The sequence below is a fragment of the Pseudomonas hormoni genome (assembly GCF_018502625.1).
GTDB lineage: Bacteria > Pseudomonadota > Gammaproteobacteria > Pseudomonadales > Pseudomonadaceae > Aquipseudomonas > Aquipseudomonas hormoni.
The window spans coordinates 1887405-2000479 of record NZ_CP075566.1 but is presented as its reverse complement, the minus strand read 5'-3'; the positions used below and the strand labels follow the sequence as shown (position 1 = coordinate 2000479).

The window sequence follows — 113075 nt, the reverse complement described above, 5'->3', positions numbered from 1 at the left end:
GATGGCAATCGAGGCGCGGGAGTAAGAAGCGAACAACAGCACCCAGTTCCCGACAATCGCCACGCCGCTGAGCACGGCCAGCAGGAAGGTGGTGCGGGTCAGAATGCCGGGACGCAGGAAACCGAATGCCGCGCAGATCAGCAGCAACGTGCCGGCGCCGAACACGCAACGCCAGAACACCACGTCCAGCACCGGTTGCCCGGACACCAGCACAAACCAGCCGATGGTTCCGGAGATCAGCATGGCGGCGGTCATTTCGAATGACCCGTGACGAATTGTTTTGTCCATCATCAGACTCCTGTGTTTGAGCCCAAAGTATGCCAATCCGCCGGGGGGCTTCTCCAGCGCAAAAAGCAGGCTAAACTTGGTATCTGCCTTTTTTATCAAGGCGGTTTCGATTAATTGCCTTACAGGGGGTTGAGCCATGACTGACGATATCGACCAGGTGCTGATCACGGCCTTGATGGAAGACTCGCGGCGTTCTCTCAAGGCCCTGGCGAACCTCAGCGGCCTGTCCTCACCGAGCGTCGCCGAGCGTTTGCGCCGCCTCGAAGAACGCGGCGTGCTCAAGGGCTACACCGTCGAGATTGATCCCAAATGCTTTGGCTATCAACTCCAGGCCATCGTGCGTATCCGCCCGCTGCCGGGCCAGTTGCAGGAGGTGGAGCGGCAGATCCAGGCCATCCCCGAATTCACCGAGTGCGACAAGGTGACCGGCGACGACTGCTTCATCGCCCGCTTGCACGTACGCTCGATGGAACAGCTGGACACCCTGCTCGACCGCCTCAACACCCACGCCGAAACCAACACCGCAATCGTCAAGAAAACACCGGTCAAACGGCGTTTGCCGCCGATGGCGTGAGCCTTTACTCAAATTGCAGACAAAAAAAACCCGCTTTCGCGGGTTTTTATTTCAAGCCTGGCGATTAATCATCGCGGCTCATGATGCCGAAGATCTGCAACAAGCTGATGAACAGGTTGTAGATCGATACATACAGGCTGATGGTCGCCATGATGTAGTTACGCTCGCCGCCATGAATGATGGCGCTGGTCTGGAACAGAATGCAGACGGACGAGAACAGTACGAAACCTGCGCTGATCGCCAGTTGCAGACCGCTGATCTGGAAGAACAGGCTCGCCAGCGTCGCACCCAGCAACACGAAGAAACCTGCGGTGATGAAGCCGCCGAGGAAACTCATGTCCTTGCGAGTGATCAGCACGTAAGCCGACAGACCGCCAAACACCAGCGCCGTCATCGCGAACGCCGAGCTGACCACTTCCGCGCCGCCCTGCATACCCAGGTAACGGTTGAGGATCGGGCCGAGCAGGAACCCCATGAAACCGGTCAGGGCAAACGCCGACACCAGGCCCCACGCGGAATCACGGAGTTTGTTGGTAAGGAAGAAAAGGCCGTAGAAACCGATCAGCACCACGAAGATATTCGGGTAGCCGACGCGCATCTGCTGGGCGACAAACGCCATCACGCCGCTGAATGCGAGGGTGAGTGCGAGTAAGCCGTAAGTGTTGCGCAGGACGCGGCTAACCTCTAGCTGCTCAGCCTGCACGCTGTTATTAACTGCGTAATCCTGTTCGCGCATGGCGACACTCCTGTTGGTTTGAAACGTTCAGTCGCAAAGATCATAACAGACGCTCTGTAACAAGCCATGCAGAGAGTTTGACAGTGTGTTTCATTCAGGTATTATGGCGCCCGCAACGCAAACGGAGGTGTGGCCGAGTGGTTTAAGGCAACGGTCTTGAAAACCGTCGACTGTAACAGGTCCATGAGTTCGAATCCCATCGCCTCCGCCATATTTGATACGACAAAGCCCTGATTATTCAGGGCTTTGTCGTTTCTGGGGTACGCAATTCCTGTTGCACCATCTCTGGATTGTTTCCGCATCTTTTCGGTTATTTCCGCAACCCTACCCCTCCGCACCACTTCTCCCGCCCAAATCAAATAGCTCGACCAAACGGTGAAGAATGCGTTTTGACGGTGTGCGGTAAGCGTCCGACGAACACGCCTTGCTGGTGCAGCCGACAGTAGAGGCAGTAGCTCGCCAGGTGCCTTGCCATAGCTCCTGGGCTCTCGCACCTTCCAACGGAGCGATCATACATATTTGGCAACGAAGGTTTGGTCGTTATCCTGCTCTGATGAAACCTCGATGCGACCGTCATGCGGGCAATTCAACGCGCTCTTGACTCAGAACCTTGCGCAGCGGAGGGCGGGCGCCGAACCTCCATCCTTGCGAGGAGTTGTTTTAGATTATTGAGCTGACATATAGCAATCTCTAGCTATTCGATGAACTCAAGTCGAACCGTCTTGAAGTCATGGATCAGTCGGACAGACTATTCGTATCCCTCGGAACAATGGACGAGACTTTGTCGCCTTAGCGGCTGATCGTTTCTGACCGGTGAAATGGGATTACGTTCAAGACTTACGCCCCCTGCTACATTTCTCGTCGATAGCAAAGGTAGTACGTAACCGTCCGGCCAGTACCCACTCCTGAGAGCCTCCAAAATTAGCAAAAATAGTGTCCATCATTTTTAGTGGACACTATCTTGGATATCGTTGCCCCAGCCCGCCGACCCGGTCGCCGCCCCAACTTCCCGTTGGACTTCAAACGCCAGGTCGTCGAGGCCACGTTTCAGCCTGGTGCCTCCGTGTCGTTGATCGCTCGTGAGCATGACGTCAATGCCAACCTGGTGTTTCGCTGGCGGCGCCAGTATCAGGAAGGAGCCTTCGGCCCGGTTAACCAGAGTGCAACATTTTTGCCTGTCCAGGTGATCGAGGCGTCGGCGGATGTTTCGCAAGCCGCCCAGTCTCAACTCGAGTTTCATTCCGAGCTGGTTGTTGAAGTGGGTAAAGCCACGCTACGCATCACTGGCACGCCAGAACCGCAGACTCTGCAACTCATCTTGCAGCAGTTATTGCGATGATTGCTCCTCCTGCTGGAACCCGTATCTGGATCGCCGCCGGCGTCACGGACATGCGCCGTGGCTTCGACGGTTTAGCCGCACTGGTGCAGACTCAGCTTGAAGCCGATCCGTTCTCGGGTCAGATCTTTGCTTTTCGCGGACGGCGCGGTGACCGGATTAAATTGCTGTGGTTGGACGGCGACGGGTTGTGCCTGTTTTGCAAACGCCTGGAACAAGGGCGCTTCGTCTGGCCGCAAGCAACCAGTGGCAGCGTGTCGCTGACGGCTGCGCAGTTGTCGATGCTGTTGGAAGGCATTGATTGGCGCAGGCCAATTCGTACAGCCCCCGTCATCGCGGTCTGACTTGCCATGCTGAAAAAATCCCAAGTAACATCCGGTCATGACGCTCGCGACCGACTCCTTGCCTAACGATCTTCAAGCCTTGAAGGCTCTGGTCTCTGCCCAGCGGGCAGAGATTGAGCGCTTGAAAATGTTGATCGCCAAACTGCGTCGTATGCAGTTCGGTCGTAGCTCCGAGCAGCTGGACGCAATGATTGATCAGCTCCAACTGAGTCTTGAAGAGTTGCAAGTCAGCCAGACTGAACTGACACCGCCAACCGAACCGCCATCTCGCCCTGTATCTCGGCGCAAGCCATTACCTGAACACTTGCCTCGCGAAATTCACGTCCATCAGCCCGAATCAAAATGTTCTGGCTGCGGTGGGAAACTTCGTCATTTGGGCGAGGATGTGTCTGAGGTGCTGGAGTACGTCCCGGCGCGTTTCAAAGTGATCCGCCATGTTCGCCCGAAGCTGGTTTGCCGCTGCTGCGAGCACATCGCTCAGGTGCCGGCACCGAGTCGCACGATAGCCCGAGGCCTTGCAGGCCCTGGGCTACTGGCCCACGTGCTGGTCTCCAAGTTTGTTGACCATTTGCCGCTGTATCGGCAATCCGAGATTTACGCTCGTGAGGGCGTGGAGCTGGAGCGCTCAACCCTGGCCGATTGGGTCGGCCAGAGCAGTCAATTACTCAGGCCGCTGATCAGCGCCCTTGAACGCCATGTCATGAGCGGCCATAAAGTCCATGCCGACGACACGCCGATTGGTGTACTTGCGCCGGGCAACGGCAAGACCAAAACGGCTCGCCTGTGGACGTACGTGCGGGACGACCGACCTGCGGGCGACTCAACACCGGCCGCGGTATGGTTTGCCTACTCGCCGGATCGCAAGGGGCAACATCCCCGCGCTCATCTCAAGAGTTTCAGCGGGATTTTGCAAGCGGACGGCTACGCCGGTTTTGCTCAGCTTTATGCTAAAGGCACCATTCAGGAAGCCGCCTGCTGGGCTCACTCCCGCCGCAAGTTTTACGATGTCTACAAAGACCAGGCTTCACCACTTGCCAGCGAGGCGCTGCAACGGATTGAGGCCCTGTATGCCATCGAAAGCGAGATCCGGGGGCAACCGCCAGATCAGAGAAAAGCGGTTCGGCAAAGCCGGGCCAGTCCGCTGCTGGAACAACTACACGCATGGCTTAACCAGACGCTGACTCAACTGTCGAAAAAATCGGCATTGGGCGGTGCGATCCTCTATGCCCTCAACCGGTGGCAGGCGCTGACGCGTTACTGCAATGACGGCCGAATCGAAATCGACAACAACGCCGCCGAACGGGCGCTGCGCGCCGTCGCGCTGGGCCGCAAAAACTACCTGTTTGCCGGTTCCGATGCGGGCGGAGAACGAGCGGCTGCGATTTACAGCCTGGTGGGAACTGCCAAGCTAAACGGGTTGAACCCACAGGCGTACCTGATCTACGTGCTTGAGCACATAGCCGAGCACCCGATCAATCGGGTGAGCGAGTTGCTGCCCTGGAACATTTCTGTGAACCACACTGAACACTGCGAGGCCGCCTGATCCATGGTTAAAACTGTCCGTTTTCTGTGTGTGTTACCCGGAGTGTACCCGGGCAGGGGACTGTGCCCAATGGAATGGACGTCGCCCCCGGTCTGCGCCTCGGGTCTTAAAGGTTGAACCGCTGCAACACTTGATTCAGATCCACCGCCACCTGCGACAGCTCAGCGCTGGCCGCTGCGGTCTGGTTGGCCCCCGCCGCCGACTGGGAGGCCAGATCGCGGATGCTGGTCAGGTTGCGGTCCACCTCGCGAGCCACTTGGGCCTGTTCTTCCGTGGCGCTGGCGATGGTGATGTTGCGCTCGTTGATCTGCATCACCGATGCGATGATTGTCGCCAGCGCCTGGCCTGCGGCCTCGGCCACCTGCTGGCTGGTCTGCGCCTGCTGGCGGCACTGGCCCATGGCGCCCACCGCTTTTCCGGAACCGGCCTGGATGGCTTCGACCATCTGTTCGATTTCGGTGGTCGACTGCTGCGTCCGATGGGCTAGCGCACGCACTTCATCGGCCACTACGGCAAAGCCAAGACCGGCTTCACCGGCGCGTGCCGGTTCGATGGCCGCGTTCAGCGCCAGGAGATTGGTCTGGTCGGCAATAGCGCGAATCACATCCAGCACGCCGCTGATATTCTGCACCGTGACAGCCAGGCCGTCGATTTCGCTGGCGGTGGTCTGCACCGACGCGCGCAGGTCGCTGATCACGCTGACGGTCTGCTCCACACGTTGACGGCCGCTTTCGGCAGACTGGCGGGACGCCTGCGCGGCATCGGACGCCTGGGAGGCGTTCTGCGCAACCTCTTCCACCGCCGCGCTCATCTGGTTGATCGCCGTGGCGGCCAGGATGATTTGGTCGTTCTGACGCTGGATACCGTGCAGCGCATCTTCGGTGACCGCGGTCATTTCTTCGGACATCGAGGCCAATTGATTCGACGAGTCGCCTAAGTGCGCCATCGTCCGGCGCAAGTTGGCCTGCATGGTGGCCAGCGCGGCCAGCAGGCGCCCTGGTTCATCCTGGCCATCGCTGGCCACCGGCTGGCTGAAGTCATTGTCGGCGATACGCTCGGCCACCGCCAGGGCACTCGCCAGTGGCCAGATCAGGCTGCGCGTGAACAACCACGCCAACAGTAAGGTCGTGGCCACGGCCAAGCTGATCATCAGCAGCGTCACCGTGCGGGTGTTTGCATACAAAGCCTGCGCTTCTGCGCCCGTATCTCTGACTTTCCTGTCGGTCAACCGGCTGAGATCGTCGATGGATTTGGCAACGGCATCGGACGATACGTTAATTTCCCCGTTCGATGCGGTGAGAGCGGAGATGGTCGCGTCGTTCTTCTGCTCGATGGCCTGTAGAAAGCGTTCACCCACGGCCAGGTAGTTTCCAGCGCCATGACCAGCACACTGAAAAATCCGAAACAAACGAAAGCGCGAGACTTGATATTGAGGGATCGCAGGTTCATGGAGGCTTCTTTGGCAGAATGTTTAATGGCCACTATATCGGGGTTAATCGATTAAGCTTTATCGAGTAATGGCAATTAATCGAGCCCGAGCACTTGCTTCATCTCTGCGGCCGCGGGGCCGGATTCATGCGGAACAGGGTAAGCCCATAGTGCCGCCGGCAACGGCAGGCGAACCGCAAGGAACGCTGCTGGCACTGTGGGTAGAGGAATGCGGAGAAAGCGAATGCCCGGCTGTAACGGACGGGATACGGGCTGAAACATCGCCCGAGGGAAGGCGCAATGTGCTCTTCAACTTTTTCATCACTGCTTTCCTGATGTGAATGCTCTCGCCGTGACCTTACTCCAGTGATGAGCTGTGCTGGAATTTTGGGGCAACGTCACCTGGGCTCGATGCGGTTTCTTCATTCGGGCGGTGGTACTGGACGGGCTAAAGTTGGTGCTGGGCACGCTCAGGTTGTCGGTTGGAAGCAAGCTCGAACGCACGGTCTACACTGGTGAGGGACTTCACATAGGTTCTTTGGCGGCGAAGCGGCCCTTGCGGTTCGTTTCACACCTTAAGCGCCGAGCCGCGCCAGTGTGTCCCCTTAGCCAACCAAGTGCCATACCAACCGGAAGGGATGCCAGCATGCCGCTACCCAAGAGAGGAAACAAACTCCAAGCATTGCCGTCTGCCGCCGCGGGCCTGCAAGAAATTCTCCGTGCACCGAAAAACATGACAACCCCGGATACTGGCACAGGAGCCCCGTTTCCGCTCAGATGGCTGGCCGTCGGATTGGTGTTCACGGTTGTGGTATTGCTCACCATGCTTTGGTTCGCGTTCGATTCGTTTCGGAGTGTCACAACGGTGCAACTGCGCGATTTGCACCTCCAGGAACTGAGCGGACGCATCGTCTACCTGGACGAGGTGCTAACCATGTCCGCTCGCATGGCGGCCACTACAGGCGACTTGCAGTGGGAACGGAGATACCGCCAGTTCGAGCCCCAACTGGATTCCATCATCAAGGAAACGATGCAGCTCACGAGCCTGTCCGACAGCGCCGAGGTGACCAAACAGACGGACGCAGCCAATCTGAAATTAGTCGACATGGAGAATCAGTCCTTCGCGCTGGTTCGGGCCGGACAGCCCAGCCAGGCAAAGTCCATTTTGCTTGGCGAAGCCTATGAGGCGCAGAAAAAAATCTATGCCAAGGGGATCTTCCGGCTCGGGCAGTATATTCAGGAAGACCTCGCCGCGAGCCAACTTGACAAGCGTAACCAAGCGATTTTTTCCGTCACCGCGGCACTGCTTTCCATCGTCTTTTTATTCGTCACCTGGCTATTAGTCTGGAGCAAGTTGCACCGGTGGCGCACAGACCAAGCGACCAACTTCGCCGCGCTCGCAAAGGCGGAAGCGGCGCTCCAGATTGCCCACGACGATTTGGAAAAACGCGTAAAGGAACGCACCGAGCAACTGGAGCAACTGGAGCAAATACATAAACAGTTAGTTGAGGCTTCGCGCAAGGCGGGCATGGCCGAAATCGCCAACAACATGCTGCATAACGTCGGCAATGTCCTCAATAGCGTGAACATCTCGGCCGATCTGGTCAGCCGCAAGATGCACACCTCCAAAGCCCAAGGGCTCGACAAGGCGGTCCAACTGATAAACGAGCACGCCGCGGACCTTGGCGATTTTATGACCCGTGACGAGAAGGGCAAGTTGCTGCCGGGCTACCTGAACCAGCTGGTAGAGGCATTGGCGACCGAACAACAGAATATCGTCAAAGAGCTTGGGCATTTGACCAATAGTGTTGACCACATTAAGGATATCCTCGCCACCCAGCAGTCTTATTCGGGCGTGTCCAGCATCGTCGAACCGTTGCAGATAACCGATTTGCTGGAGGAAGCCCTGCGCATGCACATAGGGGCGCTCACGCGCGATCAAGTCACGGTGGTGAAGGAGTTTTCCAAAGTGCCTGTGCTTTTGCTGGATAAGCATAAGGTGTTGCTGATCCTGATCAATCTGATCAGTAATGCCAAGCATGCGATGGCTCACTTGGTCGACCGATCCCGCACGATGACACTGAGCGTGGATGTCGTGGAGAAGGGCAACTTACGGGTTTGCGTGAAGGACGAGGGCGAAGGGATTGCGCTGGAGAACCTGGCCCAGATATTTGCCCATGGTTTCACTACCCGCAAAGACGGTCACGGATTCGGCCTTCACAGTTGCGCTTTGGCTGCGATGGAGATGGAGGGCACCCTGTCAGCCCATAGCGACGGACCAGGCAAAGGGGCAATCTTTACGCTTGAAATACCGCTCAAATCACCGGTAGGTGGCCTATGAACAGTAATCTGAAAAATCGGCGCATATTGCTAATAGACGGTACGCCCTCCATCCATCAGGACTTGCGCAAGATCCTGCTGCCGGATACATCGGCAGGTTCGGCCTTGGATGCAGTGCGTTGAAATAGGGGAGGATGAGTCAGGGGAGTCACTGCGCGGGCGCGACCACTCGGAATCTGATGCGGATATCGTTGGAAATGATGCCGAAATCGGCCCACTCGCCTTCACCGATGCTGAAGTCGGCGCGCTTGAGGATGAACTCACCACTGAATACGCCGATGGAGTGCTGCGGCTTAGAGCATGAAGACATGTTGGAGTGGCACGGCAGTACCTTCGATCCAACGGTTTTTGAATGGGAACGCGATAATCAGTGGTTAAAGGAGATTAAGGTCTGAGATGCAAGGCGGTGTAGTTCGGACGGTTACGGTAGTACCTTCAGCCAAGGCGGTTGCAGGCATTCCTGAACAACCTGGGCCTTGAACAGTTTCGGGTAAGAGCTTATTTAGCGCATGGAAATCCTGACGTTAAGGGCGATCGCCTCCGCTTAAAAATACGCGGACACCATCGCCCTCGATATGGAGTTCGCAAGGTGAGCTGGTTGGACGCTTACAAGTGTTGGCAGAAAAGTGCCAAGTCACTTCGATTAGCGGCTGATCAGCGTATCGATGCTATCCAACTTGTCGTGAACACCGAATTGTTCCACTGAGTGTGGAGACGGAGCTTAAGCACTACCTTATTGTGCGCTGTTCCTTTCCCATACCGTGTCAATTCTTGTTGTGGGTGCAGAGCCAGATAAAAATTTAGTAGTCGACCAAAATTGGTTAGCAAGCAGCTTGCTCACAAAGGTTTTTTTCGTCGCCTTGGTTCTTAAAGTACTTTTAGGTACAGTCGATAAAGGAGGGACAAAAAGGGAGAACCTCATGCAAATCAATTCCGCTACTCTCGCTTCTACTAGCATCCTCGAACCATCTACTGCTGTCAGATCTGTGCCCACTGACGCGTCAGGCGATTCCGACCTGGCGGAAGTTACCGTAGGTGTAAAAGTCACCTTGTCCGCTGAAGGGAGTGCGAAAGCGTCAAGTGAGAGCAAAAAAAATGCAGACATAGACACTAGCAATTTACCGGATGGCGTGAAAAAAATTCTCAAAGCAATCAGAGACATCCAAGAAAAAATTCAAAAGAAAATGGAAGAGTTGGATGCGATCAAGAATGATCATATGCTTAGCGAAAAAGAGCGTGAAGGAAAGGTTCAGGGCATTCTAGGGGAGTTAGGCGTTCTCACAAGCCAGCTCGCCACGACCACTAATGATTTGCACCGCACAGAAAACGAAATGAAGCTGTCAGCGTCGATGAAAAAGCTTTCGAGCTACCTTTCAGCTCCTAAGGACTGACGCACAAAGGTCCTAATCGCTCTTTCCCCCCACGTGCCACTGGTAGATTGGGGGGCGCAACTTCGTTCTAGGCATCATCGTAAATAATATGGTGTTCATCTCATCCGAAAGCCTCGAACACGCTGACAAAGTCGAAGGCTAAATCCTGAATTACCATATGCTCAGATAGTCCTAAGAGCCCGGCGAACATGCTTTGCGTAGTTAAGCGGGCGCCTACTTACGCGGCAGCAACTCCATAAACTCACCCGCCCTCTGCTTCGGTGGACGAGTCAGAACGCCTCTCAGATATAACTAGCGCGATTGCCCGTCTTGGGGTATGCGTCCGGCAAAGTCATCTAGCATAAGTTTACCGGCTAGGGGAAACCTCAGGAACTCAGTCCCAAAGTGGCTGCATGCCAGGTCTGGTATAACCCCAAACGCGTGGCACTCCATCCTCTAGAGAAAAGGGAAGGTTGTGCTTTCTTAGCGTGGAGAGTAGCCAATCGAGTGAAACCGCTCTGAGTTCGATCCACTCAATTTCTGCTACCGGATGGATGTGGTAATGCCATTCTCGATCCCAATCTGTGCAGTAATCGATTGGAGCTAAGGTACTGTGCAATCTGAACTCTGGCTTCATTTGCGGGGCGTTAATCATTGCGTTGATCAGCTCAACCCATTTGGTGTTGTTCATGACGGGAAAAATGATGCCCGCAGTCAGCAGCCTGCGAATTTTCGCTTTTGTAATCTCGTCGAGTTCAGGCAGCTGATGCATAAGATTCGCGCAATTGTAAGAAGTGAGAGCAGTCTAACCCAACACACCTTGCGTGATTAAACGGGCGCCCACCTGTGCGGCAAAAGCTCGGTAATCTCACTCGCACGCTGCGCAGGCAGGCGTGTAAGAACATCCTTTAAGTAAGCATACGGATCATGCCCATTGAGCCGTGCCGACTGGATCAAGCTCATGATCGCGGCTGCACGCTTACCGCTGCGTAAAGAGCCTGCGAACAGCCAGTTTGAGCGCCCAAGTGCCCAAGGCCGTATCTGATTCTCGACCCAGTTGTTGTCGATGGGAACGGCCCCGTCATCGAGATAACGCGTCAGCGCTATCCAGCGTTTGAGGCTGTAATCCAAGGCTTTGGCGATGGCCGATCCTTCAGGCACAAGCTGCCTCTGGGCCATCATCCAGGCATGAAGTACGGCAATGATTGGCGCTGCTTTTTCTCGCCGTATTCGCTGCCGGTCACCTGGTTCCAGTTCACGAACTTCTCGCTCAACTTCGTACAAGGCCGCAATGTTGTGCAACGCTTTTTCGGCGATCTGGCTCTTGTTGGTCGCGTGTAAGTCGAAGAACTTGCGCCGTGCATGGGCCATGCAGCCGATCTCCGTGACGCCCAGTTCAAAACCTGCCTTGTAGCCAGCGAAGTCGTCGCACACCAGTTTGCCGCTCCAGTTGCCAAGGAAGTTTCGGGCATGTTCGCCAGCGCGGCTCGGGCTGAAGTCGTAAACGACCGCCGCTAGCTCGGAGAACTGGCTGGTGGCATAAGCCCATACGTAAGCGCGATGAGTTTTCTTCGCGCCCGGCGTCAGCATTTGTACCGGGGTCTCGTCGGCATGGACGACACCGTGCGTCAGCACGGCTTCGCGGAGCGCATCAACCAGCGGCTGTAATTGCACGCCGCATTTGCCCACCCATTGCGCCAAGGTCGACCGAGCAATAGGCAGTCCGGCGCGGCCGAAGATTTTCTCCTGCCGATACAGCGGCAGATGGTCGGCAAACTTGGCCACCATGACGTGGGCCAGCAGGCCCGCTGTCGGTATGCCTTTGTCGATGACGTGCGCCGGTACCGGCGCCTGGATCAGCGTTTCGCACTGCTCGCAGGCCCATTTCCCACGGATGTGGCGCTCGACAGTGAAGACGCCCGGTGTGTAGTCGAGCTTTTCGCTCGCATCTTCGCCGATACGTTTGAGCGCGCAGCCGCATTGGCAGTGACTGTTTTCCGGTTCGTGATGGATCAGCGTGCGAGGTAACTGCGCTGGCAGTGCAGCGCGCTTGGGCTGCTGGCGAACTTTGCTTTCAACGGGCGCCGGTTGCAGTGCTGCAAGCTCAGCTTCGATGGCGGCGATATCGGTGTCGATCAAGTCGTCGAGAAAGCTGGCTTGATCCGGACTTAGTTGCTCGCTGCGCTTGGCAAACTTGAAGCGCTTGAGCAGCGCGATCTCGTGGGCCAGCTTCTCGTTGACCGACTTGTGATGAGTGATTTGCTTGTCCATCGTCTCGACGCGCTGGATCAACTGCACCGCCAAGGCGCGCAGTTCTTCAGGGTTTAATTGATAGAGATTCGGATGCGAAGTCATGCCGCCGATTTTGCCAGAGAGGGCTAGTGGCGGCGATAGACTGATGGGCTAATTGCGCTGGCAAGCGCGCTATTACAGACGAGTTAGAGCACCGTGATGGCTCCTCCGGAGCCGACGCGTTGCCAAGGTAAACCGAGCACCAAGGCTTGAAGTTGCTCAGCATCTAACTCGACCTCAGAGCCGTGTCGCACGCCCGGCCAAAAGAACCGCCCTTGATTCAAGCGCCGAGCGGCCAGCCAAATCCCGACACCGTCATGCACCAACACTTTCATGCGATTGGCGCGGCGATTGGCAAACAGATAAGCACAGTGCCGCTTCGCCGCACCGAACACCGCCACGACCCGCGCCAGCGCGGTTTCAGTGCCGGCGCGCATGTCCATGGGCTCGGTGGCGAGCCAGATGGTGTCGATGCGGATCAACGCAGCAGGTCTCGTAAGAACGCGGAGCATGCCGCTGCACATTCTGCCGGCCAACTCACCACGACTACCCCCTTTGAATGAGGCACTTCGACTCGAATCGTGGCAGGAAGAACTTGCTGCGTCGCTATCGGCGGCGCTGCCTTGACCGGAATAAAGGCAGTTTGCTGCGCCAGGTTTTTCTGTGTGTACGCCCGAATCCATTTATGGACGAGGTTAGCGTTGAGGTTGTGAGTCAAGGCGACATTGGTAATCGAGCTGTCAGGCTGCGCGCATTCGGCAATGACTTGGGCCTTGAAAGACTTGGAATAAGAACGGCGTTCTTGTGGCATGGGCGTCCGCTTAAAAAGGCTAAAAATGGTGTCCACTTAAATTTAGGTGGACACCATCGCCTCAAGCGACGGTGTCAGGAAGGTGTGTTGCCCGAACGGTTACGGTTTGCGACAGGCAGCTTTCGGCTGAAGCAGACGTTCGCCAAGTCGTTCTGCGAGCACAGTTAGCATCAACGCACCCCCCTCGGCATTTTTAAGGACTCTTCATACTTCCAAGCGAGGTGTACTTATGCCGAAGTCGCCGATCCGCGAGATGACAAGCTATACCTGATTTACCGGCATCTCTGCATAAGTAGTTAGCGGCCGGTCTCAAAATAAGAACCGTTAAACGGTGATAACTGTAATTAGCCAGCTCATCAATTACTCCCTGCCTGATACCGCGTTCAGCCGCTGATTTTCTCCAAGGCCACTAAAATACGCTTAGCTCCATCCGGTTCACCGCCTGTCTTCAGTTCGCTAGCCACCTGATGCAGCTGCTGTACTGTCAGGCCAACATTCATGCTGATCTTCAGATGCGACTCTAGCTGCGGCTCTAACCCTGGCATCGCGGCGATGGCCCCGACGGTGGCCAGTTCCCGGTCAGCCCATTCAAGGTTGTCGCGGGCAAAGATGTCACCAAACAGGTGGCCCTTCAAAAACTGATCAATGGCGGGGGCGAATTCAAACAGCGGGCCTGACACCGGCAAGCCCAACAGCCGGGTTTGATTGTCGGTGCCCAGGTCGAGCAAAGCGCGCCCCGAGGGAACAGGGCCTGGATCGCGTCCCGGCGCATCATGAATACCCCGTGAGGCACGTTCTTGCAGGACTTTCATCAGCAGCGACAGGGCATTGAGGCTGCGCGGGAACCCAGCATAGGCATAGAGTTGAACCAGGATCTCTTTACTCTCGCTTATCGTCATCCCGGCATCGAGACCGTGATTGAGCGCGTCGTGCAAACGGGGCATATCGCCGACCGCCATGCTGGCGCCGATAGGGGCAATGGCTTGTTGCCTGGCGGTTAAAGTCTTCTCACTCACTATGTGTGTCTCCGGTTTGGGGGAAGTACTGGCGTTGGATATCTCGGCCCAGGCGAAATTTCCCAGGATTACCAAGCCCAGCGCTCCCAACAGGACATGGTAGCGCTTACTCGGCTGGGTACTGTTCATCGCTTACTTTCTCCATCCAACTGACGTTGTTGCCGTTTTTCGTGCCAGTAATAGCCATGTGTGTCATGGCAGTCGAAGGCGCGGCGCCATGCCAGTGCTTAACCCCCGGCGGGCACCACACCACATCACCAGGACGTAATTCTTGCAAGGGCTCCCCCCACTCCTGAGTACGCCCTACCCCCGCTGTCACCACCAGATATTGCCCGGCAGGGTGCGTGTGCCAGGCCGAACGCGCGCCAGGCTCAAAGGTGACGTGGAGCGTTGAGGTGTTGAGGTCGGCCGTTGCAGCGGTCAATGGGTCGAGCCTTACGCGGCCAGTGAAATATTCGGCAGGCCCCGTCACCGAGCCCTGCTCTCCCGCACGAGTGATTTGCTGGCTGTTCGGGTTCTGCTCTGCCGCGACAACTGGCGCGAAGTACGTGGCAGAGAGCAGCGCCAGTGCAGCCAGGGGTGAGGTTGAGTGTATGGGCGTCATGGAAAACTCCAGTGTCACGTTTTAGTGGGGGCTGGTGTGCAGCACTTGAAAAGTGCAAGTCGCGCTGGCCATGGCAACCCTAATCAACGGAAAATGTCACACGTACATCGTCACGACCCAGGGCCTTGGCAAGACCTGCCGGGTTGTCGATGCGGCCGAGACGGGAATAGGAGTAGGACGAGGTAAAGGTTTGATAAAAGACCACCAAGGTGTCTGTGCCGTACAAAAGCAAATCGCCGTTGTGGATGGTTCCGGGCCGGTAGGCTTGGGTGGGGAGTGGATGATCTAAGGTGGCGTACTTTTCGTTGCTGTGCAGCTCGGTCATGTCCAGGCTGAGCGGCAATCGGGTGACAAGCTCCCGAGTGGTCGGGTTATCTTCAAGGGATATGCCGAAACGCTGTTGGCCGACGGTCATCCACATCGTGGTGTTCTCCATGCCTGTTGACGGGCCTGCGATATCCGTCGCAGCTGCGAGGGGTAAAACCGATAGGGCCAATGGCATCAATGCCGCCAACCAGAAGCCCTTCCAGCCTTGGGAGTAATCGGTGCCGAGACTGCGCGTATGCATGGCCTTGCTCCACCGAATGGATGGTCACCGGGTGTGCGACACCGGCGAACGGGAGGTTAGGAACGTCAACAAGGCGGCTAGCATCAACAGCGCTGCGCTGGCGATAAAAGTGCTCTGGTAGCCGAGAGTGTCAAACAGTACGCCACCCACGGTGGAACCCACTGCGATGGCCAACTGCACGATTGCCACCATCAGTCCACCGCCCGCCTCGGCGTGATGTGGCAAGGCGTGCGCGATCCAACTCCACCAGCCCACGGGCGCTGCCGTCGCAATAAATCCCCAGAGCCCCAACAGTACCGCCACGGCGATAACCCAAGTACCGGAAGGAATCAGCGTCAAAGCAATCAAGGCCATCAGCAGTGAAATCGTACTCAGGGTGCCGTAGAGGCTGCGTCTCAGCACTCCGCCGATCATCGTCGTGCCAAAAAAGCCAGCCACTCCGAGCGCCAATAGCAGCAAGGAAAGCGTCGGCACGTCGACCAGGGTGACTGTTTCCAGAAACGGCCGCAGGTAAGTGAACAGCGTGAACTGGCCCATGAAAAACAGGCCGCTGGCGGCCATGCCCAGCGCCACCGTGCGATTCTTCAGCAGTTTGAAAACATTGCCAGCACCCGGCGAGCGCTCCTGCGTTGGCATACTTGGCAGGCTGATCCATTGCCAGACCAGGGCGATCAGCGCCACCGGAACCAGACAGAGAAATGCACCACGCCAACCTACGACCGATCCCAGATAACTGCCCAGTGGCGCCGCCACCACCGTTGCCAGGGCGTTGCCGCCGTTGAAAACCGCCAACGCCCTGGGCACCTGCCTGGCCGGAACCAAGCGCATCGCGGTGGCTGCCGACATCGACCAGAAGCCGCCGATCACCATGCCAATCAGGGCGCGCCCGACCATGTAGGTCAGGTAGTTCGGGGCAAGTGCCACAACGGCGCCCGACACTGCCATCAAACCGGTCAGCGCCAACAACAGGGTCTTTCTGTTGACACTGCCGGCGATCCAACTGATGGATAGGCTGGCCAACACTGCAAACGCGCCGGAGATGGCCAGCCCCTGGCCTGCCAAGCCCTGGCTCACCTGCAGGTCGTCTGCCAACGGCGTCAGCAGGCTGACGGGCATGAACTCCGATGCGATCAGCGCGAACACGCACAATGTCATCGCATAAACGCCGCCCCAGCTACTGGCACGCGTGCCTGTTTCACTGGCGGAGGTAGCGCCCAATTGGGTGTCAGCGCAAGTGTTGTTCATCGTAGATCGAATAGCCTCTGTGGTACTTGCCGGTTACTTCAGGTGGGTTTGGAAGAACTGGGTCAGCTTGGCGAAAGGGATCAGGTTCACCCGGTCATACAGATCGACATGGCCGGCGTCAGGCACAATGACCAACTCTTTAGGTTCACCCGCCAGGCGAAACGCCTCTTCGCTGAACTCGCGGGAGTGGGCGTTTTCACCTGCGACAAACAGCATCGGGCGGGGCGAAATACTCTCGATATCTACGAATGGGTAGAAATTCATGAACTTGGTGTTGCTGCTCAGCGTCGGGCGGGTGGTCTGTTGGGGCGAGGAGCTTGTTGGGGTGAATTCGCCACGCGGGGTGCGGTAGAAGTCAAAGAACTCGCGCTGAATAGGGTGGGTGTCGGTATTGAGCTCCTGCACAGTGCCGCCGGTGTATTCGATCTTGCCGCCCGTGAATTCCACATAACGCTGCTCGGCCGCAGCTGCGATGACCTGCTTGCGCTGCTCAAGGGTTTGCGAATGCTTGAGGCCGTTGCGGTTGGCGGCGCCCATGTCGTACATGCTGACAGTGGCGATGGCTTTCATGCGCGGGTCGATCTTGGCCGCGCTGATCACAAAGCTACCGCTGCCACAGATACCCAGCACGCCGATGCGCTGACGGTCGATAAAGGGCCGCGTTCCGAGATAATCCACGGCGGCGCTGAAGTCCTCGGCGTACATGTCCGGCAGCACCGCATTGCGTGGGCTACCTTCGCTTTCGCCCCAGAACGACAAATCCAGCGCCAGGGTAACGAAGCCCTGTTCCGCGAGTTTTTGCGCATACAGGTTGGAGCTTTGCTCCTTTACCGCGCCCATGGGGTGGCCAACGATAATGGCCGGGCTGCGAGCAGCGTTGGCCTGACCTTTAGGAATGAAGAGATTGCCCACCACATTGAGCTGGTACTGATTTTTGAAGCTGACCTTTTCCACGGTCACCTTGTCACTTTTGAAGAAGTTATCTGCACCGTTGGACATATCGGCTCCTGACGCGGTAAATGAACTGAGCAAAAAACCGAGCATTACGAGAAGTTTTTTCATGGGGCGTCCTTATCAGGGGAAAGCTAACGACGACGTTGGCTGTTAGTGCCGAGCTCGCACCCTCTTCATGCAGGGGCTGGGATTGCAGCTATTGTTGCTGACTGACCGGATTTTGATTAGCTAATGAATACTTAATGCGGATATAAGAAGGTCTAATCAATCGCCCGAGTGCTATCGCGATGGCTAAACAAAACTTCAACGATCTTCTGGCCTTTGTCACCGTGGCGCGCGTGGGCAGCTTTACCCGCGCGGCGGTGCAACTGGGGGTGACCCAATCGGCAGTGAGCCAGGTGGTTTCGGCCTTGGAGGCACGTCTAAAAATTCGCCTGCTTACCCGCACCACGCGCAGCGTTTCTCTGACCACAGCGGGTGAGCGGCTGCTGGAAGCGGTGGGCCATCGCTTCGATGAAATCGAGGCCGAAGTGGAAGCCTTGACCGAGCTGCGCGACAAGCCGGCCGGCACGGTGCGGATCACCTGCGGTGACAACATCATCAAGACCACGCTGCTACCCAAGCTCACGCCACTGCTGCAGATGTACCCGGATATCAAGCTGGAATTTGATATCAACTATGGCTTTCGCGATATCGTCGCCGACCGCTTCGATGCCGGCGTGCGCTTCAGCGACACGGTGGCCCAAGACATGATTGCCGTGCCCATCGGCCCGGCTATACGAATGGCGGTCGTGGCAGCGCCAAGCTATTTCGCCCAAAACCCCGTCCCTGAACACCCTCGCGACCTGGCAGCACATCGCTGCATCGACATACGTTTCCCGACTTATGACGGCATGGACGCGTGGGAATTCGAGCGCCAGGGCAAGAAGCTGAAAGTGCGGGTAGCCGGCCAATTGGTATTCAACTCCACGACCCATATTGCCGATGCAGCGGCCAGCGGGCTGGGCATCGCTTACCTGCCCGAGGACGAGTTTGCCTCACAACTGGCTCAAGGCCGTCTGGTTCGGGTGCTGGAAGACTGGTGTGAGCCTTTCGGCGGTTTTCACCTGTACTACCCCAGCCGCCGGCAACCTTCCCAGGCATTTTCGCTGGTCGTTGATGCATTACGGGTGGATCGCTTGCCACCAGATGACAGCCTGACTGGCACGGATGCGTGACCACGACGGTTCGGGCGAGCACCGGAGTAACGCCTAGCGTTTGCAAGGGCACATGCAGATCGCCATTCTTGCCGAACTCGGCCAATGGTTCATCCACTTAAGATGCTGACGGCTCAATTATTATCTGAGATATCAGCAAAGCTTTGAGCGCAATGGGCAGGGCTCTGAAGCGCTGGGGTTCAAGCTGAGGTTTTGACGCTGCAATGGAGGCAATGCAATGACGGTTTACAAGGGCAAATGCGCAAGGGCATGTCCACTTTTGGCCGGCTGCTTCCCTCCGCGAGGGGCAGCTTTGGGTTGTGGATTCAACCGGTCGATGCAACACAACTAAATTCTGTGTTAGCAGAAGGAGTGTTGCATCGACCGGTTGAATCCACAGCCAGTAACGGACAGTGACCGGTGTTTGCGGTTTAGGAGTCGTTCGGGTGCGTCGGACGTGACAGGCCGAAATCGGCGAGGATTTCTAATGGTGAGACGCGATCGAGCTACTTGCGCTCTCGCTCTTCATACCACTGCACGAACGCTTTGGCGCTTACCGGTCGGCAGACATGAAAACCCTGGGCCATGTCGCAATGGTAATCGCCCAGCGCATCGAGCACGCCGGCAGTTTCTACGCCTTCAGCAATGACCGTCATGCCAAGATTGTGACCAAGATCGACAACGCTCCGTACGATTAGCTCGTTGGCTTGATCGCTTTGCATCGCCAGTACAAAGGATTTGTCGATCTTGAGTTCGCTGATGGGCAAATCCTTCAACTGAGCCAGACTCGTATAGCCGACGCCGAAATCATCGATGGCAATGTGGATGCCCATCGCATGTAACTGCCTCAGGATGGTCCGAGCCGCGTAGGAATCGAGCATGATCGCGGACTCGGTCACTTCGAGCATGAGCATGTTTGGTTTCAAGTTGTGCTGCTCAAGCAAATCGACGATCTGAACCACCAATTTGTCGTCCAGCAGGTTGCGTGCAGAAATGTTCACGGCAACCGGTATGCAAATCCCGATGTCGGCCCAGGCCCGCACTTGAGACAGCGCAAGGTTCAGCACGTATTGAGTCAGGGAGCCAATGATCCCGGTGAGCTCGGCAAACGGAATGAACTCATCCGGATTCACGAGGCCGCGCACCGGATGCTGCCAACGCACCAATGCCTCCACGCCAGTGACTTCTCCTGTGCTCAGGCTGACCTTGGGTTGGTACTCCAGGAACAATTCACCGCGTTCCAGACCTCGCCGCAGTTCTCCGAGCATGGCCAGGCGTTCCGGTGAGCGCCGATCCGCTCCCGGGTCGTAGGCGAGTATGCCTTTGCCCTGTTTCTTGGCTGCATACATGGCGATATCGGCACGCTGCATGAGCATTGAAGGGTCATCACCATGCACCCCCGACACCACGACCCCGAAGCTGGCCTCGACATCCAGTTCGACCCCATCGATTTCAAACGATGCGGTAATCGCTTTGTGCAGCCGTTGCGCTGCTTTCAACGCGCCTTCCAGGCCTTCGACGGAAGGAAGCAGAATCGCAAACTCATCACCACCCAACCGGCAGACCGTATCGATTTCCCGCGCTTCACTGATCAACCGCCTGCCGATCTCGTCAAGCAGGCGATCCCCGTAGTGATGCCCCAGGGTGTCGTTGACTTCCTTGAATCGGTCTAGATCGATGAGCAACAGGCCAGTGGTTGAGCCCTGGCGGCGTCCGAGGCGTAGTGCCTGCTCGAAACGATCGGCCAAGAGGGTTCGGTTGGCCAGCCCTGTGAGCTTGTCATGCAGCGACGCGTGCAAAGCGTCCTTGCGTTGGCTGTCGAGCTCGACACGCGTGCGTCGTAACACTTGGGCGAACAGCCCGGCAAGAAGCAGCCCGGCGATAAAAACGATGGGAGTGCTATCGGCGTTGAAGGCCTCCCGCGTGCGCAGTTTCTCCAGCGCCACGATGGACTCCTTGTGGTGATCGGCTGCTGCTTGCAAGACGACTTTTTCAATCTTTTCGAACAGCGGGTCGCCTTCGTCAATGTCAATCCGGCGCGCCTCGGCATCATTGCCATCGTCAACTGCCTTGAACAACTTATTGACGCTGTCCAGGAAGGGCGTCAGTGCCGTGAGCACATTTTGGGCAAGGAGGTGGTCAGCAGGCGACCCGGTGCGCTGAATATGCCCGAGTGCACGCGTGAGGTCCTGTACCGCTTCGTTGAAGCGACGAAGTACTTGCGGCCCCGGTTCCAGGCGATAGAGGCGTTCCAGCGACTCGGCGGCGGCCACCGCAGTCGCCGCCGCTGTGTAGTGGTCGGACAGGACACTCGAAGCGATCGCTTCCTGCCCCAGTCGTCCAGTGGTCACTGAAGACCACACCGCAAAGAAGCTGGTTGCGAGCAGCACGACAATCAACCCATAGCGCGCCCACTGGCTGGGGATGGTATTACTCCAGTGTGTCAGCCTGGGAACGGCAACCGGATGTACAAAAGCTTCAGGATGCTCCGGACTTGCTGGTGGTAAATTGCTCATGTGCTACCTCATGTAGACGTGGCTGCTTCCATTCTTATTGGCAATTTCCACCAAACCCTTAGCTTAGTCGAAAACGAAATTAACCTTAATTATTCGATAATGACGGTCGACAAATCATTAAGTGAGGGCGTAAACCCCTCCTATTTTCCATGATAGGCCTCAACGACGCTTACATTTACACCGGTTTTTTCCAGATCACCGACGTTACCGATGCGACGTACAAGTAACTTGTATCTACCTTTATTCAAAACAACCCTACAAGTTTCTGCATACAAAGCGCTTCCTCCAATAGAAGTGAGCTTGGGATGCGATATTGATGAACGATGCACTTCTGTTCCAGACTTCGCGTCGGTAATTATCATTTCAATATCAAACGGTGCGCCTGCCGCTGCCCAACGTCCGCTCATCTTGATATCCGATTTTGGTCGAATTCTGCCAGACTGAGATGAAGCCATCACTGCATGGAAACTGATGGCCGGCGCCAAGTGAATACATATCTGGGGACAGATACATTTTTCGTACTCTTGGCCGACTGCTGCCTGCCGCGACCGGCTGAAAACGCCCAAAGCGGTCTATCGCTTTTGACTGGCGGAAAGTTTATGTAACCTCGCGAAATCCGTTCGCAAACTCGGTGTAACACCCAGGATCCATTTATGCAGACTGATCAAACCAGGCTACTTGCACTTGCACTGATTGAGATCAGGACGTTGCTTGCGGATTATTTGGGCAGCGATGTAGATGCTCCAATGAGCGTCCGTGTCGCGGCCCATTTGGCTTATGCACTCCATAATGAAGCGGAGACTGTGTACAGCAACGCTGACTTTCAAATCGAACGTGCAACTCAGAAAATCGCCGCGATCGATCAGATTCTTAGTGTTTCGGATGGCGCCGCATTGCTGAGCAGGTTTGACGTTGAAGCCAACAAAATTCCGGATGGTGCTTAACCAGGATGACCACTTCTGGCCGAAATCGGACGTCAGTATGGTTAGAAGCGGTGGCTCCCTTTAGTGTTCAGGACACAGAATTCGATGAGCAGACTTTCAACGCTGATCGCGGAAGCTCGGTCAGGGCTTTCCATCCAGGAGCGGATCCCACATGAAAAATGGGCAGCGATTGCATCGCAATGCGGGGCCGCGGAAATTGCAGAGATCGAGAGGCGCATCGTATCCCTCAGGGTCGAGTTGGAAACGATCGAAGCGTGGGATGGCGACACGATGGATGACATCAACATCGCCATCAACCATTTTTCTCAGCTACTGAGAATGGCTGCTGGTGCGCCTTGATCATTCAGGGGCCGGGCTCAAGAGTCAGATCTTTCTGAACGGGATCAGAAGCAGTCGGGCAATACTGACTGCTCAGCCGATTGCTGCCTGTGGCGGAAGGCAACAGTCGCCCCAGAGCGGACCTTGTCTGTCGGCAAGTAGCTCTTACAATTTCCGACCCGAGTAAAACGGCACTTGACCGATACCGGTAGACCATTAAATCAGGTGATGTCGTATGCGTGATCTACCATGCCCTTGCTGCGGTTTCGTAACCCTGGAATGCGAGTACGGCTCGTACGATATCTGCCCCCTTTGTGGCTGGGAAGATGACGCCGTCCAGTTAGCCAATCCAACGTCAGGGGGAGGCGCAAATTCGATTTCCCTCGCTGACGCTCAGATGGGCCTCTTAAACAAATACCCAATAACTGTTCGGCTTGCGGAGGGATTTCGACGAGGGCTCGGATGGCGACCGTTAGACGCCAATGATCTTGAGGCTACGAACGTACTTAAGACCGTCAAGCACTGGCACACCATCGCCGTTCGCTGGGAGTCAGAAGCCTATTGGTCAGTGAATGGAACGACCGACGTCAAGGTCTGAATTTACGAGACCCAACAGAATTTTCCGCCTGTGGCCGGAAGCGGGTCTAATCCGAATGTCCGTTATTGGACGAGCCTGTCACGACTAGCCGGGATTGGCTCCAAATCCCCCTCCACATGTTCATACGACAAGGCCCTGAATATTCGGGGCTTTGTCGTTTCCGGGACGGGGTAAAAAGCCCCAGACCATTTCAGTCCACACCCCGGATGGAGTATTGCTTTTGACTAGTAGCGTCTAGTTTTCGAATGATCTCCAGTCGCTACACTTCTGAAGCCCAGCCCGGCCGTTTTCTACTTCGCCGTTATCACCGACAACTTGGTAATCCCCGCCCGTTCAATCGAGGCCATCGCCCGGGCCACTTCGCCATAATTCACGCCATTGTCCGCCTGCAGCTGCACACGCACGTCGGGATTTTTCGCCTTGGCGGCCTGCAGGTTGAACTCGAGCAGATCGGCCTGGATTTCGTCCTTGTTGATGAACACCTTGCCCTTGTCGTCGATGCTGACCACCAGCGGGTCTTTCTGGTCCACCGGTGCCACCGATTCGGTCTTCGGCAAGTTGATCGGGATCGCGTTGGTCAGCAGTGGCGCGGTGACGATGAACACCACCAGCAGCACCAACATGACATCCACCAGAGGCGTGACGTTGATCTCACTGAGCACTTCATCGCTGTCTTGTGTAGAGAACGCCATATCAGGACGCCTCCTTGACTTTCTGCCCGGCGACGGTCGCTCCGGACTTGCTCAACACCGGATGCAACAGCACGCGGAACGCGTTTTTCTGCGCCAGGCTATAGAAGTCGTGGGCGAAGTCGTCGAGGTCGGCGGCGGTCAGTTTCAGACGACGCAGGAAGTAGTTGTAGACCAGCACTGCCGGCACGGCGACGGCGATGCCAACGCCGGTTGCTACGAGGGCGGCACCAATCGGCCCGGCCACGGTTTCCAGGCTCGCCGACCCCGCGGCACTAATACCTTTCAAGGCCGACATGATGCCCCAGACGGTGCCGAACAGGCCGATGAAGGGCGAGGTGCTGCCGATACTGGCGAGGATGGCCCGCTTTCCAACGAGCGACGTTCGCGCACGATCTGCTGGCGCAGGGCGCGCTCGAGACGGTCCTGGTGGTTGATTGCCTAGCTAAAGTCGGTGGCTTGTGCGTCTTCCGGCACCTGGATCGCAGCGTAACCGGCCAGGGCGACACGAGCGACGGCGCCCGGTTGGCTATGGGCCAGTTCAGCGGCGGAATCGAGACTGGACGCGGCCCAGAAGTGTTTATGGAATTTGCGGTCCTGGGCCTTCAGGCGGGTGAACTGCACACCCTTGAGCAGGGCCAGGCCCCAGGTGGCCACGGAAAACAGGATCAACAGCCAGATGACGGTGTGTTCGACGGATTCGAAGGGCACGCCACGCACCCTGACGGTGGACCAGCACTTGCTGGATGAGCATTTCGACGCAGCGCGGTGCATCGTCGACAGCGTGCTGCATGCCGAGCGCTGGGCCTGGGCCCACCCTGAAGAGACCCGGCGGTTCCTCGCTCGCGAACTGAACACCAGCGAATATTGGGTCGCCGCCGCCTACGGCGAAGATGCCCATCGCCGCTTGCGAACCGCCCTCGACGAAATCTCGATCACCGCCTTACAGCACCTGACGGACTTCCTCCAGCGTTGGGACTTCATTCCCCAACACTTCGATGTCCGCGACTGGATTGATCCGCGTCCGCTGGAGGAGGTTTGTCGGGTGATTTGAATCGACCAGGCGAGCGCAACAGGACAACTGCACGCTCGCCTGTCACGCTCAGTGGGGCGCGCGAGGGATCGTCTTGAGCAGGTCTTCGGGGCTGATCTGACCGACGATCGGTTCCATGACGCTACCTGGTTGTGGCAGATCGAGGATGTGTCCCTTGATCTTGCCGATGACGTGCATCTCACAAGGCTTGCAGTCGAACTTCAGCGTCAGCACCTCGTCACCGTGCACCAGTTGCATCGGCGCGACCTTGGTGCGCACACCGGTGACGCCTTTGGCTTGCTTGGGGCAAAGGTTGAAGGAGAAGCGCAGGCAGTGCTTGGTGATCATCACCGGCACCTCGCCGGTTTCCTCGTGGGCCTCGAACGCCGCGTCGATCAGCTTCACGCCATGACGGTGATAGAAGTCGCGGGCCTTCTGGTTGTAGACGTTGGCCAGGAACGACAGGTGCGATTCCGGGTACACCGGCGGCGGGTTGGTTTCGGCCTTGCGACCTCCCCGTGGGTGGGCCAGCAGGCGGGCCGCGGTCAATGCTTCGATCGCTTCGCGGCGCAAGGCCTTGAGTTGCGAATTGGGGATAAAAAACGCCTGGGGCGCATCCAGTTCAATGGCGGTGGCGTGGTAGTCGGTGGTGCCCAGTTGACCGAGCAGGTCACGCAGTTGCTCCAGGGCCTGCTCCGGCTTGTTGGCCAGACCGAACGGGCCGTCCAGGGACACGCTGGCGCTGACGCCCTCCTCGCTGGTGGCGGTGAGCTGCAGGCGCTGCTCGTCCAGCCGTGCGACCCAGGTCAGGCCGATACGACGCTCGGCGGACGTCTTCTGCAGGGCTTGCTGCCAGTTATGGTCCAGGTTGCGGCTCAATGGATGGTTGGGCCGCAGCTTGTACATGCCTTCCGGCATTTCGTTGGGCTCGACGCGGTAGCGATAGCGCTTCTGGCCCTCTTCGTCGAACTCTCCCTTGGGCTCCGCGATATTGGCGCGAAATCCCACCACCTCGCGCTTGATCTGCACATTGAGGCCATCGCCGTTGGATAACGGTTCAAAGGTCACCACCTGCAAGTCGCGCTTGCCGACCTTCTCCACCACGCCCACCGGCAAGCCGGTGAAAGTCGGTGAGTCGAAGGCGCCGATGTCGATCTTGCGCTCGCTGACGAAGTAGTCGGTGCTGCCACGGTGGAAGGTCTTGTCCGGGTCGGGCACGAAGAAGTGCGCCGTGCGGCCACTGGACGCGCGGGCCAGGTCCGGACGATCTTCGAGGACATCGTCCAGGCGCTGGCGGTAGTAGGCCGTGATGTTCTTCACATAGCCCATGTCCTTGTAGCGCCCTTCGATCTTGAACGATCGTACTCCGGCTTCCACCAACGCGCGGATGTTGGCGCTCTGGTTGTTGTCCTTCATCGACAGCAGGTGTTTTTCGTAGGCAACCACGCGGCCCTGGTCGTCCTTGAGCGTGTACGGCAAACGGCAGGCCTGGGAGCAGTCGCCACGGTTGGCGCTACGGCCATTCTGCGCGTGGGAAATATTGCACTGGCCGGAGAACGCCACACACAGCGCGCCATGAATGAAGAACTCGATCGCCGCATCGGTCTCGTCGGCGATGGCGCGAATCTCTTGCAGGTTCAGCTCGCGGGCGAGTACCAGTTGGGAGAAGCCAGCCTGGTCAAGGAACTTCGCCCGCGCCAGGGTGCGGATGTCTGTCTGCGTGCTGGCGTGCAGCTCGATCGGCGGGATATCCAGCTCCATCACGCCCAGGTCCTGGACGATCAACGCATCGACACCGGCATCGTACAGTTCGTGGATCAGCTTGCGGGCCGGCTCCAGCTCGTTGTCATGCAGGATCGTGTTGATAGTGGTGAACACCCGGGCGTGGTAGCGACGGGCGAATTCCACCAGTCCGGCGATTTCACTCACCTCATTGCAGGCGTTGTGGCGGGCGCCGAAGCTTGGGCCACCGATATACACGGCGTCGGCACCATGCAGGATGGCCTCGCGGGCGATGCTCACGTCACGGGCGGGACTGAGCAGCTCCAGGTGATGTTTAGGTAGGGACATATTTTTTTATCTGGTTTGTCACGGTTGAGGCACGCATTGTAGCGGCGAAATACTTGACCGGCACCCGTGGCCTACCGAGCGGTAATGGCAACATAAATATGTTTGCTACCATTAGAGAGCAGCATTGAGGCTGAGGCCCGGCTTGGGAAATCGGCTTTAACCTTCCTGACATTGATCCATTCCGTTCAAGCCTGCCTGAGCACATGGAGGGCCAATGCGCATTCCATTATTTTTCGCGGTGTCCGCGGCACTGTTTTTAAATGGATACTCCTGCCTGGCGCAGCCATTGGATGCGACCGCGGACGGTGCCGATACCGCGCCCGTCACGGCGGCCGTCAAAGAGGCCGTGTTTAATCAGGAGCAGCTGGACCAAATGCTGGCGCCCATTGCGCTCTACCCGGACCCACTGCTGGCCCAGGTACTGATGGGCACCACGTACCCCGGCGAAATCACCGAGGCGGTGACCTGGTCCAAATCACACCCGGACGCCAAGGGTGACGATGCAGTCAAACAAGTGGCGAGCCAGACGTGGGACCCGAGTGTGCAGGCGCTGGTCGCCTTCCCACAGGTGCTGGCAACGCTGGGACAGGATCCCGTTTGGGTACAACGTCTGGGGGATGCCTTCCTGGCGCAGCCCGACGATGTCATGGAGGCCGTGCAACGCCTGCGTCATCAGGCGCAAGCGGCAGGCAATCTGCAGAGCAATCAATATCAGAACGTGACGGTCCAGACCGTTGCGGCACCGGCCCCGGCCCCCGTCACTCCGGCTCCGGCTCCGGCGCCTGCCAGCAGCACTTCCACCATCATCATTCAGCCCTCCGACCCACAGGTGGTGTACGTACCCAGTTACAACCCGACCACCACATACGGGACCTGGTCCTATCCCGCGTCACCCCCTGTTTACTACCCGCCACCGCCAGCCTATTACCCCGGTTCGGCATTGATGGCCGGACTGGCGTTTGGTACCGGTGTGGCGATCGTCGGCGCGCTGTGGGGTGACTGTGACTGGGGTAACAACGACATCGACATCGACGTCAACCGCTACAACAACATCAATGCCAACAACCGGATCACCAATAACCAGAACAAGTGGCAGCACAACACCGTTCATCGCGATGGTGTTCCCTACCGAGACAGAAAGAGCCGCGAACAATACGGCCGACAACTGGACGGTGCCAGTCAGCGTGAGGCGTATCGAGGGGATAATCCCGAGCGAGCCCAGACCCGCGAACGAGCCCAGGCCCGCGAACGAGCCCGTGGAGCCATGGACAAGCGCGGCTTCGAACAACCTGCCACCAGCAACCGCGAAGCCCGGGATCGAGCGCGCGAAGCCCAGTCCGCACCCTCGGCCAACAATCGGATGCAAGGCACAGACAGAGCGAAGTTGTCTGACAGGAGCCAGGGTAATGCCAAAAGCACTCGGGAGGGCCAGCAAGCCAGGAACCAGACCGCTCAGGTGAACCCGCGCGGACAGGGCTCGGCGCAAAACAGGCCATCCGCCAGTGCGGGCAGTGCCCGCAACAATGCATTCGCCGGCGCGCGGTCACCGGCCCAGTCCAACGCACAAGCCAGTCGTGGACGGGCCAGCGAGGTATCCGCCCAGCGCGCCAGTGCTTCGCGATCAGCCGGCCACCAGATCAGTCGGCCGTCGAATCCACCCGCGCGTCAACGAGGAGGCCGTCGTTGAAAAACAATCCTCGAATAAAGTCACTCATGGGTGTGTTCCCCCAGGTATTGGCGATGGTTGCCGGCGTGGCGTGGTCGTGCGTTGTTGCGGCACAGCAGACATTTCCAACGCCGGAAAAGGCCGCTCAAGCGTTCGTCGAAGCACTGGGTACGGAGCACGCCGATCAGACGCGCCTGACAGAGTTGCTGGGTAATGAATGGCACAGCTACATACCCCGCGAAGGTGTTCAGCGCAGTGATGTGGATGCGTTTTTGAAGCAGTACCGCGAGCAACATTCCATCGAAAAAACCAGCGACCGCAAGGCGCTTCTGTCGGTCGGCAGCGACCACTGGACACTGCCGATACCCATGATCAAAGTCGAGAACGGTTGGCGCTTCGACATCAAGGCCGGTCAAGCCGAAATCCGTGCCCGTCGAATTGGCCGCAACGAACTCGCTGCGTTGCAATCCGTACGGACTTATCACGACGCCCAGATGGACTATTCATCAGTGGACCGTGACGGTGACGGCGCACTCGAGTATGCGCAGAAAATCTTCAGCACCGCCGGCAAGCACGACGGTCTCTATTGGGCCGACGACGACAGCGATCAGATCAGCCCGTTAGGGTCCTCGTTCGGCAAAGCCATTGCCGGCGAAGACTGGCACGGTTACCACTTCCGTATTCTTGAAGGTCAAGGTCCTTCAGCACCTGGCGGCGCCTACAGCTACCTCATGGGTGACAAGATGAGCCGTGGCTTTGCACTGATCGCCTGGCCGGCGAAATACGCTGACACCGGGGTCATGAGTTTCATGATCAGCCATGAAGGTCAGGTGTTCGAGAAAGACCTGGGAGCCGAGGGTGAGAAACTGGCACGGTCAATGAAGCGTTTTGACCCGGATGACAGCTGGAAGGTGGTGCCTGCCGACCAAGAGTAAACGCTTCGAACGGTGCGCTATTCTTGATCCGGGTATAGAACTGACCGGTCGCACCGAAGGAGGTCATCACGTTCTGATGAACTGCCGGCCTGGGTCACGGCACCAGGCATTTTTGTCTGACACCCTGAAACGGAGACGCCAGCATGAGCACCTTGAAACTCCACCCTGTACTGGACAATGGTTTCCAACCCGCCGCTGCGAATTTCACAGGTGGCACCCTGCAATGCCTGTGTGCGACCGACAAAGTCGAGGTCAGGATCGACGCGCAAACCCTGCATAACCACGCGTGCGGCTGCAGCAAATGCTGGAAACCGCAAAATGCGACATTCGCCGTCATAGCCGTGGTGCCTCGGGATAAGGTCAGCGTCACGGCCCACGGCGAAAAACTGGCCATTGTCGACGAAACCGCCACCATCCAGCGCCACGCCTGCAAGCAGTGCCATGCCCATCTCTTCGGGCGCATCGAGAACAAGGACCATGCCTTTTATGGCCTGGACTTCGTCCACACTGAGCTCTCTCCCCAAAGCGGATGGGCGGCGCCGGGCTTCGCGGCGTTCGTGTCCTCCATCATCGAAACCGGCACGCCACCCGCGCAAATGAAGGCCATCCGTGAGCGCCTTCGCTCGATCGGCCTGGAGCCCTATGACTGCCTGTCCCCGGACTTGATGGACGCACTGGCAACTCACGTTGCCAAACAGAAAGGCTTGCTCCCCGCCGCCTGATTGATCGACCGCCGCGGCTCTGGGCCAGGAGGTGCCGGTGGTCGTTGCCTTTCGCTTGTCACCGGCGTTTGACTAAGCTGAATAGATCAGGACGAACTGAAATCCAAGTGATAGCGGCCACCCGCGAATCTGGATGGGTATCAAGACGGTAACTCGCAAAGGAGACGACCATGTACGCGGTCATAAGAACCTATTCGGGTCGAGACGCAAAACAGCTTTTCGATTTCCTGGAAGAGAAAAAGACCGACGTCGAAGCTGCCCTGCGAAAAGTTGTCGGCCTCGCAAGCTACACGCTGCTGCCTCTCGGTGATGGCGGAATATCGATAACGGTTTGCACGGACAAGGCCGGCACCGACGAGAGCATGAAAGTTGCACGCGACTGGATTGAGAAAAACGCCACGCACATCCATCCGTTCCCGCCGGTCATCACGGAAGGTCCGGTCATTGTGCAGATCAATTAGCGCGCCCTGACGATCCCTCATGACAATATCGCTGTCACAACGATTGGAGGTTCACGTCCCCCCTTTTATCGACAGCGTTCGACCCGGTATCAATCCGGAACAAACGCCCCCAATCGCGCCCGCGCCGTTGGAATGATTTCTTCCAACAGCTCCAGCGGCACATCCTGCATGAACAGGGTGACTTCGAATTTGAGTGTTTGATCGTTTCGAAACACTTCAAACACCATGTCCCCTCCTCGCCAGCACTCAAAGCCGAGTCCGTCATGCCCTGGCGTTACGCTCGACGCGATCTCAAACCGGTATTCAACGCCATCAATCAGCAAGCGCTTGTCTCCTTTGCCTGTAAATCAACTACTGGGGAGTCAGGGTGTAGTGATAGTGCACTTTTCCGGTATCCGGATACACCAGCCAGTAATCGTCATTGTCTTTCTTCAGTCGATAGCACTCTTTCCGGATTTTGGCGCCCGTGAAACAAATCACGCCGTCCTTGGTTGTCCAGTGTTCTGTCTCTGGAGGATTACCCTGCAGCGCAAAAATTTCGGTGCCGTCTGCATTGAAGCTCAATGAATAGGGCAATCCGGTCTTGCCGATATTGTTCAACTTGTGGCCGATCAGCGTGCTGCGGATCTGAGCATCATCAAGTGCCACGGCTGCAGGGGTGACGGGTTTGATGACGTGTTGTGGCGTCGAGGCGCAACCGCCCAGGGCAATGGCGATGACTATGCAGTACAACGTCTTCCGGTTCATGTCGCACCTCAGGATTATTCGGGATTGGAGGGGTAGATGAAGCTTAGGCAATTACGACGGGAACGCTTTTCCAGGACAAAAAAACCTCCGCGCTTTGCAGAGGCAGGAAGAAGAGCAAAAAAGAAAGGGAACTGGCACTAAGCCACTAATGTCGGAGCCGCATCACCTGGAGAATTGGCTGATGCGCTCTCGGCATTTTGAAATCACTTACTGTTTGAATGGCTCGCGTCGAATGTTTATCCAGCCGGACGCATACATGACCGATGAAGATGCGTGGTACTACGCGTGTCTGCACGCGGGCGTGGGCCTTTTGTATGGGGAAGACAACGCTCAGGAACATCACGCTAAGTTGCTCGACCACGCTGAAAAGTCCGGTTTGACCGATGTCAAATGGGAAGAGTTGCCGTAAACCGCGCATTGAATGCCCTTCCCTGCACAGGCAAAGATTTCAACCTCCCGCTACGCTCAACACAACGCATCTTCCTCTCCATGAAAAGAGGTAGACCCTCCTATGCTTTTATATTTGAGATTACCCGCCAGGTTCCTTGGCGGACTCCTTCTTGTTGCATCGGCTGCAAGCAACGCTCTAGCCGACGTCAAAACCTGTGAGTGCGAGTTCAGCAGCCGGGACTATCAAGCCTACGGTACGAGTGGTGCCTGTGGTGTATTCATGTATGCAAAAGCCAGTATCTGCGAGATCTCCTTCGCCGGTATCGGCGCCCATCCCGATGTGCTGACTAACCCGAGGCTGGGTACCAACACTCTGCAGGCACAGTTAGATGTCGCACCGGATATTTTCAGTCGTTATCTCGAGTTCGTAAAAACCGGCAATATCACGCCACTCAGCGAGCACGAATTCATCGAACGCAGTTTGCCCGTCATGGCCCGCGCCAGCCTGTTTCGCGCAGCCCCGCAAATAGCAGAAGCGCCGATCAAGCAGCTGGATGCCGTGATTCAGGATGTGGCACACAAATACAGCGGCGAACTGGAAGCAATTTTCCTCGGCAAAAAAGAGCCGCACACCCTCAAGTGGGATGCCGAGAGCGACGTTGAACTAGGCCGCGGTTATGTCCAGGTCAATTACAGAAAGGATATTCAACTGCGCGTTCTTTACTTCTCTCCAGCACAGAGATGAAGGCTTATGAACTTCACATGCCTTGAAGAGTTATCGGACCTTGACCGGGCGGGTTTGATAGTGGCGATGATCGGTGCCGCGATCTTGCTGCTTGTGGGCCTTGGCTTGTCTTTTCGCCTGAAACTCTGGCAAACGCTCACGGAAATCATCTATGACAAAGTCCACTTGAAGTTGCCGCCTCCCCTGCTTTGCCTGCTGACCTGCTTCGCCGTATTGGGAGGCATCTATTGGTGGCTGAATAACCACTATCCGGCCGACAGTATTATTTTCACGGATAAGCCCTGGACGCTTGGGGAGATCAAACAGCGACTGGAGACAGTGTCAGGGGTAGATGTTCAACTGAAAGGGGACGTGGCGAGTTTTGCCATTGATAGAAGGATAAGCGGGGCTTGTGCGGCTGATGTGCTGAAAGCGATTTGTGACGATTACCGGGATCAGCTGATTTGTCGTAATGAGCCCGGGCGAACGCTTATTGAACGTAAACCCTGAAGGGTGCCGTACAAAACAAATGTGGGAGCTAGCCTGCTGGCGATGGCGGACTGTCAATCAACAGTGATGTTGAATGTTCAGCCGTCATCGCTGGCAGGCTAGCTCCCACAGGGGTTGCTGTTAACCCGACAACCGGGTCAACAGCACTTCGGCCCGGCCTTGCTGCCGTAACGAGCTTCCTGGCGTTCCCGGAAGAACACCTCGTAACTCATCACCGGTTTGTCCGGGTGTTTGGTCTGCATGTGCTCGACGTAGTTGTCGTAGTCGGGCATGCCGACCATCAGGCGCGCAGCCTGACCGAGGTATTTACCGAGGCGACTCAGGTCATTGAACATGCTGCACTCCTCGATCAAGCATCCGGCAGGGCCTGGAATGGCGCTTCTTTATCCGTGCGTTCCTTGGTTCCCCAAGCGGCAATGCCGACCTTGAGGGCAAAGAACAGGATGCTGAAGACCACAAACAGGAACAGCGCGGTCAGCGTTGCGTTGGTGTACGCGTTGTAGATCACGTGCTGCATCTGCTCGATGCTCTTGGCCGGTGCGAGTACCTGACCGTTGGCCAGGGCATCGCTGTACTTCTTGGCCAGCGCGAGGAAACCGATGGCCGGGTTGGCGTCGAACAGCTTGATGAAGCCTGCGGTAACGGTGCAGATCAGCAGCCACACCGCCGGCAGCATGGTCACCCAGACGTAGCGTTGGCGTTTCATTTTGATCAGTACGACGGTCGCCAACATCAGCGCGATACCGGCCAGCATCTGGTTGGAGATACCGAACAGCGGCCACAAGGTGTTGATGCCACCCAGCGGGTCGATCACGCCTTGGTAGAGCAAGTAACCCCACATCGCCACGCAACCGGCGGTGGCGATCAGGTTGGCGGTCCAGGAATCAGTACGTTTCAGGGCCGGTACGAAGGAGCCGAGCAAGTCCTGGAGCATGAAACGTCCGGCACGGGTGCCAGCGTCGACGGCGGTCAGGATGAACAGCGCTTCGAACAGGATCGCGAAGTGGTACCAGAACGCCATGGTGTTTTCACCCGGCAGAATGTTGTGCAGGATCTGCGCGATACCGACTGCCAGGGTCGGTGCACCGCCGGCACGGGCCAGGATAGTGGTTTCACCGATGTCCTTGGCCACCGCTTGCAGGGCTTCCGGCGTAATCAGGAAACCCCAGCTGCTGACGGTTTGAGCAACCGACACAGCGTCAGCGCCGACAATGGCCGCTGGACTGTTCATGGCGAAATACACGCCAGGCTCGATCACCGAAGCGGCAACCATCGCCATGATGGCCACAAAGGACTCCATCAACATGCCGCCGTAACCGATGTAGCGGGCATGACCTTCACTCGCCAGCAACTTCGGCGTGGTGCCGGAAGCGATCAGCGCATGGAAACCCGAGACCGCGCCACAGGCGATGGTGATGAACAGGAACGGGAACAGACCGCCCTTCCACACCGGCCCGGTGCCGTCGATGAATTGGGTCAGTGCCGGCATTTTCAGATCAGGCATGGTGATCAGGATGCCGATTGCCAACGCGATGATGGTGCCGATTTTCAGGAACGTGGAGAGGTAGTCACGCGGTGCCAGGATCAGCCACACCGGCAGTACCGCAGCAACGAAACCGTAGCCGATCAACATCCAGGTGATCTGGATGCCGGTAAAGGTGAAGGCCTTGGCCCAGACCGGATCGGCAGCGATTTGCCCGCCCAGCCAGATCGAACCGAGCAACAGCAATACGCCGATCACCGAGATTTCGCCGATGCGGCCCGGGCGGATGTAGCGCATGTAGATGCCCATGAACATCGCGATCGGGATGGTCGCCATCACCGTGAAAATGCCCCACGGGCTTTCGGCCAGGGCTTTGACCACGATCAGCGCCAGCACCGCGAGGATGATGATCATGATCAGGAAGCAGCCAAACAGCGCGATGGTGCCGGGGATGCGGCCCATTTCCTCACGGACCATGTCGCCCAAAGAGCGACCGTTGCGGCGGGTGGACATGAACAGGACCATGAAGTCCTGAACCGCACCGGCCAGCACCACGCCGGCAATCAGCCACAGCGTGCCGGGCAGATAGCCCATCTGCGCCGCCAGAACCGGACCGACCAGCGGACCTGCGCCAGCGATGGCCGCGAAGTGGTGACCGAAAAGTACGTGTTTGTTGGTCGGTACGTAGTCCAGACCATCGTTATTGAGTACGGCGGGGGTGGCTCGATTGGGGTCGAGTTGCATCACCTTGTTGGCGATGAACAGGCTGTAGTAGCGATAAGCGACGAGGTAGATGGCGACGGCTGCGACTACGATCCAGAGGGCGTTGATCGCTTCGCCGCGGCGCAAGGCCACGACACTCAGCGCAAACGCTCCCAGAACAGCCACGGCAAACCAGGCGAGGTGTTTAGCCAGACGGGGCATAGCGTGTCTCCTGCCGACAGCCAGTGACTGCGGCGGTAATTTTTATAATTGTGTCCGCTGTGCGGAGCTGGCCCAATATCCACGCATGCCGTCCACAAATAAATCCGCGTTACTACGTACGCGGCCTCTACGTAGTTCTACGTAGACGCCGCCGATCTCGCAGCTGAAATGCAATACCCCTGTGGGAGCCAGCCTGCTGGCTCCCACAGGGGGTTTGTGTTTTCAACTGACTGACATCCCAACCACAGGTCATTCCGTCCAGCAGCGCTACTGGACGCGCGTATCTTTGGCATATGATGCCGGCCTTCGCCTTCCCCCGGTCCGGACAGGAGCCCAGATGCAGCTCAAACACAAAATCGTCGCGCTCGGGATTCTGCCGCTGGTACTGGCGATCGCCGTCATCTGTGCGCTGGTGATTTCCCTGAACCGCCAACTGGGGGATCAACAGGCACAGCTGATCGAAGACAGCATTCTGGCCAGCAAGCGCGCCGAACTGAAAAACTACGTGGAAATGGCCCAGAGCCTGATCGCGCCGCTGTACGACGATGGCCACGGTGATGCGCGCGCCCAGCAGCAAGTGCTGGAAGAACTGCGCAAACTCAGCTTTGGCATCAATGGCTACTTCTTCGTGTACGACCGCGAGGGTCGCAGCCTGATGCACGCGCGGCAATCGGATCTGGTGGGTCAGTATCTGTGGGACATGAAGGACCCGCACGGCCTGCCGGTGATCCAGGCCTTGCTCAAGAGTGCGCAATCCGGCGAAGGTTTTCAGCGCTACGCCTGGAACAAACCCTCCTCTGGCCAGGTGACCGACAAACTCGCCTACGTGGTGATGCTGGATCGCTGGGGCTGGATGCTCGGCACCGGCATTTACCTTGAGGACGTTGAACGCGCCACTCAGCAGGCCCGTGACGAAGTGGCGATGGGCATCCGCAAAACCATGCTGGCGATTGCCGCCGTCGCCCTCGTGGCCGTGCTGTTCGTGTTTGCCAGCGGCATGACGCTGAATGTCAGCGAACACCGTCTGGCCGACAAAAAACTGCAACGCCTGACCCAGCGCATCGTCAGTCTGCAGGAGGAAGAGCGCTCGCGGGTTTCCCGCGAATTGCACGACGGCATCAGCCAGGTTCTGGTCTCGATCAAGTTCCAGTTCGAACTGGCCAGCCATGTCCTGGAGAACGGACAGGACAAAGGCTTGAGTATTTTAAGAGAGGCCACGGAGCGGCTTGGAGACGCAATTGGCGAGGTTCGCAGTCTTTCTCACGACCTGCGCTCATCCTTGCTCGACACCCTGGGCCTGTCCGCGGCCATCGGCCAACTTGCCGAGGAATTCGAGCAGCGCAGCGGGCTGACCGTGACCTACAACGATAACGAATTCGACTGCCATCTGGTCGATGGCGCGGCAGTCTCGCTGTTCCGCATCGTGCAGGAAGGCCTGACTAATATTGAACGCCATGCACAGGCGAAAAACGTTTCCATTACCCTGCACGGGTCTGAAGAATCCATACGGCTGACAGTGGTCGATGACGGTGTCGGCTTCAACGTCGCCCAGGTCGAACGTCTCCACGCCGGCATTGGCCTGCGCAATATCCGTGAGCGTGTCGAGCATTTTGGCGGTCGATTCGACCTGATCTCGATGCCGGGAAGAAGTGAGCTGGACGTGCTGCTGCCGATGAAAATGCCCGGCGCAAAACGCTGACCTGACAATAAGAGTGAATGCCCGTGATAAACCTGCCCTCCCCGATCCGCGTCGCCCTGGTCGACGATCACTCTTTGGTCCGCGACGGGATCAAGGCGCTGCTGTCTGTCATGGCTCCGCTGGAAGTGGTGGGTGAAGCCGAGAATGGTGCGGACGCCATCGAGATGGTTGGTCGCTGCCAGCCGGATCTGTTGCTGGTCGATATCAGCCTCAAGGACATGAACGGCCTGGAGCTGACCCGGTTGCTGCGCAGCCAGTACCCGTCGCTCAAAGTGCTGGTGCTCAGCATGTACGACAATTACGAATACGTGAGTGAGTCCGTTCGCTCAGGTGCCAGCGGCTATGTGCTGAAGAACGCGCCGTCACGGGAAATCATTGCGGCCATCGAAGCCATTGCCAGCGGCGGGACGTTCTACAGCGCTGAAATCGCCCAGCGGCTCATCGCCGATAAAAGCACCGACAACGAGCTGACACCGCGTGAAAGCCAGGTGTTGTACAAAATGGCCCAAGGGATGAACAACAAGGAAATGGCCCGCGACCTGGACATCAGCGTGCGCACCGTAGAAACCCATCGCCTGAGCATCCGCCGCAAACTCAACATCGACAAACCGGCGGCGCTGGTGAAATACGCGATCGATCACGGGATCATTTCGCCGTAAACCACGCAAACCGCCAACACGTACTTGCCGGAGACAGCCTGTGCCACCCTTGACCACTCGCGAGATTTACCAGGTATTGCGCGACGCCTCGCTGGAGGTTCGTCCGCTGCGACTAGTGGGCGTACAGTCCGAGTCCGGCCTGGTGCAAGTCGACATCGAGGGCTGGCAGCTAACCCTCGACGTCGACGGCACCCGCCTGCGCCACTGCCAACGCTGCCAGAGCCCGGACGGCCGCGTCGGCCTGTTCGACAGTTGGCAACGTTACGGCACCGACCCGGTGAGTTTGCTCAGCACCTGGGAGCTGGCACAAATCGAGCGTTTGCTAAGCGCATTCAAAACCGCGGTTTGACCGCCTTCCAGTCCGGTTTGTAGCGCTGCATCTGTTTCACGTCATCGCGCTGGCGGATGCCGCAGGTCAGGTATTGATCATGCAGCTTGCCGAGTTGATCGTGATCCAGTTCCAGGCCCAGCCCGAATGCGCGAGTGATTTTCACGCAGCCATCGACGATCGGCAACTTGCCACCCTTGATCACTTCTTCGTCCGGCTCCTGCCACGGGTAATGGGTGTCGCAGGCGTAATCCAGATTGGGCACCGCAGCCGCCACATGCGCCATCGCCATCAGGCTGATGCCCAGGTGCGAGTTGGAATGCATCGACACGCCAAGACCAAAGATGTCGCACATTTTCGCCAGCGCCTGAGTGTCGCGCAGGCCACCCCAGTAATGGTGGTCGGCGAGGACAATCTGCACGCTGTTCAACGCGACGCTACGACGAAACTCGTCGAAATCGGTGACCACCATGTTGGTCGCCAGCGGCAGGCCGGTGCGTTTGTGCAGCTCGGCCATGCCCTCCAGACCCGGCGTCGGGTCTTCGTAATACTGCAGGTCATCGCCCAGCAATTCAGCCATGCGGATCGAAGTTTCCAGTGACCAATTGCCATTCGGGTCGATGCGCAGCGGGTAACCCGGGAAGGCTTTTCTCAGTGCCTTGATGCACGACACTTCGTGCTCCGGCGGCAACGTGCCCGCCTTGAGCTTGATGCTCTTGAAGCCATAAGCCTCGATCATCCGCCGCGCCTGGGCGACGATCTGCTCTTCGTTCAGCGCCTCGCCCCAACTGTCTGGCTTGTAGGGTGAATCGACATGTTGCGCGTACTTGAAAAACAGGTAGGCGCTGAACGGAATCTCATCGCGGATCGCCCCGCCCAGCAAGTCCACCAACGGCACGTTCAACGAATGCGCCTGCAAATCCAGGAACGCCACTTCGAACGCCGAATACGCGTTGCTCACCGCTTTGCTGGCGTGTGAGCCGGGCGCCAGTTCGGCACCGGCAATGCTCGCAGGTTTGTTCGCCGCCACCGTGGCCTGGACGATGCGGCGCAACTGATTGAGGTTGAACGGGTCGAGGCCGATCAGTTGCGATTGCAGTTGTTGCTGGATCAACAGCGCCGGCGCGTCGCCGTAACTTTCACCCAGACCGATGTAGCCATTGTCACTTTCAATTTCGATGATCGAGCGCAGCGCGAAAGGCTCGTGAATCCCGCTGGCATTGAGCAGCGGCGGATCACGGAAAGCGATGGGGGTGACGGTGACTCGTTTGATTTTCAAGAGGCTGCTCCCTTTGGATCAGGTTTCAAAGCGGGGTGACTTAAAGAGGTTGGCGCTGTTGCGGTGTCGACCGGTTTAGCCTTCAGCACGCTGTGTGCATCGCCCCGCGGTGCCGTGCGGGCAAAGAAGATCACCACCGCCGCCACCAATGAAGTGGCCGCCAGACCGTAGAGACCGCCTTCGATGGAACCGGTTTTTTGCTCGAGGAAACCGAACGCCGTCGGCGCGACAAAACCGCCGAGGTTGCCGATGGAATTGATCAAGGCGATCACTGCCGCGGCGATGCGTGCGTCCAAATAACCTTGGGGAATCGGCCAGAACAACGCCGAGGCGGCCTTGAAGCCAATCGCCGCAAAGCAGATAGCGACGAAGGCGAAAATCGGCCCGCCAGTGGTGGACATGAACATGCCGAACGCGGCAATCACCAGGGTCAACGCGACCCAGGCCTGCTGGTGTTTCCATTTGCTCGCCATGGCGGCGAAGCCGTACATCGCGACGATGGAAATGATCCACGGAATCGAGTTGAACAGGCCGACCTGGAAGTCGCCGAGGTTGCCCATTTTCTTGATCATGCTTGGCAACCAGAAGGTGGCGCCGTAGATGGTCAGGGCGATGGAAAAGTAGATGAAACAGAACAGTGCGATCTGTTTGTCAGCCAGCAATTTGAACATCGACGGCTTGACCGTCTGCGTGGCCTCGCGGGCCTGCTGCTCCAGCGCGATGGCGCTCACCAGTGCGTCCTTTTCCTCCGCGCTCAGCCAGTTCGCCTGGCGCGGATGGGACTGCAACCAGAACCAGACAAAACCGCAGAGCACGATCGAGGCAAAGCCTTCGATCAGGAACATCCACTGCCAGCCGTGCAGGTTGAAGCCGCTGACGTTCAGCAATGCACCGGACACCGGCCCGGAGATCACCGAGGCAATGGCCGAGCCACTGAGGAAGATCGCCATGGCCTTGCCGCGTTCGGTCGACGGTAGCCATCGGGTGAAGTAGTAAATGATGCCGGGGAAGAAACCCGCCTCGGCCGCGCCGAGTATGAAACGCAGTACATAGAAGCTGGTTTCGCCGCGCACGAACGCCATGGCCATGGCCGCTGCGCCCCAGGTGAACATGATGCGCGTCAGCCAGGCACGGGCACCGTAGCGTTGCAGCAGCAGGTTGGAGGGGACTTCGAAGATTGCGTAACCGATGAAGAACAGCCCGGCGCCCAGGCCATAGGCGGCGGCGCCGATGCCGAGGTCGGTTTCCATGTGGCTGCGCACGAAGCCGATGTTGACCCGGTCGATGTAGTTGACGATGAACATCACCACGAACAGCGGCAGCACGTGGCGCTTGACCTTGGCCGCTGCGCGGGTGAGCACAGTCGGGTCCGGCGGACTCTGGAGGGTATTCAAGGGGCGACTCCCGTTCATTGTTTTTTTAGGGACGGGCCGATCATGGACGCGGACATTGATCCCGTCTAATCTAACTTGGCATTCGATTGATACCTGGATTAGATCAATGTTCGAACTGACCCAACTGCGCTGCTTTACCACGGTGGCGACCGAGCTCAACTTCCGGCGTGCTGCCGAACGGTTGAACATGACGCAACCGCCGCTCAGCCGGCAGATTCAAATGTTGGAGCACCACCTGGGCGTCGAGCTGTTCACCCGCACCACCCGCAGCGTCGCCCTGACCGCCGCTGGCCGCGCCTTTTTCATTGAGGCGCAGAACCTGCTGGAGCGCGCCCAACAAGCCGCCGCCACCGCCCGACGCTTCGCCGAGGGCGACATCGGCACGGTGAACATCAGTTTCGTCGGCAGCGCGGTGTACGAATTCCTGCCCAAGGTGATTGCCGAAGCGCGGCTCAAACAGCCGCACGTGAAAATCGACCTGTCGGAAATGAACACCTACCAGCAGCACGAAGCCCTGCGCGCCCGTCGCATCGATTTGGGCATCGTCCGTGCGCCGTTGCTGGAACCGGGCTACGCCACCGAATGCCTGGTGCGCGAGCCGTTTGTATTGGCGGTGCCGAGCAATCATCGGCTGGCCAGTGCGGAAATCGTGTCGGTCAACGACCTCGATGCACAACCGTTTCTAATGTACTCCCACGCCGCCTACCCACCTTTCAACGAACTGCTGACCGGTATGCTGCGCTCGGCCCGCGTCGCCCCGGAATACGTGCAATGGCTCGGCTCGTCGCTGACGATCCTGGCGCTGGTCAATGCCGGCATGGGGTTGGCGCTGGTGCCGCGCTGCGCGACCAGCGTGGTGTTCAAGAATGTGGTGTTTCGCGATATCGACCTTGGGGAAGGTGTGCAGAGTGAGTTGCATCTGATCTGGCGGGAGAATAATGACAACCCGGCGTTTGCGATGTTGCTGGAGGGGATTCGCACGGCTGTTCGGGAGGGTTGGGGGTTGTGAGTGGCGTGACCTGAGTTCGTTGGCGCCTGTCCGGCCGCCATCGCGGGCAAGCCCGCTCCCACAGGATTTGGTTGTGGCTCACCATCTGCGAACGACACAAAACCTGTGGGAGCGTGGCTTGCCCGCGATGAGGTCATTACATTCAACATCGATGTTGACCGAACCAGCGCCATCGCGGGCAAGCCCGCTCCCACAGGATTTGGTTGTGGCTCACCATCTGCGAACGACACAAAACCTGTGGGAGCGTGGCTTGCCCGCGATGAGGGCCTGTCAGTCACCAGAAATATTCGGGATAGATTCAGTTCATTCGGGCCGGCGAACCGCCCTCACCTTTCCACTGCCACCACCGCCGCAAAAGAACTGATCGCCGCCATCGGATTCGAGTCCCGATACACCGACACCGGCCGGCATCCTGACACTTTGCAGCACTTCCCCGGTTTCCGAATCCACGCGGCGCAACTCGCTTTCCTCCCCTTCCCACGTCCCATGCCACAGTTGCCCTTCAACCCAAGTCACTCCGGTGACGAAGCGATTGGACTCGATCGTGCGCAAAATCGCCCCGGTCTCGGGATCGATCTGGTGAATTTTCCGGTCACGATACCGGCCGACCCACAGCGTACCTTCAGCCCACGTCAGCCCGGAATCATTACCGCCGCCCGGTGCAGGGATGGTATTGAGCACCTTGCCGGTCTGGGGGTCGATTTTCTGGATGCGGTCGGCGGCGATCTGGAACAGGTGCTGGCCATCGAACGCCGTGCCCGCATCCGCGGTGACATCGATTGAACGCAAGGTCTTGCCGCTTTTCGGGTCGAGGGCGATGAGTTTTTCGCCACTGGCAAACCAGACGCGCTCACCGTCCCAGGTCACGCCATGCACACTGTCGACACCGGTGAACGGGCCGTATTCACGGAGGATTTCTGCGGTTGAGTGTTTCATCTCGGTTTCCTCTTCAGGGGTTCGTGGCGTTCATCCTAGTCACTCGGCAGGGGCGCCGGGAGTAACAAGGTCGTCGCGAAACCCGGCATCGGCGGGGTCATCCAGCGCCGCGCCCGTCCATGCCCGAATGACTGCACCTTGCCGGCCGCCGCCAGTGTGTCGAGCGAACGCTGCACGGTGCGCTGACTGGTGCCGAGGGCCAACGACAGCGCCGAACTCGACCAGGATTCGCCATCGACGAGGAAGGCAAACAGCGCCGCATACTTCTCCTCAACCGGTTGCGCCAGTACCACGACGTCGGATGAAACCAGCGCCACCAGCGCAAACCCGTGTTGGGTGGCGATGATACCGGCCAAGGGTTTCAGCGCCGCGCGCAGGCGCCCGACTTCGACGCGCAGCCGTGCCCGGTGGGACTCGTCCGAGAGCTTCAGGCGGAACGCCCGGCGGATCAGTGTTTCCCTCGACACGTCGCCCGGCCAGGCTTCGGCCAACGCGCGAGCAAGGGTAAACAACACGGGGCGCGTGGCGAGGGGCACCGACATGCCGGCGCCGCGCACAACATACCGGCAGGCGTCGACCACCAGCGAGGTTGAACTGAGCAAGGCTTCAACTTCTTCCAGCAGTAAAGGCCGCTCTTCGCCATGGACAATCAGGCACGCTGCCGGGGTGTCGAGTACGAGGAATGCGTTTTCGACTTCTGCTGTCAGCGCCGGAATACCAGCCTCACGCGCAGCATGCTCGGCCCTTGTCAGGGCATGCCGAGCCGTTTGCGATTGCAGCCGCCGGATGGCAATCCCCGCCACCACCAGCTCATGGGCAGCACGCAGAGCCGGCGGCAACGGTGCAGGATCCAGCGGGGCCAGCAGAACATCCGCCTCGTCGAGCCGCCCGATCAGCAACAATCGCCGAATCTGCAGATAGCGCGCATGAGCAGCGTTGACCCGGTCACTGTGCGCCTCAAGCGTGATCCGCGCCGCCTCAAGGGCTTTCACCGGCCAGCCCAGGTCTCGCGAAGCCAGGGCGATCTCGGCCTCGGCCACGACGCACCGCGCCCGTGCCAACGCCTCCTTTGGCCCGAATGCACGCGCCGCACTTTTCACCAGCGCCTTTGCCCGAACCAGATCGCCGAGTTGCGCCATCGCAATGCCGCGCAAGGCGAGCGCTGGCGCGTCGTCACGCAACGCGATCCGGTCCAGCGCACCCAGCGGATCACCCGCCGCCAGTGCCCGCGCTGCCGCGGTGATCAACGAGTCCATCTGAGTTGCCCCACTGCTGCCGCTCCTGCCGTTCGATGACCCTGGTTAGTCTAGTCGCGGGGGAAGATGAAGACGGGGCCGGGATTTTTTGTGTTTGATTGGGCCTCTTCGCGAGCAGCCCGAAACGCCCTTGATGAACAGAGCATTCAGGACGAAGATATTTCCCGGAACGAATGCCGGTTCTACCACGTTGAACCCACTGATCCGGTGGTGGCCGAGGCGATCCCCAAGCAAGGTCACTGCATCATCAAGCTGCAAGGCTGTGAGGAGAAATGACATGAAGGCGTATCAGCCTTTGGATTGTGATCTGCACGACTATCTGGAAATCGCCTGCCTGCGCGGTTATCGACTGCTTGTCGAGTTGGTGGATGGCGAAAGCCTGACGGCCAGAGCGCTAACGACGCGAACTTCCAGCGAAAAGGAAGAATTTCTCTGCGTTGAAATGGCTGACGGCCAACAGGAAATCCGGCTGGATCAACTGCTGGCCGTGACGCCGCTCGACGACAATGCGCAGTTTGGGCGCGTGGTGTTACAGGGCGCCAACTGCTCGTTTTAGCACTTGGAATGCTCGATCTTCAGTTCGGGTCGAGCAAGCCGCCGCTCCAATTGCGCGACGTTCGGCTGCCGGTGAATTTCGCCACCACCATGCCCTGGGAAACCAGGCGATCGCGATAGCGCGTGACCATGCGTCCCGCCTGTTCCGCGTGCAGCACCACTTCGGAGGACGGATCGCCGGGTCGTCCCAGGATGCGGGCAAAGCGCTGGCCTTCCTCGACGAAATCGCCCAGGTCTTTTTCGAAGATCAGCACGCCTGGCTGCGGCGCGAGAAGGGTCTCCATTTGCCCCATTTCCTTGACTTCGACGGGCCAGTCACTGACCGCCAACGATTCATCTATGACCCCGCGGCTGCACAGCCAGACATAGAGCCCCTCGGCATCCTGCTTGGCAAACCGGTCGCTGACATCGCCCTGCCCGCGCAGCTCCAGGGTCGCGGCCATGTGCCGGTCCGTGATGCCGTCGCGCAGCCAGGGGGCAATGATGGTTTCCTCGAAGGAACCGTCACCGCCGTCATCCCAGATGATCGCCACGTCCATCTTCATCGCCGCCGCCAGTTCGCGGCCCCGTGGCCCGAAGCTGCGGTGCACGTAGAGGTACGGCAAGGCTTCGTCATCCGTGTGCAGATCGAGCATCACGTCCGCCGTGGCGGCCAGTTGCACCAGGCTTTTCTGCCATTCCTGAACATTGGTTGAAGGCCGGGGCATGGCGGCCGACTGGTCGAACCCACGGTTGAAATTGTGGCCGGTGGCGTCGTGAAAGCGCCCGAGAATCCGCCCTTGGCGAAACTGCCCGATGCCCAGCGGATTGGCCTGCGGCACGACCGTGATGTGGCCTTTCAGCCGGCCCTCGGCCTCCACCAACCGCAACCGTTGCATCAACAGATGCAGCACCAGCATCCCGGCGATTTCATCGGCGTGAACCCCCGCCTGCAAATGCACGGTCGGCCCACTGCCGTCGCCTTCGAAACGCCAGGCACCGACTTGCACTGCGTCGCCATTGTTGTTGCGAACACTGAACGAAATATCCTGCGCCATTGCCTGCCCTCCCGTCCTGATCATTAAAACTGCGGTTGCCAACACTGGATCTTGAACGCACGTTCAACTAAGCTCGCCAACCTGGCACCGCACCCAAGGATTTCGTTGTGACCACCGACTCTCCAAAATACCGCCGCGTTGAACCCGACGAGCGCCGCGAACTGTTGGTCGCCGCCACCCTGCGCTGCCTGGCCCGCGACGGCCACGCCGGGATTTCCGTGCGTCGTATCGCCACCGAGGCCGGGGTGTCCGTCGGCCTGCTCAATCATCATTTCGGCAGCATCGATGCGTTGATCGCCGACACTTACCAGAAGCTCGCCAGCGAACTGACCGCCGCCCTGCTCCAGGAAATCCAGCAGGCCGGTACACCCGCGGAAAAAATGGACACCTTCCTCGTCGGCTCGTTTTCACCTCGGGTCATGGACCCGAAACTGCTCGGTGTCTGGGTGGTGTTCTGGAGCCTGATCCGTCATTCGGACTACGTCAGCCAGTCCCACGAAAAAAGCTACCGTGACTACCTCGATCTGTTGCGCACACTGCTGGATGACCTGGCTGCCAGCGAAGGCTTCGTGATCCACGACACGCGCCTGGCCGCCATTGGTTTATCGGCGATGCTCGACGGACTCTGGCTCGAGTGGTGCCTGAACCCCGAGACCTTCAGCCCCGCCAACGGCCTGCACATCAGTCGTTGCTGGGTAAAGGGGTTGCGTCACGGAGCATTCAGCACCGACGACGTCCTGTGCCGGGTGCCGACCGAAGATCATGGCCAGGGTGCCGCTGACCGCAATCAGCCCGGCACCGATCATCAGTGACACATCCATCAACGTGCCCCAGATCAGGCTCGACAGCAGGAACGCCCAGATCAGCCCGGTGTACTCGAACGGCGCGAGCACGGTCGCGGTGGCGCGCTGGAAACTGGCGAACAACAGGAACTGACCGATGCCGCCCACCAGCCCGGCGCCGAGCATGCCCAGCCAGGCCGGGGTCGGCGCCGGTGTGTGAGTCCAGGGCAACGCGACCGTCATGCAAATCACAAACACCACGTTGGTGATCAGCATCTGCTCCAGCACCGACGTCTGGTCATCGACCTGCCGTAACTGGATGTAGGTGAACGCCCAGCACATTGCCGCCAACAGCGTCAGCACGATCGGCAACGGGTCGGCCATGTTGCTCGGGCGACAGGCGATGATCACGCCGACGAAACCGATGACCAGGCTGAACCACTGCCAGCCGCTGGCCCGTTCCTTAAGGATCACCGCCGCCAGCACCGTGACCATGATCGGCGCGGAAAAATACAGCGTGGTCATCTCCGCGAGCGTCAGGTCCCGGGCCGCCGTGTAGTACAGCAGCCACGCCACAATCGACAGCAAGCCGCGCACCACCAGCAAGCGCCGGCTCGGCGAACGCCAGGCACGCTGCACCAGTCGCGAACGCCCAGCGAGCAAACAGGCGACCACCACCACGAGGCTGCGCCAGAACAGAATGCTGACCACCGAATAATCGGCCACCAGCCACTTGATGCCGGCGTCCTGCAACGCCAGGAACGCGTAGCCCAACGTGCACAGGCCAATGCCCTGCAGCGAGCGGTCGACGATCCGTGGCGCATTCATTACGCCGACCTGCGCACGGGCGTTCCGCGCCGTTCGACGAAGGCAAACAGCGCCTCGATCAGGAAGGTCAGGCAAACGTAGACACCGGCCACCAGCAGCAACGGCTCGTACACTTGCAGGGTCTGCGCCCGGACCACGTTGGCAGCGCCCAGCAGATCGATCACCGCGATGGTCGAAGCCAGCGCCGTGGACTTCAGCAACATCACGGTCTCCCCGGCCAGCGTCGGCAACAGCAAGCGCATGGCGCGGGGCAACCGCACGCGCAACAGGGACTGACGCGAGGTCATGCCAAACGCCGACGCGGCTTCAATTTCGCCTTTCGGCACCGCCAGCAGGCCGCCGCGAATCACTTCACCGACGTAAGCGCCCATCGACACCACCAGGGCAAACACGATGTACCAATAACCGTCGCGCAAATAAGGCCAGAGGAAGCTGCCGCGTATCAACGGGAACTGCGCAAACAGGCTGCCGAGCCCGTAATAGAAGATGTAGATCTGGATCAACAACGGTGTGCCGCGAAACACGCTGGTGTAGAACAGGCTGGCCCGGGCGATCACTTTGTATTTCGAGATCCGGGCCAGCGCCACCAGGATGGCCAACAGGAAACCGAACACACTGGACAGCAACAGCAGGGTAATGGTCGTTTGCAGGCCTCGGCCCAACAGCGCCGCGTATTCAACTATCCACGCTGGAATCATTTCAATCACTCGACCAATGGCATCCAGCGACGAATGCGTCGCTCAAGCCGTCCCGACAGGTAGTTGGACACCAGCGTCACCGCGTAATACATCGCCGCGGCCGTGAGGTAGAACAACAGATAATGACGTGTCGAACCCGCGCCCTGCTTGGCGGTGTACAACAGCTCGTTGGTGCCGACCACGCTGATCAATGCGCTGTCCTTGATCAGGTTGATCCACAGGTTCGCCATCCCGGCCATCGCGTAGGGCGCCATGATCGGTAGCGTGACGCGCCGGAACAGGCCGAACCCGCTCAGGCCGAACGCCTTCGCCGCCTCGATCTGGCCGAACGGAATCGCCTGGATCGCGGCGCGGAAAATTTCCGAGGCGTACGCGCCCTGCACCAGCCCCAGCACAACGATTGCCGCCAGCGGACCGCTGACATTGACCACGCCGTAACCCAGCTCGGCCATCAGCGAGTTGATCAGCATGGAGCCGACGTAGTACAGCAACAGGATCAGCAACAGCTCAGGAACGGCGCGGAACAGGGTGGTGTAGCCGCGCATCAGCGTTGCGATCGGCCGCGGCGCGTTCAATTTGAGACAGGCGACGACCAGCCCGATGGCCAGCCCGAGTGCAAAGGCGCCGGCGGATATCTGCAGGGTCATCCACAGCCCCTTCAGCAAGGCGCCGCCCCATCCCGTTTCGCTGAAATTGATCAATTCGAACATGGCTGGCATTTCTTTCTCCCGTCGACGGTCTTGAAAACTTCACCGCCCCCTGTAGGAGCGAGGCTTGCCCGCGAAGCTTTTGGCGGCTTCAAGGGCCCCTTCGCGGGCAAGCCTCGCTCCTACAGGGGTATGTGTTTGCCATACAAACCGAGTTCAGCCCCTGGCGTCAGAACGCAGGTTTCACGCTGGTACCGAAGTAGTGCTCAGAGAGGTCGTCGTAGTCCTTGCTGGCCAGCAAGGAGGCGATCGCCTTGTCGAGTTTGGCCTTGAGTTCGGTGTCGTCCTTGCGCAGACCGGCGCCCACGCCCTTGCCGAAGATCGGGTCATACGGCACCGCGCCGAGGTAGGCCAGGTCCTTGGCGTCGGGCGTCTTGACGAAAGCCGCCATGGCCGTGCCGTCCGCCATCATCAGGTCTATACGACCGGCAATCAGGTCGGCGTTGGCCGAGTCCTGGGTGTCGTAGTACTTAACGTCGGCAATCTTTTCGTAGTAGGTCTTCAGGTAGCTGGCGCTCACCGTCGAGTTCTGCACGCCGATGGTCTTGCCCTTGAGGTCATCCGGGTACTTTTTCACCGAAGCGTCTTTCGGCCCGACAATCGCGATCACCGAGTCGTAATACGCCTTGCTGAAAGCGATCTGTTTCTCACGCTCTTCGGTCACCGACATGGAGGAAAAAATCACGTCGATCTTCTTCGCCAGCAGCGACGGGATGATCCCGTCCCACGCCACTTCCTTGATTTCGCACTCGGCTTTCATTTCGCTGCACAGCTTGTGAATCAGGTCGACTTCGAACCCCTTCCATTCACCGTTGGCCTGTTTTTCGGTGTACGGCGGATAGGGTTCGGCTGCGACCGCGAACCTGATCGGCTGAGCTTGCGCCGCGCCCATGCCGGCCAGCATTACGCAGGCCACGCCGGTCAACCAGTTTGCCAAACGTCGATTTCCCATGATTTTTTCCCGTCTTTTTATGATGCGTTAGCGAGTCTGATGAGCGTTGACGAACTGCCGGCAACGTTCACTGCGTGGGTGTACGAACACTTCATCCGGCGAACCGGTTTCCTCGATCAGCCCTTGATGCAAATAGGCGACTTTGGAAGACACATCGCGTGCAAAAGCCATCTCATGCGTCACCAGGATCATGGTCCGGCCTTCTTCCGCGAGGGAGCGGATCACCCGAAGCACTTCGCCGACCAGTTCCGGGTCGAGTGCCGAGGTGGGTTCATCGAACAGCATGACTTTGGGCCGCATGGCCAAGGCACGGGCGATGGCCACCCGCTGCTGCTGTCCCCCGGAGAGAAACGCCGGGTACTCGTTGCGCTTGGCCGCAAGCCCCACGCGTTCCAGCAAGGCTTCGGCCCGTTCAGTGGCTTCGGCTCGGCTTTCACGCAGGACCTGGGTCGGCGCTTCGATAAGGTTTTCCAGCACCGTGCGATGGGGCCAGAGGTTGAAGTTCTGGAACACCATGCCCAGGCTCGAACGAATGCGCACCAGCTGCTTGGCGTCGGACACCAGTGGCGCGCCGGGGCGTGAGTGGTTCAGGTGAATGCTTTCGCCATCGACCAGAATGCGCCCCTGGTCCGGCACTTCGAGCATGTTGATGCAGCGCAGCAAGGTACTTTTGCCCGAGCCGCTGGCGCCGATCAGGGAGATCACATCGCCTTCGCGGGCGGTCAGCGAGACACCCTTGAGCACCTCGATATTGCCGAAGCGTTTGTGCAACCGTTCGACTTCGATCATGGTCCTGGCCGCGACCGGCTCCGCCACCGCTGCACTGCTGGTAACACGGGCGATCACCGGCCGCGGCGCTTCGCCCTTGAGCACCAGGACAAAATCGCGAATGCGCTGGCAGGCCTGGGCCAGCCGTTCTTCACCGAGGGTGAACGAGAGCCTTACAAAACCTTGCGCCGGCTCACCGAACGCGGCGGCATCCAGCACCGACACGCCCGCCTCGCGCAGCAGGCGCCAGGCGAATTCCAGCGAGGTCAGTCCGGTTTCGCGGACATCGATCAGCACGAACATCCCGGCATCGGGATTGAGCACGGAAATGCCCGGGCAACCCGCCAAACCGTTCACCACCAGATCGCGGCGATGACGGTAGATCTCACGCATGCCGTGGGTGACTTCGTCATGGGCCAACACCGCCTTCAGCGCGGCTTCCATGACAAACCCCGGCAGGCCATAAAGCATGCTCAGTACCAGGGTTTCGGCATGGGCCACCAGCGCTTGATCGGCGACGATCCAGCCGGTGCGCCAGCCGGTCATCGCGTGGGATTTCGACAGGCTGCCGATCACCACGCAACGCTCGGCCATGCCGGGCAATGCTGCCAGACTGAGGTGCTCGCGCTCGAACGCCAGGCTCTCATAGACCTCGTCCACCACCACCCACAGGTCGTGGGCAATGGCGATGTCGGCAATGCCTTGCAGCTCTTCGCGGGTCAGCACCACGCCGGTGGGGTTGTTCGGGTTGGAGAAAAAAATCGCCCGGGTTTTCGGGGTGATGGCTTTGGCCAGTACGGCGGCATCGAGCCGGAAACCGGCGTCCGCCGAGCATGGCACGCGCACCAGCGTGGCGCCGGAGGCCTTGAGTGTCGCTTCGTAGGTCACGTACATCGGGTCGAGGGCAATCACTTCGTCGCCGGCAGTGAGCAGGCACATCGAGGTGGCAAACAGGGCGTTCTGTGCACCGGCGACGATGATCACGTTGGATGCTTGCAGCTCACGGTCGAACAGCTTGCCATAGCGGTCGGCGATGGCTTCGCGCAAAGCCTGGCGACCGGCGATTTCGGTGTAGTGGGTATCGCCCTCGCGCAGGGCATGGATCGCGGCATCGGTGATGAAATCGGGGGTGGGGAAATCCGGGTCGCCAACGCTGAGGATGATTACATCCTCGCCCCGGCGCTTGGCTTCAAACGCTGCGTTGTGAATATCCCAGGCGGCAACGCCATCGCCTGCTATCCGCTCAACAAAGGGTGAAAACCGCATGCCAGTGCCTCGTTCGAATGGAAGAAACGCAAGCCCGCAACCAACCGGGGGTGGTGGAGCCAACATAGTCGAAGCTGAACAGTCGTTCAATAGAAAAGTCGTCGTGGTTCGCGTTCAGCGTAAACAGGTCGTTTTCACGACAGTCGAGCCGTTTAATTGGAAAACGAAGATCCCCTGTAGGAGCGAGCTTGCTCGCGAAAAACGTCATCGATGACGCAGTGTTTCTGGTTAACCGCGGCGCACTTGGGTTTTTCGCGAGCGAGCTCGCTCCTACATCAGCGCGCAGGCGTGCTTGAGCTCGATCAGGGTTACGCCGGCATGGGCAAAACCGCGCCGCAGGTCGCGTTCCAGCTCATCGAGGTTCTGCGGTTCGTGCACGGTGCAGCCGAACGCTTTGGCCAACAGCACAAAATCCGGATTGCGCGGCAGCACGCCCACCGGTTCGATATCGAGGCTGAGCATGTCGTCGCGAATCTGCCCCAGCGCGTCGTTGTTCCAGAGCAGCACCACCAGCGGGCTGTCCAGTTCCTCGACGGCGGTGGCCAGTTCCTGCACGGTGTAAAGGAAGCCTCCGTCCCCTACCAGCACCAGGCCGGGCCGTTGCGGAGCGCCGAATTTCCCGCCGATACCCGCGGGCAAGCCATAACCCAGGGTGCCGTAGCCCGTGGGATGCAACCAGCTGCGGATATTCTGGCTGGCGAACGCGTAGTTGCCGGTGTAGGCCAGTTGAGTCATGTCGCTACTGATGAACGTGTCGGCGGGCATCGCGGTGGCGATGCGGTCCAGAATGCGTTGATGGATGGTTTGCAATTCACCGTGACCGGATCGGATGGCGGCTTTCAAACCGGCCACCGCTGCCACGGCCTCAGTCGAATCCCGTGCCTCGACCGGCACCCGCGTCAGTAACGCCGCGAGGGTTTGTCGCGCATCGCCTTGCAAGGCAACGGCACACGGATAGAAATCGTTGAACTTGCGCGAATCGATATCGACCCGAATCACCTCACCACCCAGCGGCAAGCGCTCGCGCCAGTAATCGGTGTCGGCCATTTCGGTGCCGACGGCCAGCACCACGTCCGCTTGCGCGATCAAGTCCCAACCGGGCTGAACGCACAGACTGGAGCCTGCATTCAACGGCGCGTCCGGTGCCAGCAAACCTTTGCCGGCGACGCTGGTGAACAGCGGCGCGGCGAGGCGTTCGCTCAAGGCCTGCAACTCGGCACCCGCCGCCAACGCACCGCCGCCGGCAATGATCATCGGACGCTTGGCGTGTTGCAGGCGTCGGGCCGCTTCATCCAGTGCGTTGATATCCGGCAGACCGCGCCCCGGACGACGGACCACGTCGGCGCTCCAGTCACGGCTGATCGCCCCGGCCAACACATCCAGCGGCACCGAGATATGCACTGGCCGTGGCCGCTCACTATCGAACACAGCAAAGGCGCGGGCGATCAGTTCGGGCAAATCGTCGGTGCTCAGCGCCACCGCCGAAAACGCCGTGATGGGCGCGGTGATTGCCCGTTGATCCTGGGTCTCGTGCAGGCAACCCCAGCCTTTGCCGAGGCTGGCGGTGTGGTTGACGCTGGAGATCACCAGCATCGGAATCGAATCGGCATAAGCCTGGCCGATCGCGGTCGCCGCATTGGTGACGCCGGGGCCGGTGATGATGAAGCAAACGCCCGGTTTGCCGCTGACCCGGGCATAACCGTCAGCCATGAATCCGGCGCCCTGTTCGTGGCGGGTCAGCACATGACGGATGCCGCTGCCGGGCAAGCCTCGATACAGCTCAAGGGTGTGCACGCCGGGAATGCCGAACACGGTGTCGACGCCGTAATTCGCGAGCAATCGCACCAGGGCCTGGCCGCCGGTGAGCGTCGAGGATGGAGGTTGCGGGGTCGATTGTGAGCTCATGCCAGCCCTCGTTTTATTGTTTTGGAGTGGTGGAGGATTGCGTCGATATTAAACACTCGTTCAACAGCGAAGCAACTCATTCCCGAATCGTGAAAGTACATCAAGAATGCGCGCTATTCATTTGTTTTCAATATGATTTAACTGACGAATACAGAAAGCTGTTACATCTTCGAACATTCAAGCCGCCAGCGATGCACCGGCGGTAAACAGATAGCCTGACCCGTGAATGGTGATGATCAGCTCCGGTTCAGCCGGGTCGTCATGCAGTTTGCGGCGCAGACGTCCCACCAGCACATCGATGGAGCGGTCGTTGGGCAGCCATTCGCGGTTGCGCAACTGGTCCATCAACTGGTCGCGGCTCAGGGTGTGGCCGCTGTTGCGGATGAACACGTTGAGCAACTGGAATTCGCCGTGGCTGAGCAGGGTTTCGCGACCGTCGCAGGCCTTCAGGCGACGGCGGTCTGTGTCGAGGGTCCAGTCGGCGAAACGCTTGAGGTGCCCATCGGGGTGTACGAGCGGCTGGGCGTGGTGCACGCGACGCAGCAGGTTGCGGGCGCGGGCAATCAATTCGCGTGCGACCCAGGGTTGAATCAGGTAATCGTCGGCGCCGCACTCCAATGCCGTGAGACGCTCGGCCTCATCGCCGATCAGGATAATCCCGACTTCCGAACGCTCTCGCCATTGACGCGTCAGAGCCAAAGCCTCCGGCAACCGCGCATCGAGCAACACCAGCCCGACCGGGAGACGATTCAGGCAAGCCTCGGCCTGATCGGCGGTGTCGGCACCGTGCAACTCATACCCTTGCGGGATCAGCGCCGCCTGCAACCGTTCCCGGTTCAGCGGATCGTCACTCACCATCAACACGCACGGCATCACCGACATGACCTGGCTCCTTTTTTTGGAATTGTGCGAAGCGGTGAATGCACTCTAGCGACTACTGAACAGTTGATCAACAAGTGGCTATCAGCTTCGGATGAAGCGCTGATACCCACCCATTTGCAGGCCATCGACCCACGCTTCGCAGATCTGCACGCCCTGGGCCGGGGTAAACGTGCTGGGGTTGAGCCCGCATTCCAGCCACAAACCGTCGAGCAAAGCGCTCAAGCCGATGGCGGCCAGACCGCTGTCGAACGCCTCCCAGCCCTCCTCCTGCGCCAGCAACCTCAAGGCGTCGCCCATGATGGTCCGGTACTCGCCATAGGAATGATCGTGGGCGCGGTTGATGGCGTCGGCGGTTTTCACCGCGCCCCAGAACGCCAGCCAGGCTTCGAGCAGTTCGGGGTCGAGCATGCGTGGGGAAAACGACGCCTCGAAGAACGCCGACAAGTGTTGTCGCGCGCCATCGCCCGCACTCGCCACTGACTCGCGCAGAAGACTCATCACCTGCCCGGTAATGTGCAGGTAGGCATCCGCCACCAGTTCATCCTTGCCGGCATAGTGATGACTGATCAACCCCACCGACACGCCCGCCTCGGCGCAAATCTTGCGGATCGAGGTGCCGACAAAACCGTACTTCTTCAGACACGTCAGCGTCGCGGCCACCAGATTGGCCTTGCGCAACTCGGGGTCCATACGCAAAAAACGCGCTTCCTCGGCCATGGTGCTCCTTCCCTCTCGAAATCGATGACGGTACAACATTGCGTCAGCGGATGGGATACAACGCCTCGTCGAACTGCGCCAGACGGGGGAAGACCAACGGCGAATCCTGCTCAAGGTTTTCCAGGCGCTGACGGTAATCGACCAGAAAGCCCTCGCGGGCTTCGGCGCTGATGTAAGGCACATGCCACGCCACGAACGGTGGCAACACGTCGAGCCCGACGTACGCCAGCGTGCCACGCAACAGCGGTCGCAGCATGTCTTCCAGCGGACCGTGAATCGCGCCTTCGCCGAACATGTGCTCGCGTCCGCCGAGCGTCACGGTGACCAGCGCTTTCTTGCCTGCGAGGCCGCCCTGATCGTAGAAACGCTTGCCGCCGTAACAGACGCCGGACACCAGCACCCGGTCGATCCAGCCCTTGAGAATGGCCGGCATCGAGAACCAGTAGATCGGGAAATTAAGGATCAACAGATCGGCCCACAGCAGCTTGTCGAGCTCCTGCTGAATGTCCGGGGCGAGACTTTTGGTCTTCACGCCCAGGCGCTGTTCAAGGGCATATACCAGATAGTCAGGGTTGTCCCGGTCGGAGAAATCCTCGGCGCTGGCGACCGGGTTCCAGTTCATCGCGTAGAGGTCGGAGACTTGCACTTCGTGCCCTTGCGCTTGCAGGGTCTGCACCGCCTGATCGCGCAACGCCGTTGTAAACGACTGCGGTTCGGGATGGGCGTGAAGAATCAGTACGTTCATTGGGTCAGCCTTATAGCAATCGATTAAAGGGTTCAGGCCAGGCGGATCAGTGCATCCACGGCCACCGCGCCTTCGGCATTGACCAGCAAGGGGTTCACATCCAGCTCCATCAACTGCTCGGCGTTCTCGCAGGCGTAATCTGCCACCGCCCGAATCGCCCGGACCAACGCCGGCATATCCACCGCCGGCCCGCCGCGAAAACCGGTGAGCAATGGCGCACAGCGCAAGCTCAGCAGCGCATCGTGAATGGCCTTGTCGGTGGTCGGCAACAACAGGCTGCGACTGTCTTTGAGCAGCTCGACCAAAATCCCGCCGGCGCCGATCACCAGCGCCAGACCGAAGCCGGTTTCCCGTTTGATCCCCACGATCAGTTCCGCCAGGGGCGGCGATGCCATGCGTTCGAGCAGGACCTGATCGAACGCCAGCCTCGGCGCATGCCGCGCCAGATTACTGCGCATGGTGTCGAGCGCGGCGCTCAACCCCGCCTCGTCTTTCAGGTTGAGGGCGACGCCACCCGCTTCGGTTTTGTGCGGCAGGTCTGCACTCACGACCTTGAGCACCAGCGGATAACCGAGGTGGCGCGCCTCGTCCAGCGCCTGTTCCGGACGGCACAGCCGGGCTTCGGGCAACGGCAGGCCGAACGGACGCAAGGCTTGTTTGGATTGCCATTCGTCCAGCAACCGTCCCGGCTGCACGTTTGCATCCGGACAGATCGGGGCCAGCGCTGATTCACCGCCGGCCAGCAACACTTCCCGGCGTGCGCGGTAATGGGCGACGCGTGACCAGGCGGCCAGGCCATCTTCGATCCCTTGCAGCGCCGCCACGCCCCGGGCATGCAGGCGTTCACGGGCGGTGGCCGGAAGCAATTCCGGGAACGCCGAGCTCACAAAACCGGTCTTGCCATGACGCTCCAGCAGGACGCAATACAGCTCCAGCAGCAAGTCGCACTCCTTGCGCTCGCCGGTGAATTCGGCGGGATAGTCGAGCACCAGCAGCGCCGCGTCGGCCGGTGTACTTAGGGCCGTTTCGAGCATCTTTTCCAGGGCGTCGCGGTCGCCCCAGATGGCCGTGGTGAAATCCAGCGGATTGACCAGATTGGCGTAGCTCGGCAACACCTGAGCCAGTTCCGCACGCTGGCTGTCGTCCAGTTTCGGCAAGGTCAGGTGATTGCGTTCGGCGTAGTCGGCGATCAATCCCGCATCGCCACCGGAACAGGCCAGCGCGATCAGGCTCGGCCCCGCTGGCAAGTTGCCGCAAGCCGCGGCCTTCAGGGTTTCGACGAAACTCACCGGTCCGCTGACGCGAATCACGCCGAGGCGCTCGAACAGACTGTCGTACAGCGCATCGGAACCGGCCAACGAACTGGTGTGACTCAACGCCAACTCGGCACCGATCTGCGACACGCCGGTTTTCAGGGCAATCACCGGAATGCCTTTTTCCAGCGCCTTATGCGCGACACGGGCAAAACCGGGGACGTTCTTCAGCCCTTCGAGGTGCAAACCGATGGCGGTCACCCGTGGTTCGTCGAGCAGCACGTCCATCAACTCGGCCACGCCCAGTTGCGCCTGATTGCCCACCGACGCCATGTAGGCCAACGGCAACGAGCGATCGCTCATGGACAAGTTGTAGGCGAAATTGCCGCTCTGGGTCAGGATCGCGACGCCCTTCTCCACCACTTTGCCGCCATGGGCCACCGGCCACAACGCGACGCTGTGCAGGTAGTCGAGCAAGCCATAACAATTGGGACCGAGCAGCGCCATGTCGCCGGCGGCTTGCAGCAGTTGCTCCTGCAACGCCATCCCCTGCTCGCCGGTTTCCGCGAAGCCGGAGGCATAACAAATCGCCCCGCCCGCGCCTTTGGCGGCCAGCTCGGCGACACAGTTCAGCGTCAGTTCACGGTTGGTGGCGATGAAAACGCCGTCCGGGCCACACGGCAAATCGGCAATCGACGCCACACACGGAACGCCTTCCAGGCTCGGGTGTTGCGGGTTGACCAGCCACATCTGGCCCTGAAAGCCGCCGTCGGCGCAGCGCTTGAGCGCCCGCGCCATGCTGCGCCCGCCGACGAACGCCAGATGACGCGGCGCGAGCAGACGCTTGAGGTTGTCTCTGATCGACATGGGACTCTCCTTGGCCAATCAGCGCAGCAGCGGCCGCAGCAGCTCGCGGGAAATGATGTGGCGCTGGATCTCTGAAGTGCCTTCCCAGATCCGCTCGATCCGTGCGTTGCGCCAGATTCGTTCCACCGGGCTTTCGTCCATCAGGCCCATGCCGCCGAAAATCTGCACCGCCTGATCCGCCGCGCGGCCCAGCACTTCACTGGCGAACAGCTTGGCCATGCCGGCCTCGCCGTCGGTCATGGTGCCTTGATCCATTTTCCAGGCCGCGTGCAGCGCCAGCAGTTCCGCCGCACGAATTTCGGTTGCCATGTCCGCCAGTTTGAACGAGATGCCTTGATAGGTGCCGATGGCGTGACCGAACTGTTTGCGGTCGGCGGCCCATTGCAGCGACACGTCCAGTGCCCGTTGCGCCTGCCCGACGCAGTTGGCCGCGACCATCACCCGCCCGGCCGTCAGCCAGGCGTTGGCCACGTCCCAGCCCTTGCCGACTTCACCGAGCACTTTGGCGGCCGGGACCCGGCAGTCGTCGAAGAAGATTTCGCTGGTGTGGTAACCGCGGTTGCTGACGCATTTGGGGCCACGGCGAATGGTCATGCCCGGCGTGTCGCGGTCGACCAGGAAGGACGTCACGGCGTTGCGCTGGCGGCCGTTGTGCTCGTAGGTGTCCGTCACTGCGAACACAATGGCGAAGTCGGCATGGCCGGCGTGGCTGATGAAATGCTTGCTGCCATTGAGCACGAAATCATCGCCGTCGCGCACGGCGCGGGTCTTGATCGCATTGGCGTCGGAACCGGCGCCCGGCTCGGTGAGCGCGAAACAGTCGACCTTTTCCCCGCGCACGCACGGCAGCAGGTAATCCTCGATCTGCGCGCCAGTGCAGGCCATGAGAATTTTCGACGGACGCGCGACGAACACGTGCAGCGCCCAGGACACCTTGGACAACTCACGCTCGATCAGCGCCTGGGACAGGTAATCGAGCCCGCCCCCGCCGACTTCCTCAGGCATGTTGAACGCATAAAAACCGGCGGCAATCGCCTTGGCGCGAATCTGTGCGGCCAGCTCCGGTGGTACGGCATCGGCGCGGTCGACGGCGTCTTCGTGGGGCAGCAGTTCTTTCTCGACGAAGCTGCGCACGGACTCAACCAGCATGTCCTGCTCTTGGGTCAGTTGAAAATTCATGGTTGTACCTGCGGTTCGATTACTGGCCGATGAAATGAGGCGTGCGTTTTTCCACGGCGGCCCTGAGGGCTTCGACACCGTCCTGACTGCGACCACACAGCAAGCCCGCCGCCTGTTCGGCCGCGAGTTGCTCGGCCAGGCTGCGCCGGGCGCCGTCGCGGATCAGCACTTTTGTCTGGGCAAAGGCAAATGTCGGGCCGCTGGCCAGTCGCGTCGCCAGCTCCATGGTTTGCGCGATCAGCGCTTCATCGGCGCACACCTCGCTGACCAACCCGGTGGCCAACGCGCGGTCGGCGCTCCAGATTTCGTCGAGGAACAGCAGGCGTTTGCTCTGCTCGAGGCCGATCAACCGTGGCAGGTGCCAACTGGCGCCGGCGTCCGGCGAGTAAGCCATGCTGGTGTAACCGGCCTTGAAACGCGCCGATTGGGCGGCGAGGCGGAAGTCGCAGCACAACGTCAGGTCCATCCCGGCACCGACCGCGATGCCGTTGATGGCCGCGATCGTCGGCTTGCTGAAACCGTGAAGGCAGTTCATCAACTGGTGAGCGGTTTCGGTCCAGCCGTAGGTTTCGAGAATGCCGCGACGCTCGGCGTCGGCCCATTCGGCCACGTCCGCGCCCGCGCAGAAACCTTTGCCGTTGCCGGTCAGCACCAGCACCCGAACCGCGGGGTCGGCTTCATGACCGTCGAGCACGTCGATCAAGGCCTTGAGGGTGGGAATGTTCAACGCGTTGCGTTGCTCGGTGCGGTTGAGGGTGACCCAGGCGATGCCATTTTCAACCCGGCTGAGCAGTGACGGTTGCGAAGTCATGAAAGGTCCTCGTCGTTCTTATAGTTGGACAGGAGGTACGAACTGCAGCCGATACTAAACAACTGTTCAGTAACACGGCAATCCTTTCACAAACGCGGTTTGAAAACCGTTACGAGCTATTAATTCATTGATTTAAATTGAGATTTTCAAGAAACGAGGAGCGTGCCCGGGAAAAGCTGTTACATCTTCGAACAACTACTTCGGAGAGCGGCTGAGGGCGAGAAGCCTCGTTCGCGGCATAAAAAGCGCCCTGCTTTCAACAGAGGCACCGGCTCAAGAACGCCAGAGCGTCTTTGAAAACCTGATGCCATTCCTCACTGGGCTCGCTCGCCAACGGATGCCAAAAGAACGTAAATTCATGCCCTCCATCGTCCGCTGCAAAATGGCTCCAGGCCTCTGGAAGGTTCTGTGTCACGCGACACTCGTGAAACGCCCACGTGTGTCCTGTTATCGTCGAATTCCAGGTGCCCAGGTCCCGTATCACTTCGCCCCTGATACCCGCCTCTTCGAACAACTCCCGGACAGCCGCGGCGCCAGTCAACTCTCCCGGTTCCACGCTACCCTTGACCAGTTGCAGACCTGCCAGGGGATGCCGGAAGGCTAAAATCTCCAGCCGCTCGATGTTGCGCAGCACCACGGGGCAAGCCTTGTCTACGCGCATGGGATGTCCGAGGGTTGGGCTTGGGTAAGCAACCGCATGTTCAAAAGCGCGACCCGACGACCGTCCGGCGATAACCGCTCTTCGATCTCAAACGGCACAAACCCGAGTTGCGGGTACAGCAACAACCCCGCCGTATTTTCGTTGAAGCACGAAAGCTGCACTTCACTTGCCCGGTGACGGTCAATCGCCAGCCCCACCATCGTCTCCACCAGAAATTTCGCCACGCCTTTTCCCCGGGCCTTGGGGGACACGATCACGTTGCCAATCGCGCACACGCCCTCTCGCTCAAACTTGTAAAAGTTAGCAAAACCAATCACGGAGCCGTTCTCTTCAACCACCGTTGAGTCAGAACGTTGGGCAATCGATGCAAGTAGCTGGTCGTCCGTCAGCGGGTACTGCGCCTTCGGAAACATGAAAAACAGCTCTTTAGGGGTTTGCGGGAAGTTGCAGATCGCCAGAACATCTTCAGCGCGTACGGGGCGGTGGGTGAGTGGCATGATTTGGCTCCATCCAAATGTCGGTGTCACAGATTACTGATTGCAGGCCCCGGATAAAAGCGGTCGGCCTGCTGATCTTGAAACGCAAAAAGCCCCGCCCTCTCGAAGAGGACGGGGCTTTTTGTTGCCCGCCGATCAACCGGCGTTCAGCAGCATCGCGTCGTGCAGCTGCGCTTGCCGTAGCGCGCTTCCTGGCGTTCGCGAAAGAACGCCGAATAACTCATGACCGGCTCGCCGGGATGATTCAGCGCCATCTGCGCCACGTAGTTGTCGTAATCCGGAACACCCACCATCAGGCGCGTGCTTTGGCTGAGGAGCCTGACGGCATGCTGCAGTTTGCGGAACATGGCAAAAGCCTCTTTATGGTTTTGGACGGTTCCCATGAAACCGCACTCATGTATCTGGAATGTGTCCGCGCGACGGGAATTTGTATGATCAAGTAGACGCCTGTCACAGCACCAGCCGACGGTAGTCCGCCAGGACACCGCTCAGATAGGCGTTGAAACGCCCAGCGGTGGCGCCATCGATCACGCGATGACATCCCTGGCATCGCCGATGTCGGGCATTCGCACTTCTTGCACATTCTTCATAAGCGTTTCCTGAACATTCGACTCGAACTGAAGCCCGGCTTCAGACTTCCCAGGGCGCGACGGCGTCAACCTCAATGGCGTACCGCGCAATTGCCTCGGTACACACACTGGCGTCGAGGCGCCCTTCCTGAACCAGTGACGTCAGGGCACTCAAGACGATCTGATGGCGATCCACTTCGAAAAACGCGCGCAGCCTGCCGCGGGTGTCACTGCGGCCGAAACCGTCGGTGCCGAGCACGGTGTAGCGAGCCGGCAGATAACTGGCGATCAACTGGGGCAAGGCGCGGACGTAATCGGTGCAGGCAATGATCGGCGTCGCGTCGTTGAGCGATTCCTGTACGTGGCTGCGCCGCGCCGGTTGCCCTGGATGCAGGCGATTCCAGCGCTCCACTTCACGGGCATCGCGGGCCAGTTCGGTGAAGCTGGTCACGCTCCAGACCTCGCTGTCGATGTTCCAGTCGCTGGCCAGCAACTCGGCTGCCGCGATCACTTCAAGCAGGATCGCGCCGGAACCCAGCAACTGAACGCTGCCGCGTGCATCCTCGACTTCATGCCGGGCGAACAGGTACATGCCTTTGATAATGGACTGTTCGACACCGTCGGGAAGGTTGGGCTGCGGGTAGTTTTCGTTCATCAGCGTGACGTAATAGAACTCGTCGACCTGGCGCTCCAGCATCTGGCGCATGCCGTGATCGAGGATCACCGCAAACTCACCGGCGAACGCCGGATCGTAGGCACGGCAGTTGGGCACCATCGCCGCCATCAGGTGGCTGTTGCCGTCCTGGTGCTGCAGACCTTCGCCGCCCAGCGTGGTGCGACCCGCCGTGGCGCCGAGCAGGAACCCGCGCGCCCGTTGGTCAGCCGCCGCCCAGATCAGGTCACCGATGCGCTGGAAACCGAACATCGAGTAGTAGATGTAGAACGGCAGCATGGGCAGGCCATGCACCGAATAACTGGTCGCTGCGGCGACCCAGGAACTGATCGCCCCGGCCTCGCTGATGCCTTCTTCGAGAATCTGGCCATCCAGGGCTTCCCGATAGCTCAGGATCGAACCGATGTCCTCCGGTTCATAACGCTGGCCCACGCTGGAATAGATACCGATCTGCTTGAACAGGCTGGCCATACCGAACGTGCGCGCCTCATCCGCCACGATCGGCACAATGCGCGGCCCCAGTTGCTTGTCCCTCAGCAAACCGCTGAGCATCCGCACAAACGCCATGGTGGTGGACATTTCCTTGCCTTCAGCGACAACGGCAAACCCGGCGTAGCTGTTGATTTCGGGCACCGCCAATGACGCCGACGTGGTGGGTCGCGACGGCATATACCCGCCCAAGGCACGGCGACGGTCATGCAGGTAACGCATTTCGGCACTGTCGTCGGCGGGTTTGAAGAAGCTCAGCGAGGTGGCCTGTTCATCGGTCAACGGCAAATTGAAACGGTTACGGAAGGCGATCAAGGCGTCCTTGTCGAGCTTCTTCTGCTGGTGGACGGTCATCTTGCCCTGCCCGGCGTCGCCCATGCCGAAGCCTTTCTTGGTCTGCGCCAGAATCACCGTGGGCTTTCTGCCTTCGCGCATCGCGCTGTGGTAGGCGGCAAAAATCTTCACCACGTCGTGGCCACCGCGTTTGAGGCGGTCGATCTGTTCATCGGTCAGGCCCTGGGCGAGATGAGTCAGGGCTTCGTTCTGGCCAAAGAACTGATCGCGGTTGAAGCGCCCGTCTTTGGCGGCAAACGTCTGGAACTGGCCGTCGACCGTGGCGGACAAGGCCTCGACCAGCGCGCCGTCGTGATCCCGGGCAAACAGGCCGTCCCAGTCGGAGCCCCAGACCAGTTTGATGACGTTCCAGCCAGCACCACCAAATAGCGCCTCCAGTTCATCGATGATGCGACCGTTGCCCCGCACCGGACCGTCCAGCCGCTGAAGGTTGCAGTTGACCACCCACACCAGATTATCCAGCCCTTCACGCGCCGCCAGCGTCAGGGCGGACATGCTTTCCGGCTCATCCATTTCACCGTCGCCGAACACGCCCCAGACGGTGCGCCCGGCGGTGTCTTGCAAGCCGCGGTGCTCCAGGTATCGCATGAAGCGCGCCTGATAAATCGAACTGATCGGGCCGATGCCCATCGAGCCGGTCGGGAACTGCCAGAAGTCCGGCATCAACCACGGGTGCGGATAACTCGACAGGCCCCGGGCACCCTGGGCGCGCGCGCCGATTTCTTGCCGATAATGCTGTAGGTCCTTTTCCTCGAGGCGACCTTCCAGAAAGGCCCGTGCATAAACGCCAGGCGCCGAGTGCGGCTGGTAGAACACCAGATCTCCGCCGCTGGTGTCGGTGCGCGCCTTGAAGAAGTGGTTGAAGCCCACCTCAAACAGATCGGCAGCGCTGGCATAACTGGCGATGTGGCCACCGAGCTCCCCATAGGCCTGGTTGGCCCGGGCCACCATGACCAGCGCATTCCAGCGCATGATCGAAGCCAGGCGTTCTTCCATCGCCAGATCCCCCGGAAACACCGGTTGCTGCTCAACGCTGATGGTATTGATGTAGGGCGTGCCGTGGCGCGGCCGCCAGTTCATCTCGCTGGTGCTGGCCAGCGTCACCAGCATGTCCATGATCTGCGCGGCTTGCCCGGCACCGCCATGGGCAATGACCGATAGCAAGGCATCCCGCCATTCAGCGATTTCCTGTGCATCTTCAGCGGTCTGGCCCGGCAATTGGGCATGAATGTCGGACGGGTTCATGGGCAACTCCTGCAGGTGTCGGGGAACACTTCAAGGTGGCGCGAATGGCTTGCTCGGGCGAGGCTTTTAACCTGATCTACCGCCTCGAGGATGGAACGCTCGGCCGAGACGACATTCGCGGTCTCGACATGGATCAGCGCAACATTGTCAAAACAGCTGAACCCCTGATGGATCAAGTCAATATGATCGCTATCAAGTCCCGATGCGATGACAACGATGCGCGTACAACTCGAAGGCTCGCGCATCCACTTCATGGTTTTATTACGATAGTCGGCAGTTTGGCTCATAGGCTTTGCCTTTCTTGTTGGGGTAGTTGATTCGCTAAATGACGCAGCGCTCCTGCAGCACGCTTTTCGCCAGGCTCCGGGTTGCCGATAAAACGTCTTCCACCTGTCGATCCATCGCCGCGCTGGAGGTCGCCACTTCTCCCAGTTCAACGACGCGCAACGGGTGACCACCGACAGATCCCAGCCAGGTCAGGCCAGGGACCGCGCCGACTTCGACATCCAGTAAAAAGCTGCCTTTGGAAACGTAGCGCAGCAATTGGCTGGCATCACACGCGTCGATTCGCGTCGATTGCTCGGGGTTGAACCCGACCCGCAGCCAGTCGAGCATCAACTCTCTGGATTGCTTGACGGCCAGATAAGCCACCTGGTCCCAGTCATCGATCGCCACGTGCAGCTTGTCGATCATGTATTTGGGCAACGCGGCGCTGGTGACAATGACCACCCCGGCATCCGCCGACGGTTCCTTGATCCAGACTGCGGATTGCGATGTCGCATGCATGGCGTTACTCCCGACGGTTGAATGGTCCGATCCGGCCCCTGTGGGAGCGAGCCTTTGTGGCGAGGGGGCTTGCCCCCGTTCGACTGCGAAGCAGTCGTAAAACATTGCATGCGGTGTAACTGATAGGCCGCGGCTGCAGGATTGGGGCCGCTTCGCGACCCAACGGGGGCAAGCCCCCTCGCCACAGAGGATCACCGTCAGCCGTTACGAAACAGGAAGCTGTAGGCATTCAGTGCCGGCGCCCCACCCAGGTGCGCGTAAAGCACTTTCGAACCTTCGGGGAATTCGCCACGGCGAACCATCTCGATCATCCCGTGCATGGATTTGCCCTCATACACCGGATCGGTCAACACACCTTCAAGGCTTCCGCAAAGGCGAATGGCTTCCAGCGTGCCTTCGTTCGGCAAACCGTATTCCGGGTAGGCGAAGCGCGTGTCGAGCACCACATCCTCTTCGGTGATTTCGCGGCCCAATTCCACCAGTTCGGCGGTGTGGCGGGCGATACGCAGGATCTGCGCCTTGGTCTTTTCCGGTTTGGCCGAGGCATCGATACCGATGACGTTTTTCGAACGGCCGTCGGCGGCAAACCCGACGACCATGCCCGCCTGGGTACTGCCGGTCACGGAGCACACCACGATGTAGTCAAATTTGAAGCCCAGTTCCTGTTCCTGCTGCCGGACTTCCTCGGCGAAACCCACAAACCCGAGGCCGCCATAAGGATGCTCGGAACAGCCCGCCGGAATCGGGAACGGCTTGCCGCCCCGCGCCACCACGTCGCTCATGGCCTTCTCCCAGCTGGGACGAATACCGATGTCGAACCCGGCGGCGTCCAGTCGTACATCCGCGCCCATGATGCGAGACATCTCGATATTGCCGACCCGGTCATACACGGCGTCGGAGTAGTTCACCCAGTTTTCCTGGACCAGCACACACTTCATGCCCAGATGGGCGGCGACGGCAGCGACCTGGCGGGTCTGGTTCGACTGGATCCCGCCGATGGACACCAGGGTGTCGCAGCCTTGATCGAGTGCCTCGGGAATGAGGTACTCGAGCTTGCGCGTCTTGTTGCCGCCGAAGGCCAGGCCGCTGTTGCAGTCTTCACGTTTGGCATACAGCTCGACCTTGCCGCCCAGGTGTTCGCTGAGGCGTTTCAAGGGCGTGATGGGAGAAGGACCGAAGGTCAGCGGATAACGTTTAAAACGATTCAGGTTCATGACTCTGCTCCTTGTTATTGGAAATCCAAGCGCCAGACCGAAAGACAAAAAAGGTTGAATTTCGGGTTCTTCCGGAGGGGCTTCGATGAGTTCAATATTAAGAACAAAGCCAAAAATATGTGTTGCAAGTTTCAATCCATTAAAGAAACATAAATCATCACTTACTACCCAAAACATATTTTTATTGTGCAGAAGCCACTATGAGCGCAACAAATAATCACAAGAAACCCGGCGCTTCAGCTGCGGAGCCGCACCCGCTCGACCGGACCGACCGCGCCATTCTCAAGACCCTGCAGCGAGACGCCTCCATCTCCAATGTGGCGCTTGCCGAGAAGGTAAAAATGAGCGCGCCGGCCTGCCTGCGGCGCGTCGAACGCCTCAAGCAGGCGGGCCTGATCAAGGGCATTGTCGCGCTGCTGGACAATGACGCGCTGGACGCGGGAATGGTGGTGTTGATCGGCGTGGTGCTGGATCGCTCGACGCCGGAATCCTTCGCCGCCTTCGAAGCTGCGGCGCAAAAGGTGTCCGGCTGCATGGAATGTCATGTGGTGACGGGGGAATTCGACTACTTCATGTTGATACGGACCAAGGACAGCAACAGCTTCAACCGCCTGCATGCGGAACAGTTGCTTTACCTGCCCGGGGTTCGGCAGATTCGTTCCTTCATGGGGTTGCGCCAGGTGTTGTCGACCACACACATCCCGATTTGAGCGGGAATGCTGTTCACTCAGGCTCAGGGTTTCGGGCGCTGACCTGTGGTTTTGATTGGGTGTATATCCATTATTTTGGTGATGGCGGCTATTGGTTCCGCTCTTACAGCGGGTTACTTGGAAAAACGGAACGCCGCCCGGCGCAAAGTAACCAAGCGCTTTTGCCCCTTTCGTTCGGTGCCTCGCTAAGGCTCGGCACCGTACGTCAGGGGCGCAGGCGCTTGGTTACTTGGCGCTTCTCCAAGTAACCCGCCGTAAGGGCGGAACCATTAGCGGCCGTTACCGCAGCAACGGATATGGACCCCACCCAATCCCAGAGCCGAGTGCTATTTCTGGAAGCGGCCTCGATTCCTGACGCTCAATCAAATCAGCCGCGCAGACTGCGCGGCGATCTGTTTGAGCTCAAGCTAACCGCTGCATCACTTACCAGGCGTAACAGCCGCTACACGCCACAACTTGTTGCCGACATCATCGGCCACCAGCAACGCACCGCTCTGATCCAGCGCTACCCCCACCGGACGCCCTTGTGCTTCACCGTCGGCATTGAGGAAACCGGTGAGGAAATCCATCGGCACACCGGAAGGCTTACCGTCGCTGAACGGGATGAACACCACTTTATAGCCGGCCTGCGGATTGCGGTTCCACGAGCCGTGTTCGCCGATAAACACGCCATTGGCGAAACTGGCCGGCATCGCGCGGGCATCGGAGAACGCCAGGCCCAGCGGTGCGACGTGGGTGCCCAGCGCGTAATCCGGTGAGATGGCCTGCGCCACCTTGTCCGGGCGCGACGGTTCTACGCGGGTGTCGACGTGGTTGCCGTAGTAACTCCACGGCCAGCCGTAGAACGCACCGTCTTTCACCGAGGTCAGGTAATCCGGCACCAGGTCGCTGCCGATTTCGTCACGCTCGTTGACCACGGTCCACAACTCGTTCGAACCCGGCTTCCAGGCCAGGCCGTTGGGGTTGCGCAGGCCGCTGGCGAACAGGCGCTTTTCTGCGCTTTTAACATCGACTTCCCAAATCGCCGCGCGACCTTCTTCGGCCTCCAGGCCGTTTTCACCGACGTTGCTGTTGGAACCCACGGTCACGTAAAGCTTGGTGCCCTCGGGGTTGGCGAGGACGTTTTTGGTCCAGTGGTGGTTGATGCCGGCGGGCAAGTCGGTGACTTTTACCGGCGTCGCGCTGATTTCGGTTTGCCCCGTGGTGTAAGGCACCTTGACCACTGCATCGGCGTTGGCAATGAACAGCTCGTTACCCACCAACGCCATGCCGAATGGCGAGGTCAGCCCGCTCATGAACACCGTGCGGGTATCAGCGTGACCGTCGCCGTCGGCATCGCGTAATAAGGTGATTCGATTGGCGCTGGGCGCATCGGCACCGACTCGGCCCATCACGAATCCCGTGACCGTGCGTTTCGCCCAGGCCAGCGGTCCGCTGCCGCCGTCAGTGGCGCCTTCGGGCATCGGCGGGTGATTGCTTTCGGCGACCAGCACATCGCCGTTGGGCAGCAGGTAGATCCAGCGCGGATGGTCGAGATCGTCCGCCAGGGCAGTCACCTTGAAACCGGCGGGCGCCTTGGGCATGTCACTGCCCGACCAGCCGACTGCCTTGGATACCTTCAACGTGGGAATCAGCGAAGTGGTGGGTTCAGGCAACTGCGGCGACGGGCCGACGCTGGCCTGTGGCGGCAGTTTGGACGATTCACCACAAGCCGTGAGCAACGCGGCAGTGGTCATCAAGAGCGCCAGTCGGCGGGAAACAGTCATGGTTCGAACCTCGCAATGGCCATCCGTGGGCCAATTTAGGGGAAGGCAAAATCCCGTCGAGTATCACGGCGTTGATCCGTCACGAACACCGCGCCAGTCACAAATCAATTTTGCCTGAATCGCACGAATGCGCGCCGCCAATGCCGGGCACTATCCCAACCACAGGTTCCAGGCTAATGCTGGTCACTTAGGTGCGCTCTTGGATCATGCGTACCTTTGTGGCGAGCGAGCTTGCTCGCGCTGGGCTGCGTAGCGTCCTGAAACAGCGACAAGGTGGCGAACGTCGAGGTGGTTTCCAGCAGATGCACCGGGTGCTGGCGCAACGGCCAAGTCCAACAGTGAAGCGAGCCGCAACCAGGACCAGAACCACCTGATCGTCAGCTACAGCATTCCGTTGCTTTAACCACGGGTGTTCGGAGGCTATGGCGGACGATCCCGACGTAGCCTCCGAGGGTTGATTTCAATCCCTGAATTGCGTCAGTTGCTGGTTCAACGAACCGGCCTGATCGCGCAATTGCAGCGACTGATCGAGCAGGCTGCGGATCGCGTGATCGTTCTGCTCGGAGATGCGGCTGACGCCCTGGATGGCCACTGACAACTGCTCACCCGTCGCGGCCTGGCTCTGGGTCTGGCGCGCGACTTCGCTGATGCGCGTCAGAATGTCCTGGGCATGCTGGCGAATCTGATTGACCCCTTGCGCCGACGTGGTCAGCTGCACCACGCCCAGGCGCACGGCTTCGCCGACCTGTTGGACGTTGGTCACGGTATTGCGCACGTCCGAGCCAATGGCACCGATCATCTCGCCGATTTCACCGGTCGAACGGCTGGTGCGTTCCGCCAGTTGCCGCACTTCATCCGCCACCACCGCGAACCCGCGCCCCTGCTCCCCTGCCCGCGCGGCTTCAATCGCCGCGTTCAGGGCCAGGAGGTTGGTCTGGTCGGCGATGCTGCGAATCACCGCAATGATCCCGGCAATTTGCTGCGAGCGTTTTTCCAGATCGCCCACGGCACCGGCGACGACATCCATGGTCTGGTCGATGCGGGTGATCCCGGCCAGGGTCTGGCTCATGTCGCCGGAGATGTGTTTGGTCAGCTCTTCGGTGTTGCGCGCCAGTTGCTCCACGTCTTCGGCCTGCTGCGACATCTCGGTTACCGAGTGCGCGAGCGCCGTGACACCGCTGGCCATTTCTTCGGTCGCGGTGTGTTGCGACGTCGCTCGTTCGGCAACGGCCTGAGTGGTATCGCCCAGGTGATTGGAGATCTGCATCAGGGCGCCGCTGCTGTGACGAATCGAACCCACCAGGTCGCCCAGGCGCAGGATGAACTGGTTGAACGCGCCCGCCAGTTTGCCGGTTTCATCACCGCTGCGCTGTTCAAACCGCAGCCCCAACTCGCCACCCCAGGCCTGGATGCCGACGGTCAAACCTGACAGCGGACGGATCTGCCACGCCAGCAAGTGCCACAGCACAATCGCCAGCGCCAGCAGGGCAACCAGGCCGATGACAACGGCGGTCCAGAGAAACTGATTGATACCCGCCATGGCTTCGGCCAGCGGGTACGCCACCATCAACGCCCAGGTATTCGGTGCCTTGCCGATGCGCACCGGTTGCAGCACGTAGCCCCAGCCATCGCGCTGGAAGCTGTAAGACTGGCCGGCCTTGATCGCGTCCCGGGCCGCCGTCGGCAGATCATCGGCCGGTTGGCTCAAGCGCTTCGCATCCGGGTGACTGGCGTACAGGCCATTGCTGGAAACCAGCGCGCCATAGCCTTTATAGGCATCGATTTTTGCCAATTGGCGGTTGATGCTTTCGAGCGGGATATCGACACCCGCCACGCCCAGGGCTTTGCCGCCCTGCAGCAGCGGCACCATGATCGACACCATCATGGTTTTCTGACCGCTGCCACTGCTGTAGGCAAACGGTTCGGAGGCCTAGGGTTGACGGCTGCGCAACGGCTGATAGTAATACTGGTTGTCGGCGTTTTCCGGGGCATAGCCGGTCAACGGTTCGGACTTCACCGAACCACTGGCGCGGTTCCAGTAGGTCAGGTAGCGGCCAGTCGCGTCGTGATTCGGCTGGTTGGCGAATTCACTGTCCTTGCCATCGAACGCGTTGGTTTCCCAGTACTGCCTAAGGCCCAAAAGCTGCGGATTGGCCTCGAACAGTTGGCGGGTCATGGCATCGGCGGTCTTGCGATCGACCTGCTGTTGCTGCATCGCCGTCGCGACGCTGGCCAACGACTCGGCGACGGTAAAACCGACACCCAGTTCAACCTCGACTTCCTTGGCATTGGCCTTGACGACCGTATCCACCAGCGCGGACGTTTCCTTCACTGACGTGCCGTAAGCAATGTAGGCGATGGAGCCAAGCAACAGCGCCATGACGACGACGGTTCCGATCAGCGCCGTCCAGAACAACTTGAAGTGCAATGAGCGATTAGACATGGACAATCTCAAGTGGGCTATGCGTCAACCAGCACAGACCGCCCAACGTTGAGAATGCAGTCCTGCTGGCAGTTTTTTATAGTTGATATTATTGGGCCACTATCTCGAAGCTCGACGCGAAAAGCGCTTCATCTCAAGGGTTTCAGCGAAAGATTCTGCCTATCGGGCCGCAACACTCCACCTATTAGCTGACTTCCCGACTCGGGTCTAACCTTAGTCTGCGCTGGCGTCATAAGCCGGCCGGATTAGCGCTGGAAAGGAGACAGGAATGAGCCCGAAGCTTGACTAGGCCACCCGAGGGTCACCGCGCAGGCAACCTGATTGCCGCTGTTCAGAATTCCCGTGTGGTCACCACAATCAGTTGATCCAACTGCTGGCCCTGCAGCCTGTGTCTTGATCTCGCTCGTCGCTATTTAACGCCCGCTCCGGGCCCGATAGCCGGATGAACACGACCAAAAGGTAGCTCGCACATGGCAAATGAATCGAAATGCCCATTCAATCACGCCGCCGGCGGTGGCACGACCAACCGCGACTGGTGGCCGAACCAACTGAATCTGAAGATCCTGCACCAACACTCGTCCCTGTCTGATCCCATGGACGAGAGTTTCAACTATGCCGAAGCCTTCAAAAAACTCGACTTTGCAGCGGTCAAGCAAGACCTGACCGCACTGATGACCGATTCGCAAGACTGGTGGCCGGCAGACTTCGGTCACTATGGCCCGCTGTTCATTCGCATGGCCTGGCACGCCGCCGGCACGTACCGCACCGGTGACGGGCGTGGCGGTGCCGGTTCCGGTCAACAGCGCTTCGCCCCGCTCAACAGCTGGCCGGACAACGTCAGCCTCGACAAGGCGCGCCGGCTGCTGTGGCCGATCAAGCAAAAGTATGGCAACAACATTTCCTGGGCGGACCTGATTGTCCTGACCGGCAACGTCGCGCTGGAATCCATGGGCTTCAAGACCTTTGGTTTTTCCGGTGGCCGTGCCGACGTCTGGGAACCGGATGAGGACGTTTACTGGGGTTCGGAAAACAAATGGCTGGGTGGCGACACCCGCTATGACAAAGCGCAAAAAGCCGTGCAAGCACCCGGCGATGTTCCCCTCGTGGCCGAGCCCGGGAGAAATGAGGACAGCCGTACCGATCAGGGGCGCAATCTGGAAAATCCTCTGGCCGCCGTGCAGATGGGCCTGATCTATGTGAACCCGGAAGGTCCGGAGGGCAATCCCGATCCCGTCGCTTCGGCCCTGGACATCCGCGAAACCTTCGGCCGCATGGCGATGAACGATGAAGAAACCGTGGCGCTGATCGCCGGCGGCCATGCCTTCGGTAAAACCCACGGCGCCGGGCCTGCCGACAATGTGGGGGCCGAGCCTGAAGCGGCCGGCCTTGAACAACAGGGCTTTGGCTGGAAAAACAACTTTGGCACCGGCAAAGGCCCGGACACCATCACCAGCGGACTGGAAGTGACCTGGACCACCACGCCCACCCGGTGGAGCAACAACTACCTGGAAAACCTGTTCGGCTTCGAGTGGGAGCTGAGCAAAAGCCCGGCCGGCGCGAACCAGTGGGTCGCTAAAAACGGCGCGGGCGCCGGGACTATCCCGGATGCACACGACCCGTCCAAGCGGCGCAATCCCACCATGCTGACCTCGGACCTGGCCCTGCGACTCGATCCGATCTATGAACCGATTGCGCGGCGCTTCCTGGAGAACCCGGATCAATTGAGCGACGCCTTCGCCCGCGCCTGGTTCAAGCTGATCCACCGCGACATGGGCCCCCTCTCCCGCTACCTCGGCCCGGAAATGCCCAGCGAAGAACTGCTGTGGCAAGACCCGATCCCGGACGTCGACCACGAACTGGTCAACGACAGCGACGTCGCCGCGCTCAAGAGCAAAATCCTCGCCTCGGGCCTGAGCGTTTCGCAGCTGGTCTCCACGGCCTGGGCGGCGGCTTCAACCTTCCGTGGCTCCGACAAACGCGGCGGTGCCAACGGCGGTCGCCTGCGCCTGGAACCGCAGAAGTCCTGGCAGTCCAACCAGCCTGAACAACTGGCGAACGTGCTGGCGAAGCTCGAAAGCATTCGGAGCGAGTTCAACAATGGCGGCAAGAAAATCTCGCTGGCGGACCTGATCATGCTGGCCGGCAGTGCCGGTGTCGAACAAGCCGCAAAAAATGCCGGTCACAGCGTGACGGTGCCGTTCACACCGGGGCGTGCGGATGCCTCACAAGAACAGACCGACGTGGAATCCTTCGGCTTCCTCGAACCCATCGCCGATGGCTTCCGCAACTACCTCAAAACCCGCTACCGCGTACCGGCCGAGCATCTGCTGATCGACAAGGCGCAACTACTGACCCTCACTGCGCCGGAAATGACTGCGCTGATCGGCGGCCTGCGAGTGTTGAACACCAACGTCGGACAAACCAAGCATGGCGTCTTCACCCAGCAGAAAGAGGCGCTGACCAACGACTTCTTCAAGAACCTGCTGGACATGGGCGTGGAATGGAAACCGACGTCCGAGGCTAACGAGGAGTTTGAGGGGCGCGATCGCAAAACCGGAGAGGTGAAATGGACCGGCACGCGGGTCGATCTGGTCTTTGGCTCGAATGCGCAGCTGCGCGCGCTGGCTGAGGTCTATGCCAGCAGCGATTCGAAGGAGAAGTTTGTGAAGGACTTTGTTGCGGCTTGGACGAAGGTGATGAATCTGGATCGGTTTGATCTGAAATAAGACAACGGACTTTAAATGCCTAAACAAACGCCCCGACTTGTTCGGGGCGTTTTTCTTTCTCATATCTGAAGTCTAGTTCCTACATTCGCTCTAAGTAATATTCCGAGCTATTCCGCTGATACAAGATGACACGATTTGTGATTTGAATTGGAGTCACACGAAGTTATAGAAACAAACTGTTTTCACGTTGAGACATGGTTTTCTTCAGGTTTCTGGAGCTGCCGAGCTGATTAGTCCTCGCCAAGGAAGCGCGTAGGAAACGTTTCACGGGTGCATAGAAAAATGTCCCGTGAATTTTTTTGTGTCCAGTAAGGAGTTTTAACCATGGCACTAATAAGTGATGCGACACACCGCGGATCGAGATCAATACGCTGGTTAGGCTTAAGCGTACTGATGCTGCCAGTGTTGCTGGTGACCGTTGACAATACGGTACTTGGATTCGCGTTACCAAAGATTGCCGAGGCCCTGCGTCCGAGTGCTAGCCAGCAGTTGTGGATGATCGATGCCTATTCGCTGGTGCTGGCGGGATTGCTGGTCTCGATGGGTAGCCTGGGAGATCGAATCGGTCATCGTAAGTTGTTGCTGACCGGGTCCTTGGGTTTTGCCATTGTGTCGGTGCTGACCGCGTATTCCGATTCCGCCGTGCAACTGATTGCCGGGCGAGCTTGTATGGGTATTTTCGGTGCGATGCTGATGCCCTCAACGTTGGCGTTGATACGTTCGGTGTTCGAGGATCGAGAAGAACGCAGACTAGCAGTCGCGATCTGGGCTACGACGTTGACGGTCGGCTCGGCACTCGGTCCTTTGGTGGGTGGGGTGTTGCTGGAATTCTTTAGTTGGGGGTCGATTTTCCTGTTGGCGGTACCCGTGCTGGTGCCACTGCTGATATTGGGACCGGTGTTATTGCCTGAGTCCGAGCGAGATGCTTCAGGACCGCTGGATCCGGTAAGCATTCTGCAATCGATGGTTGCTCTTGGCGCTATCGTTTACGGCATTAAACACAGTGCCAGTCATAGTTTCGATTGGATGGCGGTGACTGCCTTCGCAGCAGGCGCAGTAGCGGGTTGGATGTTTGTACGTCGACAGTTGCGTCTGCCGGTGCCGCTTATGGATTTGAGCCTATTCCGCAACGGCACCTTCAGCGGTTCAGTGCTGATTAATCTGATGAGTCTCTCATTCCTCATCGGCTTCGTATTCTTTACCACTCAGTTCCTGCAAATCGTTCTTCAGATGTCGCCCTTGAGTGCCAGCCTCGCGTTGGTCCCAGGTCAGATCTTGGCGATTGTAGTAGGCATGGCGGTCGTGCCTGTTGCACAGCGATTACAGGTGCATGTGCTGATACCGATTTTGATGGCGTTTGCTGGCGCAGCGTTTTTGGTGGTCGCCACCATGGGCAGTAGCCTGACCGTTCTAGTGGTGGCTTTTGCGTTGCTGAACATTGGCGTGGGTGCGATCGCGACGGTGTCCAATGATGTGATTTTGTCCGCCGCACCACCGGCAAAGGCAGGTGCCGCGTCAGCCATTAGCGAAACGGCCTATGAAGTGGGTGTGGTTTTAGGGACGACCGTACTTGGCGGGCTTGTCACTGCCTACTACCGCAGTGCATTGCAGCTGCCGGAGTTTCTGAACGAAGTGCAGACCGTGCTGGCGAGTGAGACGTTATCGGGGGCGCACAATGTGGCCGCAGATTTGTCGAGCGCCCAGGCGGGAGAGCTGATGGCGCAGGCGGCATGGGCATTCGAAGGCGGTATCGGTTTGGTTTCGTGGGTCACTTTCGGTTTGGCATCTATGGCGATGTTGATAGCCTGGCGCTCTTTGCGGATACCCACGAACCAGCTTGCGGACGGGCATTGAACAAAACCCGAAATCTGATCGGGCTGAAAACTGCAACGCCTCCCAAGTGGAGGCGTTGTGCTTTTTGCGGACTGGCGAAACGGACTAAGTGGGAGAGATCGTCGCCAGGGCACCGATCAAAAGGGTTAACAGCAGAAAACCACCCAGGAAAAGGGACATCTTGGCCATGGAGCCTCCTACGGAATGAGAATGCGGTGCAAGGGCTACTGCGAATGCGGACCGTGCTGTCATTGTGAGGCGCAGGCCTGATGCGTAACAGATGCAGATCTCGCAGAAAAATACGGATCAGATCACCTGTCCTGTCAATGCCCTGCCGGGATTGCCGCTGCCGGCGATCCTTTGATCGAAAGATGGCGCTTGCGACGTTTCCATCAGCAGTTGGTCCACCACCTGCGAAAGTGCAGCCTGAAGATCTTCCCCGCTGCGCAACGCTCGCTGATAGACGCCAAGTTGTCGCTGCGCACTGGTGCCTTCACGAAGCATTTGCCTGATGTGAGCAAAAACCGACTCTGCGCCCAATGTTCGCGCCGCATCGCCCAATATCTGTTCAGCCATGAACAGCCACTGCTCCATGGAGAACGGCCGGTCGTAGCCTTCAATAATGAACGACGCCCGAGTTCCGTAGCGTTTCGCCCGCCAGCGGTTTTCCTTGAGTATCCATTGGGATGTTTGCGAATACGCAGATCCGGGACGCGGTTGATCAATGGCATACGCCACCACCAAGCGAAAAAAAGCGGCGATGCACAACGCATCATCCAGACGTGGACACGCATCCGTCATCCGCAATTCCAGGGTCGGATACTTCACCGCCGGCCGCAAACCCCACCAGATATCGCTAGCCTGCCGAACAGTCCCGGTACGGATCAGCAGTGCAACGTAAGCGTCATAGGCAGATTGATCCTCAAGGAACTCCGGAATGCCCATCCGCGGCCATTCATCACAAGCCGTTTGCCGGTAGCTCGCAAAGCCGCTGTCGGCGCCGTCCCAAAACGGTGAAGAGCTGCTCAAGGCCAGCAAAAACGGCAGCCACGGCAAGACTTCGTTCATCACTCGAATTCGGTCCAGAGGCCTCGGCACTTCAACATGCACATGCAGACCGGACAGAAGGCTACGCCGGGCTACGCGCTGGTAGTCCTCGAACAGTTGAAGAAAATGGTCCTGCTCTGTGGCCTGTTGCAGACGCCAGTCCGCCAGCGGATGGCTGCCGACACTGAGCAGTCCCAGGCCATAGGGTTCAAGGGTTTTTCGTAACGCTTTGCGAACTGCGCCCAGATACTCCGCAGCTGGCGCAATGTCAGTAAAAACGGGGGAAGCGACTTCGACCTGCCCTTTAAACATCTCATAGGCAAAGCACGGGCCCAATTCAGTCTTGCACGCCTCAATCGCTGCGCCGGGCGGCTGCTCCGACATGCGCCGGGTGCGCAGGTCAGTGATGAAGTATTCCTCTTCAATGCCGAAGTTCAGGTGTGGGTTCATCAAATGCCCTCACGGGGTCTGCCTTGCGGTCGTGAATCCGTGATTGGGCGAGAGGTGAAGAACTGCGCCATTGCCGGATTCAAGAATTAGCGTTCTTAAGGCTATGGCTGCATTTGGGCGCAGGAGTTCTTGTTTTTTTCGTGTAATGCGGCCCCAGCACCTGTTTTGCGGTTTTGGTGTCCATCAGGTAGTCGAACAGCGACTGGTCGTCGATAGCGCGGATCAACGTAAGCTGAAAATTGCGATTTTGGCTGTTCCATCCCGCCAAATACATTGAATGCGGCGCACTGTAAAAGTCCTACATCAACCTCGGAATCATGCACCTTGCACCGCAGGAACGATGAAGCTTATAGTCCGCCCGTCGTCCACATGGCGACCGGGTTTGGCGACCTGTCTAACGAGTGCGAGAGCTGTCTGCTTATTTGCAGGCGCCCGCGCATCTGCAGAACTGCTATTTTATGGCAGTTGTGCGCGGGAGACCTTCGGGTCTGCCGGTTACTCGTTTCCGGTTCGCCAACCTGCGTACAGCTGCCACCCATTTCGTTTGGCGACGATCTGCTGGCGGTCTCAGCAAACTAAACGAGGATTCAACGATGGAAAGATACTTGCCGCTCACCGGAATCGACCTGATCCCGGCTTCTCTGCTCATTGATACCCAAGCACCGCTCGATGTCCTGCAAGCGATGGCGGATTACCGCATTCGCACAGTCACGCAGGTGTTGGAGAACATTGCCTATCGCGCCGAGATTGGTTGCGACACGGTGGTGCTGGCGGACTTTTCCAAGCTGCTGGTCATACCGTTGCGCGATGGTTGTGATTTGATGGATGTTATTGGTCGCCGATTGCGGGCACAGGCTGCGGAGTGAATGAAAACGGGCGACCTTTTGCGTCGCCCGTTTTACGTAGCGAGTTTAGACAATCGCCTTTTCACACTGCAGGCGCGTCAACGGAACTCGTTGCACACAACTTAGATACGCGTTGTCTGTCTACCCTTGCTCACGCGTTAGAATTTTATCCTGCGTTAAACAAGCATGATCATAAATACTAATTGATCCTTGGATTCCTCCAAATCACCTATCCCTCCCCCTCCAAAAATCACTCCGCCAGATTTCGTGTAAAACCACTCTTCAGCCTCATCAAAAACCAGATCATAACAGGAGGCTGCATCGCCAATTTTTGATCCAAGCCTAATACCTTCCGGCAAGCACCCTTGATATGAATATGTAAACTTCTCATTTCCTAACGAATCAAAGTAATCAAACATCCAAACGGATATATTGAACGCCTTCCCATCCGAAAAACCGACCACCAGCGCTCTAGTTTCGGATAGAACTATTTTCGAATCTGGAAACTGAAGATACCAACCTGTAAGAGCTAGATCAGCAATACTAAACTTAAAATATATTCGCCCTGATTGTTCTGTGACATCGAGAAAAAGCACAGGAGCTCCAGGAAATTTATACAACCCGCCCGCAGAATCAATACAAAAATTTTTAAGAGAAGTCTTAAATCCTACCAAATCAATGCCTAACTCAACACCTGCCAGTGTCACCCCAGGAACTATAGGTGCATTCCAGTTAACGGGGCTCATTTCAGCGCACCGAAAATATCATACAGGTCGGCCTGATATGAGCTTTCTCGCTCCTCGAAGCAGAAACCAAATATTGACTCGATTTCAGCCCTCGTTGGGCTAATCGAACCGAGACAAACCCCACACAAAATATAACTAGACATAGCATTAACGAACTCAAAAATACATATTTGGAGGTCTATCAAACTTAATTTTTGATTGAGCAGCGACTCATCTACGTCCAATTTTACTTTTTATCTAATAATTAAGGAGTAGAAAAAGCATCGCTAACATGTTCAATAAGACCAGGCAAGTCATCATATGCAGCAGGACCAACCCATGGTTCATATTTTGATAAATACTGACCCTTAGTCATATTCTCCTGCTCCGCAGCCTCACTAATCTCCCACAATCTGGCAGGCCCTATCATCCAGTTTATTCCAGAAAGCCCATCTCGCTTATGCGAGACGAGTCGCCACACGCTCCTCCCAAGATAACCTTCCAAGACCAGCCTTAACTTATTAACGATCTCATCACTCTCATTTTCAAATCTGAACGCAACATATGGAGGGTATCCCGAACGATCTTCACGCTCGAAACTATTGCCAACCCTAACTTCTGGATAGCGTTGCTGATACTTCCTCCACTCCAAAGGACTGATATCATGAAGAATATTCAACAACTCGCCTTCCGGTTCTTCGATCCTCATAACACTAAAACCCTTTTAACTTATCAGAGATCTTAACACCGTCGGGATTCATACCTTTAATGTGCTGTTCAAGGCCTACTTCATGTTCGAACCAATAGTCAAATCCTTGACCATCACTTTTTTTAGGTATAGATAATACCCACCAGTGCCTCCATCACGATCATCATCAATAAGCACTCTCCAGCCAAAATACCCGCCACCAATGACTATACCCTCTCGAATTATAGACATAACGACATCCTAGCCTGTATAGGAAACATGATTGCTAGATATATAACTTCCAATCACAGGACCTTTAACTCCAGAGTGCACATACGGAACTCTTGGAGCAGGAGCTCCCGATAAACACCCGGAGTCGATACTCCTTGTTTAGATCGAAGGAGTACTGCTCCACTTTAAGGAAAACGTGGTCCGCCCCCGTCACCCCATTCAGTACTCACACTATTTATTAAAGGCTTTTGTAGAAATACCGCCACACTCCAAATTTACTAAATAGTCAACTCCATTCCAATTAGCTGCAATCAAGCCCTCATCCTTGTCGCGAAAAATTACGACATAGGGTTTGTCCGCCTCGGTCCCATGAGGACTCTCTGCAATTTGCCAAAGAACTTTACCATCCCTTGCCACCGCAAATACATTTCTATTAAAAATAACACCAATCGGTGGTTCAACCCTAACCGCAATCAAACTACCACACTCCACAACCTCACCAACCGCGTACGGAAGACCAACAAACTTTCCACCGATGAAAAGCCTCCCATCCTCAACTCGAAACTCAACAATACTCATTGACCAAGCCTCACTGTATTTTTAAATGCCGATGCAGGAAGCCGTTGCAGAAGTTCATATTGCGTCGCATTTCCTACGCCAAGCGGTTGAGCTGATCGACCATTTGCTCGATTTCGCGCAGGTTGACCAATTCGCCGGTCCTGCCGGGGAAAGCCATCGCCAGTTCACGGTCGGACAGCTGGCTGCCCTCCGCGCCCTTCAGTCCTTCCAGTTTTCCCTCGACCACCAGCACCGTTAGATGCCCACCGGACAAATCCTGCTGCGGCAAGTAGGCGCGGCTGGTGACCAGGCCTTTTTCGATGTAGTGGTTGGTGATGACTTTCAGCAGTTCATTGAGCTGGGTGACGCCCAGGCACTGGCCGATGTAAGGCTTGAGCAGGCGGTTTTTCTCGCGGTCCGAGAGACTGTCGGCGCCCTTGAGTTCGATGTCCTTGATGGGGAAACAACGGGTGTCGACAGGTGCCGCGGGCTGGACCGGTTTGGCTTCCTTGCCGGGCAATTCCTTGAGTTCTTCCAGGCGCCGACGCTGCTCTTCGAGCAGGCGATCCTGGCGTTCACGGATGAGATCGGTTTCCCCGGGCGTGGGGGCGGCATGGGCGAGGTTCAGCGGAGAAAGGCACAGCAAAGCCACGCACAACCTCGCCACGAGGGCGGGTGAGTACATGTTCGATCCCTCGAAACGGAAGGTGATAGCAAAATAGTGGCGCGATGTTAGATGGCCATCATTCTGGCGTCAATTATTCTTGTTGGCGCCTGGCAGAAACCGAGGGTTTAACAATTAGAAGCGAAAGGTGAAGAGCGAAACCGGCGATGTGGTGCGTCGTTCACACGCGCGCCACATCGCCCAGGGAGGACTAGATCATCGGCGAGCTGCTGACGACGCGCAGTGCCAACCCTTCATAGGCATCGAGCGTGATGGTGAACTCCCCCTCAGGCGTGAGATCGCCTTCGACCCGTTCATTGATGATATCGACCACCGGCCCCGGCGCAATATTGGGCAGGTGCAGGGTCTCGGTGATCGCTGTGGCGCCGAAATTCAGCGCGGTGATCTGGGTGCCTTTGCCGGCCGGCAGCTCGTGGACCATGATCAGCAACCCCGGATGCTCGACATCCGGAACCAGGATCTGGCGACTGGCGGCAATGTCGTAGGCACGGCGCGCCGCCAGGATTCGCTTCAGTTGCGAGGCAAACGAGTCATGGTCTTTCAGTTGACTGGGCAGGCTGCCATACAGGGTTTTCGGGCGCGGCATCTGACCTTCCGACAGCTCCGCTTCCGGATTGAGGTCAACCAGATCGTAGGCGCCGCGATGGATCCAGCGTGTGTCGCCATCGAGCATCAGATGCGCGACCTGCTCTGCCGGCAACGGCAGTGCGCCGACCAGGTCCCAACCCGATAATGCGAACACGCCCGGCTGCATCGCGTTGTACATCACCAGCAGCACATGTATCTGGCGGATCTGCTCGATATCCGCCGGAGTGATTGCATCGAGGTCGCGAATCCCCAAGGCTGCCGTGATGATGCTGGCGGTGGTGCAGGACACGCCGTTGGTGACGAATTTGAGGTTATACGGCGCGTGTTCGCCGGCCAGGCGTTCGTACATCTGCTCGCGAATGTGCTCGCGCAAAATATTGCCGGGGAAGGTCTGGCCCTGATAGAGGAAGGTGTCATGGGCGTGCAGCGTCCAGAAATGCACCAGTTCGAGGGTCAGTTCGTCATGGTTCTGCAAGGCGTGGATCAGCGAGCCCGGATCGATGCCCAAGGTGTGCATCTGACGCAGCATCAAACGCAGGAATTCGGTATCGCCCATCAGCAACGCATGCTGGTAAGCGGGTCGGGTGATGAAGTCATAGGAAAGATCGGCCCCGCCGTGGGACATGGCGGCGATGTCATCAACGGTCAGGTTCAGTTCCTGAAAACTGAAACCGCCCGCCTTGCGAATCGCACCGGCCAACAACTGGTTACCGGTGATCGACAACGGATGGCTTTCCGACCAGGCGGTGCCATCGAGCTTGCGTTCGACGCCGAGAAAGCCGTTGGCGTCCAGACGCAGGATTTTCGCCCCCATCACGTCGATGGCGTGCAGCGCGTCGCCGATGATCATCTGCTGCGCGGCGAAGGTCGGATCCAGCCAGTTCAGCGACGGTTGCCCTTCCTTGAAGTAATGCAGGTAAACCCAGCGTCGCGGCTTGCCGTCGACCCCGATCACGATCGACGTCGCGCTCCAGTCGGTTTCCTTGACCCCTGGCTCGAAGAAGATCACCCGCTGCAACTGGCCGACGATGTAATGCTTGTCGCGCAACACATCGACCTGCTGCGGGCTGAGGTTCTGCGCGTCGCGCCCCGCTATGACGTCGGGCAGCAGCGGCCAGTCTTCCTCGCGGATTTCCACCATGTGGTAGAGCCCCGGATAGTCTTCATAGGCCATCTCGGCCAGGCGAAAGTCCGCGCCTTTGCCGGTGTGCGACGGGATGACGTCGTCGATGATCACCGCGTTATGCGCGGCGGCCATGCGCACCAACGCTTGCAGCTGCGCCTCGGTGCCCAACTGTGGATCGATGTCGAAACTGATGCGGTCGAAGTTGCCGTCAATGGTGGGCGTGTGCCGGGTGCCCGAAAGGCCGCCAGACCTTTTCAGCGGACCGTTGTGAATGCCCTGGATACCGATTCTCGACAAGGCGTGCCATAAGGTTTCGTCCCCCAGGGCCTCCAGCACCGTGCCATTTTCACGGGTGACGATGGACGCCGGGTACGCGGTGAACCACACCGAAGCGAGGGCCGAGGCGTCACGGGGCCGGGTATGCGCGTAAGGCTGTTGCCACAATCGGCCTTGCCCCGAGTAGAGCCTGGCCCGTTGTCTTGCGGCATGCAGCATCGATTGTTCGACCAGCCAGTCCACATGGTTTTTCTCAGCTGCCGTCATGGAAACAATCACCTCTCGTCATGAAAAAATGGCATCCGCCCTTCTGCACCAAAGGCACTGCTCGTTTTCATATGAGGCCATGACGTGGCATTCGTTGCATCGTGCAGCTTTTTGACGGTTTATTCGGAAACCGCCACCTGATTCCGCCCGCGCGCCTTGGCCCGATACAACGCCTTGTCAGCGTTGTTCATCAAACTGTGCAGATCGTGATCCTCGGCAATCATTGACGCGACACCAACGCTGGCCGAGATGCGGTGAACCGGCCCGGTCATCAGGCCGGCGATCGACTGGATGAGTTCCTCGGCAATGTTCTGCGCGACCTCGATCGAGGTGTCCGGCAGCAGAACAGCAAACTCCTCCCCGCCCAACCGACCGTAAACGTCGGTTTCGCGAAACGAGCGGCTGATGACCACCCCCATTTGCCGCAGCACCTGATCCCCGACCTGATGCCCGTAGGTGTCATTGATGTGCTTGAAGTGATCCATGTCCAGCATCACGGCACACAGCGGCAAGTGGTTGTTCTTGCAGTGGCCATACAGCTGCTGGGCGTGTTCGAAAAAAGCCCGGCGGTTCATCAGGCCGGTGAGTTCATCGGTCTGGGCGGCGCGCGTGGAAACACTGTGCGCGTGTTCTATTTCGCGGGTTAAACGAAAGGCTGTTTCCAGTGCGTCGGACAGGTTGCGCGTCGCGCTGAATACAAATGAGGCAAACACCACTACTGCCACCCCCATACCGACTTGCAGGGATGAGGGTTGAAACAGCAGCCAGATCGTACAGGGAAACAACACCAGGGAAATGGACACCACCGTCATGTAGCGATAGGCCGAGTAACAGGACACCGCGCTGACAGACATCCCGACGCAAAAAAGCATGACCAGCGCCTGGGCCAACAGGTCATCGGCCGGAATCACCGCGAGCGCACCCGAGCCCCAGATACCGGCGGACAAAATCAGCGTGACCCAATACGTGCGTTCCCAGCGCTGAGGGGTGCGCTCACTGGCCGAACTGCGGAAGTAGGCGATGAACATCGAAATCCGCAACAACGACGACGCCGCCAGCAGCGCTATCCACCACGCAATGACCGTGTGATCAAAACGTTCCCAGCACAGCCAGCAGAGCATCAGCACCGCGAGGAAACTGCCGAAAACTGCTGAAACCGACTGGCGAAACAACTGGTGCAATCGGTCCGCGTGCACCTGCCTGGCGATTAATTCTTCCATTTCGTACCGCAATCCAAGGCCATCCATTTCATCCGCCTGATCGTGATGCTGCGACGATGGCGATTGTGGCACATTGCTTACGGCTACTCACAAAACTCCTTGATCAAACGAATCCACGTCAGGCCTTCATTTCTGCCACCAACAGATTCACCAACGCCGCGGCTGGCATTTCACGCGCCAGCGGCGCCCCCTGCCCGGCCCACTGCACGGCAAATTCCGTGTTGGCCTGGGCGGTTGCCGCGGCATTGAGCGCCTTGTTGGCGTCATAGGTCAGCGGATAGTCGGGCAGTGCCGTGGCAGCCGCCGCAAGGAGGGTGAAGTTGCGGTTGACCATGCCCCGGGCAGGACGGCCGGAAATTACGCTGGTGACTTTGGTCTGGTGCGCGCGCGGCCCCTTCAAGGCTTCACGGTAAGCGCTGTTGGCGGAGGATTCAGGACAGAGGATAAACGCAGTGCCCAACTGCGCGGCACTGGCGCCCAGTTGCATGACCGACTTGATGCCTGCCCCGTCCATGATGCCGCCCGCCGCAATCACCGGCAGCTTGCAAGCGTTGCTCAACACCCGCACCAGCGCAAACGTGCCCATCTCGGTGTCCTGCTGCGGGTCGAATACCCCGCGATGCCCCCCGGCCTCATAACCTTGAGCCACCAGCGCATGCACGCCGGCGTGTTCCGCCAGCTGCGCTTCGGCCAGGTTCGTTACGGAACACAAGAGGATGATGCCGGCGTTCTTGAGCGCATCGATTGCAGGTTGTGGGGGCAGCCCGAAATGGAAGCTGACCACCGCCGGTTTTTCTTCCAGCAGCATCTGAAGCATGTGCGGGTCTTCGACGAATGAGGTGTAGATCTCACGCAGCGATGACGGCGCAGCGGCACCGAACTCGGCAAAAAACGGCGCCAAAGCACTCAGCCATTGCGCCTCTCGGGCGCTGTCATGGACGGCTGGCGCGTGGCAGAACAGGTTCACATTGAAAGGCTTGTCCGTCAGCGCCGCCGCCTCTCGAATCATGGCCCGCGCCTGCTCGACGCTGCTCGCCCCGATGCCGATGGAACCCAGGCCGCCGGCACTCGATACCGCTGCCGCGAGCCTGGGTGTGGAAACGCCCACCATGGGGGATTGAAGGATCGGCAGTTGAATGTTCAAAAGGGACAGCAGTGGATTGGACATGACAGCACCTGAACGTGATGAGTGGGAGTAAAAGCGATGGCGCGTTTATGGATCACAAATGGTGAACGGGTTTTATCACCTGTGGCGAGGGAGCTTGCTCCCGCTCGGTTGCGTAGCAGCCGCAAGCTCTGGGGCCGCTGCGCAGCCCAGCGGGAGCAAGCTCCCTCGCCACAGTTGGGTGCCGGTGCAGTTATTTGTTTTGAACAGCTTTTTGCAGCCACTTCGCCCGTTCCGACAGCCGCCGCTTCCAGTCCTCGGCCAGGCCACGGGTGGCGGCCAGCGCGAGCAGATCGTCGATCATCGGCCGGTGCGACAGCTGCACCTGCCAGAACTCATCGATGGAAAAGCGCTGCGTCTGCCGTTCCAGCAGTTCGATGGTGTCCCCGGCCTCGACAAATCCCGGCTTAAGGACCCGGTAATACCAACCGGTGATTCGCTCTTTGGCGACATGCATCGACAGGCGTTCGGCGTCAAAGCGGTGATTGATTTTCCAGCACGGGCTGCGTGGCTGAGAGACTTGCAACACCGCACTGCCCACTTGAAATACGTCACCGATGTGCACGTTCTTTTCAGTGAGCCCAAGCGCCGAAATGTTTTCCCCGAGGCTGCCCGGGATCAGTTCAGGGGCGCACTGCGCAAAGGCCTGCGCCAGGTGCTGATAGTTTTCTGCCGCATAGTGATGAACCGCTTTTTCCGGACCGCCGTGAACCCTGCGGTCGGCGTGCTCATCACCGACAATCCCGTGGAGTTCCACGCGAGCGGGGCCCGAACGCCGCTGTTTGAAGATACCCGAGCGTTGCCCTTCGGGCTTCAGGACGCCCGTACCGCCGGCAAAGACGTGGTCAATTTTCGAAGTCAGGCTCATCGTCCGGCCACGCTCATCCATCTGTTTTGTTGACTTTACTAACCATCGACAAAGCCCGTAAAATGATGGCTCGTGATGCTATCAATCACTTTTTATGATAGGTGCAATGATCATGGAAATGCGCCAACTGAAGATTTTCTGCGCGGTTGCCGAACTTGGCAGCTTCACAGCGGCCGCCGTCAATGTGAATACGGTGCAGTCCAATGTCACCATGCGGGTGAAGGAGCTGGAAGCCGAACTGAACCGGGAACTGTTCATCCGCAAAAAGTCCGGGGTGGTGCTCACCTCGGCGGGCCAGACCTTCCTTGGTTATGCGCGGCGCATTTTGCAACTGACAGAAGAGAGTCGCAGCGCCCTGATGGACACCGGTGTTCCCGCGGGTCTGCTGCGGTTGGGCTCAATGGAAACCACCGCCGCCATCCGCTTGCCGCAAGTGCTGACGAAGTACCGCGAGAAATACCCCGAGGTTCAGTTGTCGCTGTTGACCGGCACCACCTCCGAACTGATCAAGGCGATTGAAGCACATCGACTCGACGGCGCATTCGTCGGCGGTTTCCACCAGAACTCGGCGTTGACCCAGGAAGAGGTTTTCCAGGAGGAACTGGTGCTGGTCAGCAGTAACCAGTTCCCGTCGCTGCCCGCACTGATCGAGAAAATCCCGCAGCAAACCGTACTGGTCTTCCGCACCGGCTGCTTCTACCGCTCGACCCTGGAAAACTGGTTTTATCAGGTCGGACTGATCCCTAATCAGATCATGGAACTGGGCACCCTCGATGGCATCCTGTCCTGCGTCGCCGCTGGCATGGGCGTGACGTTGCTGCCCAAGGCGATCGCCGAGAATTGCAGCGTGCGCCATGCCATTCGCTGCCATACGCTACCGCCGGAATTCGCCAACGTCTCGACCGTCTTCATCCGCCGAAACGACACGATGATCACCTCGGCCATGAGCGCGTTCATCGGCCTGGCACAAGACCAGATCGCAAGGCCGGCGGTGGCCTGAACTGACCGGCTCCGCTCTTGGATCGTACATACCTTTGTGGCGAGCGAGCTTGCTCGCGCTGGGCTGCGTAGCGGCCCCAAAAATCTGGCAACCATTGCCGATTATTGTGAGTGCTACGCACTCAAGCGGGAGCAAGCTCCCTCGCCACAGGGTTCTCTGATTCAAGACGCTCGTAAGTGAACAGCATTACAGTGATCAACTCCGAGCTTTTTTTTCACCACGGTCAACGGGTCTGCTCACTGCCAGCCGAGTGACCTTTTCTCCTCCTTCAGGAACCGGCCTGTCACGGCGCCACCCTCCTGCGCCGACCGTAAACTGGGTGTTGTCGGCAAGCCAAGGGCCAGCTCCGCCACGCGCTCGCCCGCCGGGACGACACTGTGAATCTTGCCCACCCCCTGTCCCGCGTACAGCGACAGCTTTTTGGCCATCCGCGGTTTGTCGATCGCCCGGGCGCCGCCGCCGATGAAACGCAGCAAGTTCCACTTGTCCCGATTGGGAATCACCCGGTGAGGCGTGCCGTAGGTCCAGCCGAACGAATAACCGGTCCGGTACTCCGTGTCATCCGTCGTCGCCTCGACAATCTTTTGCTTATAGAGCGGGTGCGCGTTCGACTCGTCGGTGGCAATAAACGCCGTGCCCACCACCACGCCGGACGCACCAAGCGACATCAGCGCCCGGACGTCGTCACCCGCCACGATGCCGCCCGCCGCCAGGACTGGTCGCCCCTCCGAAACACGCAGGATCGAGGACAACAACGGCATGATGCCAATCGTGCCACGATTCAGATGACCGCCACTTTCGCTGCCCTGCGCCACGAGAATGTCGGCGCCTTGCGCAATGGCAATTCTGGCAAGTTCCACTGACCCCACTTGCACCATAACCGTCAGCCCCGCGTCCTTCGCTCGGGGAATCATGTCGGCGGAATAGGCCTCGGCGTAAAACAGTGAAAGCAGTCGGGGTCTTTCTTCCAGCACCACCTGAAACTGCGCTTCGAATACGTCAGGGCCGCCGAACTGCGGGACGAGGTTCACACCAAAGGGCTTGTCGGTCAGTGCGCGGGTTTCCCGTATCCACCGGCGCAAGGTCAACGGCGGGAGGCGCAGGCCGCCAAGGACGCCCATGCCCCCGGCGTTGGCGACTGCCGCAACCAGTTGAGGACCGGAAATGGCCGCCATGCCACCGAGAAAGATCGGGTACTTCACGCCGCAGAGTTGAGTGATGGCGTTTCCTGCAAAATCAAATCTGGCTTCGTTCATGACTCACAGCTCCACATGTTTTCCAAGCATCCGCTTGAGCGTGTTGTTCTTCAGGAGAAAGTGATTCTTGACCGCACCGAAGACATGCAAGGCCAGGCCGGCAAGGAACGCCGAGGCACCGATATCGAACAGCACATCGACGACATGCTTGAGTCCGGCGTGAATGGGCAAGAGCGTCGGAATGGAGAACCCTCCAGGCAAAACCACCGCCTCGCCGCCCGCCGCTCTGGAAGCCCAAACCGCAATCGGCAGCAACACCATCGCCAGGGCAAGTGCCACCGCAACCGAACGGCTGATGATGACTTCGATGGGATTGGGCGTGCCCACGGGCAGCGGATGATAAGAGGTGATCCTGGCCCAGAATCGATAGACCGATACCAGAAACAGAATCAGCCCCACCAGGTTTTGCAGGTGGGCGAACTGCATCCGCGCAGCGTCGCTGGAGGCTTGGCCGATCATCAGCTGCAAGCCGAAGATCGCCAGCAGCGACAGTGCCACGACCCAGTGCAGCGCCACGGTAATGGGTGAAAACCTTAAGCCATTGTCTCGAAGTAGCATGGCAAACTCCTTTTGGCAGAGTGCGCAAATCAGGATAGGAAGGTGACGGGTGCTTCTTCGTCGGGCCGGGCCTTAATGGCTGACCGCCTGCGAGGCCCCGAGGCCGGTCTGGGCACGGATGAGCTGGTCATCGAAACGCTCCCGCTCCAGCACAGCCTCGCTGCTGCGATCGGTGACCGAGCCGAGCCAGGTAAAGAAGAACGCCACGTTCATCGAAATGATCGCCGGGTAGTCGAAGGGGAAAATCGCCTCGGAATTGCCCAACACCTTGACCCACACCGCAGGCGAGAGAATCACCAGGCTGACCGAGCTCACCAGTCCGGCGATGCCCCCGATCAACGCCCCTCGAGTCGTCAGCCCTTTCCAGTACATCGAAAGCGCGAGGATCGGGAAGTTGACCGAGGCTGCCACGCCAAACGTCAGCGCCACCAGGAAGGCGATGTTCTGGTCCTTGAACAGGATGCCCAGCACAACCGCAACGATGCCGATGCCGACCGAGGCGATCCGCGAAACACGTCGCTCGTCCTTCGCCTCCGCCCGGCCCTTCTTGAAGACCATCACGTAAAGGTCATGGGAAATCGCCGAGGTCCCCGCCATCGTCAGTCCGGAGACCACCGCGAGGATCGTGGCGAACGCGACGGCAGAGATGAAGCCCAGCAACAGGTCACCGCCGACGGCCTTGGCCAGGTGCATCACCGGCATGTTTCCACCGCCGATGAGTTTGCCACCCAGAATGCCGGACTCGTAGAACGCCGGATCGCGCCCGACGATCACGATCGCCGCCAGCCCGAGCACCGCTACGATCAGGTAGAAAAAGCCGATGAAACCCGTCGCGATGAACACCGATTTACGCGCTTGCCGCGCATCCGGCACGGTAAAAAAGCGCATGAGGATATGCGGCAATCCAGCGGTGCCGAACACCAGGCCAAGCGACAGCGAGATCAGCGCCAACGGGTCGGCCACCAGTTTGCTCGGCAACAGAATCAGCTCGCCATCGTGATGTGCGGCAACCGCCTGCGTGAACAACTGTTCGAAGGAAAACCCGAATTTGCTCAGCGCCAATACCGCCAGCAACGTTCCGCCCACCAACAACAGCCCGGCCTTGATGATCTGCACCCATGTGGTGGCGACCATCCCGCCAAACGTGACGTAGACCGCCATCAACAACCCGACAGCAATCACCGCATAGTTGTAGGGAAGACCGAACAGCAGCTGGATCAGTTGCCCCGCGCCCACCATCTGCACCACCAGATAAAAGCAGACCACCGTCAACGAACCGAAGGCCGTCAGGGTGCGAATCCGGTTTTGATCGAGTCGAAAAGACGCAATGTCCGAGAGCGTAATCCGCCCCAGATTGCGGATGCGCTCGGCAAACAGGAACAGCAGCAGTGGCCAGGCGACGAAGAAGCTGATCGAGTACAGCACCCCATCGAAGCCGTTGAAGAAAATCATGCTGGTGACACCCAGTAACGCAGCCGCCGACATGTAGTCCCCGGCCAGCGCCAGACCGTTCTGGAAGCCTGTGATGCCGCCGCCGGCGTTATAGAAATCGTCCATCGATTTGGTCTTGTTGGCCGCCCAGTAAGTAATGCCCAACGTCGTCAGTACGAAGACGAGAAACATCGCAATGGCGGTTATATTGAGGGGTTGTTTTTCAACCGCCTGCAACGTGTCGGCCGCCGAGGCGCACGTGGCTGCCGCGCTCAGGAGAGCAGGAACAATGAGGTAGCGAAGAAGAGGTTTCATACGATCGCTCCTTCGCGAATTTCTGTGGTGAGCGCGTCGAACTCACCATTGGCACGAAGGATGTACAGGCCCGTGAACAACCAGGCTCCGACGATGAAGGCGACGCCGAGCGGCCAGCCTATGTTGATGATGCTGGTCGCAGAGAGCTTCTGCGCCAGCAGGTGCGGCGCAAACGCGGCGATGAGGATGAACGTGAAGTAAGGAACGAGGGTGGCGGTGACAAGACAAGCGACGAATCTTCGCTGCCGTGAAACCAATTCTTGATACCGGGGATGGTTACGAATTCTGGCTGATTCGAGTGCATGGTTCACGTTGACTCCGTGTTGCAGTGGAAGCGTTTATTGTTGTTCCACAGCCTCAATTCGAAGACTCGATTTGCCACTGGCTGCGGGGTATTTGCACCCTCAACCTATGCCCGGCACTGAATCATGTAAAACGATCATTAGTGATGCTTGTGATCTCTTTTGATGAACCTTAGATCGCCTTTTCTTGCCTTTGCGATCCGCGAAACCTAATCTCCTCAAAGTTAATTTTTATCGACAGTTATTGCTTTTAGAGATAGGTGAATTCGATGGATGTGACCGACCTAAAGGTGGTTGACGCGGTGGCGCGGCACGGCAGCATGAACAAGGCCGCCAGCGAACTGAACACCGTGCAATCGAACGTGTCCGCAAGAATTCGAGCGCTGGAAGAGGAGCTGGGGGTGTCGCTGTTTCAACGCAGCGCCCGAGGTGTCCAGGTCACGCCGGCCGGGCGGCGGATCCTGCCCTTCGCCGCGCGCCTGTCGAAGCTGCTCTGCGATGCCTCCAGCGCCGCGCGCGACGATGGACATCCAAGAGGCGTATTCGAGATCGGTACGCTGGAGACGACGCTGGCGTTGCGTCTTCCACGGCTGATCGCCAGGTTCGCCAAGGCCTACCCTGACGTTCGCCCACTGATTCGCACCGGCACCACCTGCAGTCTGATCCAGGGGGTCATCGACTGTCAGCTCGAAGGCGCATTTGTGGTGGGGCCGGTCAATCACCCGGAACTGCTGAGTGAGATAGCCTTCCGCGAAGAGCTTGTCCTGGTCACGTCCACCGCCGTCAATCGGCTGGAAGAGGTCGCCTCGATCGCCAACCTGAAGACGGTTGTCTTTCGAATCGGTTGTTCCTATCGCCAGCGCCTGGACTCCCTGCTGACCGGGTTGGGTGTTCCGACGCCCGAGCCCCTTGAGTTCGGATCGATCGAAGCCATCGTTGCCTGCGTGTCCGCCGGCGTCGGCGTCACGCTGTTACCCATTGGCGTTGTCGCCGGTGCATTGCGCGACGGGTTGGTCAACGTGCATAAGCTGGCACCGGACATCGCCGACGTAGAGACGGTGTTTGTCCGGCGCATCGATGGCTATTTTTCCAGCGCGTTATCGACCTTTCTGGACAGCGTTCGACTGGACGGGGTGCCGGCGCTCGCGCCCACGTAGCGATAGCTCATCCAGCCGTTCATTCCGGCACAGACCAACAGAAGCGCGGCCGTCACCAGAAACACATGGTGCAAGCCGAAATGAGCCCCGATCTGCCCACCGATCAGTGGCCCGATCACCTGCCCGGAAAACTGCGCCGATTGCAGATAACCCAGGATTTTCCCGGTGTTGTGCTCTTCAACCGAATGCCGGATCAGCTTGGCAATCGCCGGCAGGAGGCCAGCAAGGGTCATCCCCATGACACCGCGCAAAACCGCCAGTTGCCACCATTGCGTGACGAAGGCCTGGGGCACCATGACCAGTCCCGTCAACAGCAGACAGCCGACAATCACCTTCCAGCTGCCAACCCGGTCTGCCAGTGCCCCCAGTCTGGCGGCGGTCAAAATGCTGCCCAACGCCGAAGCGGCCATGACAAAACCCGCGACACGCGCCTGACGATCCATCGGTACGCCGAGGTCGCCGATGTAGACGGTGATGATCGGCTCGATCGACATATTGGCCAGGAGCACCATCATCGCGGTCACGAGCAGTGCGCCGATCACCGGCCATTTTGAACCCTCCCCCTCAGGCCGGTTTTTCTGGTGCCGTTGCCTTGCATCCGCCACACGATCGAAGTCCTCGCGCACCAACAGGATGGTGGCAAGGGCAGCGACCGCGATCATCCCGCCGCCAACGAAAAACGTGCCCCGGATACCCACGAACTCAGGCAGGAAACCACCCACCAACGGCCCGATCAGGTTGCCGGACAAGGCGCCCGTGGACAAAATACCCAAGGCCCAACCGGCCCTTTCCCGCGGAACCTGGGAGCCGATCATGACAATGGAAGCGGATGCGTAGCCACCGATGAGGCCAGCGAAGAGGCGCAACGCGACCAGTTCGGTAACGTTCCGCGCCAGCCCGATCAGCGACATCACAATGGCCATGCCGATGGCCGCTCTGACCAGCATGGGTTTGCGGCCATAACGGTCCGCCAGGCGTCCCCAGATCGGGGCCGTCACAGCGGTCCCCAGAAACGTCGCTCCGAAGGCCACCGCCGACCATTGCACCACGTCAGCCTGCGACGTCACGCCCAGTTGCTGGACGTACAGCGGCAAAAAGGGCAACAACATACTCAGGCTGACCAGCGTGGTGAACGAGCCGAAGACGCACACTGCCAGGTTTCGGCGCCAGTACCTCTGGTTGCGATCGGAATAATTCACGTACAAGGGCGTTCCGTTTTGATCGAATGGAAAGTTGCTCTTCAGACAGGCTACGCAGGCGCAGATATCTAAAGAAGCGAATTAATTCGATCAGGGCTATCTCCAATCAAGATAACTGTTCGGAAGCGCCCGGACTTCAGCCTTGGGTGACAGGCGCGCTCGAATGCACCGAGGAAACGGGCTCCGGCGCCGGCTCGTCGTCCAGCTTGATGAACATGGCCAAAATCGGTCCCATCAGCACCACGGCGATCGACGCGCCGAACGCCACCGACCAGTTATTGCCGGTGATGTCCAGCAACCAGCCGATCACCACCGGCGACACCGCGCCGGCCAAGGCCATGCCGGTGAAGGTGCAGGCGCTGGAGGTCGCTGAGTGGGCGTGGGAGACCTCGGTGCCAATCACCCAGAGCGGCGAGTCGGCCAGTTCCGAGCAGAAGAACGAGAAGCTCAGGCCACAGGCGCAGATCATCAGATCGTGAGTGAACATCAGCGGAATCAGGCCAATGATCGAGGCCAGAAAGCCGAAGATGATCAGGTCGCGACGTGAGCGCAGGCGGTTGCCGGTGACCTTGAAACGCCAGTCCGAGAGCATGCCGCCGACCGCGGTGCCGACGGTCCCGCCGAGCAGCACGAAGGTCGAAAACATGGCGGTGTGGGTCAGGTCCATGCCGTAGCGCTGGGTGAAGAACGACGGAATCCAGTTGAGGAAGAACCACAACACCCAGCCGTGGCAAAAACAGGTGGCGGCCGCTGGCCAGACCCTGCGCAGCATCTGCGGCCAGTTGACCGGGACGGCGACCACAGGCGCCACCGGTGCAGCGGCCGTGGCTTCGACCAGTTTCTTCGACTCGCTCAGGCTGAAATACATCACGAACATGTAGATCAGTGTCACCACGCCGAGGATGACGAAGGTCATGCGCCAGGAAAACTGGATGATCATGAACGTCACGATCAACGGCGCCAGCGCATTCGCCAGGCGTCCTGACGCGTGCATCATGCCCTGGGCCGTGCCGCGCTGAGTGATGGGGATGGCACGGGCAATCATGCGCGCTGCGGTCGGGTAGATCGGCGCTTCGCCGATGCCGACCACGAAACGCGCAATCACCAGCACCACCAAGCCACTGACCAGGCCCGTGGCAATGGTCGCGACCGACCAGATGATGCCGTACAGCAACATCGCCTTTCGCGAACCGATCCGGTCACTGAACCAGCCGCCGGGAATCATGAAGCAGCTGTAGGCGATGGCGAACGCGGAGAACATCATGCCCAGGTTGGTGTTGCTGAACCCCAGTTCCTTGCTGATCGTCGGTGCGGCGACCGCGAGGTTGGTGCGGTCCACGTACATGATGAATGCCATGACGCACAGCAACACGAACGTCAGCGTTGCCCTGCGTTTTTGCGCAAGCGTAGTCGGAATCATTTTTTCCACCTTTTTTTATAGTTGTAGTGGGCAGGCGGTCATCCCGGACCGCCTGTCATGGCGTTACTTGAAGAAGCCGCTGAGCACCTCGTAGGTCTCGTCCGGGCACTCTTCCTGCAAGTAGTGCCCCGAAGGCACCGTGGCGGTCTGCACAATGTTGGTGGCGTAGCGACTCCAGATTTCCGCGGCATTGTGGTTGCGGCCAACGCCGCCCTTTTCGCCCCAGAGGATCAGCGCCGGGTTGTCGATGCGGCGGCCTGCGTCAAAGTCGGCGGTGTCCATGTCCAGGTCGATGCCGAACGTGGCGCGATAGTCTTCGCACATGGCGTGGGTGGTGGCCGGGTTCTTGATGCAGCGGATGTAATCGGCCAGCGCCTCGGGCCCGAAGAAGCTGGTGCCCTGGTCGGTCTTCGACAGTTTGCGCAGGATGAAGAACTCAGGATCGGCGTTCATCATGCGCTCCGGCGTCGGCGCGTCCTGGGTCATGAAGAACCAGTGCCAGGAAAATTTGCCCCACTGGCGCGTGACGTTATTGAGCAAATAATGTTGCGGCAGCATGTCGACGAATCCGGCTTTCAACACCTTGTCGCCGTGGTCCAGGCACATGCGATGCAGCACCCGCGCACCCCGGTCATGGCCGGCAGCATAGAACTGCTCGAAGCCCAGCGACTGCATGACTTCGACCTGATCCTGGGCCATGGCGCGGAACGAATAAGCCGAATGATCGCCACCGCCTTCCGGTTTGGAGCTGTCGCCATAGCCGCGCAAATCGGTGCAGACCACGGTGAAGTCCTTGGCCAGGCGCGGTGCGATCTTGTGCCAGGACAGGTGATTGAACGGGTTGCCGTGCATCAGCAGCAAGGGTGGGCCCTCGCCTCCCACGACAGTGACGATGTCGGCGCCGCTGGTTTTGGTGATGGTTTTGGTGAAATTCTCGAACATGGTCTCAGCCTCGATGGGTATGCCTGGCCTGGGCGTTTCGCCCTGCTCTTGTTGTTCGTGGAGGGCTCAGCGTTTGAGCTTGCGCGCGGCGGCGTCGTCGGCGGCCACGCGGAACGCAGCGGCCATGGCGCCGACGTCGGCAATGCCTTTGCCAACGATGTCGTACGCGACGCCATGGGCCGGGGTGGCATAGACGGTCTTGAGGCCGCCGGTCAGGGTCACGCCGGACGAGAAGCCCAGCAGCTTGGTCGCGATCTGGCCCTGGTCGTGGTACATGATCACCACTGCGTCGAAATCGCCGTTGCGCGCCTTGATGAACACCGTGTCGGAAGGAAACGGCCCTTCGCAGGCCAGGCCTTTCAAGCGCAAGGCTTCGAGCGTCGGGCGAATAATCGTGATCTCTTCGTCACCGAACAGACCGTTCTCGCCGCCATGGGGATTGAGCGCGGCGACACCGATTCGCGGCGCGCTGTTGCCCAGTGCACGCAAGGTGTCGTGGGCCAGTTGCAACGCCCCTTCGATGCGATCCGGTTGCACCATGTCGACGGCCTTGCGCAGCGCCACATGGGAGGTCACGCGGAAGGTCGAGAACTGCGGGATGATGTTGACCTCACCGAAGTAACCGACGTGTTCGGTCCAGGCGGCAAACATCTGGTGTTCGTCGTGGTAATTCCAGCCACCGCGGTGCAGGCCGGCCTTGTTCAGCGGCGCGAAGCAGATGCCGTCCAGCTCACCGGCCAAAGCCATGTCGGTCATGATCTTCAGGGTTTCGCCGGTCAGCCGACCGGACTCCGCGTTGACCACGCCGCGCTCATACAACGCAGGGTCAACGTTGTGCAGATCGATCAGGGGTACCGCCGCCTGGGTGTAGTCGGCCTCGCTCAGGTGCGTGATTTTCTGGTAGGGAATGCGCCGATCAGCGTCGCGCATGCCCAGTTCGAGCACCCGCTCGTCACCGATGATCACCACATCCGCCCGCTCACGTGCCTCAGGTGTCGACAACAGCTTGACGACCAACTCCGGGCCAATGCCGGTTACATCGCCGAGCATAAGTCCAATCAGGGGTTTCATCAGATTCTCTCCAGTCCGGTCAAGATGTGTCTTTCTTGTTATCGGGAGCGCCTGGGAGTAAGCCCGGATTTGCGGGCCGACGCCTGGGTGCAACCGCTGTGGACATCCTAGGCCGACGGGGTAGGCCTTCAAGGTGCAAAACGTGGGGTGGGCGTTCACAGACTGTGGTTTGAGCGGGGTCACCCAGGCTTTCTTTTCGCAGGGTTCGTCTTCTGTGAAGGGACGCCGGATGGTAAAACTCATGGCGCAGCGCTTTGTTGGAAGTGCCTCGAAAAAGGATCACCTCGGTGAAGTCACCCGCCACGCCGGATTCAAGTGTCAACGCTGACGCGGGACTCAGCCTGCAAACCCGGCTGATCGCGCTGGTGGTGGCGGTGACTTTTTTCATGGAAAACCTCGACGCGACCGTCATCGCGACCGCGCTGCCTACCATGGCCAGCGCATTCGGGATCACACCGGTCGACATGAACGTGGGCATCACCGCCTACATTCTGGCGGTGGCGATCTTCATCCCGCTTTCCAGCTGGATCGCCGACCGCTTTGGTGCGCGGCGAGTATTCGCCGGCGCAATCGTCGTGTTCACCCTCGCCTCGCTCTTGTGCGGGCTAAGCCAGAACATCGAAATGTTTGTTCTGGCCCGCGTGCTACAAGGCATCGGCGGCGCGTTGATGGTGCCGGTTGGACGCCTGGCCGTGCTGCGCAACACCGACAAAAAAGACCTGGTGAAAATGATCGCCGTGATTACCTGGCCCGGCCTGGTGGCGCCCATTCTTGGGCCATTGGTGGGCGGCCTGATTGTCACTCACGCATCATGGCCATGGATCTTCTACGTCAACCTCCCGCTCGGTGCCTTGGCGTTGTTTGCCGCACTTTGGCTCGTGCCAGAAGGACGAGAAGCAAACGTCCGCCCATTCGACGGCAAAGGCTTTGCCCTGCTCGCCGGCGCCTGCGCCTCGCTTCTGGGCGGCCTGGAATGGCTGGGCAGCCAGCACGGCAACGCCATGTTGTCGGGATTCGGGCTGGTGATTGCCGGCGTGATACTTGCGGTGTGGGCAGTGCATCACTGTCGGCATCACACCCACCCGCTGTTGCCGCTTGGCACCGTCTCCATCAACACCTTTCGCGTCAGCATCTTTGGTGGATCACTCTTTCGACTGGCCATCAGCGCCTTGCCGTTTTTGCTGCCGCTGTTGTTCCAGGTCGGCTTCGGCTTATCACCCATCGACGCGGGCCTGTTGGTGCTCGCAGTGTTCGCTGGCAACCTTGCGATGAAGCCGTTTACCACGGCAATCATGCAACGTTATGGCTTTCGCAAAGTCCTGCTGGTCAATGGCGTCATCGGTGTGGTTTCCATCCTGGCCTGCGCGCTGTTTACCCCGCAGACGCCATTTGCCTTGATTGCCGCCGTGCTGTTTGTGGGTGGTTTGTCGCGATCCATGCAGTTCACTTGCTACAACTCCATCGGGTTTGCGGATGTTCCCAAGGAGCGGATGAGCGAGGCATCGGCGCTGTTCAGTATGTTTTTTCAACTGGCCATGGGGATGGGGGTGACGGTTGCGGCGTTGTTATTGCGTGCTTCGATGTCGGTGCAGGGTCATGAGCTGCTGGCGCAGGTTGGGGACTTTCGGGTTGCTTTTATCGGGGTGGCGGTGTTGGGGCTGTTGGCGCTGGTTGATGTGATCAGGTTGCCGAAGGATGCGGGGGAAAGTGTATTGAAGCGGGCTTGATGGGGACTTCGCTCGATCTAAAAACACAAAAGCCCTGCCCCCTCTAAATGGGACAGGGCTTTTTATTGCACATCACGTAAAACAGCCGCCCTCACCTACGTCTGTGGATCAACCTGATCCAACACACGATTCACCGACAGCTCCGCCAGCGTAATCATCTGCTGAATCCCCAACGCCAAATTGCATTTTGGACCGTTGAGGATGAAGGCCAATTCAGTGGCCATGACGCTGGCTGAGGCAAGGGTTTCGCAGGCGTGTGCCAGCAGGGTTTCGGTGTCTACGTCAGGGGCGATGGTGAACATGGAAATGGGACGGCGCTCGGCCATGGCTGGCTTGCGGGAGGTGAACTCGGAGGTTTGGGATGGATTAACGTTTTCGTCGAGCATTTGGAACTCCAATGGATTGGGCTCCTATGAAATACGGGCTACCACACCCGGTCGCTGGATTGGCAGCGGCTCAGGGAGGTTAGCGAGGGGACTTCCGAGGGGCAACCCTATTGGATCGTAGGAAGCCTCCGAGATGAATGGAATACCCTTCTCGGGCTACTTTTAACCGCGATTTTCCTGACAGGCTTTTATCGGCCAGTAGTCGTTGGTGGATGACTACTAACGACTTAAGTGAGATCACGTCTCCGTTTTCTGCTACGAGCCCTCTTGAGGAACTTGGTGCTGAAAATCGCGAATCGACCAAACAGGATAGACATAGTTATCGGCAGAATCTTTGTGCAACAATTGCCGACTATTCATTTTACAAGGATGTTAAAAATGGCTGGAAAACCCGCCGCCCGAGTCACAGACCCCACTGACTGTTCTCTGGCTACCCAATGCCTGCCAACATTCACATGTTTGTTGTCGTCGATGAGATCGGTAAAGATGGCTTTCTGGTGAGAAGAATTTATGCCTCTCCGGATAACCCTCACCTAACTGCCAAAAATCTTCCAGACTTTCAAATCAAGCATGAAATCTGGCCAGAAAAATTCGGCATGATGCCTGTTGATCCAAAATCAAACGCAACGGTAGCTGAACACGTATTTAGCAGCAGAAAATATCCATCCGGCTATGTGTCAACCAGCTCTATTTTCCCTGATGGCTCACCACGCTTTGAAGGAAAGTCCGTTTACATGGATGTTGCGAAAGCTAAGGCTGCGGGAGCCAAACTGGTGACCACTGAGGAAATCCTGAAATCCTTGGAGGAGTACAAAAAAGTCGCACCTAAGAATGTTGCAAAGATCGACCAAATTGCAGAATGGATAAAAAATATTGATAAGGAGGTATTGGTCCAAGCGGAGAAAATACCTCCTAAAGCGATTTTTACACCTGGCTCATACAAGGCTACCTCTGTTCTGATCAAAGGGGCGAGAGTAGTCAGAGTATTTGCCATTGGCTTTACCGCTTACGACTTGAAACTGGCTGCCGACGAGTCTATCAAACAGAAGAGCATCAAGCCGATTTCAGTGGAAGTGGTCAAACAGGCAGGTGGATGGGGTGGAGCGATTGCTGGAGCGAGGATCGGTGTCGTTGCGGGTGCCGCTGTTGGCATTGAAACAGGTCCCGGAGCAATCGTCAGTGGTGCGGTGGGAGGGATAATGTTCGGCACCGCTGGTTATTTTGGGGCCAGTTGGCTCACCGAATATCTTCAGGACTGAGGTAGATAATGAACATTTTTAGTCGCATCAAAGCCTTCATTAAGCAAGAACCGGAAGAGCAGATTGCCGGATATTCAATACCAGAGCTGAAATCAGTTTTCGTTAAGTCGTTATTAACAAGAGATGGTTTTCTGCCCAGCTACCCGAGAGTTACTCCCCTGGAAGGCGTGGGTATTCCAGCCTATTACACTTCATTCATAATCGATCAAAAAGAGACTCTTAATTTTGTTGCGCGCATCGAATCTAAATTCAATTACGTAACTGAAAAAACCTTCAACGATCTAATCGTCAAAAAATACTCAAACACCCAAAAAAATGAACATTTGATTTTTTTTACATCGACCAGAGAATTCAACTCAGTGACCGTACGACTGGTCACCAATAGCGCTGATTTCTTGGCTGCCATCGCTGACGAGAAATTCTCCGTACCTCCTCCATGGGTAGCTTTCGAGAGTTACAACCCTTCCTGGTGGGGTGGCCATATGCAAGGCGCGCAGGGTTACTACAACGACAACTACTTCCTGCCTTTTTTCACTCAATTAAGTGATTCAGAAAAACAGTCGTATTACGCAAAATTTGAAGCTCCGACCGAGTGGATCAAGGCCTTGGAGCTAATACATGACGATGAATGAATCCATTTAAGTCTTCTTCGAAGCCCAACGGGGCTGCACCGCTTACTACGAAAAAGCGGCAATCAAGCTTTCAATAAGCCATCCGCGATTGTCCCCGAAAAAATCGCCTCCGCCGGCCCAGTAAGAAACACCGCCCCCACCCCATCCCATTGAACCGTCACGCTCCCACCATCACATTCAACCTCAACGGAATCATCCAACAACCCACGACGAATCCCGTTCACAACCGCGCCACAACAGCACGAACCCGAACCAAGCGGAATCCCACCCCCACGCTCCCAGATGCGCAAACGAATGTGCTGGCGATCAACGATCTGCACGAAATGCACGTTCGTTTTGAGGGGAAACAGAGGATTGGTTTCAATGGCCGGGCCAATTGTCGCGATATCAATCGCCCTCAGGTCATCCACAAAATAGGTGCAGTGCGGATTGCCCATGCTGCACGCGGCTGGGTCACCCTCCAGGGGCAGGACAGTCGTATCCAGCTCCTGAGCCAAAGGAACATCCGACCAGCCGAAAAGCGGCGCTCCCATGTTGACCGAAATGGCGCCGGTGGAAGTTCGTTCACACGTCAGCAGACCCCGGTTGGTACGGAGCACTATCGAGGTGGAATTGGCTTCGCGCATCAGCCTGTCCGCGGCACCGCGCGTTGCGCTGCCACAAGCGTCTAGCGGCGAGCCATCGGCGTTCCAAAACACCAGGCGGGCGGCTGCGTCATCGCAATCGAGCAACACCGCGAGTTGATTGAAGCCGACGCCACGGTTGCGATCGCCCATTCGCCGAGCGATGGCACTGGTCACTGGATTGACGGAGTTTCGTGCATCGACAATAACGAAGTCATCGCCATTGGCGTGCATCTTGTGAAAACTCAGCGGCATAAACAGATCCTGGCGAGGCGGCAAGTGTGTGGATCTAGCCCCATTCGCAACGCTTTTTCAAGCTGGCCGCGAATAGCGTTCAATGACCCCACAGCCAAGAATTTCGCTCAGGCGCTTCCCATCGCTCATCCGGCGAAACAACCCGGGCGTTTGCCACGGCGCGTAACCGTCGATGTTGGGGGCGCCCAGCCCGGCCATCACGTCGGCGATCAGCACCGAGCGCGTCTCGAACGAGATCCGCGTCAGGCCGGTGCTGTTGCCGACGCCGGCATGGGCATGGGCGCCGGAAAAGGCGATAAGACTGCCCGGGGCGATTTCAACGGCAATCCCCTCCTCCGAATCTATTACCTCCAGCAGGTGCGGGATGGCCTCGTCGGCGTCCACCGCGTTGCGTCCGTCCTGATGGGAGCGCTGCAGAATGGCGCGCATATCGAAGGTGATACTCGAATTGAGCAGCGGCCGCTGCCATAGGCCGGGGTACAACGCGAACGTCCGCCCGGCCGTGACCGGATAAACCGGCGCCCACCAGTTGGTCTGCGCGTACATGTTCGAGCCCCATGTGTCGCGATGGAAGGCGATGGTGGCCGTGGTGCGGGCGCGTGGGGTGAATTCCTCGGGTTCCCGATGGGGCTGGAAACGCAGATGCAATCGATCACACGCCAGAGAATCCGGGGTCAAACCGAGCTGTTCGATGACGGCCTGCCATAGGCGCTGGATCTCGGCCGAGCGAGCGAATTCGTTCTGGCATTTTGCGAACAGGACCGTCTGCTGTTCATGGTTCAAGTAGCGATGGATGTGTTGTGGCGGCCAGGGATGCAGCGCGTCTTCAAGAAATGAACGGGTGAACCCGACCAGCGCTGTCATGGGCTGCAAGTCCGCGACATGCATGATCTCGCCGTCGTAGATACGGTCGTGGAAGTGGCGAGCGATGTCCGGGAGGACAAGCGGGCTGTACATGACCAGAGGTTCCCTGAAGAGGCGTCCTCGACTTTAGATCCGCCCCCATCGTGGTGAAAGTGGCAGATTGGGTAAAAAATTGCGGATCAGAGAGCCCAGGCGGCCGTCATGAAGGAAACAGATCCAGCGTGCGCTCCACCTCTTCAATGTCGATTTTGAAGCCATCGCCCTCAGGCGTTCCGACCACAAAGCCGAAATTCTGCTGGTCGCGATCCGTCAGGTATTTGAAATAGCTGACGAAGCGGTTCGGTGGCTGCAGCGTCAGCAACGAACCGCCCTGCTGAAGTACATTGACGCCATGTACGAGCTGACTGCCTTCGACCCCGATCACGGTCCGCGCTCCGGCGCAGGTCGCCACGATGGTGGGGACGTCGGTTTTCAGAGGATCGAGTACGCGAAACCCTCGAGTCTTGCGCAGATGTTCGGCGATCTCGAGTTCGTTGCGCAAAAGGCGCAAGTCACCGGCGCTACCGCGAAGAATGAACACGCCAGGGTGATCCTCATGGCTCACGTGCGACAGCAGCTTTTCACCCATGGCCCGGTAACGCAGGTGCCTGCTTTGGTTGTTGCTGAAATCGTCGAAAAGCACGAGCTCATGAAAAAACGCGCCGTTCAAGCGAACCGGCTTCATGCCAAGCCAGTCTTCGTACGCGAGGGTCTGGGCAGAGAGAGGAAATCTGGCGGAGGGCGCGGTGGTTACCGGAAGGCCTTCGTCGCAGGCCAATGGATAGGTCGGGAAGTCTTCCATCAACCGTGTACCAAACCAGGTATTTCCATTTTGCGTGCAGAAGATGGCCCCGCGGTCGATCTCGTTTTCCACGACAATGCGCGGAAACCGGCCAGGCTTGAGAGACAACCAGAAACTCGCGTTGTCCTTGTAGAGCGCCCCATCGATCAGCCAGACATTTTCGAGCAAGTAACCGCGTGTCGGGCCTTGGACCACGTCACCCAACCCTTCCATCGTGCGCGCGGGATGCTCGAACGGATAAAAGCGCTTCGCCTCCCAACCCGTCACGCGTTCCATTTGACCGGGCAGGAAGAAAGCCGGTGGAGAATACGATACGCCACCCGGCGCAACGTCCCAGCGTTTGACCGCCAGGCTTTTCAGGTTGATCTCTGCCTTGCGCGCGAGTCTTTTTCTCGCCATGTACCTGTAGGCGGCAAGGGTCCATTTCCTTCGATTGCCAGCGGTCGAAGTACTGATTGGCGAGACATCGCTTTCCATGAAAAGTCCTCCTTTCGGGACAGAGTGTCCTGAAGATGCTCAGCTGGATGGAATCCTTTCCATAACGGGTGGGGTCTGCAAGTTAGCGTAGCGACTGCGCAAGGTTTCGAGAAACTGTTCGCCCGAGTTCTGCGCACAATAGAGATAAATCTTGTGCAGCCCGCCAAATACCATTTCATGATAGCGGCTGGCGGCCTCCTCATCGCTTGGCCCGTCAGGCAAGCCAAGGTGAAGGGTCAATTCCTTTCCTTCGGCAGCAAAAAGCGGCGTGTCCCAAAGGAATCTGGCGACACCCGTCTTGGGCAGCCGCAGAAACATATAAGCGTGGTTACCCAGGGAATCAACGTCACCGCCGCGCCTTCGTTTCCATTTCAGCAGCCCGTCATCCGGCCGTGCCACGCAAAGACCGATGTCGTAATAATCGAAGCCTTCATTGATCGCCGATTCAAGCGCCATGAAGGTGGTAATCGCGTTGACTTCACCCAGTCGCTTGGCATCTGAAAAAACCGCCTCGGTGTACCCGAAACGCAGCGTGCTCCAGTAGCGTTTTCCGCCACGCGTCACGGCGCAGCCAAGGTGACAGCCAATCACCTCGTCATCCCGCATGATCAGGTCGAGCCGCCCGACAGTCCTGGCTATCCTGAACACTTCCTCGGTGGGAAATTGCGCAGCGTGGATGCCTTGCCTTGCCTGGGCATAAGGCCGAAGCATTTCCCTGTCGGCCTGTGCGATTTCTTCATCCAGCAACGCCGGTCTCATGTGATAGAGCGGTCGGTTCTTGCGGATGTTTCGACGCAACTCACCATCGTATTTTGCGGTGATGTCCTCGATGGAGCGCCCCAGCGGAACGACGGCACTCAGATACAAGGGAATAGACAAAGTCCCCGGGGTCCGCACCTCACTGACCACCACCACATGATTCGACTCGGCGGGTTTCGGCTCGCCGTCAGTCACAGAGGTATTCTTCCCGCCGATAAGCAGCTTGGCCATCTCCCGTTGCTGTTTCCTGCCGATATAAAGAATCTCGTAAGGACTGTCCTTCTGCAGCCTGAACCTGGCAATTTCCCAACGCCAGACACACGCACGCCCAAGGATGTCTCGCAGCCAGCTTGAAGCTTGTCTGATCTCATACCGCATTGAAGGGGAAATGAGTTTTCGGATAACTGCCGCCAAGTTATCTTTCACTTTTCGTCATCCTTTGAGCTTTATCTTAGGCAGATCAGATACAAAGATCCGGGCGGAACTTTAATAAGCGCGCTTAAACATTGAAAAATAAGACATATTTTATGAAGCAGCGCGCTTACATTGAGTAACAGTAAAGATACAAGGCCGTGACTTTGCAAGGCGGCCTACCGGTCTTTCCGATTGAAACCCCACCCATAAAAAAGCCCACTGACCGTCACCGGTTCAGTGGGCTTTTAGATTACACCCTGATTACAGAGCCATATCGCTGGCAGCGTTAGCTTTCGGCGCTTTAGGCGCTTCAGCCGGGGCGGCAGCCGGAGCCGCCACCTGACCGATCGCCGGTGGCGGAGTCAGTTGCAGCACCTTGGCGGTGTAGGCCCACTCCTCAGCCACTTTTGCAGGGCTGCCGTTCAGCTGAGTGCCATAGCTCGGCACGATCTGGTGCAGCTTTTCCTGCCAGGCAGGCGAAGCGACCTTGTCCTTGAACACTTTCTGCAGCACGGTCAGCATGATCGGCGCAGCAGTCGAGGCACCCGGCGAAGCGCCCAGCAGACCGGCGATGGAGCCGTCAGCGGAAGCAACGATTTCGGTACCCAGTTTCAGCACGCCACCGGCCGCTTCATCACGCTTGATGATTTGCACGCGCTGGCCGGCTTGCCACAGGCGCCAGTCTTCAGCCTTGGCGTTCGGGAAGTATTCTTTCAGGGCGTTGAGGCGGTCTTCATCCGACAGCATCAGTTGGCCTGCAAGGTACTCGACCAGCGGGTATTCCTTGATGCCGACCTTGGTCATTGGCCACACGTTGTGCGTGGTGGTGGTGGTCAGCAGGTCCAGGTACGAGCCTTCCTTGAGGAACTTGGTGCTGAAGGTCGCGAATGGGCCAAACAAGATGACGCGCTTGCCGTCCAGGACACGGGTGTCCAGGTGCGGAACCGACATCGGTGGAGCGCCAACGGAGGCTTTGCCGTACGCCTTGGCCAGGTGTTGCTCGGCGATGGTCGGGTTCTCGGTCACGAGGAACGAGCCGCCAACCGGGAAGCCTGCGTATTCCTTGGCTTCAGGAATGCCGGACTTCTGCAGCAGGTGCAGGGCACCGCCGCCCGCGCCGATGAACACGAACTTGGCGTCGGTTTCGGATTTGCTGCCGTCTTTCAGGTTTTTGTAGCTGACGCGCCAGGTGCCGTCTTCGTTCTTGGTGATGTCTTGCACTTCGCTAGACAGTTTCAAGTCGAATTTCGGGGTGGTTTGCAGGTGCGCAACGAACTGGCGGGTGATTTCGCCGAAGTTCACGTCGGTGCCGATCGGGGACCAGGTGGCCGCGATTTTCTGGTTCGGGTCGCGCCCTTCCATCATCAGCGGAACCCACTTCTTGATCACAGCCGGGTCTTCCGAATACTGCATGCCGGCAAACAGCGGGCTCGCCTGCAGCGCTTCGTAGCGCTTCTTCAGGAACTTGATGTTGTCGTCGCCCCACACAAAGCTCATGTGCGGCGTGGAGTTGATGAACGAACGCGGGTTTTTCAGCACGCCTTGCTGAACCTGCCAGGCCCAGAACTGACGGGAAATCTGGAACGCTTCGTTGATTTCAACGGCTTTCGGGATCGAGACGTTGCCCTTCTCGTCTTCCGGGGTGTAGTTCAACTCGGCCAGGGCGGAGTGACCGGTACCGGCGTTGTTCCAGCCATTGGAGCTTTCCAGGGCGACGCCGTCGAGGCGCTCGATCATTTCCATCGAAGTGCCAGGTTCCAGCTCATTGAGCCAGACACCCAGGGTCGCGCTCATGATGCCGCCGCCGATGAGCAATACATCGACTTTCTTTGCCTCTTCCGCGTGAACGGACGTGATCCCCATCGACAAAGCCAGCCCCAGCAGGGCTGTGTTCATTTTCTTAAACATCTGTAGCACCTTTGATAAAACGCCATCCGCCCTTCCATCCTCACGACGAAACCCTTGTTTCACACGGCATTCAGGCAGATGTCGTGGGGGACTCGCACATAAGATCCGGAGGGGTGGGCACACAAGGCCGACGTGATCCATCGACCTCAGTTTATATGTCCCTACTGAACTGACTTTTTATCTTTATTGGCTTCAGCTACTTGAGCGACAGTGATTCTGTTGGCGCGTCTCGAGGACACGCAAACTGAATAGGTCAAACCAAGTTGAGGCGAAGAATATCACGACATCGCAAACCCGCGCGTCTGTTCCGGACCTGATAGTCCGAACACTCGCGCCGGGGCCACTATACTCAATCTGTTTTTTCGACGAGCCGGTGAGGAGCAGTCATGAGCGACAAAGACAACCTGCGCAAATATTCCTCCCAAGTGGTCGACGGCGTGGAGCGCGCGCCCGGTCGCTCGATGTTGCGGGCCGTGGGTTTCACCGACGAGGACTTCAAGAAGCCGCAGATCGGCATCGCCTCGACCTGGGCGATGGTCACGCCGTGCAACATGCACATCGACAAGCTGGCGATAGAGGCTGAAAAAGGCGCGAATGCCGCCGGGGCCAAGGGCGTGATTTTCAACACCATCACCATTTCCGACGGCATCGCCAACGGCACCGAAGGCATGAAGTATTCGCTGGTGTCGCGGGAGGTGATTGCCGACTCCATCGAGGTGGTGGCCGGTTGCGAAGGCTTTGACGGTCTGGTGACGGTGGGCGGCTGTGACAAGAACATGCCGGGCTGCCTGATCGGCATGGCGCGGCTGAACCGCCCTTCCATCTTCGTTTATGGCGGGACGATTCGGCCCGGCGCCGGCCACACCGACATCATTTCCGTGTTCGAAGCCGTGGGACAGAATGCGCGCGGTGACATCAACGAAATCCAGGTCAAGCAGATCGAGGAAGTGGCGATTCCCGGCCCCGGTTCCTGCGGCGGGATGTACACCGCCAACACCATGGCTTCGGCCATTGAAGCACTGGGCATGAGCCTGCCCGGTTCCAGCTCTCAGGACGCCGTCGGCAGCGACAAGGCCTCGGATAGTTTCCGCGCCGGACAGCAGGTCATGGAGCTACTGAAGCTGGACCTCAAACCGCGGGACATCATGACCCGCAAAGCCTTCGAAAACGCGATCCGCGTGGTGATCGCCCTCGCCGGCTCGACCAATGCGGTGCTGCATCTGCTGGCGATGGCGCACGCGGTGGATGTCGAGCTGACGCTGGATGATTTTGTCGAGCTGGGCAAGGTGTCGCCGGTGGTGGCCGACCTGCGCCCCAGCGGCCAATACATGATGAGCGAGCTGGTCGCCATCGGCGGCATTCAACCGCTGATGAAGCGCATGCTCGCGGCCGGCATGTTGCATGGCGATGCAATGACGGTGACCGGCAAGACCCTCGCGGAAAACCTCGAAAACGTGGTGGACTACCCTGAAGGCCAGGACGTGATCCTGCCCTTCGATCGGCCGGTCAAAAAGGACTCGCACCTTGTTGTGCTGCGCGGCAACCTTTCGCCGACTGGTGCGGTGGCCAAGATCACCGGTAAGGAAGGCCTGCGTTTTGAAGGGACGGCGCGGGTCTATCACGGTGAAGAAGGCGCGTTGGCCGGCATTCTCAACGGCGAAGTGAAAGCGGGTGACGTGATTGTGATCCGTTACGAAGGCCCCAAGGGCGGCCCGGGCATGCGCGAGATGCTCTCGCCGACGTCGGCGGTCATGGGCAAAGGCTTGGGCAAGGACGTTGCGCTGATCACTGATGGCCGTTTTTCCGGTGGCTCCCACGGTTTCGTAGTGGGGCACATCACGCCGGAAGCCTTTGATGGCGGGCCGATTGCGTTGATCGAAGACGGAGACAAAATCACCATCGATGCGCAAAGCTGGCAGATCACGGTCGATGTTTCCGATGCTGAACTGGCCGAGCGCAAGACCCGCTGGGTGCGGCCGGAATCGAAGTACAAACGCGGGGTGTTGGCGAAGTATGCGAAGACGGTGTCGAGTGCTTCGGAGGGGGCTGTGACGGATAAGTATCTTTAGGCCATAGTTGTGCGTTGCATATTCTGGCCTCTTCGCGGGCAAGCCCGCTCCCACAGGGTCCGTGTCGTACGCAGTAGTCAGGTTCGACACGGACCTTGTGGGAGCGGGCTTGCCCGCGATGGCGTCATGTCAGACACCGCTTCACAGCCTGAACCGATCCACCGACTGCGACAACTTGCCCGCCAACGCCGACAAATCATCCGTGGTCGAAGCCGTCTGGCCAATGACCTTGCTGTTCCCTTCGGACATGCCCGCAATCATCTCCACCTGGTGCGCGATTTCATTGCTGGCCAGGCTCTGCTCGCCGATCGTGCGGGAGATGTCGTTCACCAGTTGCGTGGTGTTCAGCGTGGCCTCGAGGATTTCGCGGATGGCGCGTTCGACGTCGGCGGTCACGGCCATGCCTTTGTCGACCTGGGCCACGCCCGCCTCCATGCTGGTGACCGCCTCACGGGTACTTTGCTGGATGCGCGCAACCATGGTGGCGATTTCCTGGGTGGAGGCGCTGGTACGCCCCGCCAGGCTTCGGACTTCGTCGGCCACCACGGCAAAGCCGCGGCCCTGCTCCCCGGCACGCGCGGCCTCGATGGCGGCGTTCAGCGCCAGCAGGTTGGTTTGATCGGCAATGCCCTTGATCACCTGGATGATGCTGAAAATGCCCTCGGATTCCTTGTCCAGCGTGCGGATGACCTGGGCCGACTGTTGGGCTGATCGCGCAATCCCGCCCATGTCGTTGACCACCTGATGGATCACCCGACCGCCATCCTTGGCCAGTGCCTCGGCCTGGTTAGCCATGTTCAGCGCGCGCTCGGCGTGGCGAGTGATGTCCTCGATGCTTGCGGTCATTTCACTCGCGGCGGCGGCCATGGTGCTGGCGGCGGCGCTTTGCTGCTGGCTGCTGTCGGCGACTTCGTGGCAGCCATTGCTCAACTGTGCGCTCATGCCACTGACGCCATGGGCGTTGCTGCGCACCACTTCGATCATGCCGCGCAAATCACGCTGCATGGTCGCGAGGCTGCGGATCAGCGCGCTGGCTTCGTCCTTGCGGGTGGGCTCGGCAATCGTTTCGCTCAAGTTGCCGTGGGCGATGCTCTCGGCAATACGGCTCGCAGTTTGCAGCGGCCCCATGATGCTCAGAATCACCCAGCGTCCCTGGGCGAGCAGCAGCAACAGGCTGGCGACGAGCACAATACCGAGCGTGAGGTTGGCGTTGCTGATGGCCTGCTGAGTGCCGGCGCTGGTCTGCTGGGTGTTGGTCTCGATCAGCTCGCTGAGGGCGGCCATCTGGTCTTCCAGTTGGCTGAACGCGGTGTTGAAAGTGCCCAGTTCTTTTTGCGCGGCCTCCGGATTGTTCAGGGCCAGCCCGACAATGCGCTCGGCGGCGCTGATGTAGGTATCGAGACTGGGTTTGATCTTGTTCAAGCCGGCCTTAATGGTGTCGTTGACCGGCAGCTTGAGGTTTTCACCCAGCACTTCACGAAAGTGCGACGCGTGTTCCTCGATGGAACTGCGTACTTCGGCATTCGTACTGGTGCTTTTGCCGAGCCCGACCAACATCGCCGACAGCACGTCGGCGCGTAATGCGTCGTGCATCATGTCGGCTTCGAGGTGATTGCGCAGCGCAGCCATGCTGACCTCGTTGTCGTTCACCGCGGTCGCCATTTGCGAATTTCCCAGGTAACTGACCAGACTCATGATCAAGGCCGTGAGCAGACCGGTGCCAATCAGCAGGATCAAGCGTAATTTTATCGACACTCTGTGGGTCCCCTGTCAGTGGCTACAGCCATACGTGGATGGCTTCTGAACAGGTTATCGACTGCTGAAAGCGGGAATTGAAGGCTAAATCCCTATACGCCGTGTTTTACGACATGCGGTAATTTCCGCCCAGCAATGCTTTCAGCGTCAGCGCATTGCCCACCGCAAAACCACTGGCGGTGTTATCAAAGATGCACCAGCTGACAACGCCCGCCTGCTCCGCGTTGTGCAGGTGCCGCGCCAGCATTTCCAGTCGGCCTGGGGCGTAATCACTGTGATACATGCGCGGTGAACCGTGCCAGCGCCAGTAATGGATCCCCGGCCAACCACCTGGCCTGTCGCCACCGGTCATGGCGGATGGATCGGCCGCCACCCGGCCGATTTTCTGCTCGATCAACAAGCCTTCGGCGCCCAGCCAGCTTGCATGCCGGGGTTCAACCACCACCGGCCCCGCATAACGCTGGCGCAACGCCCTGAAAAACGCCGAAGCGATGCCTTCCTCGTAAGCCAGCGACGGTGGCAACTGCACCAGAACGCAACCCAAAGAATCACCCAGCGCTGTGCACTGGGCCAGAAATTCGTCCAGCAATAGCTCACAGCCCTGCAGGCGTTGAACATGGGTGATGAGCTTGGGCATCTTCACCGAAAAACGAAAGGCGGCCGGCACCGACTGCGCCCAGCGCATATAGGTTTTCGGCCGATGCGGGCGATAAAACGAGCTGTTGATTTCAACGGCCGTCAATTGCGACGCATACCGCTGCAAGTGCGTGCCATCGGCAGGAAACTGCGGCCAATAGTCGACAGGCAGGTTCCAACCGGCGCAACCGATGTAAATCTGATTCACCTTGTTCAATAGAGCACCCCGGCGGCATCGCGCATGAATATCTCCACCGTCTTCGGCCCTACGCCGTCGAACTCGCGCAAGCGCTGTTCAAAGGCCTGGCGATCATCGCTGACCTCGCGGATGTGGCCAATCTTCCCGGCGTACTCGTCACGAAGCTTTTTACTCAAGCCCAACAAACGCGTGGCGGTAGTCTCGTCATAACGCACGTAACGGGCTTCACCCAACATCACCACCAGTTCGCGATGGCTACAGCTTGCAAACTTTTGCGCACTGTCGCGACCATGCTTTTCCACGATGACGCGATAGGCCTGCGCGGCGATTTCAGCCTGGATGCGTTTGCCCATCAGGAAGCTGGCGATAAACCATTTGAACAAGGCGCTTTCGTCATCCTTTTTCAAATGGATTCCGAGATCGCTCGCGCTGATCGTCTTGCTCATGAAAGGCATCCCGCAAGTCCGAAACGTCGTCCGGTTCCTGACTTTGAGAAAAGCCCGGCGCGCGAGTTCGTTTTTTCCTCAGCGCATGCTAGGTTGTACGACGACTGATGAATGCCGCCAAACGTCCATCACTCGATTACCCACAACAACAAGGAAACACCCATGAAAAAAATGAAAGTGCTGATTGGCTTTCTGTGCCTGTTCAGTGGCTACGTCGCGGCCACCCCTTCATCCGCTGAGAAAGATGTGGCGCAGGCCGTCGACCACCTGACCCAAGCCATGTTGAAAAAGAACATTCCCGAACTGAACGCTCTGACCGCCGAGAACCTGACCTACGGGCATTCCAGCGGGAAGATCCAGAACAAACAGGAATACATCGCCGACATCGAGACCGGCCGAAGCGCCTTCAAAACCCTGGAAATGCAAAACCAGAGCATCACCCTGTCCGGTGATGTTGCCCTGGTTCGCAACCATTTCTCGGCACAGGCGCTGAAAGGCACTGAAGTGATTCCAACCGAAATCGAGAACTTCCAGATCTGGCAGAAGCAGAAAGGCAAATGGCTGCTGGTTGGGCGCCAGGCG

At 58.7% G+C, this 113075-nt stretch carries 106 protein-coding genes, 1 tRNA gene and 6 pseudogenes (2 of these 113 cut by a window edge); 37 read left to right on the top strand and 76 right to left on the bottom strand.

What is annotated here, in order from left to right; all coding sequences use genetic code 11:
• Positions 1–288, bottom strand: partial view of a DMT family transporter gene (locus KJF94_RS09455; protein ID WP_214384824.1) — the 5' portion only. 606 nt of this gene lie to the left of the window's left edge; the window shows 288 of its 894 coding nt (coding positions 1–288); the start codon lies at positions 286–288; its stop codon lies off the left edge, out of view.
• 136 nt (positions 289–424) lie between these two features.
• Between KJF94_RS09455 and KJF94_RS09450 the strand changes: the two genes are divergently transcribed.
• Complete coding sequence (locus KJF94_RS09450; protein ID WP_008028095.1) at positions 425–862, top strand: Lrp/AsnC family transcriptional regulator; 438 nt, start codon at positions 425–427, stop codon at positions 860–862.
• A 64-nt stretch (positions 863–926) separates the two neighbouring features.
• On the opposite strand, the gene KJF94_RS09445 is transcribed toward KJF94_RS09450, so the two are convergent.
• Entirely contained in the window at positions 927–1598 is a 672-nt protein-coding gene (locus tag KJF94_RS09445; RefSeq protein WP_017339210.1) for a Bax inhibitor-1/YccA family protein, read from the bottom strand.
• A 123-nt stretch (positions 1599–1721) separates the two neighbouring features.
• On the opposite strand from KJF94_RS09445, the gene KJF94_RS09440 reads away from it, so the two are divergent.
• The 4 genes from KJF94_RS09440 (at position 1722) to tnpC (KJF94_RS09425) (ending at position 4821) form a co-directional block, all read left to right on the top strand.
• A tRNA-Ser gene (locus KJF94_RS09440) sits at positions 1722–1809 on the top strand.
• Between the two features lie 750 nt (positions 1810–2559).
• A complete protein-coding gene (gene tnpA / locus KJF94_RS30535; RefSeq protein ID WP_214382838.1) occupies positions 2560–2937 on the top strand; it encodes an IS66-like element accessory protein TnpA in 378 nt (125 codons plus the stop codon).
• The gene (gene tnpB, locus KJF94_RS09430; RefSeq protein ID WP_214382837.1) at positions 2934–3278 is read left to right on the top strand and encodes an IS66 family insertion sequence element accessory protein TnpB; all 345 of its coding nucleotides are present in this window, start codon (positions 2934–2936) and stop codon (positions 3276–3278) included. Before tnpA (KJF94_RS30535) ends, tnpB (KJF94_RS09430) begins: the two co-directional genes overlap by 4 nt.
• 37 nt (positions 3279–3315) lie before the next feature.
• Positions 3316–4821: an IS66 family transposase gene (gene tnpC, locus KJF94_RS09425; protein WP_214382836.1), complete on the top strand. Its 1506-nt coding sequence runs from the start codon at positions 3316–3318 to the stop codon at positions 4819–4821.
• Positions 4822–4927: 106 nt separating this feature from the next.
• On the opposite strand, the gene KJF94_RS09420 is transcribed toward tnpC (KJF94_RS09425), so the two are convergent.
• Positions 4928–5971 carry a methyl-accepting chemotaxis protein gene (locus KJF94_RS09420; protein ID WP_375379875.1) on the bottom strand — a complete coding sequence of 348 codons (1044 nt, stop codon included), beginning with the start codon at positions 5969–5971 and terminating at the stop codon, positions 4928–4930.
• A 924-nt stretch (positions 5972–6895) separates the two neighbouring features.
• Here KJF94_RS09420 and KJF94_RS09415 point away from each other — a divergent pair.
• Positions 6896–8590 (top strand): sensor histidine kinase, encoded by a 1695-nt coding sequence (locus KJF94_RS09415; RefSeq protein ID WP_214382835.1) that lies wholly within the window; start codon positions 6896–6898, stop codon positions 8588–8590.
• Between the two features lie 147 nt (positions 8591–8737).
• Here the strand turns inward: KJF94_RS09415 and KJF94_RS09410 are convergent.
• Positions 8738–8884 (bottom strand): annotated as a pseudogene (locus KJF94_RS09410) (YceI family protein); the annotation flags it as partial.
• Between the two features lie 625 nt (positions 8885–9509).
• On the opposite strand from KJF94_RS09410, the gene KJF94_RS09405 reads away from it, so the two are divergent.
• Positions 9510–9980 carry a chemotaxis protein gene (locus tag KJF94_RS09405; RefSeq protein WP_214382831.1) on the top strand — a complete coding sequence of 157 codons (471 nt, stop codon included), beginning with the start codon at positions 9510–9512 and terminating at the stop codon, positions 9978–9980.
• Between the two features lie 373 nt (positions 9981–10353).
• Here the strand turns inward: KJF94_RS09405 and KJF94_RS09400 are convergent, their stop codons facing one another.
• From KJF94_RS09400 to KJF94_RS09360, 9 genes are all read right to left on the bottom strand, one after another.
• Complete coding sequence (locus KJF94_RS09400) at positions 10354–10731, bottom strand: DUF6678 family protein (protein WP_214382829.1); 378 nt, start codon at positions 10729–10731, stop codon at positions 10354–10356.
• 56 nt (positions 10732–10787) lie between these two features.
• Complete coding sequence (gene tnpC, locus KJF94_RS09395; protein WP_214382827.1) at positions 10788–12314, bottom strand: IS66 family transposase; 1527 nt, start codon at positions 12312–12314, stop codon at positions 10788–10790.
• 83 nt (positions 12315–12397) lie between these two features.
• The gene (gene tnpB / locus KJF94_RS30175; RefSeq protein WP_250548255.1) at positions 12398–12763 is read right to left on the bottom strand and encodes an IS66 family insertion sequence element accessory protein TnpB; all 366 of its coding nucleotides are present in this window, start codon (positions 12761–12763) and stop codon (positions 12398–12400) included.
• Complete coding sequence (tnpA, locus tag KJF94_RS09385) at positions 12730–13062, bottom strand: IS66-like element accessory protein TnpA (protein ID WP_250548254.1); 333 nt, start codon at positions 13060–13062, stop codon at positions 12730–12732. Before tnpA (KJF94_RS09385) ends, tnpB (KJF94_RS30175) begins: the two co-directional genes overlap by 34 nt.
• Before the next feature lie 383 nt (positions 13063–13445).
• Complete coding sequence (locus KJF94_RS09380) at positions 13446–14207, bottom strand: carboxymuconolactone decarboxylase family protein (protein WP_214382823.1); 762 nt, start codon at positions 14205–14207, stop codon at positions 13446–13448.
• The gene (locus tag KJF94_RS09375; protein ID WP_214382822.1) at positions 14185–14682 is read right to left on the bottom strand and encodes a (R)-mandelonitrile lyase; all 498 of its coding nucleotides are present in this window, start codon (positions 14680–14682) and stop codon (positions 14185–14187) included. The genes KJF94_RS09380 and KJF94_RS09375 overlap by 23 nt, the downstream gene beginning before the upstream one ends.
• 79 nt (positions 14683–14761) lie before the next feature.
• Positions 14762–15250, bottom strand: coding sequence for a cyclophilin-like fold protein (locus KJF94_RS09370; protein ID WP_250548253.1), 489 nt, complete (start codon positions 15248–15250; stop codon positions 14762–14764).
• A 24-nt stretch (positions 15251–15274) separates the two neighbouring features.
• Positions 15275–16405, bottom strand: coding sequence for an MFS transporter (locus KJF94_RS09365; RefSeq protein WP_214384819.1), 1131 nt, complete (start codon positions 16403–16405; stop codon positions 15275–15277).
• Positions 16406–16528: 123 nt separating this feature from the next.
• The gene (locus tag KJF94_RS09360; RefSeq protein WP_214382820.1) at positions 16529–17557 is read right to left on the bottom strand and encodes an alpha/beta hydrolase; all 1029 of its coding nucleotides are present in this window, start codon (positions 17555–17557) and stop codon (positions 16529–16531) included.
• A gap of 179 nt (positions 17558–17736) precedes the next feature.
• Between KJF94_RS09360 and KJF94_RS09355 the strand changes: the two genes are divergently transcribed.
• Positions 17737–18666: a LysR family transcriptional regulator gene (locus KJF94_RS09355; protein ID WP_214382818.1), complete on the top strand. Its 930-nt coding sequence runs from the start codon at positions 17737–17739 to the stop codon at positions 18664–18666.
• A 485-nt stretch (positions 18667–19151) separates the two neighbouring features.
• Here the strand turns inward: KJF94_RS09355 and KJF94_RS09350 are convergent, their stop codons facing one another.
• Together KJF94_RS09350 and KJF94_RS09345 are read right to left on the bottom strand one after the other, a co-directional pair.
• A complete protein-coding gene (locus KJF94_RS09350) occupies positions 19152–21161 on the bottom strand; it encodes a putative bifunctional diguanylate cyclase/phosphodiesterase (RefSeq protein WP_214382816.1) in 2010 nt (669 codons plus the stop codon).
• A 140-nt stretch (positions 21162–21301) separates the two neighbouring features.
• On the bottom strand, positions 21302–21568 hold the full coding sequence (locus KJF94_RS09345; protein WP_214382814.1) for a hypothetical protein: 267 nt from the start codon (positions 21566–21568) through the stop codon (positions 21302–21304).
• 246 nt (positions 21569–21814) lie between these two features.
• Between KJF94_RS09345 and KJF94_RS09340 the strand changes: the two genes are divergently transcribed.
• From KJF94_RS09340 to KJF94_RS30530, 3 genes are all read left to right on the top strand, one after another.
• Complete coding sequence (locus KJF94_RS09340) at positions 21815–22105, top strand: hypothetical protein (protein WP_214382812.1); 291 nt, start codon at positions 21815–21817, stop codon at positions 22103–22105.
• Between the two features lie 84 nt (positions 22106–22189).
• Positions 22190–22444, top strand: a complete 255-nt coding sequence (locus KJF94_RS09335; protein ID WP_214382810.1) for a hypothetical protein — start codon at positions 22190–22192, stop codon at positions 22442–22444.
• 214 nt (positions 22445–22658) lie between these two features.
• Positions 22659–23021, top strand: coding sequence for a CPCC family cysteine-rich protein (locus KJF94_RS30530; protein ID WP_214382808.1), 363 nt, complete (start codon positions 22659–22661; stop codon positions 23019–23021).
• A gap of 290 nt (positions 23022–23311) precedes the next feature.
• On the opposite strand, the gene KJF94_RS09325 is transcribed toward KJF94_RS30530, so the two are convergent.
• Complete coding sequence (locus KJF94_RS09325; protein WP_214382806.1) at positions 23312–23713, bottom strand: ExbD/TolR family protein; 402 nt, start codon at positions 23711–23713, stop codon at positions 23312–23314.
• Position 23714: 1 nt separating this feature from the next.
• Positions 23715–24430, bottom strand: a pseudogene (locus KJF94_RS09320) (MotA/TolQ/ExbB proton channel family protein).
• On the opposite strand from KJF94_RS09320, the pseudogene KJF94_RS09315 reads away from it, so the two are divergent.
• Positions 24411–24764 (top strand): annotated as a pseudogene (locus tag KJF94_RS09315) (ABC transporter substrate-binding protein); the annotation flags it as partial. The pseudogenes KJF94_RS09320 and KJF94_RS09315 sit on opposite strands and share 20 nt — an antisense overlap.
• A 48-nt stretch (positions 24765–24812) precedes the next feature.
• Here KJF94_RS09315 and KJF94_RS09310 read toward each other — a convergent pair.
• On the bottom strand, positions 24813–26813 hold the full coding sequence (locus KJF94_RS09310; RefSeq protein WP_214382804.1) for a peptidase U32 family protein: 2001 nt from the start codon (positions 26811–26813) through the stop codon (positions 24813–24815).
• Positions 26814–27027: 214 nt separating this feature from the next.
• Here KJF94_RS09310 and KJF94_RS09305 point away from each other — a divergent pair, with 214 nt between their 5' ends.
• The 4 genes from KJF94_RS09305 to KJF94_RS09290 all read left to right on the top strand — a co-directional run bounded on the left by KJF94_RS09305 (position 27028) and on the right by KJF94_RS09290 (position 30597).
• Positions 27028–28500: a DUF3300 domain-containing protein gene (locus KJF94_RS09305; protein ID WP_214382802.1), complete on the top strand. Its 1473-nt coding sequence runs from the start codon at positions 27028–27030 to the stop codon at positions 28498–28500.
• Between the two features lie 26 nt (positions 28501–28526).
• On the top strand, positions 28527–29414 hold the full coding sequence (locus KJF94_RS09300; RefSeq protein WP_214382800.1) for a DUF2950 domain-containing protein: 888 nt from the start codon (positions 28527–28529) through the stop codon (positions 29412–29414).
• Positions 29415–29557: 143 nt separating this feature from the next.
• Positions 29558–30136: an S-(hydroxymethyl)glutathione synthase gene (gfa, locus tag KJF94_RS09295; RefSeq protein WP_214382798.1), complete on the top strand. Its 579-nt coding sequence runs from the start codon at positions 29558–29560 to the stop codon at positions 30134–30136.
• A 170-nt stretch (positions 30137–30306) separates the two neighbouring features.
• Entirely contained in the window at positions 30307–30597 is a 291-nt protein-coding gene (locus KJF94_RS09290; protein ID WP_214382796.1) for a hypothetical protein, read from the top strand.
• Between the two features lie 89 nt (positions 30598–30686).
• Here the strand turns inward: KJF94_RS09290 and KJF94_RS09285 are convergent, their stop codons facing one another.
• Together KJF94_RS09285 and KJF94_RS09280 are read right to left on the bottom strand one after the other, a co-directional pair.
• Positions 30687–30920, bottom strand: coding sequence for a hypothetical protein (locus tag KJF94_RS09285; RefSeq protein WP_214382794.1), 234 nt, complete (start codon positions 30918–30920; stop codon positions 30687–30689).
• A gap of 28 nt (positions 30921–30948) precedes the next feature.
• The gene (locus KJF94_RS09280; protein WP_214382792.1) at positions 30949–31344 is read right to left on the bottom strand and encodes a hypothetical protein; all 396 of its coding nucleotides are present in this window, start codon (positions 31342–31344) and stop codon (positions 30949–30951) included.
• Between the two features lie 148 nt (positions 31345–31492).
• Here KJF94_RS09280 and KJF94_RS30420 point away from each other — a divergent pair, with 148 nt between their 5' ends.
• From KJF94_RS30420 to KJF94_RS30165, 3 genes are all read left to right on the top strand, one after another.
• Positions 31493–31753 carry a DUF6555 family protein gene (locus KJF94_RS30420; RefSeq protein WP_214382790.1) on the top strand — a complete coding sequence of 87 codons (261 nt, stop codon included), beginning with the start codon at positions 31493–31495 and terminating at the stop codon, positions 31751–31753.
• Positions 31754–32014: 261 nt separating this feature from the next.
• Positions 32015–32479 carry a hypothetical protein gene (locus KJF94_RS09270; RefSeq protein WP_214382788.1) on the top strand — a complete coding sequence of 155 codons (465 nt, stop codon included), beginning with the start codon at positions 32015–32017 and terminating at the stop codon, positions 32477–32479.
• A 6-nt stretch (positions 32480–32485) separates the two neighbouring features.
• Positions 32486–32968: a hypothetical protein gene (locus KJF94_RS30165; RefSeq protein ID WP_250548251.1), complete on the top strand. Its 483-nt coding sequence runs from the start codon at positions 32486–32488 to the stop codon at positions 32966–32968.
• A gap of 137 nt (positions 32969–33105) precedes the next feature.
• Here the strand turns inward: KJF94_RS30165 and KJF94_RS09260 are convergent, their stop codons facing one another.
• Together KJF94_RS09260 and KJF94_RS09255 are read right to left on the bottom strand one after the other, a co-directional pair.
• Entirely contained in the window at positions 33106–33303 is a 198-nt protein-coding gene (locus KJF94_RS09260) for a YbdD/YjiX family protein (RefSeq protein ID WP_046049791.1), read from the bottom strand.
• 14 nt (positions 33304–33317) lie between these two features.
• Complete coding sequence (locus KJF94_RS09255; RefSeq protein ID WP_214382786.1) at positions 33318–35375, bottom strand: carbon starvation CstA family protein; 2058 nt, start codon at positions 35373–35375, stop codon at positions 33318–33320.
• Positions 35376–35712: 337 nt separating this feature from the next.
• Between KJF94_RS09255 and KJF94_RS09250 the strand changes: the two genes are divergently transcribed.
• The 3 genes from KJF94_RS09250 to KJF94_RS09240 are packed head-to-tail and all read left to right on the top strand — an operon-like array spanning position 35713 to position 38082.
• Positions 35713–37074, top strand: a complete 1362-nt coding sequence (locus KJF94_RS09250; RefSeq protein ID WP_214382784.1) for a cache domain-containing protein — start codon at positions 35713–35715, stop codon at positions 37072–37074.
• A gap of 26 nt (positions 37075–37100) precedes the next feature.
• Positions 37101–37733 (top strand): response regulator, encoded by a 633-nt coding sequence (locus tag KJF94_RS09245; RefSeq protein WP_017339266.1) that lies wholly within the window; start codon positions 37101–37103, stop codon positions 37731–37733.
• Positions 37734–37773: 40 nt separating this feature from the next.
• A complete protein-coding gene (locus KJF94_RS09240) occupies positions 37774–38082 on the top strand; it encodes a DUF7693 family protein (protein ID WP_214382782.1) in 309 nt (102 codons plus the stop codon).
• Here the strand turns inward: KJF94_RS09240 and KJF94_RS09235 are convergent.
• Both KJF94_RS09235 and KJF94_RS09230 read right to left on the bottom strand, forming a co-directional pair.
• Entirely contained in the window at positions 38066–39340 is a 1275-nt protein-coding gene (locus KJF94_RS09235; protein ID WP_214382780.1) for a glucarate dehydratase family protein, read from the bottom strand. The two genes, KJF94_RS09240 and KJF94_RS09235, sit on opposite strands and share 17 nt — an antisense overlap.
• Positions 39337–40734, bottom strand: a complete 1398-nt coding sequence (locus KJF94_RS09230) for an MFS transporter (protein WP_214382778.1) — start codon at positions 40732–40734, stop codon at positions 39337–39339. Before KJF94_RS09230 ends, KJF94_RS09235 begins: the two co-directional genes overlap by 4 nt.
• 106 nt (positions 40735–40840) lie before the next feature.
• On the opposite strand from KJF94_RS09230, the gene KJF94_RS09225 reads away from it, so the two are divergent.
• Positions 40841–41743, top strand: a complete 903-nt coding sequence (locus KJF94_RS09225; protein WP_214382777.1) for a LysR family transcriptional regulator — start codon at positions 40841–40843, stop codon at positions 41741–41743.
• Positions 41744–42046: 303 nt separating this feature from the next.
• On the opposite strand, the gene KJF94_RS09220 is transcribed toward KJF94_RS09225, so the two are convergent.
• Both KJF94_RS09220 and KJF94_RS09215 read right to left on the bottom strand, forming a co-directional pair.
• Complete coding sequence (locus tag KJF94_RS09220) at positions 42047–42679, bottom strand: Vgb family protein (protein WP_214382776.1); 633 nt, start codon at positions 42677–42679, stop codon at positions 42047–42049.
• A 35-nt stretch (positions 42680–42714) separates the two neighbouring features.
• Positions 42715–43935: a helix-turn-helix domain-containing protein gene (locus KJF94_RS09215; RefSeq protein ID WP_214382775.1), complete on the bottom strand. Its 1221-nt coding sequence runs from the start codon at positions 43933–43935 to the stop codon at positions 42715–42717.
• Positions 43936–44025: 90 nt separating this feature from the next.
• On the opposite strand from KJF94_RS09215, the gene KJF94_RS09210 reads away from it, so the two are divergent.
• A complete protein-coding gene (locus tag KJF94_RS09210) occupies positions 44026–44211 on the top strand; it encodes a DUF2024 family protein (RefSeq protein WP_214382774.1) in 186 nt (61 codons plus the stop codon).
• A 1-nt stretch (position 44212) separates the two neighbouring features.
• Entirely contained in the window at positions 44213–44491 is a 279-nt protein-coding gene (locus tag KJF94_RS09205; protein WP_214382773.1) for a Rho-binding antiterminator, read from the top strand.
• 19 nt (positions 44492–44510) lie between these two features.
• Here the strand turns inward: KJF94_RS09205 and KJF94_RS09200 are convergent, their stop codons facing one another.
• A complete protein-coding gene (locus tag KJF94_RS09200; protein WP_214382772.1) occupies positions 44511–45527 on the bottom strand; it encodes a M14 family metallopeptidase in 1017 nt (338 codons plus the stop codon).
• Positions 45528–45634: 107 nt separating this feature from the next.
• On the opposite strand from KJF94_RS09200, the pseudogene KJF94_RS30160 reads away from it, so the two are divergent.
• A pseudogene (locus tag KJF94_RS30160) lies at positions 45635–46174 on the top strand (TetR/AcrR family transcriptional regulator); the annotation flags it as partial.
• Here the strand turns inward: KJF94_RS30160 and KJF94_RS30155 are convergent.
• The 19 genes from KJF94_RS30155 to KJF94_RS09105 form a co-directional block, all read right to left on the bottom strand.
• Positions 46130–47137, bottom strand: coding sequence for a DMT family transporter (locus KJF94_RS30155; RefSeq protein WP_250548250.1), 1008 nt, complete (start codon positions 47135–47137; stop codon positions 46130–46132). The pseudogene KJF94_RS30160 and the gene KJF94_RS30155 sit on opposite strands and share 45 nt — an antisense overlap.
• Positions 47137–47835, bottom strand: coding sequence for an ABC transporter permease (locus KJF94_RS09190; protein ID WP_214382769.1), 699 nt, complete (start codon positions 47833–47835; stop codon positions 47137–47139). The genes KJF94_RS30155 and KJF94_RS09190 overlap by 1 nt, the downstream gene beginning before the upstream one ends.
• Before the next feature lie 5 nt (positions 47836–47840).
• Positions 47841–48554 carry an ABC transporter permease gene (locus tag KJF94_RS09185; protein ID WP_214382767.1) on the bottom strand — a complete coding sequence of 238 codons (714 nt, stop codon included), beginning with the start codon at positions 48552–48554 and terminating at the stop codon, positions 47841–47843.
• A gap of 157 nt (positions 48555–48711) precedes the next feature.
• Positions 48712–49494: a transporter substrate-binding domain-containing protein gene (locus KJF94_RS09180; RefSeq protein WP_214382765.1), complete on the bottom strand. Its 783-nt coding sequence runs from the start codon at positions 49492–49494 to the stop codon at positions 48712–48714.
• A 27-nt stretch (positions 49495–49521) separates the two neighbouring features.
• A complete protein-coding gene (locus tag KJF94_RS30365) occupies positions 49522–51528 on the bottom strand; it encodes an aminotransferase class I/II-fold pyridoxal phosphate-dependent enzyme (RefSeq protein WP_214382763.1) in 2007 nt (668 codons plus the stop codon).
• 270 nt (positions 51529–51798) lie between these two features.
• Positions 51799–53433 (bottom strand): 5-guanidino-2-oxopentanoate decarboxylase, encoded by a 1635-nt coding sequence (locus KJF94_RS09170; RefSeq protein WP_214382761.1) that lies wholly within the window; start codon positions 53431–53433, stop codon positions 51799–51801.
• 177 nt (positions 53434–53610) lie between these two features.
• Positions 53611–54309 carry a response regulator transcription factor gene (locus KJF94_RS09165; protein ID WP_214384817.1) on the bottom strand — a complete coding sequence of 233 codons (699 nt, stop codon included), beginning with the start codon at positions 54307–54309 and terminating at the stop codon, positions 53611–53613.
• 87 nt (positions 54310–54396) lie between these two features.
• Positions 54397–55032 carry a TetR family transcriptional regulator C-terminal domain-containing protein gene (locus tag KJF94_RS09160; RefSeq protein ID WP_214382760.1) on the bottom strand — a complete coding sequence of 212 codons (636 nt, stop codon included), beginning with the start codon at positions 55030–55032 and terminating at the stop codon, positions 54397–54399.
• Between the two features lie 43 nt (positions 55033–55075).
• A complete protein-coding gene (locus KJF94_RS09155; RefSeq protein WP_214382759.1) occupies positions 55076–55777 on the bottom strand; it encodes an NAD(P)H-dependent oxidoreductase in 702 nt (233 codons plus the stop codon).
• A gap of 32 nt (positions 55778–55809) precedes the next feature.
• A complete protein-coding gene (locus KJF94_RS09150) occupies positions 55810–57897 on the bottom strand; it encodes an acetate--CoA ligase family protein (protein ID WP_214382758.1) in 2088 nt (695 codons plus the stop codon).
• A gap of 18 nt (positions 57898–57915) precedes the next feature.
• Entirely contained in the window at positions 57916–59076 is a 1161-nt protein-coding gene (locus KJF94_RS09145; RefSeq protein WP_214382757.1) for an acyl-CoA dehydrogenase family protein, read from the bottom strand.
• 19 nt (positions 59077–59095) lie between these two features.
• Complete coding sequence (locus tag KJF94_RS09140) at positions 59096–59887, bottom strand: enoyl-CoA hydratase/isomerase family protein (RefSeq protein WP_214382756.1); 792 nt, start codon at positions 59885–59887, stop codon at positions 59096–59098.
• Positions 59888–60143: 256 nt separating this feature from the next.
• Positions 60144–60548, bottom strand: coding sequence for an NUDIX hydrolase (locus KJF94_RS09135; RefSeq protein ID WP_214382755.1), 405 nt, complete (start codon positions 60546–60548; stop codon positions 60144–60146).
• A complete protein-coding gene (locus tag KJF94_RS09130; RefSeq protein WP_214382754.1) occupies positions 60539–61045 on the bottom strand; it encodes a GNAT family N-acetyltransferase in 507 nt (168 codons plus the stop codon). Before KJF94_RS09130 ends, KJF94_RS09135 begins: the two co-directional genes overlap by 10 nt.
• Before the next feature lie 146 nt (positions 61046–61191).
• Entirely contained in the window at positions 61192–61392 is a 201-nt protein-coding gene (locus KJF94_RS09125) for a YbdD/YjiX family protein (protein ID WP_214382753.1), read from the bottom strand.
• Positions 61393–61675: 283 nt separating this feature from the next.
• Positions 61676–64375 (bottom strand): alpha-ketoglutarate dehydrogenase, encoded by a 2700-nt coding sequence (mdeB, locus tag KJF94_RS09120; protein ID WP_214382751.1) that lies wholly within the window; start codon positions 64373–64375, stop codon positions 61676–61678.
• The gene (locus KJF94_RS09115; RefSeq protein WP_214382749.1) at positions 64372–64662 is read right to left on the bottom strand and encodes a hypothetical protein; all 291 of its coding nucleotides are present in this window, start codon (positions 64660–64662) and stop codon (positions 64372–64374) included. Before KJF94_RS09115 ends, mdeB begins: the two co-directional genes overlap by 4 nt.
• Before the next feature lie 34 nt (positions 64663–64696).
• A complete protein-coding gene (locus KJF94_RS09110) occupies positions 64697–65161 on the bottom strand; it encodes a transketolase (protein ID WP_214382747.1) in 465 nt (154 codons plus the stop codon).
• 197 nt (positions 65162–65358) lie between these two features.
• Positions 65359–66375: a 1-aminocyclopropane-1-carboxylate deaminase gene (locus KJF94_RS09105; RefSeq protein WP_214382745.1), complete on the bottom strand. Its 1017-nt coding sequence runs from the start codon at positions 66373–66375 to the stop codon at positions 65359–65361.
• Between the two features lie 200 nt (positions 66376–66575).
• On the opposite strand from KJF94_RS09105, the gene KJF94_RS09100 reads away from it, so the two are divergent.
• The gene (locus KJF94_RS09100; protein ID WP_214382743.1) at positions 66576–67085 is read left to right on the top strand and encodes an Lrp/AsnC family transcriptional regulator; all 510 of its coding nucleotides are present in this window, start codon (positions 66576–66578) and stop codon (positions 67083–67085) included.
• 419 nt (positions 67086–67504) lie between these two features.
• Here the strand turns inward: KJF94_RS09100 and KJF94_RS09095 are convergent, their stop codons facing one another.
• From KJF94_RS09095 to KJF94_RS30140, 3 genes are all read right to left on the bottom strand, one after another.
• Positions 67505–68851: a PQQ-dependent sugar dehydrogenase gene (locus tag KJF94_RS09095; protein WP_214382741.1), complete on the bottom strand. Its 1347-nt coding sequence runs from the start codon at positions 68849–68851 to the stop codon at positions 67505–67507.
• Between the two features lie 460 nt (positions 68852–69311).
• A complete protein-coding gene (locus tag KJF94_RS30525) occupies positions 69312–69920 on the bottom strand; it encodes a methyl-accepting chemotaxis protein (protein ID WP_431768155.1) in 609 nt (202 codons plus the stop codon).
• 861 nt (positions 69921–70781) lie between these two features.
• Positions 70782–71294, bottom strand: a complete 513-nt coding sequence (locus tag KJF94_RS30140; RefSeq protein ID WP_250548247.1) for a PDC sensor domain-containing protein — start codon at positions 71292–71294, stop codon at positions 70782–70784.
• A 470-nt stretch (positions 71295–71764) separates the two neighbouring features.
• Here KJF94_RS30140 and katG point away from each other — a divergent pair, with 470 nt between their 5' ends.
• Positions 71765–74020 carry a catalase/peroxidase HPI gene (gene katG, locus KJF94_RS09085; protein ID WP_214382739.1) on the top strand — a complete coding sequence of 752 codons (2256 nt, stop codon included), beginning with the start codon at positions 71765–71767 and terminating at the stop codon, positions 74018–74020.
• Positions 74021–74344: 324 nt separating this feature from the next.
• Positions 74345–75874 carry an MFS transporter gene (locus KJF94_RS09080; RefSeq protein WP_250548246.1) on the top strand — a complete coding sequence of 510 codons (1530 nt, stop codon included), beginning with the start codon at positions 74345–74347 and terminating at the stop codon, positions 75872–75874.
• Positions 75875–76159: 285 nt separating this feature from the next.
• On the opposite strand, the gene KJF94_RS09075 is transcribed toward KJF94_RS09080, so the two are convergent.
• Positions 76160–77350: a carboxylate-amine ligase gene (locus KJF94_RS09075; RefSeq protein WP_214382737.1), complete on the bottom strand. Its 1191-nt coding sequence runs from the start codon at positions 77348–77350 to the stop codon at positions 76160–76162.
• A gap of 593 nt (positions 77351–77943) precedes the next feature.
• Between KJF94_RS09075 and KJF94_RS09070 the strand changes: the two genes are divergently transcribed.
• Positions 77944–78216: a hypothetical protein gene (locus tag KJF94_RS09070; protein ID WP_214382735.1), complete on the top strand. Its 273-nt coding sequence runs from the start codon at positions 77944–77946 to the stop codon at positions 78214–78216.
• Between the two features lie 155 nt (positions 78217–78371).
• Here KJF94_RS09070 and KJF94_RS09065 read toward each other — a convergent pair whose 3' ends face one another.
• From KJF94_RS09065 to KJF94_RS09030, 8 genes and pseudogenes are all read right to left on the bottom strand, one after another.
• Positions 78372–78941, bottom strand: coding sequence for a hypothetical protein (locus KJF94_RS09065; protein ID WP_214382733.1), 570 nt, complete (start codon positions 78939–78941; stop codon positions 78372–78374).
• A gap of 244 nt (positions 78942–79185) precedes the next feature.
• Complete coding sequence (locus tag KJF94_RS09060) at positions 79186–79629, bottom strand: hypothetical protein (protein WP_214382731.1); 444 nt, start codon at positions 79627–79629, stop codon at positions 79186–79188.
• Between the two features lie 441 nt (positions 79630–80070).
• Complete coding sequence (locus KJF94_RS09055; protein ID WP_250548245.1) at positions 80071–80418, bottom strand: DUF7957 family protein; 348 nt, start codon at positions 80416–80418, stop codon at positions 80071–80073.
• A 79-nt stretch (positions 80419–80497) separates the two neighbouring features.
• Positions 80498–81082, bottom strand: a pseudogene (locus KJF94_RS09050) (POTRA domain-containing protein); the annotation flags it as partial.
• 190 nt (positions 81083–81272) lie between these two features.
• Complete coding sequence (treS, locus tag KJF94_RS09045; RefSeq protein ID WP_214382729.1) at positions 81273–83339, bottom strand: maltose alpha-D-glucosyltransferase; 2067 nt, start codon at positions 83337–83339, stop codon at positions 81273–81275.
• Between the two features lie 119 nt (positions 83340–83458).
• Entirely contained in the window at positions 83459–84586 is a 1128-nt protein-coding gene (locus KJF94_RS09040; protein ID WP_214382727.1) for a GGDEF domain-containing protein, read from the bottom strand.
• 91 nt (positions 84587–84677) lie between these two features.
• Positions 84678–85727 (bottom strand): NAD(P)H-dependent flavin oxidoreductase, encoded by a 1050-nt coding sequence (locus tag KJF94_RS09035; RefSeq protein WP_214382725.1) that lies wholly within the window; start codon positions 85725–85727, stop codon positions 84678–84680.
• Positions 85728–85917: 190 nt separating this feature from the next.
• The gene (locus KJF94_RS09030; protein ID WP_214382723.1) at positions 85918–86592 is read right to left on the bottom strand and encodes an MOSC domain-containing protein; all 675 of its coding nucleotides are present in this window, start codon (positions 86590–86592) and stop codon (positions 85918–85920) included.
• Between the two features lie 112 nt (positions 86593–86704).
• Here KJF94_RS09030 and KJF94_RS09025 point away from each other — a divergent pair, with 112 nt between their 5' ends.
• Positions 86705–87592 (top strand): LysR family transcriptional regulator, encoded by an 888-nt coding sequence (locus tag KJF94_RS09025; protein ID WP_214382721.1) that lies wholly within the window; start codon positions 86705–86707, stop codon positions 87590–87592.
• A 236-nt stretch (positions 87593–87828) separates the two neighbouring features.
• On the opposite strand, the gene KJF94_RS09020 is transcribed toward KJF94_RS09025, so the two are convergent.
• From KJF94_RS09020 to KJF94_RS09005, 4 genes are all read right to left on the bottom strand, one after another.
• A complete protein-coding gene (locus tag KJF94_RS09020; RefSeq protein WP_214382719.1) occupies positions 87829–88848 on the bottom strand; it encodes an NAD(P)H-dependent flavin oxidoreductase in 1020 nt (339 codons plus the stop codon).
• A gap of 3 nt (positions 88849–88851) precedes the next feature.
• Entirely contained in the window at positions 88852–89406 is a 555-nt protein-coding gene (locus tag KJF94_RS09015; protein ID WP_214382717.1) for a cytochrome b, read from the bottom strand.
• A 72-nt stretch (positions 89407–89478) separates the two neighbouring features.
• The gene (gene actP / locus KJF94_RS09010; protein WP_214382715.1) at positions 89479–91152 is read right to left on the bottom strand and encodes a cation/acetate symporter ActP; all 1674 of its coding nucleotides are present in this window, start codon (positions 91150–91152) and stop codon (positions 89479–89481) included.
• Positions 91149–91463 (bottom strand): DUF485 domain-containing protein, encoded by a 315-nt coding sequence (locus KJF94_RS09005; RefSeq protein WP_214382713.1) that lies wholly within the window; start codon positions 91461–91463, stop codon positions 91149–91151. Before KJF94_RS09005 ends, actP begins: the two co-directional genes overlap by 4 nt.
• Positions 91464–91723: 260 nt before the next feature.
• On the opposite strand from KJF94_RS09005, the gene KJF94_RS09000 reads away from it, so the two are divergent.
• A complete protein-coding gene (locus tag KJF94_RS09000) occupies positions 91724–92611 on the top strand; it encodes a LysR family transcriptional regulator (RefSeq protein WP_214382712.1) in 888 nt (295 codons plus the stop codon).
• Here the strand turns inward: KJF94_RS09000 and KJF94_RS08995 are convergent.
• The 4 genes from KJF94_RS08995 to KJF94_RS08980 form a co-directional block, all read right to left on the bottom strand.
• Complete coding sequence (locus KJF94_RS08995; protein WP_214382710.1) at positions 92536–93810, bottom strand: MFS transporter; 1275 nt, start codon at positions 93808–93810, stop codon at positions 92536–92538. The two genes, KJF94_RS09000 and KJF94_RS08995, sit on opposite strands and share 76 nt — an antisense overlap.
• A gap of 136 nt (positions 93811–93946) precedes the next feature.
• Positions 93947–95230, bottom strand: a complete 1284-nt coding sequence (locus tag KJF94_RS08990; protein ID WP_214382708.1) for an MFS transporter — start codon at positions 95228–95230, stop codon at positions 93947–93949.
• 63 nt (positions 95231–95293) lie between these two features.
• Positions 95294–96172, bottom strand: a complete 879-nt coding sequence (locus KJF94_RS08985; protein WP_214382706.1) for an alpha/beta fold hydrolase — start codon at positions 96170–96172, stop codon at positions 95294–95296.
• Positions 96173–96238: 66 nt separating this feature from the next.
• The gene (locus tag KJF94_RS08980; protein ID WP_214382704.1) at positions 96239–97243 is read right to left on the bottom strand and encodes a PdxA family dehydrogenase; all 1005 of its coding nucleotides are present in this window, start codon (positions 97241–97243) and stop codon (positions 96239–96241) included.
• A 287-nt stretch (positions 97244–97530) separates the two neighbouring features.
• On the opposite strand from KJF94_RS08980, the gene KJF94_RS08975 reads away from it, so the two are divergent.
• Positions 97531–98970, top strand: coding sequence for a DHA2 family efflux MFS transporter permease subunit (locus KJF94_RS08975; RefSeq protein WP_214382702.1), 1440 nt, complete (start codon positions 97531–97533; stop codon positions 98968–98970).
• 95 nt (positions 98971–99065) lie between these two features.
• Here KJF94_RS08975 and KJF94_RS08970 read toward each other — a convergent pair whose 3' ends face one another.
• Entirely contained in the window at positions 99066–99356 is a 291-nt protein-coding gene (locus KJF94_RS08970) for a DUF6124 family protein (protein ID WP_214382700.1), read from the bottom strand.
• 437 nt (positions 99357–99793) lie between these two features.
• Between KJF94_RS08970 and KJF94_RS08965 the strand changes: the two genes are divergently transcribed.
• Both KJF94_RS08965 and KJF94_RS08960 read left to right on the top strand, forming a co-directional pair.
• Positions 99794–100615 (top strand): glycine zipper family protein, encoded by an 822-nt coding sequence (locus KJF94_RS08965; protein ID WP_214382698.1) that lies wholly within the window; start codon positions 99794–99796, stop codon positions 100613–100615.
• Positions 100616–100623: 8 nt separating this feature from the next.
• The gene (locus tag KJF94_RS08960; protein ID WP_214382696.1) at positions 100624–101247 is read left to right on the top strand and encodes a hypothetical protein; all 624 of its coding nucleotides are present in this window, start codon (positions 100624–100626) and stop codon (positions 101245–101247) included.
• A gap of 62 nt (positions 101248–101309) precedes the next feature.
• Here the strand turns inward: KJF94_RS08960 and dapF are convergent, their stop codons facing one another.
• From dapF to mqo, 5 genes are all read right to left on the bottom strand, one after another.
• Entirely contained in the window at positions 101310–102125 is an 816-nt protein-coding gene (gene dapF, locus KJF94_RS08955) for a diaminopimelate epimerase (RefSeq protein ID WP_214382693.1), read from the bottom strand.
• Between the two features lie 57 nt (positions 102126–102182).
• The gene (locus tag KJF94_RS08950) at positions 102183–103082 is read right to left on the bottom strand and encodes a hypothetical protein (RefSeq protein WP_214382691.1); all 900 of its coding nucleotides are present in this window, start codon (positions 103080–103082) and stop codon (positions 102183–102185) included.
• A 106-nt stretch (positions 103083–103188) separates the two neighbouring features.
• Positions 103189–104307, bottom strand: a complete 1119-nt coding sequence (locus tag KJF94_RS08945; protein ID WP_214382689.1) for a glycosyltransferase 61 family protein — start codon at positions 104305–104307, stop codon at positions 103189–103191.
• A 39-nt stretch (positions 104308–104346) separates the two neighbouring features.
• Positions 104347–105492: a GNAT family protein gene (locus KJF94_RS08940; protein ID WP_214382687.1), complete on the bottom strand. Its 1146-nt coding sequence runs from the start codon at positions 105490–105492 to the stop codon at positions 104347–104349.
• A 249-nt stretch (positions 105493–105741) separates the two neighbouring features.
• Positions 105742–107388, bottom strand: coding sequence for a malate dehydrogenase (quinone) (gene mqo, locus KJF94_RS08935; RefSeq protein WP_214382685.1), 1647 nt, complete (start codon positions 107386–107388; stop codon positions 105742–105744).
• Between the two features lie 386 nt (positions 107389–107774).
• Between mqo and ilvD the strand changes: the two genes are divergently transcribed.
• A complete protein-coding gene (gene ilvD / locus KJF94_RS08930; protein WP_214382683.1) occupies positions 107775–109457 on the top strand; it encodes a dihydroxy-acid dehydratase in 1683 nt (560 codons plus the stop codon).
• Positions 109458–109598: 141 nt separating this feature from the next.
• Here the strand turns inward: ilvD and KJF94_RS30520 are convergent, their stop codons facing one another.
• The 4 genes and pseudogenes from KJF94_RS30520 to KJF94_RS08915 all read right to left on the bottom strand — a co-directional run bounded on the left by KJF94_RS30520 (position 109599) and on the right by KJF94_RS08915 (position 112493).
• Entirely contained in the window at positions 109599–110324 is a 726-nt protein-coding gene (locus KJF94_RS30520; protein ID WP_431768154.1) for a methyl-accepting chemotaxis protein, read from the bottom strand.
• A 132-nt stretch (positions 110325–110456) separates the two neighbouring features.
• Positions 110457–111212: pseudogene (locus tag KJF94_RS30515) on the bottom strand (MCP four helix bundle domain-containing protein); the annotation flags it as partial.
• A gap of 106 nt (positions 111213–111318) precedes the next feature.
• A complete protein-coding gene (locus KJF94_RS08920; protein WP_250548244.1) occupies positions 111319–112065 on the bottom strand; it encodes a DUF72 domain-containing protein in 747 nt (248 codons plus the stop codon).
• The gene (locus KJF94_RS08915; RefSeq protein ID WP_214382679.1) at positions 112062–112493 is read right to left on the bottom strand and encodes an HhH-GDP family DNA glycosylase; all 432 of its coding nucleotides are present in this window, start codon (positions 112491–112493) and stop codon (positions 112062–112064) included. The genes KJF94_RS08920 and KJF94_RS08915 overlap by 4 nt, the downstream gene beginning before the upstream one ends.
• 162 nt (positions 112494–112655) lie before the next feature.
• On the opposite strand from KJF94_RS08915, the gene KJF94_RS08910 reads away from it, so the two are divergent.
• Positions 112656–113075: the 5' portion of a nuclear transport factor 2 family protein gene (locus KJF94_RS08910; RefSeq protein ID WP_214382677.1), read on the top strand. It continues 12 nt past the right edge of the window; only the first 420 of its 432 coding nucleotides appear in the window; the start codon lies at positions 112656–112658; its stop codon lies beyond the right edge, outside the window.

What these genes read in the sequence shown, in the direction of transcription:
- KJF94_RS09450 (WP_008028095.1), top strand. Translation starts at nt 425, where the DNA reads ATGACTGACGATATCGACCAGGTGCTGATCACGGCCTTGATGGAAGAC.
- KJF94_RS09445 (WP_017339210.1), bottom strand. Translation starts at nt 1,598, where the DNA reads ATGCGCGAACAGGATTACGCAGTTAATAACAGCGTGCAGGCTGAGCAG.
- tnpB (WP_214382837.1), top strand. Translation starts at nt 2,934, where the DNA reads ATGATTGCTCCTCCTGCTGGAACCCGTATCTGGATCGCCGCCGGCGTC.
- tnpC (WP_214382836.1), top strand. Translation starts at nt 3,316, where the DNA reads ATGACGCTCGCGACCGACTCCTTGCCTAACGATCTTCAAGCCTTGAAG.
- KJF94_RS09420 (WP_375379875.1), bottom strand. Translation starts at nt 5,971, where the DNA reads ATGATCAGCTTGGCCGTGGCCACGACCTTACTGTTGGCGTGGTTGTTC.
- KJF94_RS09415 (WP_214382835.1), top strand. Translation starts at nt 6,896, where the DNA reads ATGCCGCTACCCAAGAGAGGAAACAAACTCCAAGCATTGCCGTCTGCC.
- KJF94_RS09405 (WP_214382831.1), top strand. Translation starts at nt 9,510, where the DNA reads ATGCAAATCAATTCCGCTACTCTCGCTTCTACTAGCATCCTCGAACCA.
- KJF94_RS09400 (WP_214382829.1), bottom strand. Translation starts at nt 10,731, where the DNA reads ATGCATCAGCTGCCTGAACTCGACGAGATTACAAAAGCGAAAATTCGC.
- tnpC (WP_214382827.1), bottom strand. Translation starts at nt 12,314, where the DNA reads ATGACTTCGCATCCGAATCTCTATCAATTAAACCCTGAAGAACTGCGC.
- tnpB (WP_250548255.1), bottom strand. Translation starts at nt 12,763, where the DNA reads ATGCTCCGCGTTCTTACGAGACCTGCTGCGTTGATCCGCATCGACACC.
- tnpA (WP_250548254.1), bottom strand. Translation starts at nt 13,062, where the DNA reads ATGCCACAAGAACGCCGTTCTTATTCCAAGTCTTTCAAGGCCCAAGTC.
- KJF94_RS09380 (WP_214382823.1), bottom strand. Translation starts at nt 14,207, where the DNA reads ATGAACAGTACCCAGCCGAGTAAGCGCTACCATGTCCTGTTGGGAGCG.
- KJF94_RS09375 (WP_214382822.1), bottom strand. Translation starts at nt 14,682, where the DNA reads ATGACGCCCATACACTCAACCTCACCCCTGGCTGCACTGGCGCTGCTC.
- KJF94_RS09370 (WP_250548253.1), bottom strand. Translation starts at nt 15,250, where the DNA reads ATGCATACGCGCAGTCTCGGCACCGATTACTCCCAAGGCTGGAAGGGC.
- KJF94_RS09365 (WP_214384819.1), bottom strand. Translation starts at nt 16,405, where the DNA reads ATGACATTGTGCGTGTTCGCGCTGATCGCATCGGAGTTCATGCCCGTC.
- KJF94_RS09360 (WP_214382820.1), bottom strand. Translation starts at nt 17,557, where the DNA reads ATGAAAAAACTTCTCGTAATGCTCGGTTTTTTGCTCAGTTCATTTACC.
- KJF94_RS09355 (WP_214382818.1), top strand. Translation starts at nt 17,737, where the DNA reads ATGGCTAAACAAAACTTCAACGATCTTCTGGCCTTTGTCACCGTGGCG.
- KJF94_RS09350 (WP_214382816.1), bottom strand. Translation starts at nt 21,161, where the DNA reads ATGAGCAATTTACCACCAGCAAGTCCGGAGCATCCTGAAGCTTTTGTA.
- KJF94_RS09345 (WP_214382814.1), bottom strand. Translation starts at nt 21,568, where the DNA reads ATGAGCGGACGTTGGGCAGCGGCAGGCGCACCGTTTGATATTGAAATG.
- KJF94_RS09340 (WP_214382812.1), top strand. Translation starts at nt 21,815, where the DNA reads ATGCAGACTGATCAAACCAGGCTACTTGCACTTGCACTGATTGAGATC.
- KJF94_RS09335 (WP_214382810.1), top strand. Translation starts at nt 22,190, where the DNA reads ATGAGCAGACTTTCAACGCTGATCGCGGAAGCTCGGTCAGGGCTTTCC.
- KJF94_RS30530 (WP_214382808.1), top strand. Translation starts at nt 22,659, where the DNA reads ATGCGTGATCTACCATGCCCTTGCTGCGGTTTCGTAACCCTGGAATGC.
- KJF94_RS09325 (WP_214382806.1), bottom strand. Translation starts at nt 23,713, where the DNA reads ATGGCGTTCTCTACACAAGACAGCGATGAAGTGCTCAGTGAGATCAAC.
- KJF94_RS09310 (WP_214382804.1), bottom strand. Translation starts at nt 26,813, where the DNA reads ATGTCCCTACCTAAACATCACCTGGAGCTGCTCAGTCCCGCCCGTGAC.
- KJF94_RS09305 (WP_214382802.1), top strand. Translation starts at nt 27,028, where the DNA reads ATGCGCATTCCATTATTTTTCGCGGTGTCCGCGGCACTGTTTTTAAAT.
- KJF94_RS09300 (WP_214382800.1), top strand. Translation starts at nt 28,527, where the DNA reads ATGGGTGTGTTCCCCCAGGTATTGGCGATGGTTGCCGGCGTGGCGTGG.
- gfa (WP_214382798.1), top strand. Translation starts at nt 29,558, where the DNA reads ATGAGCACCTTGAAACTCCACCCTGTACTGGACAATGGTTTCCAACCC.
- KJF94_RS09290 (WP_214382796.1), top strand. Translation starts at nt 30,307, where the DNA reads ATGTACGCGGTCATAAGAACCTATTCGGGTCGAGACGCAAAACAGCTT.
- KJF94_RS09280 (WP_214382792.1), bottom strand. Translation starts at nt 31,344, where the DNA reads ATGAACCGGAAGACGTTGTACTGCATAGTCATCGCCATTGCCCTGGGC.
- KJF94_RS30420 (WP_214382790.1), top strand. Translation starts at nt 31,493, where the DNA reads ATGTCGGAGCCGCATCACCTGGAGAATTGGCTGATGCGCTCTCGGCAT.
- KJF94_RS09270 (WP_214382788.1), top strand. Translation starts at nt 32,015, where the DNA reads ATGTATGCAAAAGCCAGTATCTGCGAGATCTCCTTCGCCGGTATCGGC.
- KJF94_RS30165 (WP_250548251.1), top strand. Translation starts at nt 32,486, where the DNA reads ATGAACTTCACATGCCTTGAAGAGTTATCGGACCTTGACCGGGCGGGT.
- KJF94_RS09260 (WP_046049791.1), bottom strand. Translation starts at nt 33,303, where the DNA reads ATGTTCAATGACCTGAGTCGCCTCGGTAAATACCTCGGTCAGGCTGCG.
- KJF94_RS09255 (WP_214382786.1), bottom strand. Translation starts at nt 35,375, where the DNA reads ATGCCCCGTCTGGCTAAACACCTCGCCTGGTTTGCCGTGGCTGTTCTG.
- KJF94_RS09250 (WP_214382784.1), top strand. Translation starts at nt 35,713, where the DNA reads ATGCAGCTCAAACACAAAATCGTCGCGCTCGGGATTCTGCCGCTGGTA.
- KJF94_RS09225 (WP_214382777.1), top strand. Translation starts at nt 40,841, where the DNA reads ATGTTCGAACTGACCCAACTGCGCTGCTTTACCACGGTGGCGACCGAG.
- KJF94_RS09220 (WP_214382776.1), bottom strand. Translation starts at nt 42,679, where the DNA reads ATGAAACACTCAACCGCAGAAATCCTCCGTGAATACGGCCCGTTCACC.
- KJF94_RS09215 (WP_214382775.1), bottom strand. Translation starts at nt 43,935, where the DNA reads ATGGACTCGTTGATCACCGCGGCAGCGCGGGCACTGGCGGCGGGTGAT.
- KJF94_RS09205 (WP_214382773.1), top strand. Translation starts at nt 44,213, where the DNA reads ATGAAGGCGTATCAGCCTTTGGATTGTGATCTGCACGACTATCTGGAA.
- KJF94_RS09200 (WP_214382772.1), bottom strand. Translation starts at nt 45,527, where the DNA reads ATGGCGCAGGATATTTCGTTCAGTGTTCGCAACAACAATGGCGACGCA.
- KJF94_RS30155 (WP_250548250.1), bottom strand. Translation starts at nt 47,137, where the DNA reads ATGAATGCGCCACGGATCGTCGACCGCTCGCTGCAGGGCATTGGCCTG.
- KJF94_RS09190 (WP_214382769.1), bottom strand. Translation starts at nt 47,835, where the DNA reads ATGATTCCAGCGTGGATAGTTGAATACGCGGCGCTGTTGGGCCGAGGC.
- KJF94_RS09185 (WP_214382767.1), bottom strand. Translation starts at nt 48,554, where the DNA reads ATGCCAGCCATGTTCGAATTGATCAATTTCAGCGAAACGGGATGGGGC.
- KJF94_RS09180 (WP_214382765.1), bottom strand. Translation starts at nt 49,494, where the DNA reads ATGGGAAATCGACGTTTGGCAAACTGGTTGACCGGCGTGGCCTGCGTA.
- KJF94_RS30365 (WP_214382763.1), bottom strand. Translation starts at nt 51,528, where the DNA reads ATGCGGTTTTCACCCTTTGTTGAGCGGATAGCAGGCGATGGCGTTGCC.
- KJF94_RS09170 (WP_214382761.1), bottom strand. Translation starts at nt 53,433, where the DNA reads ATGAGCTCACAATCGACCCCGCAACCTCCATCCTCGACGCTCACCGGC.
- KJF94_RS09160 (WP_214382760.1), bottom strand. Translation starts at nt 55,032, where the DNA reads ATGGCCGAGGAAGCGCGTTTTTTGCGTATGGACCCCGAGTTGCGCAAG.
- KJF94_RS09155 (WP_214382759.1), bottom strand. Translation starts at nt 55,777, where the DNA reads ATGAACGTACTGATTCTTCACGCCCATCCCGAACCGCAGTCGTTTACA.
- KJF94_RS09150 (WP_214382758.1), bottom strand. Translation starts at nt 57,897, where the DNA reads ATGTCGATCAGAGACAACCTCAAGCGTCTGCTCGCGCCGCGTCATCTG.
- KJF94_RS09145 (WP_214382757.1), bottom strand. Translation starts at nt 59,076, where the DNA reads ATGAATTTTCAACTGACCCAAGAGCAGGACATGCTGGTTGAGTCCGTG.
- KJF94_RS09140 (WP_214382756.1), bottom strand. Translation starts at nt 59,887, where the DNA reads ATGACTTCGCAACCGTCACTGCTCAGCCGGGTTGAAAATGGCATCGCC.
- KJF94_RS09135 (WP_214382755.1), bottom strand. Translation starts at nt 60,548, where the DNA reads ATGCGCGTAGACAAGGCTTGCCCCGTGGTGCTGCGCAACATCGAGCGG.
- KJF94_RS09130 (WP_214382754.1), bottom strand. Translation starts at nt 61,045, where the DNA reads ATGCCACTCACCCACCGCCCCGTACGCGCTGAAGATGTTCTGGCGATC.
- KJF94_RS09125 (WP_214382753.1), bottom strand. Translation starts at nt 61,392, where the DNA reads ATGTTCCGCAAACTGCAGCATGCCGTCAGGCTCCTCAGCCAAAGCACG.
- mdeB (WP_214382751.1), bottom strand. Translation starts at nt 64,375, where the DNA reads ATGAACCCGTCCGACATTCATGCCCAATTGCCGGGCCAGACCGCTGAA.
- KJF94_RS09115 (WP_214382749.1), bottom strand. Translation starts at nt 64,662, where the DNA reads ATGAGCCAAACTGCCGACTATCGTAATAAAACCATGAAGTGGATGCGC.
- KJF94_RS09110 (WP_214382747.1), bottom strand. Translation starts at nt 65,161, where the DNA reads ATGCATGCGACATCGCAATCCGCAGTCTGGATCAAGGAACCGTCGGCG.
- KJF94_RS09105 (WP_214382745.1), bottom strand. Translation starts at nt 66,375, where the DNA reads ATGAACCTGAATCGTTTTAAACGTTATCCGCTGACCTTCGGTCCTTCT.
- KJF94_RS09100 (WP_214382743.1), top strand. Translation starts at nt 66,576, where the DNA reads ATGAGCGCAACAAATAATCACAAGAAACCCGGCGCTTCAGCTGCGGAG.
- KJF94_RS09095 (WP_214382741.1), bottom strand. Translation starts at nt 68,851, where the DNA reads ATGACTGTTTCCCGCCGACTGGCGCTCTTGATGACCACTGCCGCGTTG.
- KJF94_RS30525 (WP_431768155.1), bottom strand. Translation starts at nt 69,920, where the DNA reads ATGAGCCAGACCCTGGCCGGGATCACCCGCATCGACCAGACCATGGAT.
- KJF94_RS30140 (WP_250548247.1), bottom strand. Translation starts at nt 71,294, where the DNA reads ATGTCTAATCGCTCATTGCACTTCAAGTTGTTCTGGACGGCGCTGATC.
- katG (WP_214382739.1), top strand. Translation starts at nt 71,765, where the DNA reads ATGGCAAATGAATCGAAATGCCCATTCAATCACGCCGCCGGCGGTGGC.
- KJF94_RS09080 (WP_250548246.1), top strand. Translation starts at nt 74,345, where the DNA reads ATGGCACTAATAAGTGATGCGACACACCGCGGATCGAGATCAATACGC.
- KJF94_RS09075 (WP_214382737.1), bottom strand. Translation starts at nt 77,350, where the DNA reads ATGAACCCACACCTGAACTTCGGCATTGAAGAGGAATACTTCATCACT.
- KJF94_RS09070 (WP_214382735.1), top strand. Translation starts at nt 77,944, where the DNA reads ATGGAAAGATACTTGCCGCTCACCGGAATCGACCTGATCCCGGCTTCT.
- KJF94_RS09065 (WP_214382733.1), bottom strand. Translation starts at nt 78,941, where the DNA reads ATGAGCCCCGTTAACTGGAATGCACCTATAGTTCCTGGGGTGACACTG.
- KJF94_RS09060 (WP_214382731.1), bottom strand. Translation starts at nt 79,629, where the DNA reads ATGAGGATCGAAGAACCGGAAGGCGAGTTGTTGAATATTCTTCATGAT.
- KJF94_RS09055 (WP_250548245.1), bottom strand. Translation starts at nt 80,418, where the DNA reads ATGAGTATTGTTGAGTTTCGAGTTGAGGATGGGAGGCTTTTCATCGGT.
- treS (WP_214382729.1), bottom strand. Translation starts at nt 83,339, where the DNA reads ATGACGGCAGCTGAGAAAAACCATGTGGACTGGCTGGTCGAACAATCG.
- KJF94_RS09040 (WP_214382727.1), bottom strand. Translation starts at nt 84,586, where the DNA reads ATGGATGGCCTTGGATTGCGGTACGAAATGGAAGAATTAATCGCCAGG.
- KJF94_RS09035 (WP_214382725.1), bottom strand. Translation starts at nt 85,727, where the DNA reads ATGTCCAATCCACTGCTGTCCCTTTTGAACATTCAACTGCCGATCCTT.
- KJF94_RS09030 (WP_214382723.1), bottom strand. Translation starts at nt 86,592, where the DNA reads ATGAGCCTGACTTCGAAAATTGACCACGTCTTTGCCGGCGGTACGGGC.
- KJF94_RS09025 (WP_214382721.1), top strand. Translation starts at nt 86,705, where the DNA reads ATGGAAATGCGCCAACTGAAGATTTTCTGCGCGGTTGCCGAACTTGGC.
- KJF94_RS09020 (WP_214382719.1), bottom strand. Translation starts at nt 88,848, where the DNA reads ATGAACGAAGCCAGATTTGATTTTGCAGGAAACGCCATCACTCAACTC.
- KJF94_RS09015 (WP_214382717.1), bottom strand. Translation starts at nt 89,406, where the DNA reads ATGCTACTTCGAGACAATGGCTTAAGGTTTTCACCCATTACCGTGGCG.
- actP (WP_214382715.1), bottom strand. Translation starts at nt 91,152, where the DNA reads ATGAAACCTCTTCTTCGCTACCTCATTGTTCCTGCTCTCCTGAGCGCG.
- KJF94_RS09000 (WP_214382712.1), top strand. Translation starts at nt 91,724, where the DNA reads ATGGATGTGACCGACCTAAAGGTGGTTGACGCGGTGGCGCGGCACGGC.
- KJF94_RS08990 (WP_214382708.1), bottom strand. Translation starts at nt 95,230, where the DNA reads ATGATTCCGACTACGCTTGCGCAAAAACGCAGGGCAACGCTGACGTTC.
- KJF94_RS08985 (WP_214382706.1), bottom strand. Translation starts at nt 96,172, where the DNA reads ATGTTCGAGAATTTCACCAAAACCATCACCAAAACCAGCGGCGCCGAC.
- KJF94_RS08980 (WP_214382704.1), bottom strand. Translation starts at nt 97,243, where the DNA reads ATGAAACCCCTGATTGGACTTATGCTCGGCGATGTAACCGGCATTGGC.
- KJF94_RS08970 (WP_214382700.1), bottom strand. Translation starts at nt 99,356, where the DNA reads ATGCTCGACGAAAACGTTAATCCATCCCAAACCTCCGAGTTCACCTCC.
- KJF94_RS08965 (WP_214382698.1), top strand. Translation starts at nt 99,794, where the DNA reads ATGCCTGCCAACATTCACATGTTTGTTGTCGTCGATGAGATCGGTAAA.
- KJF94_RS08960 (WP_214382696.1), top strand. Translation starts at nt 100,624, where the DNA reads ATGAACATTTTTAGTCGCATCAAAGCCTTCATTAAGCAAGAACCGGAA.
- dapF (WP_214382693.1), bottom strand. Translation starts at nt 102,125, where the DNA reads ATGCCGCTGAGTTTTCACAAGATGCACGCCAATGGCGATGACTTCGTT.
- KJF94_RS08950 (WP_214382691.1), bottom strand. Translation starts at nt 103,082, where the DNA reads ATGTACAGCCCGCTTGTCCTCCCGGACATCGCTCGCCACTTCCACGAC.
- KJF94_RS08945 (WP_214382689.1), bottom strand. Translation starts at nt 104,307, where the DNA reads ATGGAAAGCGATGTCTCGCCAATCAGTACTTCGACCGCTGGCAATCGA.
- mqo (WP_214382685.1), bottom strand. Translation starts at nt 107,388, where the DNA reads ATGTTTAAGAAAATGAACACAGCCCTGCTGGGGCTGGCTTTGTCGATG.
- ilvD (WP_214382683.1), top strand. Translation starts at nt 107,775, where the DNA reads ATGAGCGACAAAGACAACCTGCGCAAATATTCCTCCCAAGTGGTCGAC.
- KJF94_RS30520 (WP_431768154.1), bottom strand. Translation starts at nt 110,324, where the DNA reads ATGGCCGCCGCCGCGAGTGAAATGACCGCAAGCATCGAGGACATCACT.
- KJF94_RS08915 (WP_214382679.1), bottom strand. Translation starts at nt 112,493, where the DNA reads ATGAGCAAGACGATCAGCGCGAGCGATCTCGGAATCCATTTGAAAAAG.